Below are 115,343 nucleotides of genomic sequence, written 5' to 3'. Positions count from 1 at the left end.
CTTGATGCGCTGGGCGGCCTGCTGGGCCGAACCCACCGTCTCCGCCGCCTCGGCGCGCAGCGACTCCGCCTCGCCGCTCGCCTCGGAGATCAGCTGGTCGGCCTGGGCCGCTGCGTCGGCACGACGCTTGTCGGCGGCCTGGCGCGCCTCGTCCAGGATCTGCTCGCCCTCCGCGCGGATCGCGGCGTGCAGCCGCTCGGCCCCGGCTTCCGCCTCCGCCTTGACCCGCTCGGCGCCGGACAGCGCCTCGGCCGTCTCCCTGCGCAGCCGCTCGCTCTCGCTCGACGCCTCGCCGATGAGCCGGTCGGCCTGGGCGGCGGCCTCCGAGCGGATGCGGTTGGCGTCCTCCCGGGCATCGGCGCGGGCGCGCGAAGCGTCCTGCTCGGCCGAGGCGAGCGAGTCCGTCGCTTCCGTACGCATGCGCTGGACGTACTCGGCGGTGTCGGCGCGCAGCCGGTCCGACTCCGTGATCGCCTCCTCGACGGTGCGCTCCGCGAGCGAGTTGGCCGCCTCGGTCTCCTCATGGGCCCTGGCCCGCAGCCGGCTGGCGTCCTCCGCCGCCCGCTCCCGCTCGGCGTACGCGTCGGCGCGGACCCTGTCCGCCTCCTCCTGCGCCTCGGTCCTGGTGCGGTCGGCGGCGTGCTCGGCGGCCGAGCGCAGCCCGGCGATCTCCTGCTCGGCCTGGTCCTGAAGTCCGTTGACCGAGTCCCGTACCTGCTGGGCGGTCTGCTCGGCGGCGGAGACCATCTCGGTGGCACGGCGGTCGGCCTCTTCGACCAGCCGGTGCGCCTCGGCCTGGGCCTCCTCGACCCGCTTGCGGGCGGAGGCCAGCAGCTCCTCGCTCTGCTCGCGCGCCAGCTCGCGCTCCTGATCCGCCTCGCCACGCGCGGAGTCGAGGATCTCCTCGGCCTCCCGGCGGCGGCGGTTCGCCTCCTCCTGCGCCGCGGCCAGCGCCTCGGCGGCCTCGGCGCCCACGCGTTCGGCGGCGGACGCGGCCTCGGCGCGCAGCCGGTCGGCGCTGTCCTGCGCCTCGCTCTTGTGCCGCTCCGCCTCGTTGGCCGCGTCGCTGCGCAGCCGTACCGCGACGTTCTCCGCCTCGGCGCGGGTGGTCGACGCGTCCGACGCGGCCTCGGTACGCAGCCGCTCGGCCTCGTGCTCGGCCTGCGCCTGGAGCGTACGGATCCGCTCGGCGGCCTCGCCGCGCAGCCGCTCGGTCTCCTCGGAGGCCTCGCGGCGGATCCGCTCGGCGTCGCCGCGGGAGTCCGCGAGGTTCTGCTCGGCGGCGGCGAGGCGGGACTCGGCCTCGGTGTGCAGCCGGGTCAGCTCCTCGGCGGCCTCGGCATGGCGTGCCGCGATGCCGCGCTCGGCGTCCTCGCGCAGTCCGGCCGCCGCCTCCTCGGCCGCGGCCTTGACGCTCTCCGCCTGCTCCTCGGCCTCCGCGCGCAGCCGCTCGGCCTCGGCGCGGGTGCGCTCCAGGGTCTCCTCGGCCTGCTTGCGCAGGGTGGTGGCGCGCTCGATCGCCTCGGTGCGGACCCGCTCGCTGTCGCTGCTCGCCGTGGCGCGCATCTCGTCGGCGTCGGCCCGCGCCTTGGTCAGCAGCTCCTCGGCGGTACTGGCCGCCTCCTCGATCTGCTGGACGGCCTCCCGGCGGGCCTCGCCGCGGATCCGCTCACCCTCGGCGACCGCCTCGGCGCGCAGCTGCTCGGCCTCGCCGCGCAGCCTGCGCGCCTCCTCCTGCAGCTCGACGGTCTTGGCGCGGTACTCCTTGGTGTCGTCCTTGGCCGCGCCCTTGAGCTGATCGGCCTGCTCGGCGGCCTCGCCGCGCAGCCGGTCCGCCTCCGCCTCGGCCTCGTGGCGGATCCGCTCGGCCTCCTCGCTCGCGGAGCGCGTGGTGGCCTTGGCATCGTCGGAGGCCCTGGTCAGGACCTCCTCGGCGGTACGGGCCGCCTTGGCGAGCTGCGCCGCGGAGTCCTCCGCCGCGACCGTACGGGCCTTCTCCGCCGCGGCCGCGACCAGCTTCTCCGCCTCGGCGCGGCCATCGGCGACCGCCTGCTCGGCTTCCGCCTTGAGCGCCTCGGACTCCTTGGTGGCCTCGCTGACCAGCCGGGCGATCTCCGCCTTGGCGGTACGGGTGCGCTGCTCGTTGACCGACTCGGCGGACGCCAGCTGCTTGGCCGCCGACTCCTTGGCCTCGGTCAGGAGCTTCTCGGACTCCGCGCGGGCCTCGCGCAGCTTCTCCTCGGCCTCTTGGATCCGCTGCTCGGCGCCGCGGCTCAATTCGGCGGCCTGCTGGCGGGCCTGGTCGGACTCGGCGGTGGTGGAGGAGCGCAGCTGCTCGGCGTGGCTGGTGGCCTCGTGGGCCTGGTTGGAGGCGGCGTTCAGCAGGCGTTCGGCGTCCTTGCGGGCGCGCAGCAGGATGCCCTCGGCCTCGGCGCGGGCGGACTCCGCCTCGGAGCCGAGGCGCTGACGGGCCTCCTCGGCGACCCTGGCGGCCTCGGCCCGGGCGGCGGCCAGGGACTGCTCGGCCTCGGCGCGGGACTCGTCGAGGAGCCGGCGGGCCTGTGACTCGGTACGGGCGCGGAGCTGCTCGGCCCAGGCGACGTTCTCGTTGACATGCGTCTCGACGGTCTGGCGGCGCTCAGCCAGCTCCTGGTCCAGGCGCTGGCGGCGCTGGACCGCCTCGGAGTGCAGCTCGGCCTGGAGCCTGGCCTGGTGCTCGGCGTGCTCCTGGAGGATGCGCTGGGTCTGGGCGCGGACCTCACGCAGCTCGCGCTCGGCGTCGGAGCGCAGCTGGTCGGCCTGGATCTGGGCATTACGGAGCAGCTGTTCGGCCTGATAGCCGATGTCCGCGCTGTCGTAGGCAGGACGGGAGGCGAGGTTGCGGCGCGCCTCGTGGAGTTTGGCGCGCAACACCTCGACCTGGTAACCGAGGTCCTCGGCGTGCTGGACGGCCTTCTCCCGCTCGGTCTTCAGCCGGTCCATCTCGGCTTCGAACCGCGAGAGGTGGTCGTCGTCAGCTCGGTGGCTCTCCTGGCGTTCGTAGCCCCGCACTGCGCGGTCCCATCCGTCCCCTGGTCGCAACTTTCTCCGTACGAGCACCGTTCGCCGGCGAACGGCCCCCCGGGGAATGGTGACAGATCCAACGGAGGGGACGCGGCGCGGCCCCGACCCGGCCCCGGCCCGGAACGGCCCACTCTACCGGGCCGGGAATCCGGAGGTCAGTGCTCCGTTGCAGAGGTGACGAGTTCGGTGAGAACGCCGTGGCAGTCCTTGGGGTGGAGAAAAGTGATACGGGAGCCCATGGAACCGATACGTGGCTCGTCGTAGAGGACCCGTACGCCCTTGTCCCGGATCGACTGTGCGTCACCGTCCACGTCCGCGGTGCCGAAGGCGATGTGGTGGACCCCCTCACCGTTTTTGGCCAGCCACTTGCCCACCGCCGAGTCCTCGCGGGTCGGCTCCAGGAGCTGGAGGTAGGAGGCGCCGCCGTCGGACGTCTCATTGATCTTGAGCATGGCTTCGCGTACGCCCTGCTCCTCGTTGATCTCGGTGTGGAACACCTCGAAGCCGTATGTGGCCCGGTAGAACTCGACAGTCTTGTCGAGGTCGAAGCAGGCGATCCCGATGTGGTCGATTCGCGTCAGCATTCCCCCAGTGCATCGCCCCGACGGTGGTTACGCAACGTGCGCGCGATCACACTGGCTGCCCGGTGACCTCAGCCCGTACCGCTCAGTACATTTGAGGTAAACCCTCGTTCACTCCTCAGCTTCGTGCTGGAAGGGGATCGTGCCTCATGTCAGGAACGACCAGAACCACCTCAGTGATCGTCGCGGGCGCCCGTACGCCCATGGGACGCCTGCTCGGCTCGCTCAAATCCTTCTCCGGCGCTGATCTCGGCGGCTTCGCCATCAAGGCGGCGCTGGACCGGGCGGGCATCGGCGGTGATCAGGTGCAGTACGTGATCATGGGCCAGGTCCTGCAGGCCGGGGCGGGGCAGATCCCGGCGCGCCAGGCCGCGGCCAAGGCGGGCATCCCGATGAACGTGCCCGCGCTCAACGTCAACAAGGTCTGTCTCTCCGGGCTGGACGCCATCGCGCTCGCCGACCAGCTGATCCGCTCCGGCGAGTTCGACGTGATCGTCGCCGGCGGCCAGGAGTCCATGACCAACGCGCCGCATCTGCTGCCGAAGTCGCGCGAGGGCTACAAGTACGGCGCGATCGAGATGCTCGACTCGATGGCGCACGACGGGCTCACGGACTCCTTCGAGAACGTCGCCATGGGCGAATCCACGGAGAAGCACAACACCCGGCTCGGCATCGCCCGCCCGGAACAGGACGAGATCGCGGCGCTCTCCCACCAGCGGGCCGCGGCCGCGCAGAAGAATGGCATCTTCGAGGCGGAGATCACGCCCGTCGAGATCCCGCAGCGCAAGGGCGAGCCGGTTGTCTTCAGCAAGGACGAGGGCATCCGTGCCGACACGACGGCCGAGTCGCTGGGCAAGCTGCGTCCCGCCTTCGCCAAGGACGGCACCATCACCGCCGGTACCTCCTCGCAGATCTCCGACGGCGCCGCGGCGGTCGTGGTGATGAGCAAGGCCAAGGCCGAGGAGCTGGGCCTGGAGTGGATCGCGGAGATCGGCGCCCACGGGAACGTGGCCGGCCCCGACAACTCCCTCCAGTCGCAGCCGTCCAACGCCATCCGGCACGCGCTGGGCAAGGAGGGCATCGGCGTCGAGGACCTCGACCTCATCGAGATCAACGAGGCGTTCGCGGCGGTTGCCGTGCAGTCAATGAAGGACCTCGGGGTGTCCCCGGAAAAGGTGAACGTCAACGGCGGCGCGATCGCACTCGGACACCCGATCGGCATGTCCGGCGCGCGGGTGGTGCTCCACCTGGCTCTCGAGCTGAAGCGTCGGGGCGGTGGCGTCGGTGCGGCGGCGCTGTGCGGCGGCGGCGGGCAGGGTGACGCGCTGATCGTGCGCGTCCCGGGCAACGGCAAGTAGGAGCAGTCACATGGTGGACGTCCCCCAACTGGTTGCCCAGGCGAGGGAGGGCCGGCCGCGGGCCGTGGCCCGGCTGATCTCACTCGTCGAGGGGGCGTCCCCGCAGCTGCGTGAGGTGATGGCGACGCTGGCTCCGTTGACCGGCGGGGCGTATGTGATCGGCCTGACCGGCTCGCCGGGTGTCGGCAAGTCGACATCCACGTCGGCGCTGGTGACGGCGTACCGGCGGGCCGGGAAGCGGGTCGGCGTCCTGGCTGTCGACCCGTCCTCGCCCTTCTCGGGCGGGGCGCTGCTCGGCGACCGGGTCCGGATGTCGGAACACGCGTCCGACCCGGGCGTCTACATCCGCTCGATGGCCACGCGCGGGCATCTGGGCGGCCTCGCCTGGTCCGCGCCGCAGGCGATCCGCGTCCTGGACGCGGCCGGCTGCGACGTGATCCTGGTGGAGACGGTGGGCGTCGGCCAGTCCGAGGTCGAGATCGCGGCCCAGGCGGACACGTCGGTCGTGCTTCTCGCCCCCGGGATGGGCGACGGCATCCAGGCTGCGAAGGCGGGCATCCTCGAGATCGGCGATGTGTACGTCGTCAACAAGGCGGACCGGGACGGGGCGGACGCGACGGCCCGCGAGCTGAACCACATGCTGGGGCTGGGCGAGTCGCGCGGCCCCGGCGACTGGCGACCGCCGATCGTCAAGACGGTCGCGGCGCGGAGCGAGGGCATCGACGAGGTGGTCGAGGCGCTGGAGAAGCACCGCGCGTGGATGGAGGAGCACGGAGTGCTCCTTGAACGCCGTGCCCGCCGTGCGGCGGGCGAGGTGGAGACGATCGCGGTGACGACGCTGCGGGAACGGATCGGGGACCTGCACGGGGACCGGCGGCTGGGGTCGCTGGCGGAGCGGATCGTGGCGGGGGAGCTGGATCCGTACACGGCGGCGGACGAGCTGGTGGCGGGCCTGACGGAGGGCTGAGGCAGGGCGCCGGCCACAGGCGGCGGGTTCGTCCCATCCTCGGCATCCGGCCGCGGCCGGATGCCGAGGATGGGACGAACCTCGGCCTTGGTCAGGCCTGCTTGCTGGACAACACGGAGCGCCACGCCGCTGTCCGTTCCCGCATCCGTGCGCAGGGACGGCGACGGCGTGGTGCCGACGGTCACCGAACGCCGGCATGGGCGTGCCGGCGGCGGAACGGGAGCGAATCCTCGAGCGCTTCGTACGCATCGACGACGCCCGCACCCGGAACGAGGGCGGGGCTGGGTCCGGCGATCGTCCGCCACGCGGCCCAGCGCCTCGGCGGCACGCTCGCTGTGGGCCAGGGCGGCGGCGAGCTGTACGAACTCCGGCTCTCCGCGGTCGCGTGAGCCCCCATGAAGGATTGGTCGGGTGCGGCGGCGAGCGCGCGCAGCCGCCGGCCCCCGCCGTCGTCTACAGCTTGCCGCGCCGCCCGCGCAGATGCTCGGCCACCGGTGACAGCGACTCCCGCAGATCCGCCAGCGCCTCCGGCGTCAGCAGGTCGATGAAGTGCTTGCGTACGGACGCGACATGATGCGGCGCGACCTTCTGCATCGTCTCCATGCCCTGCTCGGTCAGCACCGCGTACAGCCCGCGCCGGTCCGACTCGCAGTTCTCCCTGCGGACCAGTCCCGCGTTCTCCATGCGGGTGATCTGGTGGGAGAGCCGGCTCTTCGACTGCAGCGTCGCTTCGGCGAGGTCGCTCATCCGCAGCCTCCGCTCCGCCGACTCAGAGAGGTTGACCAGGATCTCGTAGTCGTTGTTGGTCAGGCCGAACGGCTGGAGGTCCTTCTCGAGCTGGTGCATCAGCAGTCTGCTGACGTCCAGGTGGGTGCGCCAGGCGCACTGCTCGTCATCGGTCAGCCAGCGGGTGGCCGTCTCGGTCTCCATATATGGATTCTACCTAAGAAGTTGAAAATCGGACGAAGTCGGGGGGTGTGACGCCTGGCATCCAGCACGCGAGAAGCCACAGGAGAAGCGTCCGCGTACTCCGCGTACAAGGGTGCAGGCGTTCGACGTCACACTCCGCAGACTACCGCTCACAGGCCGAAGCGACGCTGGAGGTCCCCCAGCTGACCGGGAAGACGGGGAGCAGACCCGTGTTGACCTGGGACTCCGGCCCCCGGGTGACCGCCAGGGACGCCCGCCTGCTGCGGCACCGCGCCCGTCGCCGTCTCCGCCATCAGCGCCTCGGTCGACTGCAGCAGCACCGTCCCGGAGCCGACGAACTCGAACTGGTGCTCCTCGCCCGAGGCCCCTCCGATCCCCGTCATCGCCCGCAGGCCGCCCATCACGCCCGTCATATAGCTGTGGTCGTAGTGGTGGCAGGGGGAAGGGCAGTCCGCCCAGCCCACCAGGGCCTGCGGGTCCACCCGGATCGGCGGCTCCATGAAGACAACCGGACCATTGGACGCGGCCACGAACTTCCCCGTACCGATCAGCGTCAGGAAGCCCGGCACGATCGACTGCTTCAGCGCCAGGGTCGGCTGGTACGCCAGCAGATTCCCGGACCGGATCGTCAGGTTCCCCTCGTCCAGGTCGTAGGAGTTCACATCGAAGGCGCGGTCGGCGAGCAGCATCTTTCCGCTGCCCTCCGCCACCACCCAGTCGCTCGCGTGCAGCGGCGAGTGGAACGACGTGCGCAGCAGCCGGTCGAGCCGGCCGTGGCCGATGCCGTTGAAGTCGATGCGCCCGTAGTAGGCGATCATCTTCCCCTTCTGCAGGAACCACTGGCTGCCCTTGAGCTCCACGCAGAAGGTGTACGGATTGACGTTGTCGTCGCTCGGCAGCGTCATCGGGTCGAACGTCCCCTGGGGCCCTGCGGCCCCGGGGATACCCCATTCAGGACCGGTCACAGCTTCTCCTCCGAGGCCTGTACGTACACCGCGCCACTGCCGCTCAGCTCCAGCTGGAACGCCTCGCCCGAGCCGCGCCCCACCATGTCGCGCCACCCCAGCGCGGTGGAGAGCTTGTTGCGTACGTCGCCGTGGTGCGCGACGTACGCCTGCGGGTCGACATGGATCGTGCGCCCCGGCGTGACCGGCAGCTCGATCACACCGCCGTGCGCCATCACCGCCACCGCGCCATGGCCCTTGAGCGTGGTCGTGAAGAGCCCCTGACCTGTCACCTGGCCGCGCACCATGCCCATGACCCCGCCCTGCGAGCCCATGAACATCGTGCCCTGCTGCAAGGTCCCGTCGAAGGCGAGCAGCCGGTCCGCCTCGACGTACAGGGTGTCGCCGGTGAGGTTGATGACCTGGATGTGATGGCCGCCGTGGCCGAACATCACGGTGCCGCTGCCCTCCACCGTCATCAGCGGCGTCGCCTCGCCCGCCACCCGCCGGCCGATCATCGACGCGAGGCCGCCCTGGCCGCCCTGAATGTTCGGGGTGAAGGTGACGTCGCCCTTGTACGCGAGCATCGCGCCGCGCTGGCTGAACATCTTCTGGCCGGGGACGACCGTCGCCTCGACCATCCTGGAATTGATCTCGACGAACGGCATCAGACGTCGCCCCCGATGGTGTTCCGCTCGCTGGGCTGGACGTACACCAGACCGTCGCCCTCGAAGCGGATCTGGAAGGCCTCGCCGGAGCCCTCGCCGATGAAGGTGCGGAAGGTCACACCGGACTGGAACTCCTGCCGCAGATCGCCCTGGTGGGCAATGTACGCGCCGGGGTCGACGGACAGCGGGTACTGGGGTGTCACCCGCAGCACCACGGCAGCGCCGTCCGACATGATCGCCGCCTGGCCGGTGCCCTCGACGGTGGTGGTGAACAGGCCATTGCCGCTCGCCCCGCCGCGCAGCCCGGTGAAGGTCGTCCCGGTGCGCAGCCCGGCGTCGGTGCAGAGCAGATTGCTCGCCTCGACATAGAGCTTGTCGCCGTGCAGGTTCACCAGATTGATCTCGGACGCGCGATCGGCGAAGTAGCAGGTGCCCTGCCCCTTCACTTCCATCACGGTCATCTGCTCGCCGGTGATGCGGCGGGTGACCATCCCGCGGATGCCCTCACCGCCACCGGACATCTTCTTGAAGGCCATCTGGCCGTCGTAGGCGACCATTGAGCCGTTCTTCGCTTTGACGGCGTCGCCGGTCATGTCGACGGCGAGCACCTTGCTGCCTTGGAGTCGGAACGTTGCCACAGAGTGACGTTAGCGGGTGGTTCCGCCCCGGAACAGGGTCCTCAGGGAGGATCTGGACCCTGACACGCTGTGTCTCATAGGAACCACCCCGGACCCCCTCCACCAAAGTGGGCTGCCACAATGGACCGGGCGCTTGTGCATGGGTTCACAAGAGCCCCTGCAAAATTAGGCCTCCTCACCACCGAAGGTGCCCCCGTGGACATCAAGACCGCCTCTTCCCTCCACCGCCTCCGCCTGGTCTCCGCGCCGGAGGCCGTCTCCTTCCTCCTGCTGCTCGTCTGCTCGGTGCTCAAGCGCACGACGGAGTTCAACGCGGTCCCGGTCATGGGCGCGATCCACGGCTTGCTCTTCATCCTGTACGTGCTCTTCTGGCTGGACGCCTGGAACCGCACCAAGTGGAGCGTGAAGACCGCGGCCCTCTACTTCGTGCTCTCCGTACTCCCCTTCGGCGGCTTCGCCGCCGAGCGCAAGCTGAAGCGTGCGGCCGATGACGAGGTCATCGCCGCCCGCGCCCGCCGCAAGGGTACGGTCAGCGCATGATCGTCGCCTTCTCCGTCACGCCGCTCGGTGTCGGCGAGGACGTCGGCGAGTACGTCGCCGACGCCGTGCGCGTCGTCCGCGAGTCCGGTCTGCCCAACCGTACGGACGCGATGTTCACCTCGATCGAGGGTGAGTGGGACGAGGTGATGGATGTCGTCAAACGCGCCGTCGCCGCGGTCGAGGCCCACGCCCCGCGCGTCTCCGTCGTCCTCAAGGCCGACATCCGACAGGGCGTCACCGACGGTCTCACCTCGAAGGTCGAGACCGTGGAACGGCATCTCTCCGCCTGAACCAGAAGCGCCCGCTCATCCTCTGCGGCCGGACACAAGGGTCATGGAGTGGCGCCGTGCGACACCGTCAGCGCGATCCCCAGGGGTGTCCGCTCGTACAGCACCTGATGTCCGTGGCGGCGCGAGGTCAGCAGACCCGCCTCGCGCAGTACGGACAGATGGGCCGATACGGAGGAGGGCGCGAGCCCGAGCCGGTGCGCGAGGGCGGTGGTCGTGCCCGGTTCGTCGAGCGCGGCCAGCACGGCGGCGCGCTTGGCGCCGAGCAGTTGGGCGAGCGCCTTCGGAGTGCGGCCGGCGGGCTCGGTCCACAGCGCGCCGATGCCGCGGGCCGGATAGACGATGGCGGGTTGCCACGGCGGCTCGAAGCCGGTCACCACATCCGGCCAGCAGAAGGCGCTGGGCATCAGCATCAGGCCCTGACCGCCGAGTTCGCGCACATGCTCGCTGCGGCCGGACAGGGTCAGGGTGCGGTCGGCCCAGCTGAGCCGTGGATGCAGCTCGGCGAACAGCCCCTCCAGGCCGGCCCGCGCCAACCTCCCCGAGTGGAACGCCACATCGGCCTCGAGCAGTGCGCGCAGCCGGGGCCACTCGGGCTCGATGAGCGCGTGCCACGCCTGCTCCGTCGTATCGGCCAGCTCCCGCACGGCCAGGACCGGATCGGCGAGTAGCGCGCGTCCCTGCGGGCTGTCGAGGGCCCCCGGGGTGTCGGCGAGCGCCCACGCCATGTCGCGCCGCGCCGCCTCGGGGTCAACGGCGCGTACGGCTGCGATCTCCTCGTCGAACGAGGCGGCCGGCCCGATCGGAGGCGGCCCGAGAAAGTCGGGGCTGTGCCCTCGGCGCGGCATGAGCAGCCACAGGGAGGTGAGGTCGAGCCCGAGCGCCGCGTGCCGGATCCGCCGTAGCCAGGGGAGGTGATAGCCGTGCCGTTCGGGGCGATTGAGGGTTCGTACGGCTTCGTGGGTCTCCCAGAGCGGAGACACGGCGAACCGGATTCGCAGCAGATCGGCCTCGCCGAAGTGCATGTATGACGGCATGGCCCTGGCGTCCCCCCACAAGATTCGGCGTGCGCCGAAAGTCTACGGCGGGCGTGCCGGGCTCGGCAGGCTGTCGGCCATGCCAGAAGAGAAGCCCACGGGCTCCGCCCGACCTGGTCCGGGCGGCCTGCCACTGTCTGCTGCCGGCCCGGGCACCGCCCGCCCGGCGGGCGGCCTGACGCCGCCGGAGCCGGGAGCGCCCGCGCCCGCGGATGGCGGGGGCTCGGCGCCTGCGGTCGGTCCGGATTCCGCGCCTGCGGTCAGGTGCTTGGCGCCCGCCGCCGGTCCGGGTTCTGCGCCCGCGGTTGGCCAAGGTTCCGCACCTGTGGACGGCGGGAGCTTCTCGCCTCCGGTCGGTCCGGACTCCGAGCCCGCGGTCAGGGGCTCCGCGCCCGCCGCCGGTCCGGGGTCGGCACCCGCGGTTTGCCAGGGCTCCGCGCCCGCCCTGCCGGCGGGCAGCCCCTCGACGAAGTGGCACCGTGCCGAGCAGGGCGGTCGCGCCGACTCACGCCGGTACCGGGATGTCTTCGCGGTCCGCGAATTCCGGGCTGTCTTCGGCGCGCACCTCATGTCGTTGCTCGGCGTCGTCGTCAGCGAGATCGCGCTCACCGTGCTCGTCTACCGGCTCACCGGTTCGCCCATGCTCAGCGCGCTCACCTTCGCCCTCGGGTTTCTGCCCTACCTCTTCGGCGGGACCCTGCTCGCGGGCGTCGCCGACAAGTACCCCGCCCGGCGGGTGCTCGTCGTGTGCGATCTCCTTTGCGCCGGGTGCGCCGTCGTCATGGTGCTGCCCGTGACGCCCGTCGCCGCGCTGCTCGTGCTGCGCTGCTGCATCGCCGCCATCGCCCCCGTGTTCAACGGCACCCGCATGGCGACCCTCGCGGACATCCTCGGGGAGGGAGACCTGTTCGTCCTCGGCCGGTCGTTGCTGCGCGTCGTCTCGCAGAGCGCCGTCCTGACCGGGTTCGGGCTCGGCGGGCTGCTGCTCGCCGTCATCGCCCCGCGCGGCGCGCTCGCCATCACCGTCTGCACCTTCCTCGGCTCGGCGCTACTGCTCCGCCTCGGCACGAAGCGACGTCCCGCCCGCGGTCGCGACAGCGGCGCGCTGCTGCGCTCCTCCCTCTCCGGCGCGCGGCAGATCCTCGCCAATCGCCGGCTCCGGGTGCTGATGCTGCTGTTCTGGGCGCCGCCCATGTTCAGCGTGGCGCCCGAGGCACTCGCCGCCCCTTACGCGGACGAGATCGGCATCGGCTCCGCGGGCATCGGCCTTTTGATGTGCGCGCTGCCCGTCGGCACGATCGCCGGAGAGCTGTACGCCGGATCCGCCCTCGGCCCCGCCACCCGCTCCCGTATCGTCCTGCCGCTCGCCGCCACCACCCTCCTGCCGCTCACCGTCTACGCTCTCACCCCCGGCCTCGGCTGGGCGCTGCTCGCGCTCACGCTGGCCGGCGCGGGGTCCGCGTACACCCTGGGTCTGGACCGGTGGCTCATCGAGGAGATCCCCGAGGAACTGCGCGGCCGGGCGATGACCCTGCTGACCGCCGGGCTGATGACCATCCAGGGCGTCGGCATGGCGCTGGCCGGAGTCGCCGCGGAGTTCCTCCCGGTGAGCACCGTCGTCGCGGGTGCCGGCGCCGTCGGGACGCTCTGCTGTCTGCTGCTCGTCGCGGAGACCAGGCGAACACGTCGCGCAGCGGGCGGACACCCGGGAGAAGGGCGGACCGAAGGGCGAGACGGGGCTGACCGCCATATGAGCAGTCGGTAGGGTCGGTGCCGTGCCGAAGCCGCTCAGCCTCCCCTTCGACCCCATCGCCCGAGCCGACGAGCTCTGGCAGCAGCGATGGGGACCCGTGCCCTCGATGTCCGCGATCACTTCGATCATGCGCGCGCACCAGATCCTGCTCGCCGAGGTCGACGCCGTCGTCAAGCCGTACGGACTGACCTTCGCGCGCTACGAGGCACTGGTGCTGCTCACCTTCTCCAAGGCGGGCGAGCTGCCGATGTCCAAGATCGGCGAGCGGCTGATGGTCCACCCCACCTCGGTGACGAACACCGTGGACCGCCTGGTGAAGTCCGGTCTGGTCGGCAAGCGGCCCAATCCGAACGACGGGCGCGGCACACTCGCCTCCATCACCGAGAAGGGCCGTCAGGTCGTGGAGGCGGCCACCCGCGACCTGATGGAGATGGACTTCGGGCTCGGTGCGTATGACGCCGAGGAGTGCGCGGAGATCTTCGCGATGCTCCGCCCGCTGCGCGTCGCCGCGCGGGACTTCGAGGACGTCGGCTGACGTGGCCGGTAGCGAGCCCCCGGGCCCGGTAGCGGGGTAACCGCAGGTCGTGCGATGTTGCCGGCCGGCGCGGGGACGGTCCGTCGAAGGTGCTCGCCCGTTACCGAGTGCTCGCATGCTCCCCGCATCCGCGGCGATTTTCGGTGCGGTTACGCTCGTACGCATGAAACAGAGCGTGCTGTCCCGTTACCGGGTGATGGCGTATGTCACCGCCGTCTGGCTGCTGGTCTTCACCGCGGCGATCATCCTGAAGTACGTCTTCGAGGTCGGCGACACCATGCTGATCTCGCAGGTCCACGGTGTGTTGTTCATCATCTACGTGATTTTCGCCTTCGATCTCGGCTCCAAGGCGAAGTGGCCGTTCGGCAAGCTGCTCTGGGTGCTCGCCGCGGGCTGTATCCCGGTGGCCTCGTTCTTCGTCGAGCCGAAGATCACCCGCGAGATCCGGCCGCTGGTCACGGACGGCGACGTGGCGACCGCCGAGGCGTAACCCATACGGATCAAAGTTGAGCCCTGTGCGCAAGTGCGGGGCTTCAGCCATCGACATTTACTAGGACGTCCAAGTAAATTCGAAGGTATGGACGCTGACGCGATCGAGGAAGGCCGCCGACGCTGGCAGGCCCGTTACGACAAGGCACGCAAGCGGGACGCGGATTTCTCCACGCTCTCCGGGGACTCGGTAGAGCCCGCGTACGGGCCGAGGCCCGGGGACACCTATGAGGGTTTCGAGCGGATCGGCTGGCCGGGGGAGTACCCCTTCACCCGCGGCCTGTACCCGACCGGCTACCGCGGCCGTACCTGGACCATCCGCCAGTTCGCGGGCTTCGGCAACGCCGAGCAGACCAACGAGCGCTACAAGACGATCCTGGCCAACGGCGGCGGCGGGCTCTCCGTCGCATTCGACATGCCGACCCTTATGGGCCGTGACTCCGACGACCCGCGCTCGCTCGGCGAGGTCGGCCACTGCGGCGTCGCCATCGACTCCGCCGCCGACGTGGAGGTCCTGTTCAAGGACATCCCGCTCGGCGATGTGACGACGTCCATGACGATCTCCGGGCCCGCCGTCCCGGTCTTCTGCATGTACCTGGTCGCCGCCGAGCGCCAGGGCATCGACCCGGCCGTACTCAACGGCACACTCCAGACGGACATTTTCAAGGAGTACATCGCGCAGAAGGAGTGGCTCTTCCAGCCCGAGCCGCATCTGCGTCTGATCGGCGACCTGATGGAGCACTGTGCGTCGGGCATCCCCGCGTACAAGCCGCTCTCGGTCTCCGGCTACCACATCCGCGAGGCGGGCGCGACGGCCGCGCAGGAGCTCGCGTACACGCTCGCCGACGGCTTCGGCTACGTCGAGCTGGGGCTGAGCCGCGGCCTGGACGTGGACACCTTCGCGCCCGGCCTGTCCTTCTTCTTCGACGCGCACCTCGACTTCTTCGAGGAGATCGCCAAGTTCCGCGCGGCACGCCGGATCTGGGCGCGCTGGATGAAGGACGTGTACGGCGCGAAGACCGACAAGGCTCAGTGGCTGCGCTTCCACACGCAGACCGCGGGTGTCTCGCTCACCGCCCAGCAGCCGTACAACAACGTCGTACGCACCGCGGTCGAGGCGCTGTCCGCGATCCTCGGCGGCACCAACTCCCTGCACACCAACGCCCTGGACGAGACCCTCGCGCTCCCCAGCGAGCAGGCCGCGGAGATCGCGCTGCGTACCCAGCAGGTGCTGATGGAGGAGACCGGCGTCGCCAATGTCGCCGATCCGCTGGGCGGCTCCTGGTTCGTCGAGCAGCTCACCGACCGTATCGAGGCCGACGCCGAGAAGATCTTCGACCAGATCAAGGAGCGCGGCCGGCGGGCGCACCCGGACGGGCAGCACCCGATCGGCCCCATCACCTCCGGCATCCTGCGCGGCATCGAGGACGGCTGGTTCACCGGCGAGATCGCCGAGTCGGCCTTCCAGTACCAGCAGGCCCTGGAGAAGGGCGACAAGCGGGTCGTCGGCGTCAACGTCCACCACGGCTCGGTCACCGGCGATCTGGAGATCCTGCGGGTCAGCCACGAGGTCGAGCGCGAGCAGGTACGGGTCCTGGCGGAACGCAAGAACGACCGTGACGACGAGCGTGTCCGGTCCTCGCTGGAGAAGATGCTGGCCGCGGCCCGGGACGGCTCGAACATGATCGAGCCGATGCTGGAGGCGGTCCGCGCCGAGGCCACCCTGGGCGAGATCTGCGACGCCCTGCGGGACGAGTGGGGGACGTACACCGAGCCGCCGGGCTTCTGACGGCGGGCGAGCGCGCCGGGCCGACGCCCCGGCGTGCGGCGCGGCTCTACGGGAGCGAGGTGGAGCGGCTGCTCGCGGTTCCTCGTCAGGAGCCGAGGGACGCGAGCCCGGACACCAGCAGGAGCGTGAAGCTGCGCGCCCACGCCTGATCCACCGGCTCGGCGCTGACCAGTGCCCGGTGCACGACCGCTCCCGCGATCACATCGAAGATCAGGTCCGCGCTGCGGGCTGCCGCCTCCGGGTCGTCCTCGTACGGCAGCTCGCCGCGGGCCTGCGCGCGTGCCCGGCCCTCGAGCACCAGCCGCTTCTGCCGGTCGACGATCGCCGAGCGGATACGTATCCGCAGCGCGTCGTCCCGCGTCGACTCCGCGACCACGGCCATCAGGGCTGTCTTGGCCTCGGGCCGGGCAAGCAGCGCCGCGAACTGCAGCACCACGCCCTCCACATCGGCGATCAGGCTTCCGCGGTCGGGGAGTTCGAGCTCGTCGAAGAGAACAGCGACGGCGTCGACGACGAGCTCGTTCTTGTTCGTCCAGCGGCGGTAGAGAGTGGTCTTGGCGACCCCCGCGCGGGTGGCCACATCCCCCATCGTCAGCTTCGACCAGCCCAGCTCGACGAGCGCCGCCCGAGTCGCCTCGAGGATCGCGGTATCGGCTTCGACGCTGCGAGGGCGTCCCGTACGACCTGTACGCACGGTTTCGGGGCGGGTGTGCTTGCACATGACGGCGACCATACCGGCGGGTACGCGATCTGCTGTGAGCCAGTTCACCGGAGGAATCTCACACACGCCGCGGCGGATCCAGTTACGCTACGACTCGTAGCGAAAGCCTGACCGGCTCGAGCGACGACCACTGGCGCCAGGTGGGGACCCGGCGCCGAATATTTTCGCCAGTGCGGCGGTCTCTTGGCCGTCCTTTTCACATGCACGCGCGGAAGGGGGAGGATGTACTCATGCAGCCTAGGAACATGTCTATGAGCGGCGTCGTCGACCTCGCCGCGGTGAAGGCGGCCGGTGAGGCCAAGGCGAAGGCGGAGCACGCCCGCGCCCAGGGCGGCGCCGGTGCCGTACCCCCTTCCAGTCTGGTGATCGATGTCGATGAGGCGGGCTTCGAGCGCGACGTCCTCCAGCGCTCCAACGAAGTCCCGGTCGTCATCGACTTCTGGGCCGAGTGGTGCGAGCCCTGCAAGCAGCTCAGCCCGCTGCTCGAGCGGCTGACGCAGGAGTACGGCGGCCGGTTCGTGCTGGCCAAGATCGACGTCGACGCCAACCAGATGCTGATGCAGCAGTTCGGGATCCAGGGCATCCCGGCCGTGTTCGCGGTGGTGGCCGGCCAGGCCCTGCCGCTCTTCCAGGGCGCGGCCCCCGAAGCCCAGATCCGCCAGACGCTGGACCAGCTGATCCAGGTTGCCGAGGAGCGCTTCGGCCTCACCGGCATCACGGTCGGCGACGAGGCGGGCGTCGAGGAGCCGGCCGCGGCCGTCGTGCCCGAGGGCCCGTACGACGCCCTGCTGGAAGCGGCCGTACAGGCGCTGGACGCGGGCGACTTCGGCGGTGCTGTCCAGGCGTACAAGAACGTGCTGTCCGACGACCCCGGCAACACCGAGGCGAAGCTGGGCCTCGCCCAGGCCGAACTGCTCGCCCGCGTACAGGACCTGGACCCGCAGAAGGTGCGCCAGGAAGCGGCCGACAATCCGGCCGATGTACAGGCCCAGATCTCGGCGGCCGACCTGGATCTGGTCGGCGGTCATGTCGAGGACGCCTTCGGCCGGCTGATCGAGGCGGTGCGCCGCACGACGGGCGAGGACCGCGACGCGGCACGGGTGCGACTGCTCGAACTCTTCGAGGTGGTCGGCCCGGAGGACCCGCGGGTGACGACGGCGCGCTCGGCGCTGTCACGAGTGCTCTTCTGAGCCATGTTTGAAAGACCTGTACCGAACGCTCTGTTCCGCCAGGTCTGACGGTTTTGCGGCAGCGGCGCCGGTGAGGCGCCGCTGCCGATTTGGCGACACAGTGACAATACGCAGCCGCTCTTTACTAAAACTTGGTAAACGAAGGCTCTGTTACTCGCAGTAAATCAACCCGCTTGTTCTGTCCGCTTTTTGGCGGCAATCAACCCCTCTGACGCACCGCTTGGTAACACCCTGTGTGGCCGAGTGACATCAAGCCGTCGTGGCGTGGTTATCAGGCCGTTACTAGCGAGTAACGAACCCCCTTGTGCCGGGGCTTGGAATGGACCACGATCGGCCACGCTCGGTCCAATACCGCACCGGCTCGGCTCCCAGTCGCGCCGCGGAACCTTGGGTCCCCACCGGGTGGACCGGCGGCAGTGGCGCCGGTCGCGGACAGGGGGGTTCCTGCCGAACGGCAGGGCCTGTCCGGCAGGTTGTGCGTGATGCGTCAGGCGCGACCAGTGGTTGTCGCTCGGGGGTGATCGCCAGTGTTTCGGACGCAGCTCGCGCCTGAAAGTACGGGCGCTCTCCTTCCCGAGGACGTAGCACTTCTCCCATCCCAGGACGGGCCCACGGTCCGGACCGGAGATGTACGTCCGAGAAGGAGGAAATTCATGGAGTCTTTGACTCGTGGCGGAACCAGATGGAAGCGGTTCGCCCTAGTCATGGTGCCGAGTGTGGCCGCAACGGCTGCGATAGGCATCGGCCTGGCACAGGGGGCGCTCGCAGCGTCCTTCAGCATTTCCGGCCAGGAGTTCAAGGTCAAAGCCACGAGCTTGACCGGTACCAACTTCGTTCAGTACGGCAGCGTGGCAACCGGTAAGACGCTGGACGGCAAGGACTTCGCGGCTCCGGTCGCGGTGTCCGGCTTCAAGACCGCCACCATCGTCAACATGTGCCAGTCGGTCGTCACGCCCAACGTGCCGTTCATCGGCAACGTGAGCCTTGTGCTCAAGGCCGGTCAGGACAAGAACCACCCGGTCGAGGCCACGGACATCTACCTGGATGTCTCGGACCTCAAGGCCGACGCGGAGTTCAAGGACATCGACATCGGCGTCGCGGCGGGTCAGCTCAAGGACCCGGGCATTCAGCCCGGTACCAGGGCCAACCCGTACGGCTTCGCACAGCGCGCGAGGCTGGCGACGCTGACCGACGTTGAGCAGAAGGCGTGGGCGACCACGGCCGGCACGTTCAAGCTCAGCGGTCTGCAGATGAAGCTTCACAAGGGCGTCAAGGAGTGCTTCTAGGAGCATCCGCTCCCGGTAAGCACTTTGGACGGGCCGGGGTCTCGGTGCGAGGCCCCCGCCCGATCCACCCATCTCACACTTTCTTTGAGTAAGACCGTTCCAGGGAGCTGTTTTCCATGAGCGCCGAGTCCACTGGTTCCCGCGGATTCACCTATTGGCAGCTGCGTTTCCGAGCGTGGCGTGGCAACCGGCCGTTCTGGGCAGGCCTGTTCACCCTGCTCGGTGGCATTCCGATCGCCTACCTGCCGTACGCCGACCTCCGGCTCGGCAACCTCACGATCGCCATGGCCACCACGGCGGGAGCGGGCTCGCTGATCATCGGGGTCCTGCTGATGACGCTCGGCCTGACGATGTGGTTCCACTCCGTCGTCAGGGTGTTCGCGGGTGTCGCGACCATCATTCTCGGGCTTATCTCGCTCCCGGTCGCGAACATCGGCGGGTTTCTGATCGGATTCCTGCTCTCCCTGGTCGGTGGTGCGCTGTCGATCTCTTGGGCACCCGCCGAGCCGGCGGCCGAGTCCGTCGAGAGGTCCGAGCCGGAAGGGACTCCTGGCCCGGAAGGCGACGCGAGTGACTCGGACTTTCCCGAGTCGCGAGCTGACGAGCGATACGACCCGAACGTGACCGGAACGACTGCCCACGCCAACGGCGGGAGGAACAGTGCGGGGTGACGAAACGCAGCTGAGCATGGCTGATGGTGGTGATTCCATCAGAGCGAAGACCGGGCCGCGGCATGCGGCTCCAAGGAAATCGCTCCTGACCAAGCTGCAGATACCCGCGAGCAAGGCGATAGCCCTTGCCGCGATGCCCACCGCCGTATTCGTGGGCATGGGACTCACCCCGAGGCTGGCAGTCGCAGACGACAAGGACATTCCCTTCGCCCCGGGTCCGTGCGTGACCCGATCGGACGAGCCGGCGGAGTCCGAGTCGCCGAAGCCGTCGGAGTCGGAGAAGCCTTCCGAGACTCCGTCGCAGGAGCCCGAGCCGACCCCGAGCGGTTCGGCGGGCGGCAACGACGGGGACGAGCCGAAGCCGGACGCCACCCCGTCGGCCTCCGATGCGGGCAAGCCCGCGGACGCGAACGCGCCCTCGACGAGCCCGTCTCCGACGCCGAGCGAGACGCAGACCAGGAACCCGCTGGACCCGCTGGGGGTCGGCGACGCGATCAAGGACATCCTGGACGGCTCCGAGGAGCCGACCAGCAGCCCGACGCCGAGCGCCACGGCGACCGCCGAGCCGACGCCGTCGACGACTCCGTCCGCGAAGCCGTCCACGGAGCCGTCCGCCAAGCCGTCCGCGCCCACCGACGCGGTGGACGAGACGGTGGACAAGACCAAGGACGCCATCAAGGACGCGGCGGACAAGGCCGGGGCGACGACCGAGGAGCTCGACGACGCGGTCAAGAGCCTCGACCCCAAGCAGGACGTGGACATCCCGGACGGCGCCAAGCCGCGCTTCCCGTGCCCGACCTCGGACCCGAAGGCGCTCGCCGCGGCGGACCTGGAGCCGGGCTTGCCCCTGCTCCCGGACGACCCGTGGATCCTGGAGAGCTCGCTGCTCACCCTGAACGGCCTGGACTACAAGGGCATCGTCGAGGTGAAGACGGGCAGCGGCAAGATCAAGAAGGTCCTGAAGTTCACGGCTTCGAGCGTGGACATCAAGGACCTCCACCAGCTGGTGGTCGGCCCGAACGGCACGACCGCGCATGTCGAGGCCTCCAAGGGCTCCACCTCGACGATCCGCAACGGCACGGTGACGATGTACACGGAGGAGCTGAAGGGCAACCTCTTCGGCCTCATCCCGGTCACCTTCAGCCCGGAGACCCCTCCGCCGCTGAATGTTCCCTTCGCCTTCTTCACCAACGTGAAGGTGACGCAGGCGGGCCAGTTCGGCGGCACGCTGACGGTTCCGGGCCTGCACAACCACTTCACCGGTGGCAGTAACTAAGACCTTCCGGGAGCCGCACAAGGCTGTGGGCCGCACCTCGACTTGGGGTGCGGCCCACAGTCGTTTCTTCGTGTCTGCCCTCAGGCATCGAGGCCGTCGTCCGACTCCCCGGGCACGGACGGGCCGCACCAATGTGTGAACTCCTGTGCGGCCACGCCGTATAGCAGGGCGTCGCCGTACCCCCGGCACCTCAGGGTCGCTTGACGCATCTCACCGGTCGTGGAGCACCTTTGGGCGCGTGACCGGCACCACCGTGAGCAGGTCGTCCAGTCCCTTGAAGTCGTCCGGGTTGGTGGTGAACAGCGGAAGGCCCTCGGCGGTCGCGATGGCCGCAATCATCAGATCCGCGACGCGACGCCTTGGCTTTCGGCCCGATGCGATCACGGCCGCGCAAACCCTGCCGTAGGTGCGGGCCGCCTCCACACCGAAGGGAATGGGATCGAACTCGCTCTCGGCGCGCTGGAGTACATCGAGTCTTCTGGCTCGCTCGGCGTACTCGTCGTAGTCGCTCTGTTCCTCGTTCCTGCGGACCTCGTGGGGCCCCGCGGAGAGCTCGGCCAGGGTGATGGCGCTGATCGCCACTTCGGCCGGCAGTTCGTCGGGGTCCACCCATTTCCGCAGGATCATGATGTTCGTGTCGAGTAGGCCCTGCATGTGCGTGAGGGGCGCTTCGGCGGATCGTTCAGCGGGCATACGGGTCGTCCGCTCCTTGCTCGGCCGTCATGTCCTGGTCCGCGCGGAAGGCGTCGAGCGAGATGTCGGGAGCGGAGCGCGACAGTGCCGCGAACTCCCCACGCGGGACGAAACGTCTGCGTCGGCGCAGCGGGATCAGCTCACCGATCCGGTGTCCGTCGCGCGTGACGGTGAACGACTGCCCGCCCTGCACGGCGTCCATGATCTCTTTGGACCGGTTGCGGAGATCGCGTTGGGTGATCTCGGGCTGCGTGCTCATGGCTCCACGGTACGCCTTTCGTGGCGCCGCGTGCCACAGGGTGCTACATCCCGATTGGCCGACCCAAAGAGGAGGGCGGCACCCCGGTTCCCAGGAACCGGGGTGCCGCCCTCTCCGACCAAGGGGTCAGCGCTTCAGGCCCGCTGCTCCCCGCCCAAGTGGTGCACCCGCACCATGTTCGTCGTCCCCGCCACACCGGGAGGCGATCCCGCCGTGATGACCATGATGTCGCCCTCGTTGTGCCGCTGGAGCTTCAGCAGCTCCGCGTCCACCAGGTCGACCATCGCGTCCGTGTTGTCGACGTGCGGGGCGACATAGGACTCCACGCCCCAGCTCAGCGTCAGCTGGTTGCGGGTCGACTCGTCCGTCGTGAAGGCCAGGATCTGCTGCTTCGCGCGGTAGCGGGACAGGCGGCGGGCCGTGTCGCCGGACTTGGTGAAGGCGACCAGGGCCTTGCCGTCCAGGAAGTCGGCGATCTCGCAGGCCGCGCGGGCCACCGAGCCGCCCTGGGTGCGCGGCTTCTTGCCCGGGACCAGGGGCTGGAGGCCCTTGGAGAGCAGCTCCTCCTCCGCCGCGACGACGATCTTCGACATCGTCTTGACCGTCTCGATCGGGTACGCGCCGACCGAGGACTCGGCGGAGAGCATGACCGCGTCCGCGCCGTCCAGGATCGCGTTCGCGACGTCGGACGCCTCCGCGCGGGTCGGACGTGAGTTGGTGATCATCGACTCCATCATCTGGGTCGCCACGATCACCGGCTTGGCGTTGCGGCGGCACAGCTCGATGAGGCGCTTTTGCACCATCGGGACCTTCTCGAGCGGGTACTCGACGGCCAGGTCGCCACGCGCGACCATCACGCCGTCGAACGCCATCACGATGTCCAGCATATTGTCGACCGCCTGCGGCTTCTCCACCTTGGCGATGACCGGGACCCGGCGGCCCTCCTCGTCCATCACCTTGTGGACGTCCTTGATGTCGCTCGCGTCCCGTACGAAGGAGAGCGCGACCAGGTCGCAGCCCATCCGCAGGGCGAAACGCAGGTCATCGACGTCCTTCTCGGACAGGGCCGGGACGTTGACCGCCGCGCCGGGCAGGTTGATGCCCTTGTGGTCGGAGATCACACCGCCCTCGACGACGATCGTCCTGACCCGCGGGCCCTCGACCGCGATGACCCGCAGTTCGACGTTGCCGTCGTTGATCAGGATCTGGTCGCCCTTGGACACATCGCCGGGCAGGCCCTTGTAGGTCGTGCCGCAGATCGTCTTGTCGCCGACGATGTCTTCGGTGGTGATGATGAATTCGTCGCCGCGGACCAGTTCGACCGGCCCCTCGGCGAAGGTTTCCAGACGGATCTTGGGGCCCTGGAGGTCGGCGAGTACGCCGACCGCGCGGCCGGTGTCGTGGGACGCCTTGCGCACGCGGTGGTACCGCTCCTCGTGCTCAGCGTGAGTGCCATGGCTCATGTTGAAACGGGCCACGTTCATGCCGGCCTCGATCAGCGTCTTCAGCTGCTCGTAGGAGTCGACGGCGGGGCCCAGTGTGCAAACGATTTTGGAACGGCGCATAAGGCGGATCCTATCGGTTTGTTTCGCTGCGGAATATTCCGTCTGGTGGAAAGTACAAATGGGCGGGCTGCCGCTCAGGAGAGGGCTGCCGGGGCCGTTCTCAGACGCCCTCCGGAGCGACCAGAGCGAAGGTCTGCTGCGCGATCTCCAATTCCTCGTCCGTCGGGACCACGGCCACCGCGACCCGTGCGTGGTCGGGCGAGATCAGACGCGGTTCGCCGCTTCGTACGGCATTGAGGTCCGCGTCCACCGCGAGCCCCAGCTCCTCCAGGCCCGCGACGGCTGCCTCGCGCACCGGTGCCGCGTTCTCACCGACCCCCGCCGTGAACACGATCGCGTCCACCCGGCCGAGTACCGCGTAATACGCGCCGATGTACTTCTTCAGCCGGTGGATGTAGATGTCGAAGGCGAGCCGCGCGCGCTCGTCCCCCTCGTCGATCCTCCGGCGGATCTCCCGCATGTCGTTGTCGCCGCACAGCCCCATCAGACCGCTTTTCTTGTTGAGCAGTTCGTCGATCTCGTCCGCCGACATTCCCGCGACCCGCTTGAGGTGGAACGTGACCGCCGGGTCGATGTCACCGGAGCGGGTGCCCATCACCAGGCCCTCCAATGGCGTCAGTCCCATCGAAGTCTCCACACACCGGCCGCCCGCGACCGCGGATGCGGAAGCGCCGTTGCCCAAGTGCAGAACGATGACGTTCACCTCGGACGGATCCTTGCCCAGCAGGGCCGCGGTCCGGCGGGAGACGTACGCGTGCGACGTGCCGTGGAAGCCGTACCGGCGGATCCGGTGCGCGTCCGCCGTCGCGACGTCGATCGCGTAGCGGGCCGCGGACTCCGGCATCGTCGCGTGAAAGGCCGTGTCGAAGACCGCGACCTGGGGGAGATCGGGGCGCAGCGCCCGGGCGGTGCGGATGCCGGTGACGTTCGCCGGGTTGTGCAGCGGGGCCACCGGGATCAGCCGCTCCACCTCCGCGAGCACCTCGTCGGTGATCACGGTCGGCTCGGTGAACCTCAGACCGCCGTGCACCACCCGGTGGCCGATCGCCGCCAGCTGTGGGGAGTCCAGGCCGAGCCCGTCGAGCGCCAGCTCCTCGGCGACCGCCTTCAGGGCCGCGCTGTGGTCGGCGATCGCGCCGGTGCGCTCGCGCTTCCCGGCGCCGCCGGCGGTGAGCGGGGAGTGCACCACGCGCGAGGTCCCCTCGCCGATCCGCTCCACCAGCCCGGCCGCCAGCCGCGAGTTGTCACGCATGTCGAGCAGCTGGTACTTCACCGACGAGGAGCCGGAGTTGAGGACGAGGACCCGGGTGGCGTTCGCGGTCACGGCGGTGGTGCTTTCTGTAGGCGTGGTCATACGGATTCGGTCCGCACGGGCTGCGACTGGATCGCGGTGATGGCGACCGTGTTCACGATGTCGCTGACGAGCGCGCCGCGCGACAGATCGTTCACCGGCTTGCGCAGACCCTGCATCACCGGCCCGACGGCCACGGCGCCGGCCGAGCGCTGCACGGCCTTGTAGGTGTTGTTGCCGGTGTTGAGGTCCGGGAAGATCAGTACCGTCGCCTCGCCCGCCACCTCGGAGTCCGGCAGCTTCGTCGCCGCGACGGACGGCTCGACCGCCGCGTCGTACTGGATCGGCCCCTCGATCCGCAGGTCCGGGCGCGCCGCCCGCACCAGCTTGGTCGCCTCCCGCACCTTGTCCACGTCCGCGCCGGAGCCGGAGGTGCCCGTGGAGTACGAGAGCATCGCGATCCGCGGCTCGACGCCGAAGCGGGCCGCCGTCACCGCCGACTGGACCGCGATGTCCGCGAGCTGCTCGGCGTCCGGGTCCGGGTTGACCGCGCAGTCGCCGTACACCAGCACCTTGTCGGCCAGGCACATGAAGAAGACCGAGGAGACGATCGAGGCTCCCCCAGAGGCTTCGCCCTGGGAGGTGCCCCTGGGCTTCGTCTTGATGATCTCGAAGGCGGGGCGGATCGTCGCGGCCGTCGAGTGCACCGAGCCCGAGACCATGCCGTCGGCCAGGCCCTCCTCGACCATCAGGGTGCCGAAGTAGTTCACATCCGCCACCACGTCGTACGCCAGCTCCACCGTCACGCCCTTGTGGGCGCGCAGCTCTGCGTACCGCTCGGCGAAGACCTGGCGCAGCTCGGAGGTCTGCGGGTCGATCAGCTGGGTGGCGCCGGCGGTCAGGTCGATGCCCAGGTCGGCGGCCTTCTTGCGGATGACCTCCGTGTCGCCGAGCAGGGTCAGCTCGCAGACGTCGCGGCGCAGCAGCACGTCGGCGGCGCGCAGCACCCGCTCCTCGGTGCCCTCGGGCAGCACGACGCGACGGCGGTCGGCGCGGGCCTGCTCCAGCAGCTCGTGCTCGAACATCATCGGGGTGACCCGGCTGCTGCGGGCCACCGAGATACGGGTCAGCAGATCGCCGGTGTCGACGTGCCGCTCGAACAGGCCCAGCGCGGTCTCCGCCTTGCGCGGCGTCGAGGCGTTCAACTTGCCTTCCAGCGCGAAGAGTTCGGCCGCGGTGGGGAAGCTGTTGCCGGAGACCAGGACCACCGGGGTGCCGGGCGCGAGCCGGGAAGCCAGTGTCAGGACCTGCTCGCTCGGCCGCTCGTTCAGCGTCAGGAGTACGCCGGCGATGGGCGGGGTGCCGGCGGAGTGCGCGGCCAGCGCACCCACCACCAGATCGGCGCGGTCGCCGGGGGTGACCACCATGCAGCCGGGGGTCAGAGCGTTCAGGACGTTCGGCAGCATCGCACCGCCGAAGACGAAGTCCAGCGCGTCACGGGCCAGGCCCGCGTCGTCGCCGAGGAGCACCGTGCCGCCCAGCGCGTGGGTGATCTGGGCGACCGTGGGGGCGGCGAGCGCCGGCTCGTCGGGCAGCGCGTAGCAGGGCACCGGGAGGCGGGCAGCCAGCCGCTCGGCTATGTCCTCGCGGTCCTCCGGGACGACCCGGTTGACGACCATGGCGAGGACGTCGCAGCCCAGGGCCTCGTACGCGCGATAGGCGTTACGGGTCTCGGCCCGCACGGACTCGGCGGTCTGGTTCTTGCCGCCGACCACCGGGATCACCGAGGCGCCGAATTCGTTGGCCAGCCGGGCATTGAGGGCGAGCTCGTCGGGGAGCTGAGTGGCGGCGTAGTCGGTGCCGAGTACGACTACGACCTCGTAGTCCCGCGCCACCTGGTGGAAGCGGTCGACGAGCCGGGAGACCAGCTCGTCGGTGCCCTTCTCGGCCTGCAGCGCGGCGGCCTCGTGGTAGTCGAGGCCGTAGACGGACGTGGGGTCCTGCGACAGCCGGTAGCGGGCACGCAGCAATTCGAACAGCCGGTCCGGACCATCGTGGACCAGCGGGCGGAAGACGCCCACCCGGTCCACCTGGCGGGTCAGGAGCTCCATGACTCCCAGCTCAACGACCTGTCGGCCGTCTCCGCGGTCGATCCCGGTCACGTATACGCTGCGCGTCACGCGTGCTCTCCCGTCGTGTCCATGCTTGTGCGCTTGTGCATACAAAAAAGCCGCGTGGGTAGCGGCATCACCCTCTTGACAGTACCTCCGCGGGTGGATACGGCGCCCGCCGGGCCGGGACCCGATCAGGACCGGGATTCAGGCCCGGGACCGGCCCGGATCAGGCCCGCACGGGCGAGGTCCGAAGGCCCGCGAGCAAGGGCCCGGGACGGAACGGCGGAGTAGCTGAAAGCGCGAGGTCCCCGGGGTCCGTGGAACAATCGAACCTGGGCTCACATGTACCAATGACGAGCAGGAGACACAGCACGATGCGCATCGGAGTTCTCACGGCAGGCGGCGACTGCCCGGGCCTGAACGCAGTGATCCGGTCGGTCGTGCACCGGGCTCTGACAGGTCACGGCGACGAAGTCATAGGTTTCGAGGACGGGTTCAAGGGGCTGCTCGACGGCCACTACCGGCCGCTCGACCTCAACGCCGTCAGCGGCATTCTCCCCCGCGGCGGTACGATCCTGGGCTCCGCGCGCCTCGAGCGCGACCGGCTGCGCGAAGCCGCCGAGAGTTCCGCGGAGTTGGCGAAGCAGTACGGCATCGACGCGCTCATCCCGATCGGCGGCGAGGGCACGCTCACCGCGTCCCGGATGCTCTCCGACGCGGGGATGCCCGTCGTCGGCGTACCGAAGACCATCGACAACGACATCTCCGGCACCGACCGCACCTTCGGCTTCGACACCGCGGTCATGGTCGCCACCGAGGCCATCGACCGCCTCAAGACCACCGCCGAGTCGCACCAGCGCGTGATGGTCGTCGAGGTCATGGGCCGGCACGCGGGCTGGATCGCGCTGGAGTCCGGCATGGCGGGCGGCGCGCACGGCATCTGTCTGCCCGAGCGGCGTTTCCAGGTCGAGGACCTGGTCAAGATGGTCGAGGAGCGATTCTCGCGCGGCAAGAAGTTCGCGGTGGTGTGCGTGGCCGAGGGTGCGCATCCGGCCGAGGGCTCGATGGATTACGCGAAGGGCGCGATCGACCAGTTCGGGCACGAGCGCTTCGAGGGCATCGGCAATCGTCTCGCCTCGGAGCTGGAGCTGCGGCTCGGCAAGGAGGCGCGGCCGGTGATTCTCGGCCATGTGCAGCGCGGTGGCACGCCGACCGCGTACGACCGGGTGCTGGCGACGCGCTTCGGCTGGCACGCGGTTGAGGCGGCGCACCGCGGCGAGTTCGGCATGATGACCGCGCTGCGCGGCACGGACGTGATCATGGTGCCGCTGGCGGAGGCGGTCGCCCAGCTGAAGACCGTGCCCGAGAGGCGGATGTACGAGGCGGAGTCGGTCTTCTGACCCTGCCGCTCCTGCGACCCTGCTGCTCCTTTGCCCCTGCCGCTCCTTTGACCCGCGGGCTTCGCCTTCGGTTGCCGAGCGGCCTTGATCGCACCCCCCGTGCGCGATCAAGGCCACCTTTGTTTTCCGCCGTTGATGGCGCAGATCACTCTTGAGTTGAATGGCGCGAATCGCAAGGCTGTTCCGTGTCCGGGACATGTCCCAACCCTGTCCCAGCACGTGAACGCAGAAGGGGGAGGGACATATGGACTCCGACGGGCCGGCCGCTCCGGATCCCGAACAGGCCCAGAGTTCCGCCGAGTTCGTCGCCCGGATGCAGGAGCTCAAGGACTGGTCCGGCCTGACCTACCGGGAGTTGACCACACGGGCGGAAGCGGTCGGCGACGTACTGCCGCGCTCGACCGTCGCCAATATGCTCAGCCGCGGCACGGTGCCGCGCGAGGAACTCGTGGCTGCTTTCGTACGCGCCTGCGGCTGCGGCCCCGGGACGGCCGAGACCTGGCTGCGCGTACGCAAGGAACTCAGTCGGCGTGAGCGGCAGTCCACCGAGGTCCCTCAGTTCACCGCCGGCGAACCGGACCCGGGACGGGAATCGGGACCCGGGACCCGGGAGTCCACGCCGCCCGAGCAGCCCCCCGAGCCACCGCGCAGGCCGTGGCTCGCGCGTGCGGTACTGCCGACGGTGGTCATCGCGCTGGGCGTGGCCGCGCTGGTCGCGACGCTCGTCTCCCTCGATGACGATGAGCCGGAGGACAGGCAGAGCACGAAGCAGCCCGGCTCGCCCCGGCCCGGCTCTCCTCAGTCCGATGCTCCTCAGTCCGACGCCGCTCGGTCCGGTTCTCTTCAGCCCGGACCCGTACGGATCAGGGCCGTCCACTCGGGCCTGTGTCTGGCAGAGGCCGGCGGGCAGAGCGGGCAGCTCTACCAGCAGCCGTGCTCGCCCGGCACCACCCCGCGCTTCAGCCTGAAGCCCGTTGAACCCGCCTGGCGGATCGTGACCTTCCACAGGAAATTCGGCGAAGGCTGCACCGGTGTCAAAGAGAAGTCGATGGAGGTCGGCGCACCACTCGAGGACCAGGAGTGCGGCAAGCGCGGCCCCGCCGAGGCCTTCCGGCTGGAGCCGGTGGGCAAGCCGGTGCGCGGCTACCGGCTGCGGCCCCTGCACAGCGACCTGTGCGCAGGGGTGCCCGGGGCCGCCACAAAGGCCGGCGCCGAGATACGGCAGCTGGCGTGCACCAAGGACGCGAAGGGCCAGTTGTTCGCGTTCGACCGGGATGCCAACGGGATTTAGCCGCGCGTCAGCGCCCAGAAATGCTCAACTATCCGGTCCAGGAACTCCCGGCCCGGCTCCCCGGTGTCCTGCGACGCGGCGCCCCAGCTGAGGGTGGCCACCATTCGGGACTGGTAGTCGGCGTGCAGCTCCCGCAGTACGTCCTCGAGGTGGCCGCGGTCCATCGGCAGCATCTTGCCGACCGGGCGAACGTACGCCTGCCAGCGCGCCTTCACCGCGTCCCGCAGCAGGTCGGCGAGTTCCTCGTCCCGGCCTGTCGCAGTCAGCAGCTCGCGGGGGCCCAGCTCCAGCACCTCGGCGAGCGCGGTGGTCTGCCGCTCATTGCCACGCCAGCGCCCCGACTCCTCCATCCGCACATACGAGGAGGCGTCCACGCCCACCCGGCGCGCCAGGTCGTCGGGGGCGAGGCCGCGCGCCGTCCGGTGCTCGCGCAGGGTGGTCGCGGCGGTGAGCAGATCGGTGGGCGCACACCACAACACTCCGGCGAGCGCGGTCAGTTCATGCGAACCGGGGGCGGCGAGTCCGCGTTCCCAGGCGACCACCGTGTCCGGCGAGATGTGGAGCCCGTACTGGGCGCGGAGGCCGTACGCGACATGGCCGGGGGCCATTCCGAGGGCCTCGCGCAGTCGGCGTGCGGCGGGGGCGCTGAAGGGCGGTGAGGGAGTTTGGTGCACGCGCACACGCTAGGGGGCCATAGGGCCCGGCGACTACGGTGCGTTTCCTCACAGCAACTTATCGTAGGAACGTCCAAGCTGATCGTTACCAATCGGTAACCCCATGTGACGGCAGATGCCGCCCCATCACCCCTTGACGGCGCCGCCCAGCGCGAATCCGCCGCCCAGCCTCCGGGCGATCAGCATGTAAAGGACCAGCACCGGCGCCGAGTACAGGATCGAGAACGCCGCGAGCTGCCCGTAGATCACCGAGCCGTAATTGCCGAAGAAGCTGAAGATCGACACGGACGCCGGCAACTGCTCGGGGGAGAGGATCAGCATGAACGGGACGAAGAAGTTCCCCCAGAGCTGGATGAAGGTGTAGATCGTCACCACGGTCAGTCCTGGGCCCATCAGCGGCAGGACGACCCTGGTCAGCGTCTGCAGACTCGACGCGCCGTCCGTCCAGGCCGCCTCCTCCAGGACCACCGGGACGCCGTCCATGAAGTTCTTCATCAGCCAGATGGAGAAAGGCAGTTGGGACGTGGCCAGGAACAGGCCCGTGCCGTACATCGTGTCGATCAGATTGACCTGCACGAACAGTCCGTAGACCGGGACCATGACCGCGGTGATCGGCAGACACGTCGTGAACAGGATCGTCAGCAGATACGGACGGCCCCAGCGCGAGTGGTGGCGCGAGAGCGGATACGCGGCGAGCACCGCGCACACCACCGTCAGCAGGGTCGCGCCGCCGCACAGCAGCAGGCTGTTGAGCATCGGTGTGAAGGTGATCTCGTCCGTGAGCACCGCGTCGAAATTGTCCGCGGTCAACGACGAGGGCACCCGCACCCGCAGATCCGCCTCCGTGTCCACCGAGGCCAGCAGCAGCCACACCAGCGGGATCGCGAAAGCCGCGGCGGTCAGCAGCAGGGCGGCGTTGGCGGCGAGCCGGGCCCGGGTGGTCCGGCGCATCACACCTCCACCCTCATCAGACGCAGATAGACGATCGAGAACAGCGAGCCCACCAGCAGAAGCAGCAGCGCCACCGCCGTGCCGTAGCCGATCAGGCTCTTCAGGAACGCCTGGTCGTACATGAACACCGGCAGTGTCTGGCTGCGGCTGCCCGGGCCGCCGCGCGTCATCGCCCAGATCAGGCCGAAGACCGACAGCGTCGAGAGCGTGTTCAGCATCAGATTGGTGCCGATGGAGCGGCGGATCATCGGCAGCGTGATGTGCCAGACCCGGCGTGGGCCGCTCGCCCCGTCGACCTCGGCCGCCTCCGTGATGTCGCGCGGGATCTCGGCGAGCGCGGCCGAGTAGATCAGCATCGAGAAGGCGGTGCCGCGCCAGACATTGGCGAACGACACAGCGAGGATGGGAAGCGTGAACAGCCAGTTCTGGGACGGCAGATGGAGCCAGTCCAGCACGGCGTTCAGCGTTCCCTCCCGGCGGAAGAAGGTGTACAGCAGGAACGCCGCGACGATCTCCGGCAGCACCCAGGCGGTGATGACGAGAGTGCCGGTGAGGGTTCGTACGGGACGGGACGCGGCCCGCATCAGACCGGCCAGCGCCAGGCCCAGCGTGTTCTGGCCGACCACGGCCGAGACGAAGGTGAAGACGAGCGTGAGCCAGACGGCGTTGCGGAAATCGTCGTCGGCGAAGGCCCGGCGGAAGTTGTCCAGGCCGACGAAGTCGGAGCCGGACGCGCCCGTCAACTGCGTGTTGGTGAACGCGATCCAGACGCAGTAGCCGATCGGTCCCGCCAGAAAGAGGAGCAGGAGGATGGTGGCGGGGGCGAGCGGTACCCACCGCCACCATCCCGTTCCGGTGGCGCTCACTTGGTGAGGACCGCGCCGTCGACGATCGTCTTCAGCTGGGCGTCGTACGCCTTCGCCGCGTCGGCCGCCGACGCGTCACCCGTTGTCACCTTCTCCATCGCCTCGCCGATCGCCGTCGAGACCTGCGGGTAGACGGGCAGCGCGGGCCGGTAGTGGGTGTACTGCACCAGACCGGTGAAGAAGTCGATGCCCGGCATGGACTTGAGGTACTTCGGGTCGGCCGCCACATCCTTGCGTACGGCGATCTGCGCGGCGACCACGCACCACAGCGTCGCGTTCTGAGCCGTCTGCAGCGTCTTGATGAAGTCGAAGGCGAGATCGGGGTTCTTGGCCTTCTGCGGGATCGACCAGGCCCAGCCGCCGGACATGGACACCTTGCCGGGCGCCTGCCCCCTCTGCGTCGGCATCGGGGTCTGGGCGAGCTCCTTGCTCCAGTCCGGCCACTCCTTGGGACCCTTGTTGATCCAGTTCTGGCCCATCCAGGAGCCGTCCAGGGAGATCGCCAGCTTGCCCTCGGGGAGCCACTCGGTGGCGACGCGTGTGCCGACATTGGGGTCGAGGGCGTCCGAGACGTCCGGGCCGAGCTTCTCCGCGTACACCGTCCGCACGAATTCGAGCGAGTCCTTGAAGCCCTTGCCGCCCGCGACCCACTTCTTGGCGGAGGCGTCGTACAGCGGGTCCTCGCCGGTGCCGTACAGCAGCATCTCGAAGCCCTGCATCACGGCCGCCTCGCCGGGGCCCTTGCCGGTGTAGACATTGAGCGGGATGACGCCGGGGACCTTCTGCTTGACGGTACGGGCCGCGGTGAGGATCTCCGCCCAGCTCCTGGGCTGCCAGTCGGCGGGCAGGCCGGCCTTCGCGAAGATCGCCTTGTTGAACCAGAGGCCGCGGGTGTCGGTGCCGTCGGGGATGCCGTACGTCTTGCCGTCCTCGGCCTTGGCCGCGGCCTTCGCCGTGTCCACGAACTGGCTCCACTGGTCCCACTTGGGGAGATGGTCGTCCAGCGGCCTCAAGTACCCGGCCTTGATGTCGGAGTTGATGCGGAAGGTGTCCTCGTAGACCAGATCCGGGGCGGTCTTGGGGGAGCGCATCATCTGCTGCGCCTTGGTGGCGTAGTCGTTGTCCGGGGCCTGGATCGGGATGAGCTTGATCTTCTTGCCCGGGTGTTCCTTCTCGAACTGCTTCTTGGTGGCCTCGAGATGGGCGTCCTTGAAGCGGATCTTGTTGTCGGTGGACCGGTTGTAGACGACCTTGACTGTGTCGGGGTCGCCGCCGGCGTCGCCGCCGCAGGCCGTGAGCGTTGCCGCGGCCAATGCGGTGACGGTGGTGACGAGGATCAGTGGGGCGGTGGGGCGCACGAGCACGACCTCCTCTGAGCCGGGGGCGTCCGAGCCGGAGGGCCGCGGGCGCGAGGGCTGCCCGGTGACCGTAGGACCGGCCGCTTCGCAAGGTCAATCCCCGTGCAGGCCAAGGCCGTTGGGAGGGCCACTCAATGTGCGGCGGGCTTCCAGCGGTACTGGAGCTCGGGCCGGCCGATCTGCCCGTACTGAGGGCTGCGCTCGGCGCACCCCGCGGTGACGAGGTGCTCGAGATAGCGGCGCGCGGTGATCCGTGAGATGCCGACGGCGGCGCCGGCCTCCGCGGCGGTGAGCCCGTCGGCGGATTCGCGCAGGGTACGAGTCACGGCCCCCAGCGTGGGGGCGCTGAGCCCCTTGGGCAGACCGCCGCCCTGCGGCGCCCGGAGCGCGCCGAGCGCCCGGTCGACCTCGTCCTGGCCGCTGGCCTCACCGGCGGAGGCCCGGAACTCGGCGTACCGGCCGAGGCGGTCGCGCAGAGTGGCGAAGGTGAAGGGCTTCAGGACGTACTGGACGACCCCGAGGGAGACGCCTTCGCGGACGATCGCGAGGTCGCGGGCGGAGGTGACTGCGATGACGTCGGCCGAGTGCCCGGCGGCGCGCAGCGATCGTACGAGGTGGAGGCCGTGCCCGTCGGGAAGGTAGAGGTCGAGGAGCAGGAGATCAACCTCGGCGCGTTCGAGAATCCGTACGGCTTCGGCGCGCGAGTGCGCGACCCCGGCGACGGTGAACCCGGCGACGCGGCCGACGTAGAGGGCGTGCGCGTCGGCGGCGACGGGGTCGTCCTCGACGACGAGAACTCTGATGGGCTCGCTGCTCACGGGGACACCTCCGCGGCGCGCGGCCGCCTGGAACCCGGCGCGGCGGGGCGCGCGGGAGTCGCGGCCGGGGCGGCGCTCATCCCGGGACCACCGCCGTGTGCAGCGGCAGTCGTACGGTGAACTCCGCGCCGCCGTCCGGGCCCTGGGCCAGTACCACCGCGCCGCGGCTGCGGTGCACGGCCTGCTGGACCAGCGCGAGGCCGAGCCCGCGCCCCGCTCCGTGTGTGGACCAGCCGCGCCGGAACACCTCCTGCGCGTCGGCCGGGTCGATGCCCGTGCCCGAGTCCGCCACGCCCAGCAGCAGTTCGTCGTGGTCCGCGCGTGCCGTGACGGTGACCCGGGCGCGCGGCGGCCGTCCGGACACGGGCCCGGCTTCGAGCGGGTCGCCGCCCCACCCCGACGCCGCCTCCGAGGCCGCGTCGACCGCGTTGTCGATCAGGTTGCCGAGGATCGTCACCAGGTCCCGTGCCGGCAGCGACGGCGGAAGGACGCCGTCGTCGATCCGGCTGTCCTCCGTGAGGACCAGCTCGACGCCGCGCTCGTTCGCCTGCGCCGCCTTGCCGAGCAGCAGCGCGGCGAGCACCGGCTCGCCGACCGCGCCGACGACCCGGTCGGTCAGGACCTGCGCCAGTTCCAGCTCGGCGGTCGCGAAGTCGACCGCCTCGTCCGCGCGGCCGAGCTCGATCAGCGACACCACGGTGTGCAGGCGGTTGGCCGCCTCGTGGGCCTGTGAGCGCAGGGCCTGGGTGAACCCGCGCTCGGAATCCAACTCCCCCGAGAGCGCCTGGAGTTCGGTGTGGTCCCGGAGGGTGACGACGGTCCCGCGCTGCTCGCCGCCGACGACCGGGCTGGTGTTCACGACGATGACGCGGTCGGCGGTCAGATGCACCTCGTCGACCCGCGGCTCGGACGCCAGCAGCGCGCCCATGAGCGGGGCCGGCAGCCCGACCTCGGCCACCGGGCGGCCGACCGCGCCGTCGTCCAGGCCGAGGAGCTCGCGCGCCCCGTCGTTGAACAGGGCGATCCGCCGCTGCCCGTCGAGCATCATCAGTCCCTCGCGCACGGCGTGCAGCGCGGCCTGGTGGTAGTCGTGCATATGGCTCAGCTCGGCCGTGTTCATGCCGTGAGTATGCCGCCGCAGCCGTGCGTTGATCACGTACGTGCCGATGCCGCCGAGCGCGAGCGCCGCCCCCGCAACGCCGAGCAGCGCGGTGAGCTGCTTGCGCACCTGCTGGGTGATCTCCTGGATGGTGATACCGGAGCTGACAAGCGCGGTGATCTTCTTGCCGTCGTATACGGGGACCACCGTCCGTACCGAGGAGCCGAGCACACCGACGTACGTCTCGCTGTACACCTCGCCCCGCAGCGCCGGGCCGGTGTGCCCCAGATACGTCCTGCCGATCTGGCCCGGCGCGGGATGCGTCCAGCGTGTCCCGTCCGGAGCCATGATCACCACGAAGTCGACCCCCGCGGCCTTGCGCAGCGCCTCCGCGTACGGCTGGAGAGGGGGCGAGGGGTCCTCGGAGCGCGCGGCCTCGATGACCGAGGGTGAGTGCGCGGCGGCTGCCGCCGTGGCCCTGGACTGCCGGCGCGCGGTCTCCTCGGCCTGGGAGAGGTCGGTGAAGTACGCGAAGAGCGCGCAGCCCGCCACGATCGCGGCCACCAGCACGACCTGCATGGCGAAGAGCTGGCCGGCGAGGCTGCGGGGAACGGGTATGCGCATGTAACAAGTCTGCCTGGCCGATTTTATGTGAACGAAACGAACGCAACGGTGACCCCTGTCACAGCCTCGTGAATAGTCACGCACATCCATTCGGACATGGACGCCCAATTCAACGAGGAGGCACCCCGTGGCTGCTGGAGCCGTCAGGCGGGACCGTACCCACTATCTCTATATCGCCGTGATCGTTGCGGTCGTGCTCGGCATCGCCGTCGGCCTGGCCGCCCCCGACTTCGCCACTGAGCTCAAGCCGCTCGGTACCGGCTTCGTGAACCTGATCAAGATGATGATCTCGCCGATCATCTTCTGCACGATCGTGCTGGGCATCGGCTCGGTGCGAAAGGCGGCCAAGGTCGGCGCGGTCGGCGGCATTGCGCTCGGCTACTTCATGGTCATGTCGCTGGTCGCCCTCGCTATCGGCCTGGTCGTCGGCAACATCCTGCACCCGGGTGACGGCCTGGCGATGACCGACGCGGTCAAGGAGGCGGGCCAGGGCCAGGTCGGGGAGGAGGCCAAGGACACGGTCGAGTTCCTGCTCGGCATCATCCCGACCACGATCGTCTCCGCATTCACCGCGGGCGAGGTCCTGCAGACCCTCCTGGTCGCGTTGCTCGCCGGCTTCGCACTGCAGGCGATGGGTTCGGTCGGCGAGCCGGTGCTGCGCGGTGTCGAGCACATTCAGCGGCTCGTGTTCCGCATCCTCGCCATGGTGATGTGGGCCGCGCCGATCGGCGCCTTCGGCGCGATCGCCGCCGTCACCGGCTCCGCCGGTCTGGACGCCCTCAAGAGCCTCGCCGTGCTCATGATCGGCTTCTACGTCACCTGTTTCCTCTTCGTCTTCATCGTGCTCGCCGCGCTGCTGCGCGTCGTGGCGGGCCTCAACATCCTCACGCTCTTCAAGTACCTGGGCCGTGAGTTCCTGCTGATCCTGTCCACCTCCTCCTCCGAGTCCGCGCTCCCGCGGCTCATCGCGAAGATGGAGCACCTGGGCGTGAGCAAGTCGGTGGTCGGTATCACCGTCCCGACGGGTTACTCCTTCAACCTCGACGGCACCATGATCTACATGACCATGGCCTCGCTCTTCATCGCGGAGTCGATGGGCGACCCGATGTCGATCGGGGAGCAGATCCCGCTCCTCCTCTTCCTCTTCGTCGCGTCGAAGGGCGCGGCGGGCGTCAGCGGAGCCGGACTGGCCACGCTGGCGGGCGGTCTGCAGTCGCACCGGCCGGAACTGGTCGACGGCGTCGGCCTGATCGTCGGTATCGACCGCTTCATGAGCGAGGCGCGTGCGCTGACCAACTTCGCGGGCAACGCGGTCGCGACGGTGCTGATCGGGACGTGGACGAAGGAGATCGACAAGCCGCGGGTCGACGAGGTGCTGGCCGGGCGGATGCCGTTCGACGAGAAGACGCTGCTCGACGACGATCACCAGGCGCCGAAGGCGGTCGAGGACGTGGACACCGGCCTGGACGTGCCGGAACAGCGGGACGAGGTCGGGGCGCCCGCGAAGGTCTGACGGATCGCGGGCGAGGTGTGAGGCGGCCGGTCGGTGGGCGGCAGGGGTGACGGCCGGCTTACCGACCGGCCGCCGGCCGCGGGCAGTTGAGCGATCAGCTGCCCGCGGCCGGCGCCTCGCTCACATTCGCAGACGCATGGAGCACCATCCGGCCCGTACGGTTGCCGCTCACCGGCCCGCCCGCGCGCAGGCGCTATGGGACTGGGACGCCCCGACCCGCAGGCCCCGGACCTGCAGGCCCCGACCCGCAGGCCGCAGGCGTCCCGGCCCCCCGAAACGGGACCGTCATTGCTGGATCGGATTGCCGTCCGCCCCGCAGATGTAGCCCGCGTTGACGCAGCCCGCCACCCGGCGCTTCAGCTCACCGTCGTCCCAGGCGTTGAAGAAATCGCCGTGGAAGGTGTAGCCGGGCGCGTTCGTGACATTGGCGCCGTTCCTGGTGCCCGCGAGGGTGAGCCCGCCGCCGTTGACCGGCCAGGTGATCAGCAGCTCGAGCCGCGGCACGACCACGGGGTGCGAGGCCGGGCAGCTCTGTCCCGTCGCGTACGCCATGTGGTCCCGGTGGTTCGCGCTGTCCAGGTTCTTCCCGTCCCAGCAGGTGGGGAAGTCCAGATAGTTCTCCAGCTTGGTGCCGGGCGGGCAGTTGATGAAGTCCCGGCCGGCCTCCGGCCGGCCCACGCACGACCAGCGTGCCGCCGGATTCTGATCGGGGGAGGTGGCCAGGGCGTTGCCGACGACGTACCGCAGACCGCGCGGATGGGCGACGGCACGCGTGTGGTCGGTGATGCCCTGGTAGTAGACGGTGACCCGCTCCGGGGCCACCGGGGCTCCGTTCTGGTAGAGGGTTGGCGTCCAGTACGAGGAAAGGTCCGTCTTCGGCGTGCAGTTGGTGGTGCCTGCGGCCAGCGACTGGAGCGTCGAGGCCGCGTTCGCGGTCCTGTTCCCGTAGAACTCATGGATGTGCGAGCGGCCCGCCTGGCCGGGGAAGACGATCGGGTCGTCGCCCCGGCGGTGGCTGGAGAAGCAGTCCGCGCGGAATTCGCTGCCGCGCAACGGGGCAGCAGCCTGCGCGACGATCGCGGCCTGCTGGGCCTTGCTGAAGGTGTGCGCGTGGCCCGCGTGGCGCGAGGCCGCTCGGGGGGCCGGTGAGTCGTTCCCCGTGGTCACCCATCCTGCCGTGACCAGGAAGATCACCGCGGCGGTGCTCGCGAGCAGTCGGCGGAGCATGTGTTCCTCCTGAGCGGTCAGTCGAAGGGGATGCGTACGACGGACTGGTTGCCGACGCCGACCGTGCTGGGGCCGCCGCCGATCGCGTTCCAGACCTCGATACGGACCTTGCCGTTCGCCAGATCGCCGAGCGATCCGGTGGCCGACTTGAGGCCCTTCGCCTGCGTGTAGTGCTCATAGCCCGCTACAGGATCGGTGGCGAAGTAGTGGTACGTCTCCGTCCGGTCCCAGCTGCCGTCGCCCGTACGGTCGTAACTCACCTTGATCTGCTGGCCGTTGGCGACCGTGGCGCCCGCGTCGACGAACAGATCGAACTGTGTCGAGCCGCCGTTGTACCTGCGGGTGATCCCGGACGAGGTGAAGACCTGCGGATTGTGCGGGTTGCCGTCGTAGTTGGCGCCGCCCGCCGACGCCAGGCTCACCGTCGAGGCCGATGCCGTGGCGTCGCCCGCGCCGCCTCCCGTACGCAGATACAGCTGGGAGGAGCCGGACGGCGGCGGAGTGGTGGGCGGGGTGGTCGGGTCGCCGCCACCGCCCTTGGTCCAGACGGCGACGTAGTCGACGAGCATGGGGCGGCCGGGGACTGTCGCGGGGGTGGGGGTCTTGCCGGCCAGCGCGTCGGGGAACGCGCCGCCGATCGCGACATTGAGCAGAATGAAGTAGCCCGCGTGATCGGTCATGTTCGCCCAGGTCCCGGCGTCCATGCGGTTCTGGTTGACGCTGTGGAAGAGCTCGCCGTCCACGTACCAGCGCAGCTCATTGGGGGACACGGAGCGGTCCCACTCGAAGCGGTAGGTGTGGAAGACCGACTGGCAACTGGCACCGGGGCAGGCGCGGTTGTTGGCGATGCCGCTGGTCTCGTTGCAGGGACCGCCGGGGTTGACGCCGCAGTGGAGCACACCCCAGACGGAGTTGATCCCGTTGACGTTCTCCATGATGTCGAACTCGCCGATGGACGGCCAGTTCCAGAAGTTGCCGCGATACGGGGCGCCGAGGGCCCAGAACGCGGGCCAGTAGCCGAGCGCGGCCTGGCCGGTCACATTCGGCATCTGGATACGGCTCTCGATACGCAGGGTGCCGCCGGCCGGGGCCTTGAAGTTGGCACGCTGGGTTTCGATACGGCCGGAGGTCCAATTACCCGCGCCGTCCCTCAGCGGGGTTATGCGCAGATTGCCGTTGCCGTCGTGGCTGAGGTTGTCGGGGTTGTTGGTGTAGTTCTGGATCTCACCGGTGCCCCAGTTGCCTGGCCCGCCCGGGTAGGCGTGCCCGAGGTCGATCTGCCAGTTGGCGGACGAGGGCAGGGTTCTGTTGGCGCCGTTGAAGTCGTCGCTCCACTGGAGGCTCCAGCCGGGCGTGGGGGGTACGTCGCCGCGCGCCGACCCGGCGCCGGTGAAGGCGATGAAGCCGGCGAGGGCGACGGCCAGGGCGACGACGACGGTGAGGAGGGGGGTGGGTCTGATGCGGCTCGTGCTCAAGGGGACACCTCCGGGAGGGTGGTGCAGGGGGTGGTGCCGTAGGGGGTTGAGAGCGCTCTCAACCAGTTTTGTAGATGTAGACAGTGCGGCCGTCAATGGCTGCACTCCCTTAACTTCCTGAAGGCGGCGGGCGGTTGGGCTGAACGCCTGGCCAGGAGCGGGAGGGTGGCCGATGGGCGGAATCTGCCCATCCGGCGGAGGAGGCTCAGGGGGTCGCGCTCACGCCGCTGGGGGTGTGCAGCGAGGTCGACCGCGCCGGGCGTCGGTGGCCGGAGCAAAAGCCGCAGCCGCCGCGGCAGATCTGACGCCACTGACCTCGATGTTCACCTTTAGGTGGGTACCTGACTTTTTTGTAGGTACTTGTGGAGCAGTGGGAGGCGAAGAAGCATTGCGGTCATGGCCACCACCCAGAACAACCCCCTTACTTCTGTCACCGTCATCGGCCTCGGCGCGATGGGCCAGGCGCTCGCCGGAGCCCTCCTCGACGCAGGCCACCTCACCACCGTCTGGAACCGCTCTCAGGGCAAGGGCGACGAACTCGTTGCACGCGGCGCGGTCCGCGCCGCCACCGCCGAAGGGGCCGTACGCGCAAGTGAATTGACCATTGTCTGCGTGGTCGACTACGACGCCTCCCAGGCGATCCTGGCCCCGCTCGCCGACGCCCTCGCGGGCCGCGTCCTGGTCAACCTCACCTCCGATACCCCCGAGCGCTCCCGCGAGACGGCGGCCTGGGCTCAGACCCACGGCCTCAGTTACCTGGACGGCGCGGTGATGGTGCCGACTCCGCTCATCGGCTCGCCCGATGCGCTGCTCTTCTACTCCGGCTCGCGGGAGGCTTTCGGGCGCTACGAGTCCACCCTGAAGGCGCTGGGCGGCAAGGCCGCCTTCGTCGGCGTGGATCCCGGGCTCGCCGCGCTCTATGACCTGTCGCTGCTCGACTTCTTCTACGGCAGCATCTCGGGCATGGTGCACGCGTACGCGCTGGCCACGGCCGACGGGGTCAAGGCCGCCGACATCGCCCCGTATCTGAACTCCATCGTCCAGATCCTGCCGCCCATCGCTCAGTACACGGCGGCCAACATCGACGCGGGCAGCTACCCGGGGGCGCAGGCCAACCTCGGCATGATGGCCGCGGGCGTCGAGCACATCCTGCACGCCGCGCGCACCCGCGGACTCGACGTCTCCCAGCTGGAGGCCGTCAAGTCCGTCGCGGGTCGGGCGATTGCGAAGGGTCACGGGGCCGACGACTGGGCGAGCACGTACGAGGTACTGCGGGACTGAGCCGGTTGCCTTCCGCGATCAACGGCTGAGCGTTCGGGGGCCCGCTGCGCCGGGCTCCCCGATATGTCCACGCACAGAAAAAGACCCCGGCGTCGAATTGACGGCCGGGGTCTTTCTCCGCGTATATTGGATGTTTCCGATTCCGTGCACAATAAAGTGCATGGAGAAGTTCACTCGGGACACCATATCGCGTCAGGAGCTGAATTGTCAACCGAGGAATTGCATAACGAACAGCAATTCGTCTCCCTGCTCTACGGGCGCCTCGACGCACTTCGCGAGCATGCGGAAGCCGCAGTCCAGACGACGATCGGGCAGGTCAGCACGGGTTTGCAGGCTCGGGTCGAGCGGGATGTGCTCGTCGCCCAGCAGTCCGGGCTGCTCTCCGGGCTGAATGCGGTGGACTCCGGGCTCTGTTTCGGACGTATCGATCTGAAGGACGGCACGCACCATCACATCGGGCGTATCGGAATGCGGGACGGCGATTCGGAACGCACCCCGCTGCTCATCGACTGGCGCGCGCCCGTCGCCCGGCCCTTTTACCTTGCCACCGGGTACGAGCCGATGGGGCTGCGCCGGCGGCGGCACATCACGACCAAGGGGCGATCCGTCACCGCCCTCCACGACGAAATCCTCGATCTCGCCGACACCACCCGCACCGGCTACGAGGAACATGACGCCGACGCGGTGCTGCTCGCCGCGCTCGGGGCCGCGCGCACCGGGCGGATGGCCGACATCGTGCAGACCATCCAGGCCGAGCAGGACCACATCATTCGCGCACCGCGCCACGGCGTCCTCGTGGTCGAGGGCGGGCCAGGCACCGGGAAGACCGCGGTCGCGCTGCACCGGGCGGCGTATCTCCTCTATGCGCACCGTGAGCAGCTGGCCAGGCGCGCCGTGCTGATCGTGGGGCCCAACCCGGCGTTCCTCGGCTACATCGGCCAGGTGCTGCCGTCGCTCGGTGAGACGGGCGTGCTGCTGTCGACGATGGCCGAGCTCTTCCCCGGTGTACGGGCCACCGGCGCCGACACCCCCGAGGCCGCGGAGGTGAAGGGCCGCGCCGAGATGGCCGATGTGCTGGCCCAAGTCGTACAGGCCCGGCAGGCGCTGCCCGAGTCAGCTCCCGAGAGCGACCAGGAAATCGACGAGGAGGACCCGGACCACCTGCCGGGACCCGCGCTGGAGATCGAACACGAGGGGTACGGGATCCTGCGGCTCGACCGTGAGATGGCGTACGACGCCCGCGACCGCGCCCGCGCCACCGGGCTGCCGCACAACCTCGCCCGGCCGCACTTCGCCTTCCGGATCATCGACGAGCTGACCGCCCAGCTCGCCGACCGGCTCGGCGCGGATCCCCTCGGAGGGCCGAACCTCCTCGGCCCCGACGACATCGCCCAGTTCGGCAAGGAGATCGCCACCAGCGCCGAGGTGCACGCGGCCATCGACGAACTGTGGCCCCCGCTCACCCCGGAGCAGCTACTCTCGGACTTCCTCGCCGCGCCCGAGGCGCAACTGGCCGAGAAGGACGCCGAATCGGTCCGGCGTATCGCCGGACCGTGGACGCCCGCCGATGTGCCGCTGCTCGACGAGGCCGCCGAGCTCCTCGGCGTCGACGACAGCGCGGAGCGCGCCGCCGAAGAAGCCGCGCGGCAGGAGCGGATCGCCTACGCACAGGGCGTGCTGGAGCTCTCCGAGGGGTCGAAGACATACGAGTTCGAGGACGAGGAGTCCGAGGTACTCGCCGCGCACGACATCATCGACGCCGAGCGGATGGCGGAGCGCCAGGAGGAGGCCGACCATCGCAGCGCCGCCGAACGCGCCGCCGCCGACCGGACCTGGGCCTTCGGGCACATCATCGTCGATGAGGCCCAAGAACTCTCCGCGATGGCATGGCGGCTGCTGATGCGCCGCTGCCCCACCCGCTCCATGACCCTGGTCGGCGACCCCGCCCAGACCGGTGACGCGGCGGGCTGCGGCTCGTGGCAGCGCATCCTCGAGCCGTACGTCGGCGACCGCTGGCGGCACACCCGCCTCGCGGTCAACTACCGTACGCCCGCCGAGATCATGGAACTCGCGGCGGATGTGCGGCGCAGCGAGGACCCGGCCTTCGAGCCGCCGCGCTCGGTCCGCTCGACGGGCGTGCGGCCGTGGGAGGCGGCCGTGTCCCCGGACGACCTGGCCCGCACCGTCGCCGAGCGGGTGACGGGGGCTCCGCACGAGGGACGGCTCGCGGTAATCGCCCCGGGCGGGCTCCACGCCGCCCTCGCGGCCGAGTTGCCCGATGCCTCCCATGGGGCCGAACCGGACCTCACCAGGCCCGTCGTGCTGCTCGACCCGCGGCAGGCCAAGGGCCTGGAGTTCGACACGGTGATCGTCGTCGAGCCGGAGCGGATCCGCTCCGGCTCGACACAGGGGACGAACGACCTCTATGTGGCGCTCACCCGGGCCACACAGCACTTGGGAGTGGTGCGGACGGACCACGGCCGCGGCTGAGGCTTGGCATCGGGCCGTCACGGCCAGGTCTCAGGCCGGCCGCAGCCACACCGTCGCCAGTGGCGGCAGCGTCAGCTGAATGCTCGCCGGGCGGCCGTGCGACGGCACCGACTCCGGCTTCAGCGGGTCCGGGTTGAGCACATCACTGCCGCCGTACTGCGCCCCGTCCGTGTTGAGCACCTCCGTCCACGCCTGGACCGCGTCCGGTACGCCGAGCCGGTACTCGTGCCGCACCACCGGCGAGAAGTGGGACAAGGCGAGCAGCGGCGTGCCAGAGGCGTCGTAGCGCAAAAACGCGAAGACATTGTCCTCGGCGGCGTCGCCCTCCACCCAGGCGAAGCCCCCGGGATCGGTGTCCCGCTGCCAGAGCGCGGGGGTGGCGCCGTACACCGTGTTCAGATCGCGCACCAGATGCCGCACCCCGCGGTGGTCCGCCTCCGCCGCGTACGACGGGTCGAGCAGCCACCAGTCCGGGCCGTGGCCCTCCGACCACTCCGCGCCCTGCGCGAACTCCTGGCCCATGAAGAGGAGTTGCTTGCCGGGATGGGCCCACATGAAGCCCAGGTAGGCGCGGTGGTTGGCGCGCTGCTGCCACCAGTCGCCGGGCATCTTGCTCACCAGCGACCGCTTGCCGTGCACCACCTCGTCGTGCGAGATCGGCAGCACGTAGTTCTCGCTGTACGCGTACACCATCGAGAAGGTCATCTCGTTGTGGTGGAACTTGCGGTGCACCGGCTCGTGCGAGACGTAGCCCAGCGAGTCGTGCATCCAGCCCATGTTCCACTTCAGGCCGAAGCCGAGGCCGCCGAAGCCGCCCGGGCCGACATGGTGGGTGGCGCGGGTGACCCCGTCCCAGGCCGTGGACTCCTCGGCGATCGTCACGACGCCGGGGCAGCGCCGGTAGACGGTGGCGTTCATCTCCTGCAGGAAGCCGACCGCGTCCAGGTTCTCCCGGCCGCCGTGCGCGTTCGGCGTCCATTCGCCCTGCTCACGGGAGTAGTCGAGGTAGAGCATCGAGGCGACGGCGTCCACCCGCAGCCCGTCGATGTGGAACTCCTCGCACCAGTACGTCGCGTTGGCGACCAGGAAGTTACGCACCTCCTTGCGGCCGTAGTCGAACTCGAGGGTGCCCCAGTCGGGGTGCGCGGCACGCGCGGGGTCCTCGTGCTCGTACAGCGGGCGGCCGTCGAACTCCGCGAGCGCCCAGTCGTCCTTCGGGAAGTGCGCCGGCACCCAGTCGACGATCACGCCGATGCCCGCCCGGTGCAGGGCGTCGACGAGATGGCGGAAGTCGTCGGGGGTGCCCATCCGGGAGGTCGGGGCGTAGAAGCCGGTGACCTGATAGCCCCAGGAGCCGCCGAAGGGGTGCTCGGCGACCGGCATGAACTCCACATGTGTGAAGCCCAGATCCTTTACATACGCCGGGAGTTGTACGGCGAGCTGGCGGTAGGTCAGGCCGGGTCGCCAGGAGGGGAGATGCAGCTCATAGACCGAGAACGGTGCCTCGTGCGAGGGCCGCTCGCCGCGGCCCGCCATCCACTCCTCGTCGTGCCACACATGGTGCGACTCGGTCACGATCGAGGCGTTGGCGGGCGGCACCTCGGCGCGCCGCGCCATCGGGTCGGCCCGCAAGGTGTGCGAATCGTCGGGGCGGGTGATGTCGAACTTGTAGAGCGTGCCCTCGCCGACGCCGGGAACGAACAACTCCCAGACGCCCGTCGAGCCGAGCGAGCGCATCGGATGGGCGGTGCCGTCCCAGTAGTTGAAGTCGCCGATGACCCGCACCCCGCGGGCATTGGGCGCCCACAGTGTGAACCGGGTGCCGGTGACGCCCTGGTGGACCATCGGATGCGCGCCGAGCGCCCGCCACAGCTCCTCGTGCCGCCCCTCGCCGATCAGATGCAGATCGAGGTCACCGAGTGAGGGCAGGAAGCGGTACGGATCCTGCACCTTGATCTCGGTCCCTTCGTCGGTGCCGTCGTCGTAGGCGACCAGCAGCTGGTACTCCGGGGCCGTGCGCATCGGCAGCAAACCCGAGAAGAACCCGCCGCCGTCCTCGTGCAACTCGGCCCGCAGCCCTTTGGCGAGCACGGTCACCGACCGTGCGAACGGACGCAGTACGCGCAGCTCCACACCGCCCCGCATCTCGTGCGCGCCGAGCAGCGCGTGCGGATCGTGATGGGCGCCGGCCAGCAGCCGCTCCCGGTCGCCGTCCGTGAGCGGCCGCGCGGCCCGCACGCCGTGGCTGGCGCCGGCCCGCGGCTTCGGCGCCGCCGTCTTCCTGTCCGGGGGCGCGGCTGCGGCCACCCGTTTGGGCACATCGGGGTCGGAGGAATTACGGGACGGGGGGCGGGCGGTCACGGGGGTCGGCCTCCTTGGGCGGTGGGGTATCAGGTGGCTGCGGCCAGGCGGTCGATCGCCGCCAACGGCACCGGGAGCCAGTCGGGGCGGTGCCGGGCCTCGTAGACGACCTCGTACACAGCCTTGTCCGTCTCGTAGGCGCGCAGAAGTTCGGGCTCGGCGCGCGGATCGTCGCCGCCGGCCTCGGCATAGCCCTCGCAGTACGCCGTACGGCAGCGCTCGGCCCAGTCCGGGTTCCACGGGCGGTGCGTGCGGGCCGCGTAGTCGAACGAGCGGAGCATGCCGGCGACATCGCGCACCGGGGGCTGCGGCCTGCGGCGTTCACCGAGCGGCCGGGCGGGCTCGCCCTCGAAGTCGATGACCGACCAGTGGCCGTCGCCGTGCGGGCCGCCACCGCGCAGGGTCTGCCCCAGATGGAGATCGCCGTGGACGCGCTGGGCCCGCCAGGCGCGGTCACGACTCCCCGGCGCGGCCAGCGCGTCGAAGGCGGCCCGCAGCCGGGGCACGTACGGCAGCAGCGCGGGCACCGCCTGCGCGGCCGCTTCGAGACGCTGGGACATAGCGACGGCCAGGTGCTCGGTCTGCGGCCGGCGCAGCATCACGGTGGGCAGCTCGCCCGCGAGCGCCGTGTGCACCTCGGCGGTGACGCTGCCGAGCGCGCGGGCCTCGTCGGTGAAGGACCGCCCCGCGGCCAGCGAGTCCAGCGCGAGCAGCCAGCCGTCCTGCGAGCCGCGCAGAAACGGCTGCAGTACGCCCAGGGTGTACGGCTCGGGAGAGGTGGCCTCGTACCAGGCGATCGGCGCCGGCACCCGGTCGCACCCGGCGCGGGCCAGCGCTAGCGGCAGCTCCAGATCCGGGTTGGGGCCGGGGTGAACGCGGCGGAAGAGCTTGAGGATGTACGCATCGCCGTACACCAGCGATGAGTTGGACTGTTCGGCGTCCAGCGGGCGCGCGGCGAGACCGGCGGGGATGGCGGGGACGCGGTCGAACCGGTCGAAGCGGAGCGGCCCGAGAGCGCCCGGCGTGCGCAGCCGCTCCAGGATCAGCTCCGCGAGCCGCGGATCGTGCAGGCCCTCGTAGAGCGTCCGCCCGGCAAGCGGGCCCTCGGCCAGGTGGCCGATCAGCGCGCGCGCCAGATGGGGCGGCAGTGTCTCGCGTACGCCGAGGAGGAGTTGATAGCAGTCCTGCGAGGAGGGGGCGGGAAGTCCAGGTTGCTTGACCCGCAGAAGCAGATGCAGCAGCCCGGGACCTGACCCCCCGTCCAGCGGCAGCAGCTCGGTCGCCGAGACGAGCGAGAAGCCGGTGACCGGGTGTCCCTTGCCGGCGAACCAGCGCTGGTGGGGCAGCCAGGCGTGCAGCAGTGGGGCGATCGACGGAAGAAGTGCGACGGGAGTCCGGGTGGATGCAGCCTCCGACATGGCATCGCGTCCTTTCCCCGAGATGCACTCAAATGGCGCTGTATGCGCAGAGTGTCCCGGATTACAGCAGTGGCTGTCCGGCGGCGCGCGGGGATGAAGGGGAGAGTGCCCGGTGCGGGGCGGGGGAAACCGCCCCGCGGGAGGTACGTCTCGTTACCTGTGGGTCAGCCGGCCGCGGTGTCCTTTGCGGCCGAGGTGTCCTTTCTGATCCGGAACCAGTAGAAGCCGTGGCCCGCGAGAGTGAGCAGATAGGGCCACTGGCCGATGGACGGGAATCGCACCCCGCCGATCAGCTCGACCGGATGCCGTCCGCTGAACGCGCGCAGATCGAGCTCGGTGGGCTGCGCGAACCGGGAGAAGTTGTGCACGCAGAGCACGAGATCGTCCTTGTACTCACGGGTGAAGGCGAGCACCGCCGGGTTCGACGACGGTAGTTCGGTGTACGAGCCGAGCCCGAAAGCGCGGTTCTGCTTACGGATCTCGATCATCCGCCGGGTCCAGTGCAGCAGCGAGGACGGCGAGGCCATCGACGCCTCGACATTGGTGACCTGATAGCCGTAGACCGGATCCATGATGGTGGGCAGATAGAGCCGGCCGGGGTCGCAGGAGGAGAATCCGGCGTTCCGGTCGGGCGTCCACTGCATCGGGGTCCGTACGGCGTCCCGGTCGCCCAGCCAGATGTTGTCGCCCATCCCGATCTCGTCGCCGTAATACAGAATCGGCGATCCGGGCAGCGACAGCAGCAGCGCGGTGAAGAGCTCGATCTGATTGCGGTCGTTGTCCAGCAGCGACGCGAGCCGGCGGCGGATGCCGATATTGGCGCGCATCCGCGGGTCCTTGGCGTACTCCGCGTACATGTAGTCGCGCTCTTCGTCCGTGACCATCTCGAGGGTGAGCTCGTCGTGGTTGCGCAGGAAGATGCCCCACTGGCAGTTCTGCGGGATCGCCGGGGTCTTGGAGAGAATTTCGGAGACCGGATAGCGGGACTCGCGCCGTACCGCCATGAAGATCCGCGGCATCACCGGGAAGTGGAACGCCATATGGCATTCGTCGCCGCCGGCCGTGAAGTCGCCGAAGTAGTCGACGACGTCCTCCGGCCACTGGTTGGCCTCGGCGAGGAGCACGGTGTCCGGGTAGTGCGCGTCGATCTCCTTGCGCACCCGCCTGAGGAAGGAGTGGGTGGCGGGCAGGTTCTCGCAGTTGGTGCCCTCCTGTTGGTACAGGTACGGCACGGCGTCGAGACGGAAGCCGTCGATGCCCAGGTCCAGCCAGAAGCGCAGGGCCGAGACGATCTCCTCCTGCACTGCCGGGTTCTCGTAGTTGAGATCCGGCTGGTGGGAGAAGAACCGGTGCCAGTAGTACTGCTTGCGCACCGGGTCGAAGGTCCAGTTGGACGTTTCGGTGTCGACGAAGATGATCCGGGCGTCCTGGTACTGCTTGTCGTCGTCGGCCCAGACGTAGTAGTCGCCGTAGGGTCCCGCGGGGTCGCTGCGGGACTCCTGGAACCACGGGTGCTGATCGCTGGTGTGGTTCATGACGAAGTCGATGATGACGCGCATGCCGCGCTGGTGCGCGGCGTCGACGAACTCCACGAAGTCGGCCAGGTCGCCGAAGTCGGGGAGGACGGCGGTGTAGTCGGAGACGTCGTAACCGCCGTCCCGCAGGGGGGACTTGAAGAATGGCGGCAACCAGAGGCAGTCGACGCCCAGCCACTGCAGATAGTCCAGCTTGGCGGTGATGCCCTTGAGGTCGCCGATGCCGTCGCCGTTGCTGTCCTGGAAGGACCGCACCAGCACTTCGTAGAACACGGCCCGTTTGAACCAGTCGGGGTCGCGGTCCTTGGCGGGGGTGTCCTCGAAAAGGTCGTGGACGGGTTCATTGACGATCATGATGTGGGTGACCCTCCGATCGGCGGGGACGGTCGCAGAACGACGATGTGCGCGGGCGTGATGCCCGGCTCGAGGCGCACATAGTTGGCCCTGCCCCAGTGATAGGTCTCGCCGGTGAGCTCGTCGCGCACCGGTGCGCTCTCGTGCCAGTCGAGGCCGAGTCGCGGCATGTCCAACGAGACCGTGGCCTCCTGGGTGTGGTGGGGGTCGAGGTTGGCGACGACGAGAACAGTGTTCGGTCCCGAAGGGCCCTCGGCGGATTTCGAGTAGGCGATCACCGAGTCGTTGTCGGTGTGGTGGAAGTGGATGTCACGCAACTGCTGCAGCGCGGGGTGGCGGCGCCGGATCCGGTTGAGCGCGGTGATCAGGGGCGTGATGGTGCGACCCTCCCGTTCCGCCGACTCCCAGTCGCGCGGGCGTAGTTGGTACTTTTCCGAGTCCAGATACTCCTCGCTTCCGTCTCGCACGGGGGCGTTTTCGCACAGTTCGTAGCCTGCGTACACACCCCAGGATGGCGACAGTGTCGCGGCGAGCACCGCCCGCACCTCGAACGCCGGACGGCCGCCGTGCTGGAGGTAGGCGTGCAGGATGTCCGGGGTGTTCACAAAGAAGTTGGGGCGCATGTACGAGGCGGCGTCGCCGGAGAGCTCGGTGAGGTACTCGGCGAGCTCCTGCTTGGTGTTGCGCCAGGTGAAGTACGTGTACGACTGCTGGAAGCCGACGGCGGCGAGGGTGTGCATCATCGCCGGGCGGGTGAAGGCCTCGGCCAGGAAGATCACGTCCGGGTCCGAGCGGTTGATGTCCGTGATCACCTTCTCCCAGAAGACGACCGGCTTGGTGTGCGGGTTGTCGACGCGGAAGATCCGTACGCCGTGGTCCATCCAGAAGCGCAGGATGCGCACGGTCTCGTTGACCAGCCCGCGCAGGTCCTGGTCGAAGGCGACCGGGTAGATGTCCTGGTACTTCTTGGGCGGGTTCTCGGCGTAGGCGATGGAGCCGTCGGCGCGGTGGTGGAACCACTCGGGGTGCTTCTCGACCCAGGGGTGGTCCGGCGAGCACTGGAGCGCGAAGTCCAGGGCGACCTCCATGCGCAGGGCGCGCGCCGTCTCGACGAAGTGGTCGAAGTCGTCGAACGTGCCGAGGTCGGGGTGGAGCGCGTCGTGGCCGCCCTCGGCGGAACCGATGGCCCAGGGGACGCCGACATCGTGGGCGCCGGGGGAGAGGGTGTTGTTGGGGCCCTTGCGGTGGGTGGTGCCGATGGGGTGGACGGGCGGCAGGTAGACGACGTCGAATCCCATCGCGGCGACGGCGGGCAGCCGTTCGGCGGCGGTGCGGAAAGTGCCGGACACGGGTGGCCTGCCCTCGGCCACGACGGCGCCCTCGGAGCGTGGGAACAGCTCGTACCAGGAGCCGAAGAGCGCGCGCCGGCGCTCGACGATGAGGGGCAACGGGCGGGAGGCGGTGATCAGTTCGCGCAAGGGGTGACGGGTGAGCGCGGCGCCGGCGTCGGGGGCGAGGGCGGCGGCGAGCCGGGCCGCGGCGGGCCGCGACTCGTCACGCAGCGCGTCGACGGCGGCGAGCACGGCCTCCCGTCCGTCGCGCTTGGGCACGCCGGCGGCGGCGCGCTCGTACAGCGCGGCGCCCTCTGCGAGCACCAGTTCCGTGTCGATGCCGGCGGGGATCTTGATCTGCGCGTGATGCCGCCAGGTGGCGACCGGGTCGCTCCAGGCCTCGACGGCGTACGTCCAGCGCCCTTCGGCGTCCGGAGTGACATCGGCGCCCCACCGGTCGCTGCCGGGCGCGAGTTCGCGCATCGGGCTCCAGGGCCCGGGGCGCCCGCTGGGGTCGCGCAGCACGACGTTTGCGGCGACCGCGTCGTGGCCCTCGCGGAAGACGGTGGCGGTGATCTGGAAGGTCTCACCGGATACGGCTTTTGCGGGCCTTCTTCCGCAGTCGACTTGGGGGCGGACGTCCAGGACGGGAATGCGACCGATCATGAGATCACCTGAGGGCTGTGCGGGCAGGGCGGATTGGGCTGATTGTGCCGTTTGAGGGGTACGGGTGCTTCTTTGTAGCTGCTCGGTCGACGATCGGCGTGCTCCGGGCATGGCCGCTCCTGTCCGCGTTCACTCGGGTGGGCGGAAAAGAATGTTGAGAGGAGTGCGGGGCCGCGTACCGATGAGCCTTCCCCCGGGGTTCGGGTGGGCAATCCGGCGGATTGTTAACTACTAGGGCGTAGGTGGGTGCACAAGGACTTCGCGATGCGCGACTGTCACAAAGACTTCGCGGTGCTCGACCGTCAGAAGGACTCAGCGATGCGCGATTCAGCCCCGCCGGCGATTGAGGCGCGGGGTCCGGGGCGGAGCCCCCGTCGGCCGGGCCGGACAGCACGAGGGCCCCGGCGCCTTTCGCGCCAGGCCCCAACCCGTACCTCCCGTACCGAATTCGACAGCGCCCCCGACCTGCACGCCACCCGTGCGCGGCCACCGGTGCGTCCGCCCCACAAACCGTCAACCAGGGCTCTGACTGCCATTCGGGGGTGCGCGCGCCACGGCTGAATGCCCCGGCGGGCATAGGCCGGACGGCCGTGCGCCGTGGATGCGGGGGCAGGGCCGGCACTACCGTCTGTGGGTGACGGAGAGGCGCACACCGTCGTGCGTCCCCTCGGATGTGTACCTCCCCTGCGAAGGTGGGACCCGTGAAGGCCATTCGTCGATTCACCGTCCGCCCCGTCCTCCCCGAACCGCTCCGACCGCTCAGCGACCTCGCGCGCAATCTGCGCTGGTCCTGGCACACCGAGACCCGTGACCTCTTCCAGTCCGTCGACCCCGAGGGGTGGCAGGCGGCAGGATGCGACCCCGTGCGGCTGCTCGGGTCCGCGTCCGCCGCCCGGCTGGCACAGCTGGCCCAGGACCGCCGCTTCCTGCGCAGACTGGCCGCCGTCGCCGACGACCTGGACGACTACCTGCACGGGCGCAGGTGGTACCAGGCGCACAGCGGCTCCGCCGCGGACCGCGGGCCCACCGGGTCCGAATTCCCGGCAGCGGTCGCCTACTTCTCACCCGAGTTCGGCGTCACCGCCGCACTGCCCCAGTACTCCGGCGGCCTCGGCATCCTCGCCGGCGACCATCTCAAAGCCGCGAGCGACCTCGGCGTACCGCTGATCGGCGTCGGGCTGCTCTACCGCCACGGCTACTTCCGCCAGTCGCTCTCCCGTGACGGCTGGCAGCAGGAGCACTACCCCCTGCTCGACCCCAACGAGCTGCCGCTCAGCCTGCTGCGGGAGCCCGACGGGACACCGGCCCGGGTGTCTCTCGTGCTCACCGGCGGGCGCTCCCTGCACGCCCATATCTGGGTGGCGCAGGTCGGCCGCGTACCACTGCTGATGCTCGACTCCGACGTCGAGGAGAACGGCCCGGGCGAGCGCGACGTCACCGACCGGCTGTACGGCGGCGGCAGCGAGCACCGGTTGCTGCAGGAGATGCTGCTCGGGATCGGAGGCGTACGGGCGGTACGGGCGTACTGCCGGCTGACCGGCCATCCGGCCCCCGAGGTGTTCCACACGAACGAGGGACACGCCGGCTTCCTCGGCCTTGAGCGCATCCGCGAGCTGGGAGAACCCTCCGAACGCGGCGGCCAGGGCCTGGACTTCGACTCCGCGCTGGAGGCCGTGCGCGCCGGGACCGTGTTCACCACCCACACCCCGGTCCCCGCCGGGATCGACCGCTTCGACCGCGAGCTCGTCGCCCGGCACTTCGGGGACCGCGGGGAACTGCCCGGAGTGCCGGTCGAGAAGGTGCTCCAGCTCGGCATGGAGACCTATCCGGGCGGCGAGGCAAATCTGTTCAACATGGCGGTGATGGGGCTGCGGCTCGCCCAGCGCGCCAACGGCGTCTCCACCCTGCACGGCGCCGTCAGCCGCGGCATGTTCGCCGGGCTGTGGCCCGGCTTCGACGCCGAGGAGGTGCCCATCACCTCCGTCACCAACGGTGTGCACGCACCGACCTGGGTGGCCCCCGAGGTGTTCCGGCTCGGCGCGCGCCAGATCGGCACGAGCCGGACCGAGGACGCCCTGTCCGTCGGCGGCTCCGAACGCTGGGACTCCGTCGCCGACATCCCGGACACCGACATCTGGGAGCTGCGCCGGAACCTGCGGGAACAACTGGTCATGGAGGTACGGGACCGGCTGCGGGCCTCCTGGCGGCAGCGCGGCGCGGGCGCCGCGGAACTGGGCTGGATCGACGGGGTGCTTGACCCCGACGTGCTCACCATCGGCTTCGCCCGCCGGGTTCCCTCCTACAAGCGGCTCACCCTCATGCTGCGCGACCGCGACCGGCTGATGGAGATGCTGCTGCATCCGACCAGGCCGGTCCAGATCGTCGTTGCGGGCAAGGCGCACCCGGCGGACGACGGCGGCAAGCGTCTCGTACAGGAGCTGGTGCGGTTCGCGGACGACCCGCGGGTGCGGCACCGGATCGTCTTCCTGCCGGACTACGGCATGGCGATGGCGCAGAAGCTGTATCCCGGCTGCGACGTCTGGCTCAACAACCCGCTGCGCCCCCTGGAGGCGTGCGGGACGAGCGGGATGAAGGCCGCGCTCAACGGCTGCCTCAATCTGTCCGTGCTGGACGGCTGGTGGGACGAGTGGTTCGAGCCGGACTTCGGCTGGGCGATTCCGACGGCAGACGGCTCGGCGACCGATGAGGACCGCCGTGACGAGCTGGAGGCGGGCGCGCTGTACGAGCTGATCGAGAACCGGGTGGCGCCCCGCTTCTACGACCGGGGCGCCGGCGGGCTGCCGCAGCGCTGGATCGAGATGGTCCGCCGCACGCTGACCACGCTCGGCCCCAAGGTGCTCGCAGGCCGCATGGTGCGGGAGTACGTGGAGCGGTTGTACGCCCCCGCCGCCCGGGCCCACCGGTCCATGGACGCGGACGCGGCACGGGAGCTGGCGGCCTGGAAGGCGCGGGTGCGAGGGTCCTGGCCACATGTGGCCGTCGACCATGTGGAGGCGCTTGAGGAGGCCGCGGCGGAGGGCACGGCGGAGCTGGGCGCGACGCTCGCGCTGCGGGTGCGGGTCGCCCTCGGCGAACTCCAGCCGGGCGACGTGGAGGTGCAGGCGGTGGCCGGCCGCGTCGACTCCGACGACGCGATCGCCGACGCCCAGACCTCGCCGCTGAAGCCGGCGGGCGGCCCGGACATGGAGGGCCGCTGGGTCTACGAGGGGCCGCTCTGCCTGGACCGCACGGGTCCGTTCGGCTACACGGTGCGCATCCTGCCGACCCATCCGCAGCTCGCGGCCGGCGCGGACCTGGGGCTGGTGGCGCTGCCGACGGAGGCGACGGGGGAGGGCGCGGGAGTGCTGATGCGCTGACGGGGGGAGGGCGGCGTGGTGGTGCGGTGCACCACCACGCCGCCCCAATTGAAGGTGCCCGGGGGCGTTCGCTCCCCGGGCAGCTTCGGTCGCGGCAGGGCTCAGAAGGTGAGCTTGACGCTGTTGATGTAGCCGGTGTCCAGCCTGGCCTTGTCCTGGACTCGCAGCTTCCAGGCGCCGTTGGCGACCTCGGACGAGGCGTTGACCGTGTAGGTCGCCTGGACGTTGTCCGCCGAGTCGGAGGAGCTGAACGGCTTCAGCGGGTAGACCGTGCCGTCCGGGGCGAGCAGATCGACGACCAGGTCCCCGCGCCAGGTGTGGATGATGTCCACGCCGACCTTGAGGGCGCTCGGGGCGTTGCCCGTGCGGCCGGTGACGCTGACCGTCGAGGTGACCGCGGCACCGACGTCCGGGATGGCGACGTCAGTGGTGTTCTCGAAGACACCGCCCGGATCGGGGTCGCCGCCGCCGGGGCGGGCACCGACATTGATGCCGGCCCAGGCGTCGGTCACGGCCTTGACCTCGGCGCTGGTGGCTCCGTACAGCTCCGTGGCGACCGCGATGGTGCCGGTGCGGGCTGCCGCGTAGTTCGTCGTGGAGTTGAACTTCGTGGTGAGCGCCTTGAACCAGATCAGCGAGGCCTTGTCCCGGCCGATGCCGGTCACGGGCAGACCGTCGGAGGTCGGCGAGTCGTAGTTGACGTCGTTGATGGTCTTGGCGCCGCTGCCCTCGGAGAGCAGGTAGTACCAGTGGTTCGCCGGGCCCGAGGAGTAGTGGACGTCGATCCCGCCGATGCCCGAGTACCAGGCGTCCTTGGACGCGCCGTCCTTGCTCGGCTTGTCCATGTAGCGCAGCGGGGTGCCGTCGCCGTTGATGTCGATCTTCTCGCCGACCAGGTAGTCGCCCTTGTCCTGGGCGCTGTTGGCGTGGAACTCGACGGCGGCGGCGAAGATGTCGGACGTCGCCTCATTGAGGCCGCCGGACTCACCGCTGTAGACGAGCTTCGCGGTGGCGGCGGTGACGCCGTGCGTCATCTCGTGCGCGGCCACGTCGATCGAGGTGAGCGGCTTGGCGTTGCCCGAGCCGTCGCCGTACGTCATGCAGAAGCAGCTGTCCTGCCAGAACGCGTTGACGTAGTTGTTGCCGTAGTGGACCCGGGAGTAGGCGCCGACGCCGTCACCGCGGATGCCGGTCCTGCCCTGCACGTTCTTGTAGTAGTCCCAGGTGATCCCGGCGCCGAACGCGGCGTCGGCACCCGCGGTCTCCGGGTCGGAGGCCTGGCCGTTGCCCCAGATGTCGTCGGGGCCCGAGAACAGCGTCCCGGTGCCCGAGGTGCCGCGGTTGAGGTTGTACGTCTTGGTGCTGCCGCGGCCGCCGTCGGTCAGGTTGTAGGTCGAGCCCGACTGGGTCGAGCCGAGGGAGACCTGGCCGCTGTACTGGGTGTTGCCGGTGCCGTTCTCGACCGCCTGCCACTCGAAGAGCTTCGCTCCGGAAGTGGCGTCGGTGACGACATGCAGCTCGTTCGGCGTGCCGTCGTGCTGGATGCCGCCGACGACCGTCTCGTACGCGAGAGCCGGCTTGCCCTGCGCCAGCCAGACCACCTTGCGCGGAGCGCGGTCGGCCTCGGTCCTCGTGGAACCTTCCGCCCTGGCCGCGCCCAGCGCCTGCTTCTCGGCGGTGGCCGGGGCGACGTCGGCGCTGGTGTCGACGTTCTTGAGGGCCGCGCCGGACGCCTTGGTGACCGATTCGGTCGCGCCCGCCTTGGTCTCGGCGACCACCAAGTCGCCGCCCAGCACCGGGAGTCCGGCGTAGGTGCGCTCGTACCGGGTGTGGGTGGTGCCGTCGCGGTCCTGGGTGACGTCCCGGACGACGAGCTTCTCCTGGGCCGTGAGGCCCAGATCCTTGGCGGTGGCCGAGGTGGTGGCGCTCGCCTTGCGTATCAGCTCGGCGCGCTGCGCGGGGCTGAGCTTGAGCGGCAGCGCGCCGGGGTCCGCCTTCCCCGCCTTCGCCGCCGCGGGTGCGGCGGCGGCCGTCGGATCGGCCGATGAGGTGCCGGTCTGGAATCCGACCGCGAGGAGGGCAGCGGTGGCTATGAGAGCTCCGGTCGCGGTGGTGCGCCGGCGATGCGTGGGTCTCACGCGAACTCCTTCTGCGAGGGGGGTACCGGGCGGCTGGGTGAGGCCGACCGGGCAGAGCATGCGGAGCGTGTGGAGCGTGGATTGGGGGAAGAGTGACAGCCTGAACGGCACATGTCAGGGGCGCGTCAAGGAATTGGCCGGAAATCGTCCGATGCCCGAATAGTCATGTTCGTTAAGCGGACGTTTCGTCGATCATTGCCGCGAAGGCGTCGAGGGTTCGCCGAGCCCGAAATAGAACAGCGTTTCAGCCCCAGTGTGAACTCGCTTATGTGAACTGGGTGTTGAGCGCACGATGGTTCCCGGTCGCGGCGCTCATTTCGAGCATGGCTCGTTCCGTGCCGTCCACTCGTCGTCCCGCATGCCGGTGTCTCACGGCACCGGGCCATGCCGCATCGCCGGACTGCGAGCCGGAGTTGGCGTCCTCACGCGTACGTGCCGCGCTGTGTCAGGCCGCGGGCCTCGGGTCCAGCCACAGGGCCTCGCCCACGGCGCACAACTCGCCGTCGGCTGTTGCCAGGGCCACGCCCAGCGTGTGCTTGCGGCCCGACTCGGCGAGGACCCAGGCGTACGAGATGTGCGGCGACGCCGCGGCGACCGGGCGCAGGAGCGTCGCCGTGAGGGAGGCCGTCACCGCGCCCGAACGCTGGCTGCCGAGCAGCCGGCCCGCCCAGTTGCCCGGGCAGTCCAGTGCCCCCCAGACCAGTTCCGGCGGAAGCAGGCCGTCCGGGTCCGCGAGCGCCGGATCCGGGGTCCAGTCGCAGGCCACCATGTCGCGTCCCGGCACCGGCGTGCAGTGCTGGCGCAGTCCGCGGTCCGGCGTACGGTCCAGTCCGCAGCCGAAGCAGTCGACGAGCCCGGCGGGCGGCGCGGCCCGGAACGCCTCGGCCGCGGCGACCGCCTCGTCCCAGCTCGGCGCGGCCGGAGCGTCGAGGTCCAGTTCGGCAGGGGCGGCAATCGCGAGCGGCAGCCCGGCTTCGCCCAACTGCCAGCCGCCGTCCCCCGTTCCGGCGATCCGCACGGGCACTGCGACCGGCACAGGACCGCGGAAGTCCACTCGAACCGTCTTCGCCCCGGAGCGCTCCGCCAGAACGCCCGCGACGAAGCCGCCGAAAGCCACCTCGGGATAGCCGACATACAGCTCCGGCACCAGGATCACGTCAGGCGTCGAGTCAGTCATGAGCTCCACGATCACACAGATCAGTACGGTCCCGCGATGATCTGCATACCTTCCCGCTGATCGGGGGCCTGCGCCGCACGGCAGTGAACCGGGCGGAAGCCCCGCCTCCGGCTCCCTTCGCCCGGGCGGCGGCCGACCGCGGGCTCAGACGAGGCTGTCGCGCCACGCCCGGTGCAGATCGGCGAACCTCCCCTCCCCACCGATGAGGTCGGCCGGCGCCCCGTCCTCAACGATGCGCCCGTGCTCCATCACAAGCACCCGGTCCGCGATCTCCACCGTCGACAACCGGTGCGCGATGACGACGGCCGTACGGCCGCGCAGCACCGTGTCCATCGCCCGCTGCACCGCCCTTTCCCCCGGGATGTCGAGCGAGCTCGTCGCCTCGTCGAGGATCAGCACCGCCGGATCGGCGAGCAGCGCGCGGGCGAATGCGACCAGCTGACGCTGACCGGCCGAGATGCGGCCGCCCCGTTTGCGTACGTCGGTGTCGTAGCCGTCCGGCAGGCCGCTGATGAAATCGTGCGCGCCGATCGCCTTCGCGGCGCGCTCGATCTCGGCACGCGAAGCCTCCGGCCGTCCGATCGCGATGTTCTCCGCGACCGTCCCGGAGAACAAGAACGCCTCCTGCGTCACCATCACGACCCCGCGCCGCAGCTCCGGCGTGGCCAGATCGCGCAGCTCGACGCCGTCGAGGAGGACCCGGCCCTCGGTGGGGTCGTAGAAGCGGGCCAGCAGCTTGGCCAGCGTGGACTTGCCCGCGCCGGTCGAGCCGACGACGGCGACCGTCTGGCCGGCCGGGATCGTCAGGCCGAAGCGGGGCAGCACCTCGCCGCCGGTGCGGTAGGCGAAGCGGACGTCCTCGAAGACGACCTCGCGGCCGGGGTGGTCGCCGTGCGGGGCGGGCAGCTCCTTGGGATCCCGCGCCTCCGGTACGGACGGCGTCTGGGCCAGCAGGCCGGCGATCTTCTCGAGCGAAGCGGCCGCGGACTGGTAGGAGTTGAGGAACATCCCGAGCCGGTCGATCGGGTCGTAGAGCCGCCGCAGATACAGCACGGCGGCAGCCAGCACGCCGAGCGCGAGAGTGCCGGAGGCGACGCGGTACGCGCCCCACACGACGATCCCGGCGACGGCGGTATTGGCGACGAGCCGGGAGCCGACGACATAGCGCGCCATCTCCAGCAGGCCGTCGCCATTGCTGCGCTCATGGCGGTGGTTGAGGCGCCGGAACTCCACGTCATTGGCGTGCTCGCGCCGGAACGCGCGCACCGGACGGATGCCGTTCATCGTCTCCGCGAACTTCACGATGACCGCGGCGATCAAGGTGGAGCGGGTGCGGAAGACGACGGCGACGCGACGCTGGTAGCGGCGTACGAGCAGATACAGCGGTACGAAGGAGAGCACGGCGAGCGCGCCGAGTCCGAGGTCCAGCCAGAGCAGCATGGCCGAGATGTAGACGAAGGCGAGGACGACCGCGATCAGCTCCTGGAGCCCTTCGCTGAGCAGCTCCCGCAGGGACTCCACGTCGGTGGTCGAGCGGGAGATCAGCCGGCCGGACGTGTAACGCTCGTGGAAGTCGACGCTCAGTGCCTGGGCATGGCGGAAGATCCGGCCGCGCAGGTCGAGGAGGACGTCCTGGTTGACCCGTGCGGAGGTGCGGATGAAGGCGTACTGGAGCAGGCCAGCGCCGAGCGCGCACACGGCGTACCCGATGGCGACCGCGATGAGCGGCCCGTAGTCGTGGCGCCGGAAGGCGGGGACGCCGCGGTCGATGGCGTACGCCACGAGGAGGGGCCCGGCCTGGACGGCGGCCTGCTGGAGCAGCAGGAGGAGCGCGGCCCTCACGACGGGTGCGCGCCGGGCCGCGAGAAGAGAACGCAACAGCGCGCCGGTCGCTCCCTGGGGCGCGGGCAGGGCATCCCGGTCGAAGGGATCGCCCTCGTCCTTAAGGTCACTGGGGGCGGTAGAGGTGGTGGTCATGGTCATCGGGGACTCCCTTCGGCGTGGCCGGACGAGGGGGCGGCGGGCAGTTGGGCCGCACCGTGGGAAGGCCCGTCCCGGGGCTCCGGGCGACCGAGCGCCTCGTCGGCCACGTCCCGGCCGGCAAGGCGTGCGGCTTCGCCGTCCGCCGGCCCGGCGGGATCGTCCTCGTGGGTGGCGGCCGCTGCCGTCGGGATCGCCGTCCCGCCACTCCCGGATACGGCTCGGGGGGCCTCGGCGGCTGTCGACGGAGCGGTCCCGGCCTCGGGTCCGGCCTCGGCGACTGTCGACCGAGCGGTCCCCGCCTTGGGTCCGGCCTCGGGTCCGGCCTCGGCGGCTGTCGACCGAGCGGTCCCCGCCTCGGGTCCGGCCTTGCGCGGCGACTGACCGTTCCGCGGCTGCGACCCCGGCTCCGCCCCCGACATCAGCCACGCGTACTCCGCATTCGTACGCAGCAGTTCGCGATGCGTGCCCACCGCCGCGATGCGGCCCCCGGAGAGCAGCGCCACCCGGTCCGCCAGCATCACGGTCGACGGGCGGTGCGCGACCACCAGAGCCGTCGTGCCTTCCAGCACCCTGCGCAGGGCCGCCTCCACCAGGGCCTCCGTATGGACGTCCAGTGCCGACAGCGGGTCGTCGAGGACCAGGAAGCGCGGGCGCCCGACCACCGCCCGGGCCAGGGCGAGGCGTTGGCGCTGGCCGCCGGAGAGGGTGAGGCCCTGTTCGCCGACCTGGGTGTCCGCGCCGTGCGGCAGCGCACGCACGAAACCGGCCTGCGCGATGTCGAGCGCCCGGCCCAACTCCGGCTCGCCCGCGTCCTCCGCACCCATCAGGACGTTCTCGCCGACGCTCGCCGAGAAGAGCGTCGGCTCCTCGAACGCCACCGACACCAGCCGCCGCAGCCGCTCCCGCGGCATCGCGGCGATGTCCTCCCCGTCCAGCGTGATCCGCCCGGCGGTCACTTCGTGGAGCCGCGGTACGAGCGCGGTGAGCGTCGTCTTCCCGGAGCCGGTGCTCCCGACCAGGGCCATCGTCTCCCCGGGCCGAACCCGTAGATCGATACGGGCGAGCACGGGCGCGGACTGCGCCGGGGCGTCCGGATAGCGGAACTCGACCCCCTCGAAGCACAACCCCTCGGCGGCCCCCGCGACCCGGGCGTGGTCGGCGACCTCCCTGCCCCCGGTCGCTCCGGTCGCTCCGGCCGCAGTGACCTCGGCGATCCGGGCGACCTCGTCGACCCCTGTGGCCCCGGCCGCCCCGACCTCGGCGGCCCCCGCGTCCCGGGCGTGGTCGGCGACCTCCGTGCCCCCGGTCGCTCCGACCGCTCCGACCGCTCCGGTCGCCCCGGCCTCGGCGATCCGAGCGACCCCTGCGACCCCCGTCGCCCCGGACATGGCGGCGTCCGCGGACCCGCTCCTGCTCGACTCCGGTGCCGCGTCCATCACCTCGAAGTACCGTTCCGTGGCCGTCGCCGCCTCCTGACTCATGGCCAGCAGAAAGCCGATCGACTCCACCGGCCATCGCAGCGCCAGCGCCGTCGACAGGAACGCCACCAGCGTGCCCGCCGACAGGCCGCCGTCCGCGACCTGGACCGTGCCGAGTACCAGAGCCGCGCCGATCGCCACCTCGGGGATCGTCGTGATCAGCGCCCAGATCCCCGCCAGCAGCCGCGCCTTGCCGAGCTCCGTGCCGCGCAGCCGCTCCGAGAGCTCGCGGAAGGCGCGCGCCTGGCTGCGGTGGCGGCCGAAGCCCTTGACGATGCGGATGCCGAGCACGCTCTCCTCGACGACCGTCGTCAGATCGCCGACCTGGTCCTGCGCCAGCCGCGCGACGACCGCGTACCGCGACTCGAACAGCGAGCAGAGAATCACCAGCGGCACGATCGGCGCGAGCAGTACCAGCCCCAGCGTCCACTGCTGGTCCAGCAGAATGACAAACCCGACCAGAATCGTCACCGCGTTGACCAGCAGAAAGGTCAGTGGGAACGCCAGGAACATCCGCAGCAGCATCAGATCCGTCGTGCCGCGCGACAGCAACTGGCCCGACGCCCACCGGTCGTGGAAGGCCACCGGCAGCCGCTGCAGATGCCGGTAGAGATCCGCCCGCATCGCCGCCTCGACCCCCGCCAGCGGCCGGGCCACCAGCCACCGCCTCATCCCGAAGAGCCCCGCCTCGGCGACCCCCAGCAACAGCAGGGCCAGCGCCCCGAGCCAGACCCCGCCGGGGTCCCGGCCGGCCACCGGGCCGTCCACGATCCACTTCAGTACGAGGGGGATGACCAGGCCCAGACAGGAGGCCACGACGGCGACAAATGCCGCACTGAACAGGCGAGTTCGGACAGGACGTACATACGGCCACAGCCGAAGCAGTGAACGTACGGTGGACCGGTCCTTGGCAGCTGCATGTTTTTCGGGCATCAGGCGTGAGCCTACGGTTCACCACTGACAGCGCTCATCCGATTTTGTGGCAGCGGCCCCGCCGGCCGAGGCAGGCAGCGACCCCCCGTGCCGAGGCAGGCAGCGCTCCACGGCCGCGGCACGCAACGCCCCACGGCCGCCCGGGGGACTACCCCGTCACCCGCAGCAGCAGCACAGACCGCGCCGGTACCGTCACCGTCTCCCCGCCCGCGTGCACCGTCCCCGGCGCCGTCTCCTGTTCCTCCCGCGAGGTGTCGACCACCAGCTCGTACGACTGCGCCCACGGTGGCCCCGGCAGCTGGAAGCTCGCCGGCCGGTCCGCCGCGTGCAGGACCGTCAGGAAGCTGTCGTCCGTCACCTCCGCTCCACGCGCGTCACGTCCCGGTATGTCGCGGCCCGAGAGATAGAGCGCCAGCGTCGACGCCGGGGCGTACCAGTCCCGTTCCGTCATCTCCTTGCCGTGCGGGGTGAACCAGGCGAGGTCCCGCAGTCCGTCCGCCGCCCGGGCGCGGCCCGAGAAGAAGGCCCGGCGGCGCAGCACCGGGTGGGCGTGGCGCAGGGCCAGCAGCCGGGTGGTCAGCTCCAGCAGGCCACGCGGTCCCGGGGTCTCGAGCAGCGACCAGTCCAGCCAGCCGGCCTCGTTGTCCTGGCAGTAGGCGTTGTTGTTGCCGCCCTGCGTACGGCCCATCTCGTCGCCCGCGACCAGCATCGGCACACCCGTCGACACCAGCAGGGTGGTAAGAAGATTCCGCAGCTGCCGGCGCCGCAACGCGTTGATGCGCGGATCGTCGGTCTCGCCCTCCGCGCCGCAGTTCCAGGACCGGTTGTCGTTGGTGCCGTCGCGATTGCCCTCCCCGTTGGCCTCGTTGTGCTTCTGCCCGTAGCTGACCAGGTCGCGCAAGGTGAACCCGTCGTGGGCGGTGACGAAGTTGATGGAGGCGTAGGGCCGCCGCCCTCCCCACGCGTACAGATCGCTGGACCCGGAAAGCCGGTATCCCAGGTCTCGTACGTCGGGCAGCGCGCCGCGCCAGAAGTCGCGTACGGCGTCGCGGTACCGGTCGTTCCACTCGGTCCACAGCGGCGGGAACGCGCCGACCTGGTAGCCGCCGTTGCCGACGTCCCACGGCTCGGCGATCAGCTTCACCCGCCGCAGCACAGGGTCCTGGGCGATCACCGCGAGGAAGGGGGAGAGCATGTCCACGTCGTGCATGGAGCGCGCCAGCGCCGCCGCCAGGTCGAACCGGAAGCCGTCGACGCCCATCTCGGTCACCCAGTAGCGCAGCGAATCAGTGATCAGCCGCAGCACATGTGGCTGCACCACATGCAGCGTATTGCCGCACCCGGTGTAGTCGGCGTACGTCCGCGCGTCCGACTGGAGGCGGTAGTAGCCGCGGTTGTCGATGCCGCGCAGCGACAGCGTCGGACCCAGCTCACCCGCCTCCGCGGTGTGGTTGTAGACTACATCGAGGATGACCTCGATGCCCGCGGCGTGCAGCGCGCGAACCATCCGTTTGAACTCGCCGACCTGCTCCCCCCGCGTCCCGCTCGCCGAGTACCCGGCATGCGGCGCGAAGTAGCCGATGGAGTTGTAGCCCCAGTAGTTGCGCAGCCCCCGCTTCAGCAGATGGTCCTCGTGCGCGTACTGATGCACCGGCAGCAGCTCGACCGCCGTCACCCCGAGCCGCACCAGATGGTCGATCGCCGCCGGATGCGCGAGCCCCGCGTAGGTGCCCCGGAGCTCTTCGGGGATCCCCGGATGGAGCTTGGTGAAGCCACGCACATGCAGTTCGTATATGACCGAGTCCGCCCACGGGGTCTTGGGCCTGCGGTCGTCCATCCATTCGTCGTCGGGGGTGTCATCGTGGACGACGACGCCCTTGGGCACATGGGGCGCCGAGTCCCGGTCGTCGCGCACCGTGTCGGCGACATGCTGCTGCGGCCAGTCCCGTACGTGTCCGTACACCTCCGCGGGCAGCTCGAAGTCCCCGTCCACCGCCCGTGCGTACGGATCGAGCAGCAGCTTCGCGGGATTCCAGCGGGCGCCCGTCCACGGGTCCCAGCGGCCGTGCACGCGGTAGCCGTAGCGCTGACCCGGCCGGACCCCGGGCACGAAGCCGTGCCAGATCTCATGCGTCAGCTCGGTCAGCGGCAGCCGCGTCTCGGTGGCCGAATCGCCCCCGTCGTCGAAGAGGCACAGCTCGACCGCCTCCGCACCGCCCGCCCAGAGCGCGAAGTTGGTGCCCGCCACCCCGTCCGGTCCGATCCGGAAACGGGCCCCGAGCGGCGTCGGCGCCCCCGGCCACACCGATGCCGTGTATAGGGGAGCCTCCCGTGCCCGCAGGGCCACCGGGCTGCCCGGCTCCCGGTCGCGGCCCTCGACCCCGGCCACCGGAAGTGGACCGGGCAGGTCGCCCCGCAGCCCCTCCTGCACCGTCTCCTGCTCGGCTGCGCTCGACACCTGCCGGCCTCCCGCGGCTCGTCGGGCCACGCAAGGGGGTACCTCCCCGGGCGCCGGAGGCTCCGGGGGAAGTACGGCTGCTCACGGCGTCCCGGCCGCGGCAGCCCACGCGTGGTCCTCCCACCTGTTCTGCCCGCGCTGCTCTTGTCCCAACATGGCCCTGCTCTCACGTTTCCCCTGGAGGGGCGTGGTCGTTGGGCGGTACGTGAGACACGTAATGAAGCGGGCAGGGCAGGGCGTGGCCATCGCCCTGACATGGGCAGGACTCATGGCCGGGCTGACCGGGTGCACCAGCGAGAAGCTGGACGTCGGCAGCAAGCCCCGGTCGGTCGAGGACACGATCCGAGTCGTCCCCGAGGACGGCGCGAAGGGGGTCGGCCTCGAAGGGCCCCTCGAGGTGCGGCTGCCCGGCGGCCGGATCGAGCGGGTCAAGGTGACGCAGGTCGAGGACGCTCAGCCCACCGAGATCCACGGTGAGATCTCCGAGGACGGCCTGACCTGGAAGCCGGACGAGGGCACCCGCCTCGACCTGGCCGCCAAGTACAGCGTCGACGTGGTCGCCCTGGACGCGCACGGCCGCCGCTCGGCGCGTCACACGACCTTCACCACACGGGTTCCCGAGCGCCGCTTCATCGGCTACTTCAAGCCCGAGCACCGCTCGACCGTCGGCACCGGCATGATCGTCTCCTTCGACTTCAACCGGGAGATCCAGGACCGCGAGGCCGTCGAGCGCGCCATCCGCGTCAGTTCGGACCCGCCGGTCGAGATCGCGGGCCACTGGTTCAGCGACGAGCGCCTCGACTTCCGTCCGCGCGACTACTGGAAGCCGGGCACCGAGGTCACCGTCGAGCTACGGCTGCGCGACGTCGAGGGCGCGCCGGGGGTGTACGGCATCCAGCAGAAGACCATCGCCTTCACCATCGGCCGTTCGCAGGTCTCGCTCGTCGACGCGGCGAAGCACACCATGGAGGTACGGCGCGAGGGCGGGGTTCTGGCGACCCTGCCGATCACGGCGGGAGCGCCCAAGTCGACGACGTACAACGGAAAGATGGTGGTCATGGAGATGTTCGACGTGACCCGGATGAACGGTGCGACGGTCGGCTTCAAGAGGCGCAATGGCAGGGGTGAGTACGACATCAAGGATGTGCCGCACGCGGTGCGGCTGACCAAATCCGGCACTTTCCTGCACGGCAACTACTGGGCCGCGCCGGAGACGTTCGGCTCGGCGAACGTCTCCCACGGCTGTGTCGGACTGCGTGATGTGAAGGGCGGCAGCGGGGACACCCCGGCCGGCTGGTTCTTCGACCGGACGCTGATCGGCGATGTGGTCGAGGTCTTCAACTCGCGTGACAAGAAGGTCGACCCCGCCAACGGTCTCGGCGGCTGGAACCTGGACTGGAAGGCGTGGAAGGCCGGTTCCGCGCTGGGTTGACCCTCGCTGACCTGCAAGGCCCGCACCGTTTCAGATGAGCCCGCCGGACAAGTTGGGACTGAACGGTGACATTCGCGGGGAGGATCAACTACCCGGGGTGTGATTATCTATCGCCGTGCGTGCCTGAGGCGCGCGGGGGTGCGGGCCGTGGCGGGGCCAGGCCGTGCGAGGGGAGAGACCATTTTGAACAGGCAGCCGATATCGGGGGCGTCGGCCGGGGCGGGACGCGGGCGCGGGGGCGCTCCGCTGCGGGCTCTGGTGCTGGGGGCATTGCTGGTGCTGGTCACGGCCTGCGGAGGCGGAGACTCCGACAAGGACGGCGACGGCAAGGGCAACAAGGACGGCGGGAAGGTCGGGAACGCGGCCTCCCAGGCGGTGGTGACCATAGTGCCCAAGGACGGCGCCGACTCGGTCGCCACCAGTGGAGCGCTGAAGGTTACGGCGGCCAAGGGCAAGCTGACCACTGTCACGGTCCAGGACGACAAGGGCGCCCCGATCGAGGGCAAGCTCGCCGCGGACGGCGCCAGTTGGCAGCCGCTGCAGCATCTGGCCGGCTCCACCAAGTACAAGGTGCACGCCGTCGCCAAGGACGAAGACGGCCGGGAGTCGGCGAAGGACACGAGCTTCACCACGCTCGTCCCGAAGAACACTTTCATCGGGCAGTACAGCCCCGAGGACGGTTCGACGGTCGGCGTCGGAATGCCGGTCTCGATCAACTTCACCCGTGGCATCACCGACCCCGGCGCCGTCGAGAGGGCCATCAAGGTGACGGCCGAGCCGTCGGTGCCGGTCGAGGGCCACTGGTTCGGCAACGACCGCCTCGACTTCCGGCCGGAGAAGTACTGGGCCGCCGGCACCAAGGTGACCGTGAAGCTGAACCTGGACGGCGTCGAGGGCCGCCCGGGTGTGTACGGCAAGCAGTCCAAGACGGTGAAGTTCACCGTCGGCCGCAGCCAGGTCTCCACGGTGGACGCCAAGGCCCACCGGATGAAGGTCGTACGCGACGGCAAGCAGATCAAGAATGTCCCGATCACCGCGGGCGCGCCGTCGACCACCACGTACAACGGCCAGATGGTCATCAGCGAGAAGTACAAGGTGACCCGGATGAACGGCGCCACCGTCGGCTTCGGTGGCGAGTACGACATCAAGGACGTGCCGCACGCGATGCGCCTGTCCAACTCGGGCACCTTCATTCACGGCAACTACTGGGCCTCGTCCGGGACCTTCGGATCGGCGAATGTCAGCCACGGCTGCGTCGGCCTGCGTGACGCCCGCGGCGCCGGTGACAGCTCCACCCCGGCGGCCTGGTTCTTCGACAGCTCGATCGTCGGTGACGTGGTGATCGTGAAGAACTCCAAGGACAAGCAGATATCCCCGGAGAACGGCCTGAACGGCTGGAACATGTCCTGGGCGGAGTGGACCAAGTAGTTCCTGTACGACCGGAACGGACCCGGTGTCGCTGTGACGCAGCGCACCGGGTCTGTTGCCGTTAACGCGGGCTAACCTCGGTCCATGACAGTCAATCTTGAGGTCTCCGAAGGCATCGGTACCATCCGTCTGGACCGCCCGCCGATGAACGCGCTGAACATCGCCGTCCAGGACCGGCTGCGCGAGCTCGCCGCCCAGGCGGCCCGCCGGGACGACGTACGGGCCGTGATCCTGTACGGCGGCGAGAAGGTGTTCGCGGCCGGCGCGGACATCAAGGAAATGCAGGCGATGGACCACGCGGCGATGGTCGTACGGTCCCGGGAGCTCCAGGAGTCCTTCACCGCCGTCGCCCGCATCCCCAAGCCCGTCGTCGCGGCCGTCACCGGCTATGCGCTTGGCGGTGGGTGCGAGCTGGCGCTCTGCGCCGACTTCCGGATCGCCGCGGACGACGCCAAGCTCGGTCAGCCGGAGATCCTGCTGGGCTTGATCCCGGGCGCCGGCGGCACCCAGCGGCTGTCGCGGCTGATCGGCCCGTCCAAGGCCAAGGACCTGATCTTCACCGGCCGTATGGTGAAGGCGGACGAGGCGCTCGAACTGGGCCTGGTGGACCGTGTCGTGCCGGCCGCGGAGGTGTACGAGCAGGCCCGCGCCTGGGCCGCGAAGCTCGCCCAGGGGCCCGCGCTGGCGCTGCGCGCCGCCAAGGAGTCCATCGACGCGGGTCTCGAGACGGACATCGAAACGGGCCTCGCCATTGAACGCAACTGGTTCGCGGGCCTGTTCGCGACAGAGGACCGCGAGCGCGGGATGCGCAGCTTTGTGGAAGAGGGCCCGGGCAAGGCCAAGTTCCTCTGAATTAAGTTCAGTTGGACATATCAGCTGTCAGAGTCAACCCTGTGTGCGGCTTAGCCCACTCTTAGGGCAGCCTTAAGCCGCATCGGACCGCCCGTGCTTGGCGATCAATTGCAAGCAAGGCGTCAGGGCAGCTCAGGGCGGGTGTGAGCGCCCGTATGCGGCTGCGGTATATGTCATTCGATTACCCGGGAGTAGCCAATTCCGGGGCCCCATTCCGCCGGAACGGCCCCCGAATTCGCTCGTTGCGGCCATGATGGGGGCATGGCGGGCCTCGAAGGTGTGGAACAGCCGCGGCAGCGCGGCAGCGCTGCCGCGGCGCGGTGGTTGCCTGCCGTCGAGGACGAACAGGCGCTCAGGGCACTGGAGTTGTTCGGCGATCCCACGGGCGAGGAAATAAAGCTGCCCTCCCGCCCCGAATCCGCAGCCACCGCACGCCGGTTGACCCACTGCGTGGTGCTGCGCCAGTGGGCACTCTCCTCGCAGACCGCCGAGCACGCGGTGTTACTGGTCTCGGAGCTCGTCGGCAACGCCGTACGGCACACCGGGGCACGGGTCTTCGGGCTGCGGATGCTGCGCCGCCGCGGCTGGATCAGGATCGAGGTCCGCGACCCCTCGCGAGGTCTGCCCTGTCTGATGCCGGTCCATGAGATGGACGTCAGCGGCCGCGGGCTGTTCCTTGTCGACAAGCTCTCCGACCGGTGGGGTGTGGATCTGCTGCCGCGCGGCAAGACCACCTGGTTCGAGATGCGGGTCTCCGACCGCTGACGCGACCCGGACGGCGTGACTGGACGTCGTGACCCGCACGGCGTGATCCGGACACACAGAAGCCCCCTGAGCGGGGGCTTCTGTGGAGCGCCGTGGATTGGGGGGTGTATCCACGGCAGCTTACGAACGACCTGCCCGGGTCAATGGGGGTCGTGCCACCGACTATGACAGACGGGAGGCCGTACCGCCAAAAGTCATTACTGGGGCATAGGTAAGTAAACTGCGCATCCTGAAAGTGAATCGTAGGTGAGTTGGGCCACCTGCCTCGTAAATGCTGAATAAATATAGAGCTTGACGAGTGTTTCATTGTTGCGCCGGTGGAAGTAGGGTCCGGCCCTCGCGACCTGCGAGTATCCCGAATTAGGTCAATCGTTATCTTTGGTCTGCTTCGCCCCTACTGTGCTTTCCCGTGAACTCGATCGACCGCCGCAGCGCACTGCGCGCAGGAGTGGGGGCCGCCGCCGCGGGCGCCCTCGCCACAGGCTGCACCGACGACCGCCCCGCCCCGGCGCCGCCGACCGCGCCCGCCCCGCCGTCCCGCGGTCCCCGTCCCGCACCCGCCCCCCGCCGTTATCCCGGGCAGCCCGCCGAGATCACGCATGGCCCACGCGACCGCGACAGGGTGGCCCTCACCTTCCACGGCCAGGGCGACCCGGCCATCGCCGAGGCCGTCCTCGCCGAGGCCGAGCGGGCAGGCGCCCGCATCACCGTGCTCGTCGTCGGCGACTGGCTCGACCAGCACCCCGGGCTCGCCCGCCGGATCCTCGACGGCGGCCACGACCTCGGCAACCACACCCAGCGCCACCTGGGCATCTCATCGATGTCCCAGACCGATGCCTATGCCGAGATCACCGACTGCGCCGAGCGGCTGCGCCGGCTCACCGGCTCCATCGGCAGCTGGTTCCGCCCCTCCCGTACGCAGTACGCGACCCCGCTCGTCGCCGAACTCGCCCAGCGGGCCGGCTACCCGCACGTCCTCTCGTACGACGTCGACTCCCTCGACTTCACCTCGCCCGGCGCCGCGGCCGTCGCCGGCAACGTCAGCCGGCAGATCCAGCGCGGATCTGTGGTGAGCCTGCACTTCGGCTATGCGGACACGGTCGCCGCACTGCCCGGTCTCCTCGACGACCTCGACCGTCGCCGCCTGCGCGCGGTGACGACCACGGAGCTGCTGACCTGATGCCCCCGAACATTCCCCTCACCAAGAGAACCATCGCGCTGCTCGGCGGCGTGCTGCTCGCCCTGCTCGCGGGCTGCGGCTCACCCGGCGACAAGGCCGAGACGCCCCACACCAAGGCCGCCGCGCCGCCCCCCAAGCCCCACAAGGCGCTCGCCCCGGCCGGACTGCCCGGCATGCCGCCGGTGCTCGACCCGCGCGACATCTACGCCGCGGACCGGCCGGGCAAGCTCTCGCCGGCGGTCAGGGGCTTCCCGTCCCGGGTGTACGTCCCCAACACCAACTCCAACACCGTCTCGGTCATCGACCCCGCCACGTACAAGGTCATCGAGACGATCCCGGTCGGCGTCCAGCCGCAGCACGTCGTCCCGTCCTGGGACATGAAGACGCTCTGGGTCAACAACAATCGCGGCCACACGCTCACCCCGATCGACCCGGCAACCGGTGTCGCGGGCAAGGCGGTCGAGGTGCACGACCCGTACAACCTCTACTTCACGCCCAACGGCAAGTACGCCATCGTGATGGCCTCCCTCGACCGCGAACTCGTCTTCCGCGACCCGCACAGCATGAGGCCGCTCAAAACGACGCCGGTCTCCTGCTACGGCGTCAACCACGCTGACTTCTCCGCCGACGGCAGGTACTTCATCGTCTCCTGCGAGTTCTCCGGCGAGCTGCTGAAGGTCGACACGGAGAAGATGGAAGTCATCGGCCGGCAGAAGCTGCCCTTCCACGGCGCGATGCCGCAGGACGTGAAGCTCTCCCCGGACGGCAGGACCTTCTACATCGCCGACATGATGGCGCACGGCATGTGGGTGCTCGACGGCGACAGCTTCGTGACGCCCGGGCTGCTGCCCACCGGCAAGGGCTGCCATGGCCTCTACATCAGCCGTGACTCCAGGGAGATGTACATCTCCAACCGCGGCGAGGGCTCCATCTCGATCTTCGACTTCAAACAGAACAGGCTCACCAAGAAGTGGTGGCTGCCGGGCGGTGGCAGTCCGGACATGGGTGGGGTCTCGGCGGACGGCAAGGTGCTTTGGCTGTCCGGGCGTTACAACTCCGAGGTGTACGCGATCGACACCGCCACCGGCGAGCAGCTGGCCCGTATCAAGGTGGGCGGCGGACCGCACGGACTCGCGGTCTATCCACAGCCCGGCCGGTACTCGCTCGGCCACACCGGCGTCTTCCGGTAAGGCGTGTGCGGATACCCCTCGGGTCCGGACGGCCCGGTCCCGGGGCGTATCCTTCTCGACTCGCAAACGGCGGCCTGACATTCAGCCCGCCACGAACAGCGCCTCGGAGCCCACCGGTTTGAAGCCCGCGGCCTGGAACGTCCGCACGCTGCGGGCGTTCCCCGGCGACTGCTGGGCCCACACCACGGAGTCCGGCACCAGGTGACGGGCGGCCAGCGCGAGCGCAACGCCCAGGCCCAGGCCGCGCGCTCCCTCGTCCACCTCGATCGCGGTCTCCCAGCGGCCGGCCACGCCCCGGCCGAGTACCACCAATCCGCCGGCGGCGGCCCAGACCCGTACGCCGTCACGGAACTTCAGCGCCCGCGCCACCCGCGGGTGGTCCGGGTCCTCGATCTCGCGCAGCTCGAGATCGGGCCTGCTCGGCAGCGCCCCGGCCACCGTCAGCATGTCGATGGTGTTCATCGAGCGGCCGGTGCGGGCCAGCATGGCCGCCAGGAATGCCGGGTTCATCGCTGCGGCAAGCCGGTCGGAGTCGGTCGCGGCGAGCTCGGCCCGTACCCACTCGGGATCCTCGTCCGTGAAGATCACCGAGTGCGCGGTGAACGCCACCACACCCGCGTCGCGTGCGTTCGGCTGCCCGATAACGGTTGTGGCCCCGTCCGGTGGCGGGAACTTTCCGACGGCCGCGGCCGCCAGGATCCTCGCCAGTGCGTCGCTCATCTCGCGTACCTCCTCGTCCTCAGTCTCCACCAGGCCGTTAATCTGAACCCCGTCAGTAATGCACCAAGAAGGGGCGGAAGCAGTGGCGGACATCGAAGAGGCGCGCCGGGCGTTCGAGCGGTACGACGTGAACGGCGACGGCCTGATCACGGCGGCGGAGTACAAGAGCGTGATGGCGCAGCTGGGGGACTTCAATGTCACCGAGACGGTCGCCGAGGCAGTGATCAAGACCAAGGACGCGAACGGCGACGGTCAGTTGACGTTCGAGGAGTTCTGGGCCTCGCTCAACAAGGGCTGAGCAAGCCCTGATCACGTGCCGGATCAGGCCTGAACGGGCCTGATCCGCCTGGGGGCACCTCCCGGGCCGCAGGCTCTGGGGAAGGCTCCCCGGCGCCGGGCCGGGGAGCCGCCCGGGAGTTCACCAGTCCTCGGCCGCCAGGGCGTCGTCCAGCGTCGGCAGCGTACGGAACACGTCGAGCACCGCGCCCGCCCGGAACACGCGCAGAATCGCCGGGCTGTCGCACACCACCCACATCCGCCCGCCGTTCTCGGCGGTGCGCCGCCGCGCGCGGCACAGGAGGGCCAGTCCCGAGCAGTCGAAGAACGCCACATGCGTCAGATCGATCACCACATGGTGGCCTCGGACGGCGGTGACCACATCCAGATGGGCCCCGATGGGCTTCGCCGAGGCGATGTCGACCTCGCCCTGCAGCTCGATGACGGTACGACCCCGGCTGCGGTAGACCCGGCCGTACGGTCGGGGCAGGGGGGCGTGTAAGCCGGACGACGTGGAAGTCAGCCCCTCGGCCATGGCTGTTCTCCTTGCTGCGGCGAGCCCGATCTGGCCACCTGGGGTTGGGCGTACTGGCTGGGAGGTTAGTCCGGGGTTTCGGGCACACGGAGGTGAAAAAACGTTCGGGGCTCGGAAAACTCCCTCGTGCGGGTGAATTCAACGTGAAATGCCTTGACGACCCCGAGGCCGACGCGAAGCTCCGGTCTCTCAGGCGGTGTGCGGGCTGCCCGCCATTGGGCAGCGGATGAGGCTCAGCACTCGATGATGTTCACCGCGAGGCCGCCGCGCGCGGTCTCCTTGTACTTCACGGACATGTCCGCGCCGGTCTCCTTCATCGTCTTGATGACCTTGTCCAGCGAGACCTTGTGGCTGCCGTCGCCGCGCATCGCCATCTTCGCCGCCGTCACGGCCTTCACCGCCGCCATGCCATTGCGCTCGATGCACGGGATCTGGACCAGGCCACCGACCGGGTCGCAGGTCAGGCCGAGGTTGTGCTCCATGCCGATCTCCGCCGCGTTCTCGACCTGCTCGGGGGTGCCGCCCAGCACCTCGGCGAGCGCGCCCGCGGCCATCGAGCAGGCGGAGCCGACCTCGCCCTGGCAGCCGACCTCGGCGCCGGAGATGGAGGCGTTCTCCTTGAAGAGCATGCCGATCGCGCCCGCGGCCAGCAGGAAGCGGACAACGCCCTCCTCGTCGGCGCCGGGCACGAAGTTCATGTAGTAGTGCAGCACGGCCGGGATGATGCCCGCGGCGCCGTTGGTGGGGGCGGTGACGACCCGGCCGCCCGCGGCGTTCTCCTCGTTCACGGCCATCGCGTACAGCGTGATCCACTCCATGGAGTGGGCCAGCGCGTCGCCCTCGGCGCGCAGCTGGCGGGCCGAGTTGGCCGCGCGGCGGCGGACCTTGAGACCGCCGGGCAGGATGCCCTCGCGGGACATGCCGCGCGAGACGCAGGTCTGCATGACCCGCCAGATCTCCAGCAGGCCCTCGCGGATCTCCTCCTCCGAGCGCCATGCCTTCTCGTTCTCCAGCATCAGCGCGGAGATGGACAGGCCGGTCTCCTGGGCGAGCCGCAGCAACTCGTCACCGGTGCGGAAGGGGTACTTCAGCACAGTGTCGTCGAGCTTGATCCGGTCCTCACCGACGGCGTCCTCGTCAACGACGAAGCCGCCGCCCACCGAGTAGTACGTCTTTTCCAGAACGGTCGCACCCTCGGCGTCGTAAGCGAACATCGTCATGCCGTTGGCGTGGTACGGCAGAGCCTTGCGGCGGTGCAGGACCAGATCCTTGTCGAAGTCGAAGCCGATTTCGTGGCTGCCGAGCAGATTGATCCGGCCTTCGGTGCGGATGCGCTCGACCTGCGCGTCCGCGCTCTCGACGTCGACGCTGCGGGGGGAATTGCCCTCCAGACCGAGCAGGACGGCCTTGGGGGTCCCGTGGCCGTGGCCGGTCGCGCCCAGGGAGCCGAAGAGCTCCGCGCGTACGGCGGCGGTGTGGGCCAGCAAGCCCTCGTTCTTGAGCCGCCGGGCGAATATGGCGGCGGCGCGCATGGGGCCGACCGTGTGGGAGCTGGACGGGCCGATGCCGATCGAGAACAGGTCGAAGACCGATATGGCCACGGGGAACTCCTTGGGGGGTTGGTAGACGCCGTTGTCTGCCGGGGTGGTGCAGAAGCGAGCGGGGTACACGGTGCGGGGCACCGCGCGCACGTTCCAGTGTGCGCGGTGCCCCGTGGGTCCATACAAAAGGGTACGGAACTACTTCAGGCCGGGGTAAAGCGGGTGCTTCGCGGCCAGTGCCGAAACCCGGGCGCTGAGCGCCTGAGTGTCGTAGGACGGCTTCAGCGCCTCGGCGATGATGTCCGCTACCTCACGGAAGTCCTCGTCCTGGAAACCGCGGGTGGCCAGCGCCGGGGTGCCGATCCGCAGGCCCGAGGTGACCATGGGCGGCCGCGGGTCGTTCGGAATGGCGTTCCGGTTGACGGTGATGCCGACCTCGTGGAGCCGGTCCTCGGCCTGCTGGCCGTCCAGCTCGGAATTGCGCAGGTCGACGAGGACCAGGTGCACATCGGTGCCGCCCGACAGGACGGAGACGCCGTGCTCGGTCACATCGTCCCTGACGAGACGCGCGGCGAGGATCCGGGCGCCGTCGATGGTGCGCTGCTGGCGCTCCTGGAACTCCTCGGACGCCGCGATCTTGAAGGAGACCGCCTTCGCCGCGATGACGTGCTCCAGGGGACCGCCCTGCTGGCCCGGGAAGACCGCCGAGTTGATCTTCTTGGCGAGCTCCTGTGTGGACAGGATCACGCCGCCACGCGGACCGCCGAGGGTCTTGTGCGTGGTGGTGGTGACGACATGGGCGTGCGGCACCGGGTTGGGGTGCAGTCCGGCGGCGACGAGACCCGCGAAGTGGGCCATGTCGACCATCAGATACGCGCCGACCTCGTCGGCGATCCGGCGGAAGGCCGCGAAGTCCAGGTGACGCGGGTACGCGGACCAGCCGGCCACGATCAGCTTCGGCTTCGACTCCTTGGCGAGCCGCTCCACCTCGGCCATGTCGACCTGGCCGGTGGCGTCGTCGACGTGGTACGCGACCACGTTGTAGAGCTTGCCGGAGAAGTTGATCTTCATGCCGTGGGTCAGGTGCCCGCCGTGGGCGAGGTTCAGACCCATGATCGTGTCGCCCGGCTTGAGCAGCGCGAACATCGCGGCCGCGTTCGCCTGGGCGCCCGAGTGCGGCTGGACGTTGGCGTGCTCCGCGCCGAAGAGGTCCTTGATGCGGTCGATGGCGATCTGCTCGACGACATCGACGTGCTCGCAGCCGCCGTAGTAGCGGCGGCCCGGGTAGCCCTCGGCGTACTTGTTTGTGAGGACGGAGCCCTGTGCCTCCATGACCGCGACCGGAGCGAAGTTCTCCGACGCGATCATCTCGAGGGTGGACTGCTGACGGTGGAGCTCGGCGTCGACAGCGGCGGCGACGTCGGGGTCCAGCTCATGGAGAGGGGTGTTGAGAACAGACATGCCATACGTCCTTAGGAGCCGGAGAACTCGGTGTACTCGTCGGCGGAGAGCAGGTCCTTCGGCTCCTCCGCGACGCGAACCTTGAACAGCCAGCCGCCCTCGAAGGGGGCTGAGTTCACCAGCGACGGGTCGTCCACCACGTCCTGGTTGGCCTCGACGACCTCTCCGCTGACCGGGGAGTAGAGGTCGCTGACCGACTTGGTCGACTCCAGCTCGCCGCAGGTCTCGCCCGCGGTCACCGTGTCACCGACCTCCGGGAGCTGTACGTACACCACATCGCCGAGCGCGTTGGCCGCGTGCTCCGTGATGCCGACCGTCGACACGCCGTCCTCGGCGGTCGACAGCCACTCGTGCTCCTTGCTGTAGCGCAGCTGCTGGGGGTTGCTCATGACCTGAATTCTCCTGTACGCGGGGGAGTGCTGGTAAACGGGCGGGGTGCGGTGCCGAGGATCACTTCTGGCGCTTGTAGAACGGCAGAGCGACGACCTCGTACGGCTCGTGGGCGCCGCGGATGTCGACGCCGACGCCCTCGGTGCCGGGAGCAGCGTGCTCCGCGTCCACATACGCGATGGCGATCGGCTTGCCCAGCGTCGGCGACGGGGCGCCGGAGGTGACCTCGCCGATCACCTGGCCGCCTGCGACGACCTGGTAGCCGGCGCGGGGGACCCGGCGGCCCTCGGCGACCAGGCCGACGAGCTTGCGCGGCGGGTTGGTCCCGGCGTGCTCGGCGGCGGCCTCGAGAGCCTCACGGCCGACGAAACGCCCGCCGTTGGCCGTCTTCTCGAACTTCACGACCCTGCCCAGGCCCGCATCGAACGGGGTCAGCGCGGTCGTCAGCTCGTGCCCGTACAGCGGCATGCCCGCCTCCAGGCGCAGCGTGTCGCGACAGGAGAGCCCGCAGGGGATCAGACCGGCCGGCGCTCCGGCCTCGGTCAGCGCCTGCCAGAGCTTCTCGGCGTACTGCGGCTCGACGAAGAGCTCGAAGCCGTCCTCGCCGGTGTAACCGGTGCGGGCGATCAGCGCCGGGACGCCGGCGACCGTGCCGGGCAGGCCCGCGTAGTACTTCAGCCCGTCCAGGTCGGCGTCGGTGAGCGACTTCAGGATGCCGGGGGACTCGGGGCCCTGGACGGCGATAAGGGCGTACGCGTCCCGGTCGTCGCGCACGTCGGCGGCGAAGCCCTCGGCGCGGGCGGTCAGCGCGTCCAGCACGACCTGGGCGTTGCCCGCGTTGGCGACGACGAGGTATTCGGGGGACTCGGTGTCGCCGAGGCGGTAGACGATCAGGTCGTCCAGGATCCCGCCGTTCTCCTGGCAGATCATGGTGTAGCGGGCACGGCCGACGGCGACGCCGCCGATGTTGCCGACCAGCGCGTAGTCCAGGAGGTCGGCGGCCTGCGGCCCGGTGACGGTGATCTCGCCCATGTGGGAGAGGTCGAAGAGACCGGCTTTGGTGCGGACGGCGTTGTGCTCGTCGCGCTCACTGGCGTACCGCAGCGGCATGTCCCAGCCCGCGAAGTCGGTCATGGTCGCGCCCAGCGAACGATGCAGGGCATCGAGGGCGGTCAGACGGGGGGCGTTGCTCATAGATGTGGCTCCCAGGGCATGGCCGGCGAGGACGATCCTCCCCATCTGTCATCGGAACCTGAGAGGTTCATCGCGACCGCACGTATTGGTGGTCGTGACTTGCACCTTGGGTGGAGCCACTCGACAGCGGCTCGCTTTTCAGATCTGCCTCATCACACGCGGTACGGGGCCTGAGAGATTCAAGGGAGGGACTTGCTCCTTCGGCGCCCGGCGCACACAGTGGCCAGGACTCTCCCGCGTGGATTCAAGCGGCCGGTATGCAGTTGGCGGGCACATCATTGCACGCATCGTGGCGGAGTGGGGTGACTGGCCCTCGGCTGCAATATGGTTGTGCCGCATTACCGTTTCTTTACACTTCATGGGCAAGGGTGGTTAACCCGACCTGGGGGAGGGTGATGACGTTGCAGCGGTCCGAGGCATACGCGGCGGCCGCGGAGGTGCCCGCCCCGCCGGGCGCGACTGCCCGGCGGCCGGCCGGGGCGCTCGCGGCCGTGCTGCGTGACCTGAGAGACCGCTCGGGACACAGCCCGCGCAGTCTGGTCTTCGCCGCGGGTGACGTGGTCGTCGTCTCCGGCCTGCCCGGCAGCGGAAAGTCCACGCTGATCCGCCGTGCGGCGCCCGGCCGCGGCATCGACTCGCAGGACGCCCGGGACCGCTGGGACGCGCGGATGCCGAAGTTCCTGCCGTACGCGGTCTATCGCCCGCTGGTCCGCATCGCGCACTACGCCGGACTGCGGCGCGCGCTGCGCTCCGGTGCGAGCGTCGTCGTACACGACTGCGGCACCCAGGCCTGGGTGCGGCGCTGGCTGGCCCGCGAGGCGCGCCGCCGCGGCCGCGGCCTGCATCTGGTGCTCCTCGACGTCACGCCGAAGGTGGCAAGAGAGGGCCAGCGCGAGCGCGGCCGCGGAGTGTCGGGGTACGCGTTCGCCCGGCACCGGCGGGCGGTGGGCCGTCTGGTCGCCGACGCGGAGGCCGGGCGGCTGCCCGCGGGCTGCGTGTCGGCGGTACTGCTGGACCGGGACTCGGCGGCCGCGCTCGGCCTGGTCGGCTTCGAGGAGCCGGAAGCGGGCCCGTCCGGCGATTGAGGGCAAGCGCGGCCGAAGGCCGTGCCCCCACCCACCCCGGCGGGCCCCCGCGGCGTTAGGGTCGTGGCGCGAAACGTGGGAACGCAGGGGGAGAAGGACAGCACATGCAGACACCGGAGCATCCGCATCCGTATCCATCCGGCGGCTGGCCGGCGAACGAGCTCGAAGAGGTCCTCGCCGCATCACTCGGCAACCCCTCCGCCGGGGGCCGCCTCGTCGAGGTGCTCGGCCGCAGCCACATCTGGGTGCCGCTGCCCAACGGCGGCGGCCCGGACAGCCCCGACCTCGATCTGCCCACCATGGAGATCGACGGGGGCGTGTACGTCCCGGTCTTCAGCTCCGAGCAGCAGTTCCTGCACTGCGTCGGCGGCCATATGTCCTTCACCGTCGCCCCGGCCCGCGAATTCGCCCGCGGTCTGCCCCCGCAGCTCGGCATCGCCGTGAACCCGGGCGGCACGGTCGGCGCCCCGCTGCAGCCGCCCGCCGTCGCCGAGTTGTGCCGGGTGGGGCGCACGCCTTTCGACGGTCCGGCGACCGGCGGCCGGGTGCGGCTCTTCGAACCCGACTGGCAGGAGGAGCCGGTGGACTTCCTCGCCGCCGCGGCAGGCGAGTTCGAGAGCTCCGGCGTCGTCGTCACCGCCCGTCGCGCGCTCGCGTCCATCGAAGGCGAATCGCCGACCCTGTTCGTCGGCGTCGAGCTCTCCTCCTGGGAGGCCGCCGAGCGCAATGCCCCGATGGACGCCCTCGGCCGGGCACTGGGCCGGGCCCAGGTCGGCTGGCCGGTCAATCTCGTACTGCTGGATGTTGCGCAGGATCCAGTCGGCGTATGGATGCTGGAGCGGGTGCGGCCCTTCTACCAACGTCAGCCCGTGTAGTCGTCAAGTCGGCGTCAGGACTCCCGATTAAGCTGGTTTGATGGCCAGGCCGGACCCGCCGCACTTGTGTGCCGGGTGGATCGAAGAGGGGCGGAACCCAGGGTGAGTGCGTCAGGCACCGCGGCGGCCGGGCAGGTCGAGCACATGCTGCGCCAGGTGACTCCCGGACGCTACGACGCGTACGAGGCGCTGCTGCAGGCGATCGCCGATCCTGCGAGCGGCCGGCTCTGGATGCTGCTCTGGCACGGCCAGGCGGGCTCGCCGGACGCCCAGTACGGGAACATGGAGGTCGACGGCGTCGGTTACGCCCCTTGCGTCACCTCCGCCCAGGAGCTCTCCGTCTCCGGCTGGAACCGTTCCCACGAAGTGATCAGCGGCCCGGACGTCGCCCGCGCCCTGTTCCCCGAGCGTTGGGGGATCTGGCTCAACCCGCACGCCCCCGGCGGCGGCGTCGGCATCCCCTGGCTCGATCTGCGCCGGATCGCCACCGGCCTCGACCGGATGCCCGCCGGACCCCTGCGGATGTCCGAGCCGGCCATCGAGATCCCGCACTTCTACGCCCTGCTCTCGCAGAACGCCCACCGCACGACCGCGGTCCGCTCGCTGCGCCGCGCCTGGGTGCAGCCCGCGCTCGGCGCTCCGTACCTCGCCGTCGGGCTCGACCTGTACGACACCGGCAGGCAGTCCGTGGACGCGGTGCGCGCCATGATGCAGCAGTCGATCTCCGCGGTTCCGGACGGGCTTCCGGTCTCGACCGTCGCGATGTCCGACGAGTACGACCCGGTGACTATGTGGCTGCGGGCCAACGCCCGTCCGTTCTACGACCGTGACGCCCACGGCGGCGCGCCGGCCGCCGGAGGCTACGGCTATCCGCCGCCGCACGGCCGCTGAGGCCGTGACCGCACCACCGACGGCCTGACCCTAATTCCATGCCCCATGCCGGTACTTGGGGTGGGATTGTGTGTACTTGGGGCTTCGTACGCCTTGCAATCGAAGAGCCGTCCTCGTCCGCATGGCGGCACATCGGTCAACTTTCGCCCCTTATGCCATATTTGGCGACCCGCTCAGTCGGTGACTCCGTCCGTATAACGGAAACCCCCTCCCCTCATCACATTTGAGCAAACATTCCCCGGGGGGGCTGGCGGGTGATCGCAGCAGCGTTGAAGACTCCCCGCATCAGGGGCTCTTCGGTCCTGTGTACGACCTGCTTCTACGAACATTCCTCGCAATACACACAACTGCACCACTGATGTGAACGAAGCCGCTACAGCGGCGGGCATGGGTCGGTCACCGCCGGCCGAGAGGGGTCCCCACCACGATGACGGCACCACTGCACGACACGAGCGCGGCCCAAACCGCGGCCGTCGATGTCGCCGCCGATGTCCCGCAGAAGGCCATCGAAGGGCGTTCGCCCTGGAAGATCGCCTGGATCCGGTTGAAGCGCGACAAGGTCGCACTGGTCGGCGGTTTCGTGGTGCTCCTCCTGATCGTGGTCGCGATATTCGCTCCACTGATCGTGAGTCTGCTCGGCCACCCGCCGGAGGAACTCCACGAGGATGCGATCGACCCGCTGCTGGGTACCCCGATCGGTAGCTGGGGCGGCATCAGCTCCGATTACCTCCTCGGCGTTGAGCCGGTCAACGGCCGGGACGTCTTCAGCCGCATCATCTACGGCGCGCGGATCTCGCTTCTCGTCGCCTTCCTGTCCGCCTTCGTCGCGGTCACTCTGGGCACCGTCTTCGGCGTCGTCGCCGGCTACTTCGGCGGCTGGATCGACGCGGCGATCAGCCGGGTGATGGACCTGCTGCTGGCCTTCCCGCAGCTGCTCTTCATCATTGCCCTGATCTCCGTGGTCCCGAACGAACTCTGGGGCTTCTCCGGTTCGGGTCTGCGGATCGCGGTCCTGGTCCTGGTGATCGGCTTCTTCGGCTGGCCGTACATCGGCCGCATCGTCCGCGGGCAGACGCTCTCGCTGCGTGAGCGCGAGTACGTCGAAGCGGCCCGCAGTCTCGGTGCGGGACGTACGTACATTCTCTTCCGGGAGCTGCTGCCGAACCTGGTGGCCCCGATCACCGTCTACACGACACTGATGATCCCCACCAACGTCCTGACGGAAGCCGCCCTGAGCTTCCTCGGCGTTGGCGTCAAGCCGCCCACCCCGTCGTGGGGCGAGATGCTCTCGACGGCCGTGCGCACCTACGAGGACGATCCGCTGTTCATGATCATCCCGGGCCTGGCGATCTTCGTCACCGTGTTGGCCTTCAATCTCTTCGGCGACGGCGTACGAGATGCGCTGGACCCGAAGGGGTCCCGCTGACCCCCACGCGTCCCTGCGGACACAACGCTCCTGTCGAAGCCGTCAGGAGCAATAGCCCAGAACCACGGCCCTCGAGGGCCGTGACTACTACGGAGGTTGCGAGCATCGTGACAACCAATCGCACGTCGAAGCGCAGGCTTGCCGCAGGCACGGCTGTCGTGCTCGCGGCCCTGCTGACCGCCACGGCATGTGGCGGCGGCAAGGACGATGACAAGGGTGGCGCCGGCAAGGCGCCCGGCTTCAACGCCGGCATCGGCAAGGTGGCCAACGCCTCCGACACCAAGGGCGGCACCCTGAAGTTCGTCGGCACGCAGGACGCCGACTCGTGGGACCCGCAGCGCGGTTACTACGGCTTCATGTGGGACTTCGCCCGCTACTACACCCGTCAGCTCGTCAGCTTCAAGGCGGCGCCGGGCCAGGGCAGCACCGAGCTCGTACCGGACCTCGCGAGCGCGAAGGCCGAGATCTCGGACGGCGGCAAGACCTACAAGTACACCCTCAAGGACAACGTGACCTGGGAGGACGGCACGCCCGTCACCTCGCAGGACATCAAGTACGGCATCGAGCGCACCTGGGCCCAGGACGTCATCTCCGGCGGCCCGGTCTACCTGATGCAGGTGCTCGACCCGAAGACCGAGTACAAGGGTCCGTACAAGGACAAGACCCCGGACAAGCTCGGCCTGAAGGCCATCGAGACGCCGGACGCGAAGACCATCATCTTCAAGCTGCCGAAGCCGAACGGTGACTTCGAGCAGATGCTCGCCATGCCGGCCGCCTCTCCGGTGAAGAAGGAGAAGGACACCGCCTCCAAGTACGGCCTGAAGCCCTTCTCCAACGGCCCGTACAAGATCGACTCGTACGCGCCGAACAAGTCGATGACGCTGTCCCGCAACGCCAACTGGAAGCCCGCCTCGGACACCATCCGCAAGGCCCTTCCGGACAAGATCACGGTCACCTTCATGACCAACGCGGACGACATGGACAAGCGCCTGCTCAAGGGCGACTTCGACGTCGACATCAACGCGACCGGCATCGGCCAGGCGGCTCGCACCACGGCCCTGCGCAAGCACAAGGACAACCTCGACAACGGCCAGACCGGCTTCATCCGCTACGCGGTCTTCCCGCAGACGGTCAAGCCGTTCGACAACATCGAGTGCCGCAAGGCAGTCATCTACGCCGCCGACAAGAAGTCGCTGCAGACCGCCCGTGGCGGCCCGCAGGCCGGTGGCGACGTCGCTCCCAACATGCTCCCCGCGGGCATCAAGGGTTCGGACCCCTCGTACGACCCGTACGAGGTCCTCAAGAACGACAGCAAGCCGGATGTCACGAAGGCCAAGGCGGCGCTGAAGGCCTGTGGCCAGCCGAACGGCTTCAAGACCACCATCGCGGTGCGCAACAACAAGCCGGTCGAGGTCGCCACGGCCGTCTCGCTGCAGAACGCCCTGAAGCAGGTCGGCATCGACGCCCAGGTCGACCAGTTCGACGGCGCCCAGACGTCCGGCATCATCGGTTCGCCGAAGGTCGTCAAGGACAAGGGCTACGGCATCATCATCATGGGCTGGGGCGCGGACTTCCCGACCGGCCAGGGCTTCTCGCAGCCGCTGGTCGACGGCCGGTTCATCCTGCAGAGCGGTAACAACAACTTCTCCGAGCTGAACGACCCCGCGGTCAACAAGCTCTTCGACGACGCCATCGCGGAGACCGACCCGGCCAAGGCCGGCGAGATCTACAAGCAGATGAACCAGAAGGTCTCCGAGGCCGCTGTCTACCTGCCCTTCGTCTACGACAAGACGATCACCTGGCGCAGCACCCGCCTGACCAACGCCTACACGGCCGACGCCTACAACGGCCGCTACGACTACGCCTCGCTCGGCGTCGTCAAGTAAATCCCAGTCAGTTCACGTTCCAGTGCCACACCCGCTAGGCACGAAGGGCAGGTGATGGCCGCGAGCGGTGGCCCGGAGCCCTCTCCATAAGAGAGGGCCGCCGGGCCACCGTCGGGCCGAGCGCAGTGCTTGCATATCTCATCAGGCGAATCTTCGCCGTCATCGTCATGCTGATGGTCATCACGCTGGTGACCTTCGGAATCTTCTTCCTCTTCCCCAAGATGATCGGGACGGACCCGGCGCTGTACTTCGTCGGCAAGCAGTCCGACCCCGCCTCCATCGAGGGCATCCGGCAGAAGATGGGCCTGGACGACCCGATCCTGGTCCAGTTCGGGAAGTTCGTGGCCGGGCTGGCGGTAGGACGGACGTACGCCAATGGCTCCGACGTGACGCAATGCGCCGCGCCCTGCTTCGGCTACTCGTTCAAGACCGAGCAGGAGGTCTGGCCGCTGCTGCTCGAGTGGCTGCCGGTCACCCTCGCGCTCGCCGCGGGTGCCGTCGTGCTGTGGGTGATCGGTGGTGTCGCAACCGGCATCATCTCCGCCCTCAAGCGCGGTACACCCCTGGACCGTTCGGCGATGGGCATTGCCCTCGGCGGTGTCTCGCTGCCCATCTACTTCACCGGCATGCTCTCCCTGGCGCTCTTCTCCGACCAGCTGGGGTGGTTCGACAGGCCGGACGCGGTGTTCAGCGAGGATCCGGCGGCCTGGTTCAACGGCATGGTTCTGCCGTGGGTCACCCTGGCCTTCCTTTACGCCGCCATGTACGCCCGGCTCACCCGCGCCACCATGCTGGAGGTCCTCAATGAGGACTACATCCGTACCGCCCGGGCCAAGGGCCTCACGGAACCGGTGGTGATCGGCAAGCACGCCATGCGCTCGACCATGACCCCCATCCTGACCGTCCTCGGCCTGGACCTCGGGGCCCTGGTGGGCGGCGCGGTCCTGACCGAGAGCACCTTCTCCCTGCACGGCCTCGGCTACAACGCGGTGAAGGCGATCAGCGACCACGATCTGCCTGTGATCCTCGGAGTCACGCTCATAGCGGCCTTCTTCGTCGTCCTCGCCAATCTCGTCGTGGACCTCTTGTACGCAGTGATCGACCCCCGAGTGAGGCTCTCATGACCGCGGTGCCAGTCCCGGGGGAGACCCCCGTATCCCCCCTGACGAAGACCGGCGCCGTCGGCGAGCCCGTCTCCGCGGGCTCGGCCCCCTCCACCGCCTTCCTCGAAGTACGCGACCTGCAGGTGCACTTCCCGACCGACGACGGACTTGTGAAGTCGGTCGACGGACTCTCCTTCACGCTGGAGAAGGGCAAGACCCTCGGCATCGTGGGCGAGTCGGGCTCCGGCAAGTCGGTGACCTCGCTCGGCATCATGGGCCTGCACCGGGTCGGTCAGTACGGCCGGCAAAAGGCGCACCTCTCCGGTGAGATCTGGCTGAACGGCAAGGAACTGCTGACCGCCGACCCGGACGAGGTACGCCGGCTGCGCGGCCGTGACATGGCGATGATCTTCCAGGATCCGCTGTCCGCGATGCATCCGTACTTCACCATCGGCAAGCAGATCAGCGAGGCGTACCTGGTCCACAACAAGGTGGACAAGAAGACCGCCCTGAAGCGGGCCGTCGAGCTGCTGGACCGGGTGGGTATCCCGGAGCCCCACAAGCGGGTGGACAGTTACCCGCACGAGTTCTCCGGCGGTATGCGCCAGCGCGCGATGATCGCGATGGCTCTGGTCAACAACCCCGAGCTGCTCATCGCGGACGAGCCGACCACCGCGCTGGACGTCACCGTCCAGGCGCAGATCCTCGACCTGATCCGGGATCTGCAGAAGGAGTTCGGCTCCGCGGTCATCATCATCACCCACGACCTCGGCGTCGTCGCAGAGCTGGCCGACGACATCCTGGTGATGTACGGCGGCCGCTGCGTCGAGCGCGGTCCGGCCGAGAAGGTCTTCTACGAGCCGCAGCACCCCTACACCTGGGGCCTGCTGGGCTCGATGCCGCGCATCGACCGCGACCAGACCGAGCGCCTCATCCCGGTCAAGGGATCCCCGCCCAGCCTGATCAGCATCCCCAGTGGCTGTGCTTTCCACCCGCGTTGCCCGTACGCCGATGTGCCCAAGGGCGGGATCACCCGCACCGAGCGGCCCGAGCTTCGGGAGGTCGGCAGCCGGCACCACTCGGCCTGCCACATGTCGCAGGAGGACCGCACGCGGATCTGGACCGAAGAGATTGCGCCGAAGCTTTGAGTGAGACAAAGGATTCCGAGATGGCGATCCCGGAGCAGGCCACCTCCTCGCCCGAGCCGTTGCTGAAGGTCACCGGACTGGTCAAGCATTTCCCGATCACGAAGGGGCTGTTGCGTCGGAAGGCCGGCGCCGTCCAGGCGGTCGACGGCATCAGCTTCGACGTACTTCCGGGCGAGACGCTCGGCGTCGTGGGCGAGTCCGGGTGCGGCAAGTCGACGATGGGCCGGCTCATCACCCGGCTGCTCGAACCGACCGGCGGCAAGATCGAGTTCGAGGGCAGGGACATCACGCACCTCGGTGTCTCGGGCATGCGCCCGATGCGCCGGGACGTCCAGATGATCTTCCAGGACCCCTACGGCTCGCTGAACCCGCGCCACACGGTCGGTTCGATCGTCAGCGCGCCGTTCAAGCTGCAGGGCGTCACACCCGAGGGCGGGATCAAGAACGAGGTCCAGCGGCTGCTGGGCGTCGTCGGTCTCAACCCCGAGCACTACAACCGCTACCCGCACGAGTTCTCGGGCGGCCAGCGCCAGCGCATCGGTATCGCGCGGGCCCTCGCCCTGAAGCCGAAGCTGGTCGTGGCGGACGAGCCGGTCTCGGCGCTGGACGTGTCGATCCAGGCGCAGGTGGTGAACCTGCTGGACGACCTCCAGGACGAGCTGGGCCTGACGTATGTGATCATCGCCCACGACCTGTCGGTCATCCGCCATGTCTCGGACCGCATCGCGGTGATGTACCTGGGCAAGATCGTCGAGCTGACGGACCGCAAGTCGCTGTACGAGGCGCCGATGCACCCGTACACGAAGGCTCTGCTCTCCGCGGTGCCGGTGCCGGACCCGAGGCGGCGCGGAGCCAAGAGCGACCGCATCCTGCTCAAGGGCGACGTCCCGTCACCGATCTCCCCGCCGAGCGGCTGCCGGTTCCACACCCGGTGCTGGAAGGCGACGGACATCTGCAAGACGCAGGAACCGCCGCTGCTGGCGCTGAAGACGGGCCACCAGGTGGCCTGCCACCACCCGGAGAACGCACCGGACCTGGCCCCGGGCGACGCGGCGCTCCTGCCGTCGGCGCGGGAGGCGATCGAGATCGTGGCGGCGATCCCGAAGTCGGCGGAGTCGGCGACGCCGACGAAGACCGCGGCCGGGGCGGAGCCCGAGGCGGGCCCTGCCAAGGCCGACGCTCAGGCTGCGCCTGCGGCGGATGACGCGAAGGCGGGCCCTGCCAAGGGCGACGCCCAGGCTGCGCCTGCGGCGGACGCCGACGCCGAGGGTGACGTTGATGTCGGCGACAGCCCGGACCGGCCCGCCGGGGGCAACGGCGCCGACAGCGCTGACGCCGACCGTCCCGAGAGCTCGGGGGACACCACCAAGGAGTAGAACCGGCACAATCGTCCGGTGCTCCAAGAACTGTTCACGCCCTCCGTCCAGCACGCACTCGACCTCGTCGGGATCTTCGTCTTCGCGATCTCCGGCGCACTGCTCGCCGTACGAAAGAACTTCGACGTCTTCGGTATCGCAGTGCTCGCAGAGGTCACCGCGCTGGGCGGAGGGCTGCTTCGCGACCTGATCATCGGGGCCGTCCCGCCGGCCGCCTTCACCGATCTCGGGTACTTCCTCACGCCGTTCGTGGCGAGCGCCCTCGTGTTCTTCCTGCACCCGCATGTCGAACGTATCCAGGTCGGCGTCAATGTCTTCGACGCCGCCGGCCTCGGGCTGTTCTGCGTCACCGGCACCGTCAAGGCGTACGAGTACGGGCTGGGCCTGACCGCCTCCGCCGCGCTCGGCCTCGCCACCGCCGTCGGCGGCGGCGTGCTGCGCGACGTACTGGCCAACGAGGTGCCCTCACTGCTGCGTTGGGACCGCGATCTCTACGCCGTCCCCGCCATGGTGGGCGCGACCATGATCGTGCTCTGTATCCGCTTCGACGCGCTGAGCGGGATCACCAGTGGCCTCGCCGTCGTCACCGCGTTCGTGCTGCGCCTGCTCGCGATGCGTTTCCACTGGCGGGCGCCACGCGCCTGGAACCGGCGCTCGGAGGCCGCCGAAGAGAGCTAGACGGCCTCGGGGGCCCGGGCTCCGGCCATGGCATCAGAAAAGCTACCGCTTAGTAATTGTCTGTTGTACGGTGCTGTCATGGCACAGGCAGTTCAGGCATCCATCGGGGACAGTGAGTTCGACCGCGACACCGCTGTAGCCCTGCGCGCACCCGGCGTCTACGACGCGGAACTCTCGGCGGGCTGGACCATCATCAGCGCGGTCAACGGCGGCTATCTGCTGGCCCTCCTCGGCCGCGCGCTGGGCGACGCGCTACCCCACCCCGACCCGTTCACGGTCTCGGCGCACTATCTGAGCGCGTCCCAGCCGGGCCCCGCGGTGATCCGCACCAGCGTCGTACGCACCGGGCGCACGCTGTCCACCGGTCAGGCCTCGCTGCTCCAGTACGGGGAGGACGGCGCCGAGATCGAGCGGATCCGTGTCCTCGCGACCTACGGGGACCTGGACACGCTGCCCGACGACGTACGGACGACGGCGAAGCCGCCCGTCATGCCGGCGATTCAGGACTGTCTCGGTCCGTCCGACGGCCCCGCGCCGAAGATCCCCGGCAGCTCGGCGATCACGGACCGGCTGAACATCAAGCTGGACCCGGCGACCGTCGGCTGGGTCGTGGGAGCGCCCTCCGGCAAGGGCGAGATGCGCGGCTGGTTCTCCCTCGCGGACGGCCGTGACGCGGACCCCTTCTCGCTGCTGCTCACGGTCGACGCGCTGCCGCCGACGTCGTTCGAGCTGGGCCTGAAGGGCTGGACCCCCACGGTCGAACTCACCACGCACGTCCGGTGCCGCCCCGCCCCGGGCCCGCTGCGGGTCTCGATCGCGACCCGCAACCTGGCGGGCGGTTTCCTGGAGGAGGACGCGGAGGTCTGGGACAGCGCCGACCGGCTGGTGGCGCAGTCGCGCCAGTTGGCGAAGGCGCCGCGCGGCTGATGCGCGCGGAGCTGATCTCCATTCCCTTGCGGGTATATAACCCGCAGGGTATTTTCGAGATATGCCCATACCGTTCGACGTGCTCGCGGAGCCGAGCCGGCGCAGGATCCTCGATCTGCTGCTCGAGCGTCCGCATCTGGTCGGTGAGCTGACCGACCGGCTCGGCCTGAGCCAGCCCGGCACCTCCAAGCACCTGCGGGTGCTGCGGGAGGCCGGACTGGTCCGGGTCCGGCAGGACGCACAGCGCCGCTGGTACGAGCTGACGCCCGAGCCCCTCGCGGAGCTCGACGCGTGGCTCGCGCACTACCGCCATCTGTGGTCCGGGAGCCTCGACCGGCTCGAACGGCATCTCGACGCGATGGAGGACGACTCCTGATGAACCCGCACTCCGACACCCTCACCACGGCGGACGGGCGGACCGCACTACGGATGGAACGCCGGCTCGCGCATCCGCCCCGGCGGGTCTGGGACGCCATCACCCAACCCGCGCACCTCGCCCGGTGGTTCCCTTCCGAAGTGACTGTTGATCTGCGGCCCGGCGGGGCGATCGGCTTCCTCTTCCCCGGTGACAGCGAGCCGGGCATGACCGGCACGGTCACCGACGCCGATGAGCCGCACGTCTTCGAATCCCGCGTCGACACTTTGGCGGCGCACCTGCTGGACGACTAGACGCGGCCGGCCGGCCGGCGCGGTACGGGTCCGTGCCGCTGCCGCAGTGGTCCGGCTCTACGCGGCGGCGCCGTCAGTCCAGCCAGTGCCGGCGGCCGAGGCTCATCAGCCGCAACTGACGGCGCGCCGCAGAACTGACCTGCTCCTCGCCCTCCGGACCGGCCTCCAGAAACGCGCAGGCCGTCATGACCATCAGGTCCACGTACACGCCCGCGAGCATCCTCAGATCCGCCTCGCTCCACCCCGCCGCCTCCGGCTCCCGGGCGAACGCCGCCGCAACCTCGTCGGCGAACCGCCGCAGTTGCGCGCCTATGGCCTCCCGTACGGGCTGCACGCCGCCGTGCCGCTCGCGGGCGATGAAGCGGACATGCGCGGGGGACGTACGCACCAACTCGGCGATCAGCGCGACCGTACGGTCGATACGTACGCCGTCACCGCTCTCGGCGAGCGCCTCGCCGATCGTGGCGTGCAGGCTGCCGAGCGTCTGCTCGACGAGCGCTACGCCGAGGTCCGCCGTATCCCGGAAGTGCCGGTAGAACGCGGTCGGCGCCACTCCCACCGCCCGGGTCACCTCACGCAGGCCGAGGCTGCTCAGACTCTGTTCCTCGAGCAGCTGCAGCGCGGCGTCCAGGAGGGCCTGACGGGTCTTCTGCTTCTGGGCCTGGCGGACCCCGACGGTGTGACTGTGACTCATAACATTCAGTAAACAACCGTTCTCCCGAGAAGGGAAGAGTAGACTCGCCAGTCAGTGGACAGTCGTACTCACAAGTGTTCACCCAAATTTGGGAAATCTGAAAGGAAGCCGATGATCGCCCTCGTCGCAGCGCTCCTTCTGCTGGGAATCATGCTGGGCGCCGTGGTCCAACTCCCCCTCTCCGTATCTCTCGTGGCCTGCGCCGCCATCGGCGTATGGCTGCTCGTCTTCGCCATGCGCGAGCGCCGCGCCCGCCGACACTGACCGGGGAATCGCCATGCAACTCACCGCAACCACACGAAACGCACTGACCAAGAGCAGCGCCCGGAACCGGTCCGGCCGGCCCGAGGCGCGGCCTGAAGCCCGGCCCGAGGCCCGGCGGGACGCCGACGACATGGCCGTCGCCGCCTTCGTACTCGGCCTCGTAGGCCTGCTCGTCATGAACATCCTGCTCGGCCCGACCGCCGTCGTCCTCGCCGGAATCTCTCTGTGGCGCGGCACCGCACGCCGCGGCCGCGCCCTCCTCGGACTCGCCCTCGGCATCGCCGACCTGGCCGTCCTCGCCGTACTCGTCACCGCGAACGGAACCGTCGTCTGGGGCTTCGGAGGCTGATGCCCGCAGCAGGGAGCGGCCCCCGCACGGCCGTACCCCCCTGCGCCGCGTCCGCGCCCCCGCTGTGCCTCGTAGAATCGGGGCCATCATGGCTTACCTCGACCACGCTGCGACCACTCCCATGCTGCCGGAGGCCGTCGAGGCGATGAGCGCGCAGCTCACCGTCACCGGCAACGCCTCCGCGCTGCACGCCGCCGGGCGCCGCGCCCGCCGCGCCGTCGAGGAGGCCCGCGAGACCCTCGCCGAGGCGCTCGGCGCGCGGCCCAGCGAGGTGGTCTTCACCTCCGGCGGCACCGAGGCCGACAACCTCGCCGTGAAGGGCCTGTACTGGCAGCGACGCGACGCCGACCCGGCAAGGACCCGGGTGCTGGCCAGCCCCGTCGAGCACCACGCCGTCCTGGACGCCGTCGACTGGCTCGGCGAGCACGAGGGCGCGAACGTCGAGTATCTGCCCGTGGACGCGCACGGACGGGTGCACCCCAAGGCCCTGCGCGAAGCCATCGAGCGCAACCCCGACGATGTCGCGCTGGCCACCGTGATGTGGGCCAACAACGAGATCGGCACCGTCATGCCGGTCAAGGAACTGTCAGCCGTGGCAGGGGAGTTCGACGTCCCGCTGCACGCCGACGCGGTGCAGGCCTTCGGGCAGCTCGACGTCGACTTCGCCGCGTCGGGCCTCGCCGCCATGACCGTTTCCGGACACAAGATCGGCGGACCGTACGGCATCGGCGCGCTGCTGCTCGGCCGGGAGTACACCCCCGTCCCCGTCCTGCACGGCGGAGGCCAGGAGCGCCATGTCCGCTCCGGCACCCTCGATACCCCCGCGATCGCCGCCTTCGCCGTGGCCGGCCGCATAGCTGCCGAGCGCCGCGAGGACTTCGCCCGTGACATCGGCGCACTGCGCGACGAACTCGTCCGGGCGGTGCGCAGGGCAGTCCCGGACGCGATCCTCGGCGGCGACCCGGACGACCGTCTCCCCGCCAACGCGCACTTCACTTTCCCCGGCTGCGAAGGCGACTCCCTGCTTCTGCTCCTCGACGCCCAGGGCATCGAATGCTCCACGGGCTCCGCCTGCACGGCCGGCGTCGCGCAGCCCAGCCACGTACTGCTTGCAGCCGGCAGCGACCCGGACCTTGCCCGCGGCACCCTGCGGTTCAGCCTCGGCCACACCTCCACCAAGGCGGATGTCGACGCGGTCGCCGAGGCCATCGGCCCCGCCGTGGAACGGGCCCGTACGGCAGGGCTCAGCTAGCGCGCCGACGCCTCGGACTGGGCCGCCTTGGACTGGGCGGCCACGCGCGCCGTCGGCAGAGCCTTGCGTACGAGGGCGAGATAGCGGTTCCAGTCCCAGTGCGGCCCGGGATCGGTGTGGTCCGTCCCCGGCACCTCCACATGCCCGATGATGTGCTCGCGGTCGGCGGGTATGTCGTACCGCACACAGATCCCCGCCGTCAGCTGCGCCGAACCCCGGTACATCGCGTCCGTGAAACCGGCCGGCCGGTCCACAAAACCCTCGTGCTCTATGCCGATGCTGCGTTCGTTGTACGAGCGGTTCCCCGCGTGGAACGCCACATCCAGCTCTCGGATCATCTGTGCCACATGCCCGTCCTTGCGTACGACATAGTGCGTCGCAGCGCCGTGCCCGGGGTTCTTGAAGACCCTCAGGGCCGTCGGATAGCTGCCCTGGACGACATGGATGATCACTCGGTCGATGCGGTAGTCGTCGGGCCGGTCCGCCAGCCGCCAGTTCGCCCGCGAGGCCGCCGTCCACTCCGCGCCAAGATGGTCGAGCTCACCCTCCTTGCGCGGCTTCGCCATCCCCGGGAGCTTCCACCAGGCACGACGCAGCTCGTCCTGCGCCAGCACGCCCACGCCGAGCACCACGGCCCCTCCGCCGATCAGCACGGCCCGCCTACTGACGCCCCGACCCTTGCCCCGCTTGCCGCCGCGCTTCGATTCGCTCCCCATGCGATGCCCAACGCATACTCGCGAGCTTTCGGTTCCCGGAGCCCCTTACCCTGGTAGAGCTATGACTCCTCAGACTCCCCAGCGCCCCCTCCGAGTACTCGCCGCGATGTCCGGCGGCGTGGACTCCGCCGTCGCCGCCGCCCGCGCCGCCGAGGCCGGACACGATGTCACCGGTGTGCACCTGGCCCTGTCCGCGAACCCGCAGTCCTTCCGTACGGGCGCGCGCGGCTGTTGCACCATCGAGGACTCGCGCGACGCCCGCCGTGCCGCGGACGTCATCGGCATCCCCTTCTACGTCTGGGATCTCGCCGAGCGTTTCCGCGAGGACGTGGTCGAGGACTTCATCGCCGAGTACGAGGCCGGCCGTACCCCCAACCCCTGCCTCCGCTGCAACGAGAAGATCAAGTTCGCGGCGCTGCTGGACAAGGCGCTGGCTCTCGGCTTCGACGCGGTGTGCACCGGCCACTACGCCACGGTCGTCATCGGCGAGGACGGCGGCCGCGAGCTGCACCGCGCCAGCGACATGGCCAAGGACCAGTCGTATGTCCTCGGGGTGCTCGACGAGCGCCAGCTCGCGCATGCCATGTTCCCGCTCGGCGACACCCTCACCACCAAGGGCGAGATCCGGGCGGAGGCCGAGCGCAGGGGACTCGCGGTCGCCAAGAAGCCCGACAGCCACGACATCTGCTTCATCGCCGACGGCGACACCCAGGGCTTCCTCACGTCGCGCCTGGGCACGGCTGAGGGCGACATCGTCGACGAGTCGGGATCGAAGCTGGGCACGCATGACGGCGCCTTCGGTTTCACCATCGGCCAGCGCAAGGGCCTGCGGATCGGCCACCCCGCCCCCGACGGCAAGCCGCGCTACGTCCTCGACATCTCACCGGTGAACAACACGGTGACGGTCGGCCCGGTCGAGGCATTGGACGTCACGGCCCTGACCGCGATCAAGCCCCGCTGGTGCGGGACGGCTCCGGCCGGCCCGGGGACGTACACCGCGCAGCTGCGCGCCCACGGCGGCGAGAGCCCGGTGACCGCCGAGCTGGTCGGCGACGAGCTCCAGGTGTCCTTCGCGGAGCCGGTGCGGGGAGTGGCGCCCGGCCAGGCGATCGTGCTCTACGACGGCACACGTGTGGTCGGCTCGGCGACGATCGCGACGACCGAGCGGGCCGCCGCGTCTGTGGCCTGAACCCGCCTGAACCCGCCGGAACCTGAGCGTGGACGGCTAGGCGGCGAAGAACTCCGTCAGCAGCGGGGCCAGCACCTGCGGCGCCACCTCGTGCGTCTGGCCGGTCAGCGTGCGGTGCCGGCCGTGCGGCAGGGCGTCGGCCACGGCGCGCGCCGCCTCCCGCAGCCAGGCCGGGCTCGCGCCGCCGTCGACGACCATCACGCGGGTCTGGAGCCCGCGCAGCCGGTCGACGGGGACCAGGCCGGCGCCCATGATCTCGTGGTCATAGGCGAGGGTGTGCGCCACCGCCTCCAGCTCGGCCCACATCGGGGTCTGCCGCATTCCCTCGATGGCCTCGGCCGGCGTCCCGACCTCCGTCAGGAAGAGCGCGAGCGCATCGCCGCGCCGCCCCTGCGCCACCAGATCGCGCAGCCTGCCGACGTACGCGGCAGGCTCCGCTCCGGCCGTCGCGCTGGTCACGAACGGCGGCTCGTAGACCGAGAGTTGAGTGATCGGCAGCCCCGCAGTCGCCGCCCTCAGCACCAGCTCGGCGCCCGAGGACATACCGTGCACAAAGGCGCCGCCGTCCGCCTGGGCGATGACTGCCGCGAGATCCTCGATCTCGCGCTCCACGGAGTACGGCGCGGTGTCACCGCTCGCACCCCGGCCGCGCCGGTCGTAGGTGAACACGCTGAACTGCGGCGCGAGTAGCGCGGCCAGCGGCGCGTCGCTCGCCGCCGTGCACAGCGCCCCGCCGACCAGAACGACCGGCGGCCCCTCTCCTCGCTGTTCATACGCGATGAGCGTGCCGTCGCCCGATTTCGCCCTGCTGCTCCGCGTCCTGCTCATGTTGTCCATAAGAGCACTGACCGGCACACGGCGGAGAACTCATCGCCCGGCCGCGGGATTCATTGGATCCTCAGGTCAGTCCTGGACGACCTCGGTGTCGTAGAAGCACAAATACCCCTTGATCCGGGACACTTCGTCCTTGGGCTCCGGGTACGCCCACACCAGATCGGCTGCGTCCGGCAGCGACCAGTAGTCGGCGTCACCCTTGAACGGGCAGTGGGTGTGGGTGTCCGAGCGGGTGAGCAGATCGGTGCGTACGTCCTCCGGGGGGAGGTAGTAGCGGACCGGCAGGCCCGTCTCGTGCAACAGCAAAGGCCGCCGGCTCTCGGCGAGGAGTTGCCCGTCGACCACGACCCGTACATGGTCCGTGCCCTGCTCGATGTTGATCGTGTGTCCAGCCATACCCCTCACAGCACCGTCCGGGCCGTACTTCTTCCCCCTGCAGCCAGGTCCTGCGGAAGCCTGCTGGACATCGGCCGCTCCGGGGCGGGCGGAGGCGTGCGGTAGTGCGAGCATGTCCCGTATGGCTACACATCTGATCACCGGAGCGGGCTCCGGCATCGGCGCGGCCGTCGCGCGCCGGCTGCACGAGCGCGGCGACGAGCTCATCCTGCTGGCCCGCGACGCCGGCCGCGCCAAGGAGCTCGCCGCCGAGTACGAAGGCGCCCGCACGCTCGTCGCCGACCTGGCCGACCCGGACCGTATCTCCAAGGCGCTCGGCATGCAGCCGATGCCGGACCGGCTGGACTCCCTGCTGCACATCGCGGGCATCGTCGACCTCGGCCCGATCGTCGAGCTCAGGCCCAGGACCTGGCATCAGCAGCTCAACGCCAATCTGATCTCGCCCGCCGAACTGACCCGGCTGTTCCTGCCACAACTGCGGGCCACTCAAGGGCATGTGGTGTTCGTCAACTCCGGCGCGGGCCTTCAAGCCCATGCCGAGTGGGGTGCTTACGCCGCCTCCAAGCACGGGCTCAAGGCGCTCGCCGACTCGCTGCGCTACGAGGAGCACGGCAATGGCGTACGCGTGACATCGGTCTACCCGGGCCGCACGGCCAGCCCCATGCAGGTCAAGGTGCACTCCCAGGAGGGCAAGGAGTACGACCCGGCCCGCTGGATCGCCCCGGAGTCGGTCGCCACGACGATTCTGACGGCGCTGGATCTGCCGCGTGACGCGGAGATCAACGACCTGACGGTGCGGCCGGGACGATGAACGCATTCCCATGGGGCCTCGCCACCGGCGTCGGGTCGATGCCCGGCGGTGACCCGCGCGAGGCCGCGAAGACCGTCACCGGGTCCTTCGAGGACTTTCCGCATCTGCCCGAGCTGCCCGCCCGCGGGCCGGGCGCCGACATGATCGGGCGGACCATCGGTCTGCTCGTCGAGATGTACGCGCATGTCGAGCCCAGCGGCTGGCGGATCAGCGACCGGCCGGGAGGCGATACCCGCCGCGCCCGCTCCTGGCTCGGCGAGGACCTCGACGCGCTGGAGGAGTTCACCCAGGGCTACGAGGGTCCGCTCAAGGTGCAGGCCGTGGGGCCCTGGACGCTCGCCGCCGCGCTGGAACTGCGGGGCGGCGAGGCCGCGCTGCGCGATCCCGGCGCCGTGCGGGACCTCGCCGGCTCGCTCGCGGAAGGGCTGCGGTCGCATCTGGCGGAGGTACGCCGCCGGGTGCCCGGCGCCCGCGTGGTGCTGCAGCTCGACGAGCCGTCGCTCACCGCCGTACTGCGTGGAGAGATCAGGACCGCCAGCGGGTACCGCACCTACAGGGCGGTGGACCGCCAGGTCGTCGAGAGCACGCTGCGGGATGTGATCGGGGTGAGCGAGGAGCCCGTCACCGTCCATTCCTGCGCGCCGGACGTGCCGTTCGCGCTGCTGCGCCGGGTGGGGGTCGCGGGCGTCTCGTTCGATTTTGGTCTACTCACCGAGCGTGACGAGGAACAGATCGGCGAGGCGGTCGAGGGCGGTACGCAGCTGTTCGCCGGCGTCGTGCCGTCCACCGATGCCCCATTGTCAGACCCGGCCGGTAGCGTCATGGGTGTCAGGACGTTGTGGCGCAGGCTGGGGCTGAATCCGGGGATTCTCACCGAGTCTGTCGTGATCACCCCGTCGTGCGGGCTCGCGGGAGCGTCTCCCGCGTACGCACGCGCGGCGCTCACCCACTGCGTCCGGGCCGCGAGATCGCTCGCGGACAACCCTGAGTAACGGGCTGAAGTAACGGGAGGACGAGACGGTGGCTGTCGAACAGCAAGGGCCGGTGCCCGCCGAGGCACGGGAGAAGCACGCCCGGCTGGCCGAGCAGGTCGAGGAGCACCGCTTCCGGTACTACGTGAAGGACCAGCCGGTCATCAGCGACGGCGAGTTCGACAAGCTGCTGCGCTCGCTGGAGGCGCTGGAAGAGGAGTATCCGGAGCTGCGCACGCCGGATTCGCCGACCCAGAAGGTCGCCGGTCAGTACGAGACGGAGTTCACCGCGGTTGAGCACCGCGAGCGGATGCTCTCCCTGGACAACGCCTTCGACGACGAGGAACTGGCCGGCTGGGCAGAGCGTGTCGCGCGCGAGGTCAACACCTCCGACTACCACCTGCTGTGCGAGCTGAAGGTCGACGGCCTCGCGGTCAACCTCACATACGAGAAGGGCCGGCTGACGCGGGCGGCGACCCGTGGCGACGGCCGTGTCGGCGAGGACATCACGCCCAATGTCCGGACCATCGCCGACATCCCGGACCGGCTCGAGGGCGACCGCATTCCGGATCTCGTCGAGATCCGCGGCGAGGTCTACTTCCCGATGGAGAAGTTCGAGGAGCTCAACGCCCGGCTGGTCGAGGCGGGTGACAAGCCCTTCGCCAATCCGCGCAACGCGGCGGCGGGTTCGCTGCGCCAGAAGGACCCGAAGGTCACGGCAACCCGCCCGCTGCGCATGGTGGTGCACGGCATCGGCGCCCGCGAGGGCTTCGACATCGACCGCCTGTCGCAGGCGTACGGCCTGCTGCGCGAATGGGGCCTGCCCACCGCGCAGCACAACAAGGTTGTCGACTCCCTCGAAGGCGTACGGGAGTTCATCGCGTACTTCGGCGAGCACCGGCACTCCGTGGAGCACGAGATCGACGGCGTGGTCGTCAAGCTCGACGAGATCCGGCTCCAGGGGCGGCTCGGCTCCACCTCGCGGGCCCCGCGCTGGGCCATCGCCTGGAAGTACGCGCCGGAGGAGGTCAACACCAAGCTGGTCAACATCAGGGTGGGCGTCGGACGCACCGGCCGCGTCACGCCGTACGCCCAGGTCGAGCCGGTCACGGTCGCGGGCTCCGAGGTCGAGTTCGCCACGCTGCACAACCAGGACGTGGTCAAGGCCAAGGGCGTGCTCATCGGCGACACGGTGGTGCTGCGCAAGGCGGGCGACGTCATTCCGGAGATCCTCGGCCCGGTGGCGGATCTGCGGGACGGCAGCGAGCGGGAGTTCGTGATGCCGGCCGAGTGCCCCGAGTGCGGCACGGCGCTGCGTCCCATGAAGGAGGGCGACGTCGACCTGCGCTGCCCCAACGCCCGTTCCTGCCCCGCCCAGTTGCGTGAACGTCTCTTCTATCTCGGCGGACGCAAGTCGCTGGACATCGAGAACTTCGGCTATGTGGCCGCGGCAGCGCTCACCAAGCCGCTGGAGCCGCCCACACCGCCGCTGACCGACGAGGGCGATCTCTTCGACCTCACCATCGAGCGGCTGCTGCCCATCAAGGCGTACGTCCTGGACCAGGACAGCGGGCTGCCCAAGCGCGACCCGAAGACCGGCGAGGAGAAGGTCGTCACGGTCTTCGCCAACCAGCTCGGCGAGCCGAAGAAGAACGCCCTGGCGATGCTGGAGAACATCGCGGCGGCCAAGGAGCGCCCGCTGGCCCGGATCATCACGGGGCTGTCCATCCGTCATGTCGGCCCGGTGGCGGCCGAGGCGCTGGCCCGGGAGTTCAGGTCGATCGAACGGATCGAGCAGGCCACCGAGGAGGAGCTGGCGGCCGTCGAGGGCGTCGGGCCGACCATCGCCGCCTCGCTCAAGCAGTGGTTCGAGGAGGACTGGCACCGCGAGATCCTGCGCAAGTGGCGGGCGGCCGGCGTCCGCATGGAGGAAGAGGGCGGAGGCGAGGACGAGGGACCGCGGCCACTGGAAGGGCTCACCGTCGTCGTCACCGGCACCTTGCAGAACTACACCAGGGATGGCGCAAAAGAAGCCCTCCAGAGCCTCGGCGCGAAAGTGGCCGGTTCTGTTTCGAAGAAAACGGCCTTCGTGGTGGTCGGCGACAACCCCGGTTCCAAGTACGACAAGGCGATGCAGCTGAAGGTGCCGGTCCTGGACGAGGAGGGCTTCGCCGTACTGCTCGAACAGGGTCCTGACGCGGCCCGTGAGGCCGCTGTGCCTCCAGAGGCGTAACGGAGGGGGCGTGCGCGGGGCTTGGGAGAGGCTCGTACGGGAGCCCGGAGGGGGCGCACGGGGCGGGAATCAGACGCCGGAATCCGGGTCCGAACGACCGGTACAGGTCACCCGTTCAGCGCATACCAGAAGGATAAGGGTGGCCAGGTCGCATTCGGGCAAGAGCTGTAGAGCGCTGCCCGTCCGAGCCTTCTGCGGCCTACTGTTGAGATGTGCGCCTGTCGTGCACGGCTGCGTGGTGGGAATTCAGTCGTGGTGGCATGACAACGGGAGCCATCGCGAGGCATCGGCACCGCCGGCTGTGAGAGGGACGGGAATGAAACCGACCGAGAGCGCCGCCCTGGTCTCACGGCCGCGTGGATTCGCGGCCCTTGCGGGCACGACACCGCGACTGCCGGTCGTCGTCATCGTTTGCGCCGCGGCCCTGCTGGTCACCGGGATCGTCAGGGCGGTACAGGAGGGCCACGCACTCTTCCCCAACTCCGCGGTGGGCTGGTCGCTCGCGGTCCTCACCGCAATCATCGTGAGCCATCTGGTCGCGCTCGGCCGCGACCGCTGGTGGGGCGGCACCGGATCGGGCGCCGCCCTCACCCTCGCCGTCCTGCTGCTCTTCGGCTGGGTGCCCGCCGGCCTGGTCAGCCTCGCCGTCGTCGCCCTGGTCGGCGCGGCCCGCAGGCACCGCTGGCGCCAAGGCCTGCTGCACGGCTCCGTGGACATCCTCGGCATCGCCGCGGCGGGGCTCGTCCTCGCTGTGTTCGGGGTGCAGCCGAGCGTCGAGCAGCCCTGGTCGCCACTCGACTGGGGGATCGCTGCCGGCCCTGAAGTGATGCTCGCGGCCGCCGCCTATCTCTCGGTCACCCGGCTGCTGTTGTGGTATGCGCTGGCCCCGCAGGGCGGCGGCCTGCCCACCGCGGCCCGCACCGCCCTGCTGAGGCAGGGTCTTGTCGCGGTCGCCCTGCTCGGCATCGCCCCGCTGATCTGTGTCGTCGCGGTGGCGCTGCCGCTGCTGCTACCGCTGTTCGCCGTCCCGCTGATCGCCCTGGACTCCACGCTCTGGATCGCCAGGGCCAGGGCCGAGGAGCAGCTTCGCGATCCGCTGACCGGGCTGCCCAACCGGCAGTGGCTGCTGGAGCGGACCTGGGCCGCCCTGGAGGACGCCGAGGGCAACGGTGCCCGGTCCGCGCTCGTACTGATCGATCTCGACCGGTTCCGTTCCGTCAATGACACGCTCGGCCATCTCGCGGGCGACCGGCTGCTCCTGCAGATAGCCGACCGGCTGCGGCTCGCCCTGCCGCGCGGCGCCGAGGCGGCGAGGCTCGGCGGCGACGAGTTCGCCGTACTGCTCCCCACCGCCGACTCCACCACCAGCGCCCAGCGCGTCGCCCGCAATCTGGTGGCCGAGCTGTCGTCGCCGCTCGACCTGGACGGACTCACGCTCGTCCTGGAGGCGAGCGCGGGCGTCGCCGTCTTCCCCGAGCACGCGCACGACGCGGAGGGCCTGCTGCGGCGCGCCGACGTGGCGATGTACCAGGCGAAGCGGGACCGCACGGGCGTGGAGGTGTACGAGTCCAAGCGGGACAGCAACACCCCCGACCGGCTCGGTCTGCTGGGCGATCTGCGCCGGGCGCTCGACGCAGGCGACGTGGAGCTCCACTACCAGCCCAAGGTCCGCTTCGACGGCCATGTCGCGGGCCTGGAAGCGCTGGTCCGCTGGGTCCACCCGGAGCGGGGCCGGGTCTCCCCGGACGAGTTCATCGCCATCGCCGAGTCCTCGGGCCTGATGCCGCATCTGACGGAGTACGTGCTCGACACGGCCCTCGCCCAGGTCGCGAAGTGGCGCGCCCAGGGGCTGAACGTGCCGGTCGCCGTCAATGTCTCGCCGCGCGATGTGCACACCCCGGGCTTCGCCGGATCCGTCGCCGCGCGCCTTGCCCGGCACGGCGTCCCGCCCGGCGCCCTCCAGCTGGAAATCACGGAACACGTCCTCCTCGAGGACCCGCAGCGCGCCGCCGACACCCTCGCCGGCCTGACCGAGCACGGCGTCAAGATGTCCCTGGACGACTTCGGCACCGGCTACTCCTCCCTCGTGCACCTGCGCCGCCTCCCCGTCAGCGAGCTCAAGATCGACCGCTCGTTCGTCGCCCGGCTCGCCGTCGACAACGAGGACGCGGCGATCGTCCGCTGCACCGTGGACCTGGCCCACTCGCTCGGCCTGCTGGTGGTCGCCGAGGGCGTCGAGGACGACGAGACCTGGGAACGGCTGCGGGACCTGGGCTGCGACGCCGTACAGGGCTGGCTGGTCGCGGCCGCGATGCCGCCGCAGGAGACCACCGCATGGCTGCGGGCCAGGGGTGAGCGCGGCTGGCACCGCCCGGCCGAGCTGCCCGCCGCCTCGGACGCGGACGAGCCGTCCAGCCAGGTCGTCCCCTGACGTGCGGGTCCCTGGGCGCGGCCCGCCGACGGCCGTGCGGGACCCCGACCGGATATCCGTTTCGTGGGTTGTGGCCCGCGCCCCATAGGATTGGGCCAAACCACACACACTCCACCCCTGAGGATCGCTGCATGCCTGGCATTACGCGCGAGGAGGTCGCCCACCTCGCCCGGCTGGCGCGTCTGGAGCTGCAGGCCGAAGAGCTCGACCACTTCGCCGGACAGCTCGACGACATCATCGGCGCGGTCGCCCGCGTCTCCGAGGTCGCCGACCAAGACGTACCCCCGACCTCCCACCCGCTGCCGCTGACCAATGTCATGCGCCTGGACGAGGTCCGTCCGTCGCTCACCCCCGAGCAGGCGCTCTCCTGCGCCCCGGCCCAGGAGCAGCAGCGTTTCAAGGTGCCGCAGATCCTGGGGGAGGACTAATCACCATGACGGACATCATCAAGCTCACCGCGGCCGAGATCGCCGCGAAGATCGCCGCCGGCGAGCTCACGGCCGTCGAGGTCACCGAGGCTCACCTGGCCCGGATCGAGGCCGTGGACGAGAAGGTGCACGCCTTCTTGCACATCGACCGTGAGGGCGCGCTCGCGCAGGCCCGCGCGGTCGACGCGAAGCGAGAGGCGGGCGAGGAACTCGGTCCGCTGGCCGGCGTGCCGCTCGCGCTGAAGGACATCTTCACCACCGAGGGCGTGCCGACCACGGTCGGCTCGAAGATCCTCGAGGGCTGGATCCCGCCCTACGACGCCACGGTGACCAGGAAGCTCAAGGCCGCCGGCGTGGTCATCCTCGGCAAGACCAACATGGACGAGTTCGCCATGGGGTCCTCGACCGAGAACAGCGCGTACGGCCCGACGGGCAACCCGTGGGACCTGACCCGTGTCCCCGGCGGCTCCGGCGGCGGCTCCTCCGCCGCCCTCGCCTCGTACCAAGCCCCGCTCGCCATCGGCACGGACACCGGCGGCTCCATCCGCCAGCCCGCCGCCGTCACCGGCACGGTCGGCGTCAAGCCGACCTACGGCGGCGTCTCCCGCTACGGCATGGTCGCGTTCTCGTCCTCCCTCGACCAGGGCGGTCCCTGCGCCCGTACGGTCCTGGACGCGGCGCTGCTGCACGAGGTGATCGCCGGTCACGACCCGCTCGACTCGACGTCCATCGACGCCCCGGTTCCGCCGGTCGTCGAGGCCGCTCGGAGCGGCTCGGTCGCCGGAATGCGCGTCGGCGTCGTCAAGCAGTTCTCGGGCGAGGGCTACCAGGCCGGTGTCGTCCAGCGCTTCAACGAATCGGTGGAGCTGCTCGAGTCGCTCGGCGCGACGATCGTCGAGCTGGACTGCCCGTCCTTCGACCTGGGGCTCTCCGCGTACTACCTGATCGCGCCGTCCGAGTGCTCGTCCAACCTGGCCCGCTTCGACGCCATGCGCTACGGCCTGCGCGTCGGCGACGACGGCACGAGGTCCGCCGAGGACGTCACCGCGCTGACCCGCGAGGCCGGCTTCGGGGACGAGGTCAAGCGCCGCATCATGCTGGGTACGTACGCGCTCAGCTCCGGCTACTACGACGCGTACTACGGCTCCGCGCAGAAGGTCCGCACCCTCATCACCCGGGACTTCGAGAAGGCCTTCGAGCAGGTCGACGTGATCGTCTCGCCGACCACGCCGACCACCGCCTTCCCGATCGGCGAGCGCGCCGACGACCCCATGGCGATGTACCTCGCGGACCTGTGCACCATCCCGACCAACCTGGCCGGCAACGCCGCGATGTCGCTGCCCTGCGGCCTCGCGCCGGAGGACGGCCTGCCGGTCGGTCTGCAGATCATCGCCCCCGCCATGAAGGACGACCGGCTCTACAAAGTCGGCGCCGCCGTCGAGGCCGCCTTCGTGGAAAGGTGGGGTCACCCGCTGCTCGAGGAGGCACCGTCGCTGTGAGCACCCTTTCCAAGGCCAAGGGCTTCAAGAAGTCCAAGACCGGTACGTACCTGTCCATCGGCACCACCGCGTTCGGCGCGCTGAGTGTGATCAAGCAGGCCAAGAAGGCCCGCTCTGAGAACGACACGCTCCGGCTGATCGATGCCGCCGTATCCGCTGCCGCCATCGTCACCGGCCTGGCCCTGCTCTACCGCGAGCTGAAGCGCCTGGGCGACGACGACGTCCTGCTGGGCTGAGAGGGAAAGTTTCACCGTGACCGTCACTGAACTGGTGTCGTACGAGGACGCTCTCGCTGCGTACGACCCCGTCATGGGCCTCGAAGTCCATGTCGAACTCGGCACCAAGACCAAGATGTTCTGCGGCTGCTCGACCGAGCTGGGCGCCCCGCCCAACTCGCAGACCTGCCCCACCTGTCTCGGCCTGCCCGGCTCCCTCCCGGTCGTCAACGCGATCGGCATCGAGTCGGCCGTCAAGATCGGCCTCGCGCTCAACTGCGAGATCGCCGAGTGGTGCCGCTTCGCCCGGAAGAACTACTTCTATCCGGACATGCCGAAGAACTTCCAGACCTCGCAGTACGACGAGCCGATCGCCTTCAACGGCTATCTGGACGTCCAGCTGGAGGACGGCGAGGTCTTCCGCGTGGAGATCGAGCGCGCCCACATGGAGGAGGACACCGGCAAGTCGCTGCACGTCGGCGGCGCCACCGGCCGTATCCACGGCGCGTCCCACTCGCTGCTGGACTACAACCGCGCCGGCATCCCGCTGATCGAGATCGTCACCAAGCCGATCGAGGGCGCGGGCGAGCGTGCGCCGGAGGTCGCCAAGGCGTACGTCGCGGAGCTGCGCGAGCTCATCAAGGCGCTCGGCGTCTCCGAGGCGCGCATGGAGCAGGGCCAGATGCGGTGCGACGTGAACCTGTCGCTGCGTCCGCACGGCGTCGAGAAGTTCGGTACCCGCTCCGAGACGAAGAACGTCAACTCGCTGCGCAGCGTGGAGCGTGCGGCCCGGTTCGAGGTCCAGCGGCACGCCGCGGTGCTCTCGTCCGGCGGCACGATCATCCAGGAGACCCGTCACTTCCACGAGGAGGACGGCTCCACGACGTCCGGCCGGGTGAAGGAAGAGGCCGAGGACTACCGTTACTTCCCGGAGCCCGACCTGGTGCCGATGGCGCCGCCGCGCGAGTGGGTCGAGGAGCTGCGGGCGACCCTGCCCGAGCTGCCGCGGGTCCGCCGCAACCGGCTGCGCGAGGAGTGGGGCGTCTCCGAGCACGACATGCAGTCGATCCTCAACGCGGGGGCGGTCGACCTGATCGTCGCCACGATCGAGGCGGGTGCGGATGCGGCTTCCGCGCGCAAGTGGTGGATGGGTGAGCTGGCCCGCCGCTCCAACGAGGAGGGCGTCGAGCTCACCTCGCTTGCGATCACGCCGGCCCAGGTTGCCCGGGTGGCGGAGCTGGTCGCGGCCGGCGACATCAACGACAAGCTGGCCCGCCAGGTCATCGAGGGCGTCCTCGCGGGCGAGGGTGACCCGGACACCGTCGTCGAGAAGCGCGGCCTGAAGGTCGTCTCGGACGAGGGCGCGCTCGGCGCGGCCGTCGACGAGGCGATCGCGAGCAACGCGGCGATCGCCGACAAGATCCGCGGCGGCAAGGTCGCGGCGGTCGGCGCGCTGGTGGGCGCGGTCATGAAGACCACCCGCGGCCAGGCGGACGCGGCGCGTGTGAAGGAACTGATCCTGCAGAAGCTCGGCGTCGAGGCCTGACGACGAGCACCGCCAGGGGAGGCGGCGGCCCGCACCGACTGGTGCGGGCCGCTGTTTCGTGTCCGGCGGGGGAGCGGGGCCCGCGGTAACGCCGGGAGCCTGCGGCCCGGCGTTACCGGGCTACGGCGGGCCGTTGCCACAGTGGGCGTAGATCCCCCCAGGCGTCACCGGCTACTGCCGGCCCAGGCCCACGCTGGGCGGCGTGTGCGCACCGCAGCGGGCTGCTGCCCACCCAGGCGCGGCGCGTGCCGTAATTCGGGTGCGGGGCCGAGCCTCGGGGGTGGCGTGCGTTGACCCCGGCACTGGCACTGCGCGCCCGCTTCAAAGCGTGCGTCAGTGGCGTATGCCCAAGCCCGGCAACCACAGTTCGCCGCGGTCCTTGCAGCTGGCGTCCCTCGCTCGCAGTTCCTCCGGCTCTTTCGTGCCGCGTGCCCGCAGTTCCTTGACGGCCAGGCGGGCCACCGCCGCGACCTCCGCGCGCTCCGGGTCCGGGAAGTCCGTCTGCCACCAGCCCCGGTCGCGGGACTTCCAGCCGCGCGAGTGCATCAGGCGCGCCCGCTCCGGGCTGTCCTCGCCGTCGCGGTCGTCGACCGAGACATGCAGCCCGTCCTCAAGCGCGTACGAAATGAGCAGTTGCCGGCCGCGATCCGCGCCGCTGGTCACGCTGAAGCTCGCCCAGTCGTCGCCGACCTGCACGGAAAGCTGTTCCACCCACGCCGTGAGCAGCAACTGGAGGGCGCTCTGGAAGTGTTCGAGACAGGAGGCATGCCGGCCGCCTGGCCGCTCGGTCGGGCGCTCCCCGGGTCCGCTGCGGTCCAACTGCCAGCAGTACGGCAGGAAGTCGAAGTCGTGCTGCTCCTCCACCGACCAGGCGCCGCCCCACTCGAAGATGCGCCGCTCCTCGCGCTCCAGAGCGTCCGTGTCGTGGACCGACAGCTGCGCCCGGTGGCGGTTGCCGGCGAGCAGCACCACCCTTCTGCCGTCCCGCCAGCGGACATTGGGGCCTTCCGCCGAGCCGCCGTAGAGCGTCGGCTCCCCGATCCTGGCCACTATCGCGTCGTACACCTCACGGAAGGCCTCCCGCCGGTCCCGGAGCGAGGCGCCCGGATCGTATGCCAGCACGGGGACCGGGGCCCGGTCGAGGTACGCGTCGGGAGCGTCATGGAGCGTCAGGGCGTACTCCGCGGCGTCGCCGGGTGTCAGGGTCGGCCAGTTGGTCCCCGTGTTTTCCATACACCCATCGTGCCAGCCGCCGCTGACAACACCCGTCGCACGCCTGGGTATTCATCGCTCAGATCGCGCCGAAATCGCCTGCGTTCACAGGCCGGGCCCCGGCGCGACACACTCCGCGGTGTTGGAGGCGATGAACTCGCTCAGCCCGGCTGCTGCGCGTCCACCGCAGTACGCGCCCGCCCGCCCCTCCCGGGGCCTGAAGTCGTCGCGCGGACTCTTGGACGTTCACCGCCGCGCCCTCCACGGGACTTGCTCAAGTCATCCGGCCTCACTACGTTCCGGGCGGTAACACCGGAATCGGGAGGATCACTTGACCACGGACATCTCACGACGGCGTCTGTTCGCACTCGGTGGAGGAGCCATCGGCGCGGCGGCGGCCGGGTCGCTGCTCCCGCCGTCCCTGCAGGCGGCGATGGCAGCCGAGCCGCTGTCGGGCGGGCTGGGGGCGGTCAAGCACGTGGTGATACTCATGCAGGAGAACCGGTCCTTCGACCACTACTTCGGCACCCTGCGCGGCGTACGCGGCTTCGGCGACCGCAACGCCGTCGAACTCCCCTCCGGGAAGCCCGTCTTCGAGCAGCCCGGCCCGCTGCGCACCGTGCTGCCCTTCCCCGTGCGCGACGCTGCCGAGACGCAGAAGAAGGACCTCCAGTACATCGGCGACCTCGACCACTCCTGGAGCGGCGGCGCCAAGGCCTGGCGCGACGGCTGGATGGACGGCTGGGTCTCGGCGAAGACCGCCGCGACCATGGCGTACTACGACCGCCGCGACATACCCCTGCACTACGAACTCGCCGACACGTTCACCATCTGCGACGCGTACCACTCCTCGATCCATACGTCGACGAGCCCCAACCGCAACCACCTGTGGAGCGGCTGGACCGGCTTCGAGGCCGACGGCAGCCGCGCCGTCACCAACGCCGCGTACGCCGAGGGCACCCACCCCGGCTACTCCTGGCCGACCTACGCCGAGCGGCTCGAGCAGGCCGGCCGCAGCTGGAAGACGTACCAGGAGTGGGAGAACTTCACCGACAACAACATCGAGTTCTTCACGAGCTTCAAAAAGATCGCGCGCAAGGCGCTGGCCAAGGCCGGCGACTTCACCTTCATGGAGGCCTTCTACGCGAAGGTGCGCGACACCCAGGACACCGCCGAGCGTGCGCGGCTCCTCGCTGCGCTCGAAGAGGGCGTGGCGACGCTGAGCAAGAGCGAGCGGTCGCTCTTCGAGCGCGGGCTTCGGCGCGGCGAGACCGGCTCCCTCGCGGACCAGTTCCGCGCGGACGTGGCGGCGGGCACGCTCCCCGAGGTGTCGTACCTGGTGCCCTCCGCGATCGACTCGGAGCACCCCGGCTCCTCCTCGCCGATCGCGTCGGCCACCCTCGTCTACAAGGTGCTGGACGCCCTCGGCTCCCACCCCGACGTATGGCGGAGCACCGTCGTCCTGATCAACTACGACGAGAACGACGGCTTCTTCGATCACGTACCGCCGCCGGTCCCGCCCGCCGACAACAGCGATGAGCGCTGGCAGGGCAAGCCCACCGGCCTCGGCATCCGCGTCCCGCTGCTCGTCGTCTCACCCTGGTCGGTCGGCGGCTACGTCTGTTCCGAGGTGTTCGACCACACCTCGGTGGTCCGGCTGCTGGAGAAGTGGACGGGCGTCGAGGAGCCCAACATCACCCGCTGGCGGCGCGCCGTCACGGGCGATCTCACCTCCGCCTTCGACTTCCGGCGCGGCCGGCCGCAGCCCGACGTGGAGCAGCCGGGCGCGATCCCGCCGTTCACGGGACGCTGGCGGCCTGTGCCGCCGCTGCGGCAGCACATGCCGGTGCAGGAGGAGGGAACCCGGCCCGCCCGGCCGCTGCCCTATCAGCCCGACGCGTACGGCAAGGTCACGGGCAACGCCTTCACGGTGGCGCTCAGCAACAGCGGGCGCGCGAGTGCTCACTTCGCGCTCTATCCGTACGCCGGTGAGTTCCCCGTCCCGCAGCACAAGGACGTAAGGGGCAAGGCGCAATGGGCCGTACCCCTTACCGGCGACGCCTACCGCTTCACGATCACCGGGCCCAATGGCTTCAGGCGCGAGTTCGCGGGCGGCGTCGAGGGCGCCGCGCAGGTCTCCTCGTCCATCGACCACCATGACCGTGATCTGCATCTCGCCCTGCGCAACGACGGCAGCGGGCCTGTCACCTTCACGATCCGCCCGCTGGCCTACGTCGACGAGGCCGACCTCGACGACTGGACCCGCACCGTCACGGTCAAGGCGGGCCGCAGCCGCACCGTCGTGCACTCGGCGGCCGACGCGCACGGCTGGTACGACATCGAGGTGACCGCCGACCGGGACACCGGCTTCCGCCGCCGTCTGATGGGCCACATCGAGAACGGGCGGCCGAGCGTCTCCGGCTGAGGCTGCGGCTGGGCTGGGCTGGGGCTTAAGGCTGGGGCTGTGCGGGGCCCGGGACCTGTGTCCCTGCCCCGCCCGCGCACCTCCGCGACCGGGGCCCGCTCTGCCGGCTGCCGCGTATCAGCGCTGAGCCGCCCGAGCGGCGCGTGCATGCGAAGATCCCTGGGCAGCGCGCGGGCGAGGACGCACAGCTCGTGCCGTAACCGGGCCGGAGGAAGATGATGTTCGCTATATCGCTGGGTGACGACGGGGCGGAACTGCGGCCGCTCGAGCCCTGGCAGGCCGAGGAGTACCTCGCCCACATCGACCGGGGCCGGGAGTTCATCGGCCAGTACGTCGCACTCGCCGCCGTCGCTACGGATGTCGACTCGGCGCGGGCCTTCCTCCAGTCGTACGCGGACAAGCAGGCCGGGGACAGCGGCCGCATCTACGGGATCTGGCTGGACGGGACCCTTGTCGGCGGCGTCCTGTTCCGCATCTGGGACATCGAGAGCGGCGCGTGCGAGGCGGGCTGCTGGCTGGAGCCGTCGGCCGCCGGGCGCGGGCTCGTCACACGGGCCGCGCGCGTGATCATCGACTGGGCGGTGTACGAGCGGGAAATGCACCGTGTCGAATGGCAGGTTGCCGCGGGGAACACCGCGAGCATCAACGTCGCCAAGCGGCTGGGGATGGTGCGGGACGGGGTGCTGCGGGAGAGCTACCCGTACAGGGGCGTACGGCACGATATGGAGGTCTGGTCGGTGCTGGGGCCGGAGTGGCGGGAGCTACGGGCGCGGGAAGATCGCTGAGGGGCCGGCCGTTGAGGAGCGGGTCGTTAAGAGGACTCTCAGAATCGGCCCCTAGCGTGCGGCGCATGAACCCCACCGAGACCAAAGAAACCACAGAGACGGAAGAGGCCACGGCCGTGACCGGGACGTCCGGCAAGGGGGCCGCCGAGCCGGTCGAGTCCACCGGGCACGACACCGAGGTCGGTACCGCCGAAGCCGAGGACATCGAGGACACCGAAGAGACGCCGCGCGCCTCCGCCGGCCTCGCAGCCGCCGCCGCGGGCGTCGTCTCGGCCGGCCTCGGCGTCGTGGCGCTCAGCGGCAGCTGGATCGGCACAATCGCGGCCGAGCGGCAGGCGCTTATCGGGCAGATCAAGACCTCGCAGGGCGGCACCCCCGCCCAGCAGATATCCGCGATCTACGGCGACGCCTGGCACAGCACCGCCCTGTTCAACGGCATCTTCGCGCTGCTCGCGCTGATCGTCGGCCTGGCTGTGTTCGCCCTGCCGCAGAAGGCCGGCTGGGTACGGGCCTTCGCCGTGGCCGGAGTCGTACTGGGTGGCCTGGGGCTGATCGTCTCCGCCGGTATGTACTTCGACATCTTCCTGGCATTGCCCAGCACAGGCTCGTAGCCCGCTCTCGAAACCCGTTGGTGCGTCTGTCCCGTCCGGTGCTGCAATGAGCGGATGGATCATGACGCGGTACTCCGCCTGTTCGACCACCGGATGCGGCAGCGTGGCGAGGGGGCCGAGCGGGTCGGTGACGTGGTGCGACAGGTCGGTGCCGACGGCGACTGGAACGGCGTCGTCTGGTCCGGCCTGCACCCCACCACGGCCGACGCCGCGATCGCCGAGCAGGTGCGGTTCTTCACCGCGCTGGGGCGGGACTTCGAGTGGAAGCTGTACTCCTACGACCTGCCCGACGACCTCGGCGCACGGCTGCGGGCGGCCGGGTTCACACCCGAACCCGAAGAAACCCTGATGGTCGCCGAGATCGTCGACCTGCCCACCGACGCCGAACTCCCCGACGGCGTCCGGCTGGAAGCGGTCACCGGCTCGGCGGGTGTGGATCTCCTGGCCGACGTGCATGAGCAGGCCTTCGGCACGAGCGGGGTCCGGCTGCGCGAACAGCTCCTCGCCCAGCTGGCCAAGTCCCCGGACACCATCGCCATGACCGTCGCGCTGGCGGGCGAACAGCCGGTCTGCGGGGCGCGGATGGAGCTCCACCCGGGCACCGGGTTCGCGAGCCTCTGGGGCGGCGGCACCCTGGCCGCCTGGCGCGGCCGTGGTATCTACCGGGCGCTGATCGCCCACCGGGCTCGTATCGCCGCCGCGCGCGGCCACCGCTTCCTGCAGGTCGACGCCTCCAGCCAGAGCCGCCCGATCCTGCGAAGGCTCGGCTTCGCCCCGCTGAGCACGACCACTCCGTACGTCTACGAGCAGCGGCCTTAAGGCCGGGCGGGCAGGGACCCCAAGGCCGGGCGGGCAGCGGCCCCAAGGCCGGGCGGTCAGGGGCCTTAGACAGGAGGCATACGCATCCCCACCGCGTCTAAGGACCCGCGCCGCGCGAAGATGCGGCACCCTCCCGATGTGATGGACCCCCCTGGGCGACGAGAGTCGAGGCATCGCAAGACGCCGAGAGAAATCGCAACCAGGGAGTACGAGATGTTCCACTACGAGATCCAGCTCCGCCAGGCCGAGTTGATCCGTGAGGCCGAGACCGAGCGGCTGGCCCGGCAGGTGCGTAAGGCTCGCGGCGCCGCCAGGCGGCGCGCCAAGGACGCGGAAGGCCGGGTGAGTTCGGCCGACGACCGCTTCACACGCGCCGCCTGAGGAGGCGTGACCTCGCGTGATGACTGCCATTCCGATCAAAGCTGCGGTGATGTCAGAGGGCTGTGCGATGCTCGGCGACGTGGAGACCAGGTCCGTCAGCCCGGTGTTCGTCGGCCGCGCCGGCGAACTGACCGCGCTCACCAACGCGCTTTCCCGCGCCGCCACGGGAGAGCCACAGGCTTTGCTCGTCGGCGGTGAGGCAGGGGTCGGCAAGACCCGGCTCGTCGAGGAGTTGTTCGCCGAGGCGTGCCGCCGCGAGGTTGTCGTCGCGGTCGGTGGGTGCGTCGAGATCGGCGCGGACGGGCTGCCGTTCGCGCCGTTCTCGACCGCGCTGCGCACGCTCCACCGCCGACTGCCCAAGCAACTGGCCGAGGCCGCCGCCGGCCAGGAGGACGAGCTGGCGCGGCTGTTGCCCGAGCTGGGGGAGACGCCCCGCGGACAGCAGGGCAGGCACGACGAGGAAGGCATGGCCCGCCTCTTCGAGCTCACCGCGCGGCTGCTGGAGCGGATCGCCGCGGACCGCACGATCGTCCTGGTGCTCGAGGACCTGCACTGGGCCGACGCCTCCACCCGCCATCTGCTCGCCTACCTCTTCCGCACACTCCGCCTCGGCCGGCTCGTCGTGATCGCGACGTACCGCTCCGACGACGTCCACCGGCGCCATCCGCTGCGGCCCTTCCTCGCCGAACTCGACCGGATGCGCACGGTCCAGCGCATCGAGCTGACCCGCTTCAACCGCGGCGAGGTTCACCGGCAGATGGCCGGGATCCTCGCCGCCGAGCCCGAACCGGCCGCGGTGGACCGGGTCTTCGAGCGATCGGACGGCAATGCGTTCTTCGTCGAGGAGCTCGCCTGCAGCATGGCCGACGGCTGCGCCGCGGGGCTGAGCGACTCCCTGCGCGACATCCTCCTCGTACGCGTCGAGGCGCTGCCGGAGGACGCCCAGCGAGTGGCGCGGATCGTCGCGGAGGGCGGCTCGACCGTGGAGTACGGGCTGCTGCACGCTGTCGCCCGGCTGTGCGAGGACGACCTGATCGAGGCGCTACGGTCCGCGGTGGGCGCGAACATCCTGCTGGCCACGCCGGACGGCGACGGGTACCGCTTCCGGCACTCCCTCGCGCGCGAGGCCGTGGGCGATGATCTGCTGCCCGGCGAGCGCTCCCGGCTCAGTCGGCGCTACGCGGAGGCGCTGGAGGCGGACCCGTCGCTCGTACGGCGCGAGGAGCGGGCCACGCGGCTGGCCAGCTACTGGTACCACGCGCACGACGCCGCGAAGGCCCTCCCCGCCGTGCTGAGCGCCTCGGTAGAGGCGCGGCGCCGGCATGCTTACGCCGAGCAACTGCGGCTGCTCGAGCGGGCTATGGAGCTGTGGGACAGCGCGCCGGAAGAGGTGCGGGCTGCGCTGCGGCCGGTCGACTACGCGGAGGCGTACCCTCCGTGCGGTTGCGATCCGGCCACCACGCCGCTGCGCTTCCTCGATCTGATGGCCGAGGCGTCCGTCGCGGGCCGGCTCAGTGGTGAGCGTGAACGCGCACTGAAGATCACCAAGCGTGGGCAGCGACTGGCGGAGGCGGAGGACGACCCGCTGCGCGGCGCCTGGTTCTCCGTCCAGCGCTCCCGGCTCGTCTCGTCGCTGGGCCGCGGCGACGGGTGGGCGGAGCTGGCGGCCGCGCAGGAGCTGGTGCGCGGTCTGCCGCCGTCCGCCGTCCACGCGGAGGTGCTCGCGGAGGCGGCGAGCTGGGGCATGGTGCACGACCCGGGGCCTGGCAGTCTGGCGACCGCCGAGCTCGCCCTGGAGTACGCGCGCATGGTCGGCGAGGAGGACAACGAGCTACGGGCCCGCCTCACCCTCGGCAGCCTCATGGTCGACGCGGGCAGCGTCGACGAGGGGCTCGCGCAGATGTACGCGGTCAAGGAGCGGGCAGTCGCGCTCGACCTGCCCGCGCACGTGGGGCGTACGCATGTGAATCTGCCGTCCGTGCTGGAGGGCGTGGGCCGCTCGCGCGAGGCAGTCGACATACTCGCCGAGGGCGTCGAACTCTCCCGGAAGTACGGCCTGTTGGACACCGAGGCCTGGATTCTGGGCAACATCGCCGAGTCGTACGGCTCGCTCGGGCGCTGGGACGAGATGGCCGAGGCCGCGGAGCGGGCGTCGCGGATAGCCCTGAGCCCCAAACCCCGGGGGTTCGCAGCGACCCGGTGCGCCTACCTGGCCCTCGACCGGGGCGACACGGCGAAGGCGGCCGAGCATCTGGAGGCGGCGCGCGCGCACTTCGGGCCCAACGACCCGATGCCGCAGACCTCCGTCCCCCTGCACACCCTGGGCTTGAGCGTCGCGGCGGCGCAGGGGCGCGTGCTGGACGCCCGGGCCGAGTTCGAACGGGCGGTGACGGCGGGCTTCCCGCCCGGCACCCAGCGGTTCGCCTGGCCGCTGCTGCGCGCCGCGGCCACGCTGGAGGCCGATACGCGCGGCCTGCCCACCGCGGAGTCCGGCCGCGCCGAGGCGTTGGAACGGATGCGCAAGGCGGCCAGAACGCTCGTCACCGCGGTCCCGGTATGGATGGCCCACGAGCGCTGGGTCCGCGCGGAACTGCTGCGCGCCGAGGGTCGGGACACGGCCGTCGACTGGGCCGAGGCCGGCACGGCCTTTGAGGCGCTGGAGCGCCCGTACGACCTTGCGAGGGTCCGCCACCGCTGGGCGGAGGCGCTGCTTCAGTCGGACCGCGCGCAGGCGACTCAGCTGCTGCGGCAGGCGGCGGCGACGGCCCAGCAGCTGTGCGCGCGCCCCCTGTCCGAGGACATCGCCCTGCTTGCCCAGCGCGCCCGCATCCCCCTCACCGACGCCCCGGCTCCTGCCACGGTCGCCACTGCGTCGCGGGGCCCGGCGCTCGGCCTGACCCGCCGCGAGGAGGTTGTCCTCCGCCTGGTCGCGGCGGGCCGCAGCAACCGTCAGATCGCCGAGGAGCTGTTCATCTCTCCGAAGACGGCGAGCGTCCACGTCTCCAACATCCTGGCCAAACTGGGCGTCTCGGGCCGCGGCGAAGCAGCGGCCCTGGCCCACCGCCTGCGCCTCTTCCCGCCCGCGGGCGAGGAGCAGTCGGCGGCATCAGCCTGAGCAAGCGGCGGGCGCGGGGCCGGGCGCCAAGGACCCACATCCGCCCGCGCCTCGCCCCGGGCGTCCGGTGCCTACGCCGGGCAGGCGCGCCCAGCGGCGGCCGCGTACCGCGCCTGGGAGTCGCCCCCACGGCCCGTGCCCGCGCTTGGAAGGGGCCCGCCCCGGGCGTCCGGTGCCTACGCCGGGCAGGCGCGCCCAGCGGCGGCCGCGTACCGCGC

At 70.0% G+C, this 115,343-nt stretch carries 96 protein-coding genes and 1 riboswitch (1 of these 97 running past the window's edge); of the genes, 55 read left to right on the top strand and 41 right to left on the bottom strand.

Annotated elements, in window-relative coordinates:
• Positions 1-3,051: the 5' portion of a polarized growth protein Scy gene (gene scy, locus J7E87_RS11755; protein WP_215092823.1), read on the bottom strand. It extends 897 nt beyond the left edge of the window; only the first 3,051 of its 3,948 coding nucleotides appear in the window; the start codon lies at positions 3,049-3,051; its stop codon lies beyond the left edge, outside the window.
• Positions 3,052-3,218: 167 nt separating this feature from the next.
• Positions 3,219-3,647 (bottom strand): methylmalonyl-CoA epimerase, encoded by a 429-nt coding sequence (gene mce / locus J7E87_RS11750; RefSeq protein ID WP_215092821.1) that lies wholly within the window; start codon positions 3,645-3,647, stop codon positions 3,219-3,221.
• Between the two features lie 146 nt (positions 3,648-3,793).
• Between mce and J7E87_RS11745 the strand changes: the two genes are divergently transcribed.
• Both J7E87_RS11745 and meaB read left to right on the top strand, forming a co-directional pair.
• Positions 3,794-5,002: an acetyl-CoA C-acetyltransferase gene (locus tag J7E87_RS11745; protein ID WP_215092819.1), complete on the top strand. Its 1,209-nt coding sequence runs from the start codon at positions 3,794-3,796 to the stop codon at positions 5,000-5,002.
• 10 nt (positions 5,003-5,012) lie between these two features.
• Positions 5,013-5,969, top strand: coding sequence for a methylmalonyl Co-A mutase-associated GTPase MeaB (meaB, locus tag J7E87_RS11740; protein ID WP_215092817.1), 957 nt, complete (start codon positions 5,013-5,015; stop codon positions 5,967-5,969).
• Positions 5,970-6,422: 453 nt separating this feature from the next.
• Here meaB and J7E87_RS11735 read toward each other — a convergent pair whose 3' ends face one another.
• From J7E87_RS11735 to J7E87_RS11720, 4 genes are all read right to left on the bottom strand, one after another.
• The gene (locus tag J7E87_RS11735) at positions 6,423-6,899 is read right to left on the bottom strand and encodes a MarR family winged helix-turn-helix transcriptional regulator (protein WP_215092815.1); all 477 of its coding nucleotides are present in this window, start codon (positions 6,897-6,899) and stop codon (positions 6,423-6,425) included.
• A gap of 149 nt (positions 6,900-7,048) precedes the next feature.
• Complete coding sequence (locus J7E87_RS11730) at positions 7,049-7,804, bottom strand: AIM24 family protein (protein WP_215092944.1); 756 nt, start codon at positions 7,802-7,804, stop codon at positions 7,049-7,051.
• Positions 7,805-7,860: 56 nt separating this feature from the next.
• Entirely contained in the window at positions 7,861-8,511 is a 651-nt protein-coding gene (locus J7E87_RS11725) for an AIM24 family protein (RefSeq protein ID WP_215092813.1), read from the bottom strand.
• Positions 8,511-9,149 carry an AIM24 family protein gene (locus J7E87_RS11720; protein WP_215092811.1) on the bottom strand — a complete coding sequence of 213 codons (639 nt, stop codon included), beginning with the start codon at positions 9,147-9,149 and terminating at the stop codon, positions 8,511-8,513. Before J7E87_RS11720 ends, J7E87_RS11725 begins: the two co-directional genes overlap by 1 nt.
• Before the next feature lie 195 nt (positions 9,150-9,344).
• On the opposite strand from J7E87_RS11720, the gene J7E87_RS11715 reads away from it, so the two are divergent.
• Entirely contained in the window at positions 9,345-9,689 is a 345-nt protein-coding gene (locus J7E87_RS11715; protein ID WP_215092809.1) for a DUF3817 domain-containing protein, read from the top strand.
• The gene (locus J7E87_RS11710; RefSeq protein ID WP_215092807.1) at positions 9,686-9,979 is read left to right on the top strand and encodes an MTH1187 family thiamine-binding protein; all 294 of its coding nucleotides are present in this window, start codon (positions 9,686-9,688) and stop codon (positions 9,977-9,979) included. The genes J7E87_RS11715 and J7E87_RS11710 overlap by 4 nt, the downstream gene beginning before the upstream one ends.
• Before the next feature lie 41 nt (positions 9,980-10,020).
• Here J7E87_RS11710 and J7E87_RS11705 read toward each other — a convergent pair whose 3' ends face one another.
• On the bottom strand, positions 10,021-11,013 hold the full coding sequence (locus J7E87_RS11705) for a DUF5937 family protein (RefSeq protein WP_215092805.1): 993 nt from the start codon (positions 11,011-11,013) through the stop codon (positions 10,021-10,023).
• Between the two features lie 325 nt (positions 11,014-11,338).
• Here J7E87_RS11705 and J7E87_RS11700 point away from each other — a divergent pair, with 325 nt between their 5' ends.
• The 4 genes from J7E87_RS11700 (at position 11,339) to J7E87_RS11685 (ending at position 15,579) form a co-directional block, all read left to right on the top strand.
• Positions 11,339-12,778: an MFS transporter gene (locus J7E87_RS11700; RefSeq protein WP_308312906.1), complete on the top strand. Its 1,440-nt coding sequence runs from the start codon at positions 11,339-11,341 to the stop codon at positions 12,776-12,778.
• A gap of 10 nt (positions 12,779-12,788) precedes the next feature.
• The gene (locus J7E87_RS11695; protein ID WP_215092801.1) at positions 12,789-13,301 is read left to right on the top strand and encodes a MarR family winged helix-turn-helix transcriptional regulator; all 513 of its coding nucleotides are present in this window, start codon (positions 12,789-12,791) and stop codon (positions 13,299-13,301) included.
• Between the two features lie 163 nt (positions 13,302-13,464).
• Complete coding sequence (locus J7E87_RS11690) at positions 13,465-13,791, top strand: DUF3817 domain-containing protein (RefSeq protein ID WP_215092799.1); 327 nt, start codon at positions 13,465-13,467, stop codon at positions 13,789-13,791.
• 87 nt (positions 13,792-13,878) lie between these two features.
• Entirely contained in the window at positions 13,879-15,579 is a 1,701-nt protein-coding gene (locus tag J7E87_RS11685) for a methylmalonyl-CoA mutase (protein ID WP_215092797.1), read from the top strand.
• 85 nt (positions 15,580-15,664) lie between these two features.
• Here the strand turns inward: J7E87_RS11685 and J7E87_RS11680 are convergent, their stop codons facing one another.
• On the bottom strand, positions 15,665-16,312 hold the full coding sequence (locus J7E87_RS11680; RefSeq protein ID WP_215092942.1) for a TetR/AcrR family transcriptional regulator: 648 nt from the start codon (positions 16,310-16,312) through the stop codon (positions 15,665-15,667).
• Positions 16,313-16,530: 218 nt separating this feature from the next.
• Between J7E87_RS11680 and J7E87_RS11675 the strand changes: the two genes are divergently transcribed.
• From J7E87_RS11675 to J7E87_RS11660, 4 genes are all read left to right on the top strand, one after another.
• A complete protein-coding gene (locus J7E87_RS11675) occupies positions 16,531-17,490 on the top strand; it encodes a tetratricopeptide repeat protein (RefSeq protein WP_215092795.1) in 960 nt (319 codons plus the stop codon).
• A gap of 653 nt (positions 17,491-18,143) precedes the next feature.
• Positions 18,144-18,776, top strand: coding sequence for a DUF6230 family protein (locus tag J7E87_RS11670; RefSeq protein ID WP_215092793.1), 633 nt, complete (start codon positions 18,144-18,146; stop codon positions 18,774-18,776).
• Positions 18,777-18,892: 116 nt separating this feature from the next.
• Positions 18,893-19,447 (top strand): DUF6114 domain-containing protein, encoded by a 555-nt coding sequence (locus J7E87_RS11665; RefSeq protein WP_215092792.1) that lies wholly within the window; start codon positions 18,893-18,895, stop codon positions 19,445-19,447.
• On the top strand, positions 19,437-20,723 hold the full coding sequence (locus J7E87_RS11660) for a hypothetical protein (protein ID WP_215092790.1): 1,287 nt from the start codon (positions 19,437-19,439) through the stop codon (positions 20,721-20,723). Before J7E87_RS11665 ends, J7E87_RS11660 begins: the two co-directional genes overlap by 11 nt.
• 210 nt (positions 20,724-20,933) lie before the next feature.
• Here J7E87_RS11660 and J7E87_RS11655 read toward each other — a convergent pair whose 3' ends face one another.
• The 5 genes from J7E87_RS11655 to pta form a co-directional block, all read right to left on the bottom strand.
• Positions 20,934-21,416, bottom strand: coding sequence for a type II toxin-antitoxin system VapC family toxin (locus J7E87_RS11655; RefSeq protein ID WP_215092788.1), 483 nt, complete (start codon positions 21,414-21,416; stop codon positions 20,934-20,936).
• On the bottom strand, positions 21,406-21,675 hold the full coding sequence (locus tag J7E87_RS11650) for a type II toxin-antitoxin system Phd/YefM family antitoxin (protein WP_215092786.1): 270 nt from the start codon (positions 21,673-21,675) through the stop codon (positions 21,406-21,408). Before J7E87_RS11650 ends, J7E87_RS11655 begins: the two co-directional genes overlap by 11 nt.
• A gap of 134 nt (positions 21,676-21,809) precedes the next feature.
• A complete protein-coding gene (pyk, locus tag J7E87_RS11645; RefSeq protein ID WP_215092784.1) occupies positions 21,810-23,240 on the bottom strand; it encodes a pyruvate kinase in 1,431 nt (476 codons plus the stop codon).
• 100 nt (positions 23,241-23,340) lie between these two features.
• Positions 23,341-24,594, bottom strand: coding sequence for an acetate kinase (locus tag J7E87_RS11640; protein ID WP_215092782.1), 1,254 nt, complete (start codon positions 24,592-24,594; stop codon positions 23,341-23,343).
• Positions 24,591-26,711, bottom strand: coding sequence for a phosphate acetyltransferase (gene pta, locus J7E87_RS11635; RefSeq protein ID WP_215092779.1), 2,121 nt, complete (start codon positions 26,709-26,711; stop codon positions 24,591-24,593). The genes J7E87_RS11640 and pta overlap by 4 nt, the downstream gene beginning before the upstream one ends.
• 308 nt (positions 26,712-27,019) lie before the next feature.
• Between pta and J7E87_RS11630 the strand changes: the two genes are divergently transcribed.
• A complete protein-coding gene (locus J7E87_RS11630) occupies positions 27,020-28,045 on the top strand; it encodes an ATP-dependent 6-phosphofructokinase (protein ID WP_215092777.1) in 1,026 nt (341 codons plus the stop codon).
• 244 nt (positions 28,046-28,289) lie between these two features.
• Positions 28,290-29,336 (top strand): RICIN domain-containing protein, encoded by a 1,047-nt coding sequence (locus J7E87_RS11625; RefSeq protein ID WP_215092775.1) that lies wholly within the window; start codon positions 28,290-28,292, stop codon positions 29,334-29,336.
• Here the strand turns inward: J7E87_RS11625 and J7E87_RS11620 are convergent.
• The 6 genes from J7E87_RS11620 to J7E87_RS11595 all read right to left on the bottom strand — a co-directional run bounded on the left by J7E87_RS11620 (position 29,333) and on the right by J7E87_RS11595 (position 35,726).
• Entirely contained in the window at positions 29,333-29,944 is a 612-nt protein-coding gene (locus J7E87_RS11620) for a helix-turn-helix domain-containing protein (RefSeq protein WP_215092940.1), read from the bottom strand. The two genes, J7E87_RS11625 and J7E87_RS11620, sit on opposite strands and share 4 nt — an antisense overlap.
• Positions 29,945-30,136: 192 nt before the next feature.
• Complete coding sequence (locus J7E87_RS11615) at positions 30,137-30,961, bottom strand: carbohydrate ABC transporter permease (protein ID WP_215092773.1); 825 nt, start codon at positions 30,959-30,961, stop codon at positions 30,137-30,139.
• Entirely contained in the window at positions 30,961-31,827 is an 867-nt protein-coding gene (locus tag J7E87_RS11610) for a carbohydrate ABC transporter permease (RefSeq protein ID WP_215092772.1), read from the bottom strand. Before J7E87_RS11610 ends, J7E87_RS11615 begins: the two co-directional genes overlap by 1 nt.
• Complete coding sequence (locus tag J7E87_RS11605) at positions 31,824-33,185, bottom strand: extracellular solute-binding protein (RefSeq protein ID WP_215092770.1); 1,362 nt, start codon at positions 33,183-33,185, stop codon at positions 31,824-31,826. Before J7E87_RS11605 ends, J7E87_RS11610 begins: the two co-directional genes overlap by 4 nt.
• A gap of 131 nt (positions 33,186-33,316) precedes the next feature.
• Positions 33,317-34,003 (bottom strand): response regulator, encoded by a 687-nt coding sequence (locus tag J7E87_RS11600; RefSeq protein ID WP_215092768.1) that lies wholly within the window; start codon positions 34,001-34,003, stop codon positions 33,317-33,319.
• Positions 34,004-34,079: 76 nt separating this feature from the next.
• Entirely contained in the window at positions 34,080-35,726 is a 1,647-nt protein-coding gene (locus J7E87_RS11595) for a sensor histidine kinase (protein ID WP_215092766.1), read from the bottom strand.
• Positions 35,727-35,853: 127 nt separating this feature from the next.
• Here J7E87_RS11595 and J7E87_RS11590 point away from each other — a divergent pair, with 127 nt between their 5' ends.
• On the top strand, positions 35,854-37,239 hold the full coding sequence (locus tag J7E87_RS11590) for a cation:dicarboxylate symporter family transporter (protein ID WP_215092764.1): 1,386 nt from the start codon (positions 35,854-35,856) through the stop codon (positions 37,237-37,239).
• Positions 37,240-37,524: 285 nt separating this feature from the next.
• On the opposite strand, the gene J7E87_RS11585 is transcribed toward J7E87_RS11590, so the two are convergent.
• On the bottom strand, positions 37,525-38,466 hold the full coding sequence (locus tag J7E87_RS11585; RefSeq protein WP_215092762.1) for a DUF1996 domain-containing protein: 942 nt from the start codon (positions 38,464-38,466) through the stop codon (positions 37,525-37,527).
• Positions 38,467-38,483: 17 nt separating this feature from the next.
• Entirely contained in the window at positions 38,484-39,941 is a 1,458-nt protein-coding gene (locus tag J7E87_RS11580) for a glycoside hydrolase family 16 protein (protein ID WP_215092760.1), read from the bottom strand.
• Between the two features lie 396 nt (positions 39,942-40,337).
• Between J7E87_RS11580 and J7E87_RS11575 the strand changes: the two genes are divergently transcribed.
• Positions 40,338-41,222: an NAD(P)-dependent oxidoreductase gene (locus J7E87_RS11575; RefSeq protein WP_215092758.1), complete on the top strand. Its 885-nt coding sequence runs from the start codon at positions 40,338-40,340 to the stop codon at positions 41,220-41,222.
• A gap of 219 nt (positions 41,223-41,441) precedes the next feature.
• Entirely contained in the window at positions 41,442-43,712 is a 2,271-nt protein-coding gene (locus tag J7E87_RS11570; protein WP_251017286.1) for an ATP-binding domain-containing protein, read from the top strand.
• A gap of 30 nt (positions 43,713-43,742) precedes the next feature.
• Here the strand turns inward: J7E87_RS11570 and glgB are convergent, their stop codons facing one another.
• The 4 genes from glgB to J7E87_RS11550 all read right to left on the bottom strand — a co-directional run bounded on the left by glgB (position 43,743) and on the right by J7E87_RS11550 (position 51,377).
• Entirely contained in the window at positions 43,743-46,073 is a 2,331-nt protein-coding gene (glgB, locus tag J7E87_RS11565) for a 1,4-alpha-glucan branching enzyme (protein ID WP_308312904.1), read from the bottom strand.
• A gap of 29 nt (positions 46,074-46,102) precedes the next feature.
• On the bottom strand, positions 46,103-47,491 hold the full coding sequence (locus J7E87_RS11560) for a maltokinase (protein ID WP_215092754.1): 1,389 nt from the start codon (positions 47,489-47,491) through the stop codon (positions 46,103-46,105).
• A gap of 164 nt (positions 47,492-47,655) precedes the next feature.
• Positions 47,656-49,380 carry a maltose alpha-D-glucosyltransferase gene (gene treS / locus J7E87_RS11555; protein ID WP_215092752.1) on the bottom strand — a complete coding sequence of 575 codons (1,725 nt, stop codon included), beginning with the start codon at positions 49,378-49,380 and terminating at the stop codon, positions 47,656-47,658.
• Positions 49,377-51,377 carry an alpha-1,4-glucan--maltose-1-phosphate maltosyltransferase gene (locus J7E87_RS11550; RefSeq protein ID WP_215092751.1) on the bottom strand — a complete coding sequence of 667 codons (2,001 nt, stop codon included), beginning with the start codon at positions 51,375-51,377 and terminating at the stop codon, positions 49,377-49,379. The genes treS and J7E87_RS11550 overlap by 4 nt, the downstream gene beginning before the upstream one ends.
• 701 nt (positions 51,378-52,078) lie before the next feature.
• Here J7E87_RS11550 and glgP point away from each other — a divergent pair.
• Entirely contained in the window at positions 52,079-54,754 is a 2,676-nt protein-coding gene (glgP, locus tag J7E87_RS11545; RefSeq protein WP_215092749.1) for an alpha-glucan family phosphorylase, read from the top strand.
• A gap of 101 nt (positions 54,755-54,855) precedes the next feature.
• On the opposite strand, the gene J7E87_RS11540 is transcribed toward glgP, so the two are convergent.
• The 5 genes from J7E87_RS11540 to glgX form a co-directional block, all read right to left on the bottom strand.
• Positions 54,856-56,892, bottom strand: a complete 2,037-nt coding sequence (locus J7E87_RS11540; RefSeq protein ID WP_215092747.1) for a M4 family metallopeptidase — start codon at positions 56,890-56,892, stop codon at positions 54,856-54,858.
• A 445-nt stretch (positions 56,893-57,337) separates the two neighbouring features.
• On the bottom strand, positions 57,338-58,069 hold the full coding sequence (locus J7E87_RS11535) for a hotdog fold domain-containing protein (RefSeq protein WP_215092745.1): 732 nt from the start codon (positions 58,067-58,069) through the stop codon (positions 57,338-57,340).
• Between the two features lie 144 nt (positions 58,070-58,213).
• On the bottom strand, positions 58,214-60,046 hold the full coding sequence (locus J7E87_RS11530) for an ABC transporter ATP-binding protein (protein WP_215092743.1): 1,833 nt from the start codon (positions 60,044-60,046) through the stop codon (positions 58,214-58,216).
• A gap of 2 nt (positions 60,047-60,048) precedes the next feature.
• Entirely contained in the window at positions 60,049-62,463 is a 2,415-nt protein-coding gene (locus tag J7E87_RS11525; protein WP_215092742.1) for an ABC transporter ATP-binding protein, read from the bottom strand.
• A 148-nt stretch (positions 62,464-62,611) separates the two neighbouring features.
• Entirely contained in the window at positions 62,612-64,921 is a 2,310-nt protein-coding gene (gene glgX / locus J7E87_RS11520) for a glycogen debranching protein GlgX (RefSeq protein WP_215092741.1), read from the bottom strand.
• Positions 64,922-65,126: 205 nt separating this feature from the next.
• Between glgX and J7E87_RS11515 the strand changes: the two genes are divergently transcribed.
• The 6 genes from J7E87_RS11515 to J7E87_RS11490 all read left to right on the top strand — a co-directional run bounded on the left by J7E87_RS11515 (position 65,127) and on the right by J7E87_RS11490 (position 71,768).
• Positions 65,127-66,353 (top strand): Ig-like domain-containing protein, encoded by a 1,227-nt coding sequence (locus tag J7E87_RS11515; protein ID WP_215092740.1) that lies wholly within the window; start codon positions 65,127-65,129, stop codon positions 66,351-66,353.
• A 183-nt stretch (positions 66,354-66,536) separates the two neighbouring features.
• Entirely contained in the window at positions 66,537-67,781 is a 1,245-nt protein-coding gene (locus tag J7E87_RS11510) for an Ig-like domain-containing protein (RefSeq protein ID WP_215092739.1), read from the top strand.
• Between the two features lie 84 nt (positions 67,782-67,865).
• Positions 67,866-68,633: an enoyl-CoA hydratase/isomerase family protein gene (locus tag J7E87_RS11505; protein ID WP_215092738.1), complete on the top strand. Its 768-nt coding sequence runs from the start codon at positions 67,866-67,868 to the stop codon at positions 68,631-68,633.
• 261 nt (positions 68,634-68,894) lie between these two features.
• Complete coding sequence (locus tag J7E87_RS11500) at positions 68,895-69,398, top strand: anti-sigma regulatory factor (protein ID WP_215092737.1); 504 nt, start codon at positions 68,895-68,897, stop codon at positions 69,396-69,398.
• A gap of 409 nt (positions 69,399-69,807) precedes the next feature.
• Positions 69,808-70,578, top strand: coding sequence for a polysaccharide deacetylase family protein (locus J7E87_RS11495; protein WP_215092736.1), 771 nt, complete (start codon positions 69,808-69,810; stop codon positions 70,576-70,578).
• Positions 70,578-71,768 (top strand): YncE family protein, encoded by a 1,191-nt coding sequence (locus J7E87_RS11490; RefSeq protein ID WP_215092735.1) that lies wholly within the window; start codon positions 70,578-70,580, stop codon positions 71,766-71,768. The genes J7E87_RS11495 and J7E87_RS11490 overlap by 1 nt, the downstream gene beginning before the upstream one ends.
• Before the next feature lie 81 nt (positions 71,769-71,849).
• Here the strand turns inward: J7E87_RS11490 and J7E87_RS11485 are convergent, their stop codons facing one another.
• A complete protein-coding gene (locus tag J7E87_RS11485; RefSeq protein ID WP_215092734.1) occupies positions 71,850-72,488 on the bottom strand; it encodes a GNAT family N-acetyltransferase in 639 nt (212 codons plus the stop codon).
• Positions 72,489-72,570: 82 nt separating this feature from the next.
• On the opposite strand from J7E87_RS11485, the gene J7E87_RS11480 reads away from it, so the two are divergent.
• Complete coding sequence (locus J7E87_RS11480) at positions 72,571-72,786, top strand: EF-hand domain-containing protein (RefSeq protein WP_215092733.1); 216 nt, start codon at positions 72,571-72,573, stop codon at positions 72,784-72,786.
• Between the two features lie 120 nt (positions 72,787-72,906).
• Here J7E87_RS11480 and J7E87_RS11475 read toward each other — a convergent pair whose 3' ends face one another.
• From J7E87_RS11475 to gcvT, 5 genes are all read right to left on the bottom strand, one after another.
• Positions 72,907-73,299, bottom strand: coding sequence for an STAS domain-containing protein (locus J7E87_RS11475; RefSeq protein WP_215092732.1), 393 nt, complete (start codon positions 73,297-73,299; stop codon positions 72,907-72,909).
• 233 nt (positions 73,300-73,532) lie between these two features.
• Entirely contained in the window at positions 73,533-74,900 is a 1,368-nt protein-coding gene (locus tag J7E87_RS11470) for an L-serine ammonia-lyase (protein WP_215092936.1), read from the bottom strand.
• 138 nt (positions 74,901-75,038) lie between these two features.
• Positions 75,039-76,301, bottom strand: coding sequence for a serine hydroxymethyltransferase (glyA, locus tag J7E87_RS11465; protein WP_215092730.1), 1,263 nt, complete (start codon positions 76,299-76,301; stop codon positions 75,039-75,041).
• Positions 76,302-76,312: 11 nt separating this feature from the next.
• Positions 76,313-76,690 carry a glycine cleavage system protein GcvH gene (gene gcvH / locus J7E87_RS11460; protein ID WP_215092728.1) on the bottom strand — a complete coding sequence of 126 codons (378 nt, stop codon included), beginning with the start codon at positions 76,688-76,690 and terminating at the stop codon, positions 76,313-76,315.
• Between the two features lie 61 nt (positions 76,691-76,751).
• Positions 76,752-77,885 carry a glycine cleavage system aminomethyltransferase GcvT gene (gene gcvT / locus J7E87_RS11455; protein WP_215092726.1) on the bottom strand — a complete coding sequence of 378 codons (1,134 nt, stop codon included), beginning with the start codon at positions 77,883-77,885 and terminating at the stop codon, positions 76,752-76,754.
• A 149-nt stretch (positions 77,886-78,034) separates the two neighbouring features.
• A riboswitch (glycine riboswitch) is annotated at positions 78,035-78,132 on the bottom strand.
• Between the two features lie 148 nt (positions 78,133-78,280).
• Between gcvT and J7E87_RS11450 the strand changes: the two genes are divergently transcribed.
• From J7E87_RS11450 to J7E87_RS11395, 12 genes are all read left to right on the top strand, one after another.
• Positions 78,281-78,970, top strand: a complete 690-nt coding sequence (locus J7E87_RS11450) for an AAA family ATPase (protein ID WP_215092724.1) — start codon at positions 78,281-78,283, stop codon at positions 78,968-78,970.
• A gap of 104 nt (positions 78,971-79,074) precedes the next feature.
• Positions 79,075-79,845, top strand: a complete 771-nt coding sequence (locus J7E87_RS11445) for an enhanced serine sensitivity protein SseB (protein ID WP_215092722.1) — start codon at positions 79,075-79,077, stop codon at positions 79,843-79,845.
• A 102-nt stretch (positions 79,846-79,947) separates the two neighbouring features.
• Positions 79,948-80,736, top strand: a complete 789-nt coding sequence (locus J7E87_RS11440; protein ID WP_215092721.1) for an enhanced serine sensitivity protein SseB C-terminal domain-containing protein — start codon at positions 79,948-79,950, stop codon at positions 80,734-80,736.
• 427 nt (positions 80,737-81,163) lie between these two features.
• A complete protein-coding gene (locus tag J7E87_RS11435; RefSeq protein WP_215092719.1) occupies positions 81,164-82,162 on the top strand; it encodes an ABC transporter permease in 999 nt (332 codons plus the stop codon).
• Positions 82,163-82,269: 107 nt separating this feature from the next.
• Entirely contained in the window at positions 82,270-84,048 is a 1,779-nt protein-coding gene (locus tag J7E87_RS11430; RefSeq protein WP_215092717.1) for an ABC transporter substrate-binding protein, read from the top strand.
• 125 nt (positions 84,049-84,173) lie between these two features.
• Positions 84,174-85,172: an ABC transporter permease gene (locus J7E87_RS11425; protein WP_215092715.1), complete on the top strand. Its 999-nt coding sequence runs from the start codon at positions 84,174-84,176 to the stop codon at positions 85,170-85,172.
• Positions 85,169-86,299, top strand: a complete 1,131-nt coding sequence (locus J7E87_RS11420) for an ABC transporter ATP-binding protein (protein ID WP_215092713.1) — start codon at positions 85,169-85,171, stop codon at positions 86,297-86,299. The genes J7E87_RS11425 and J7E87_RS11420 overlap by 4 nt, the downstream gene beginning before the upstream one ends.
• A gap of 20 nt (positions 86,300-86,319) precedes the next feature.
• Positions 86,320-87,675 carry an ABC transporter ATP-binding protein gene (locus J7E87_RS11415; RefSeq protein WP_215092711.1) on the top strand — a complete coding sequence of 452 codons (1,356 nt, stop codon included), beginning with the start codon at positions 86,320-86,322 and terminating at the stop codon, positions 87,673-87,675.
• Between the two features lie 18 nt (positions 87,676-87,693).
• A complete protein-coding gene (locus J7E87_RS11410; RefSeq protein WP_215092709.1) occupies positions 87,694-88,353 on the top strand; it encodes a trimeric intracellular cation channel family protein in 660 nt (219 codons plus the stop codon).
• A gap of 78 nt (positions 88,354-88,431) precedes the next feature.
• A complete protein-coding gene (locus J7E87_RS11405; protein ID WP_215092707.1) occupies positions 88,432-89,280 on the top strand; it encodes a thioesterase family protein in 849 nt (282 codons plus the stop codon).
• Between the two features lie 61 nt (positions 89,281-89,341).
• On the top strand, positions 89,342-89,656 hold the full coding sequence (locus tag J7E87_RS11400; protein WP_215092705.1) for a helix-turn-helix transcriptional regulator: 315 nt from the start codon (positions 89,342-89,344) through the stop codon (positions 89,654-89,656).
• Positions 89,656-89,949, top strand: a complete 294-nt coding sequence (locus J7E87_RS11395) for an SRPBCC domain-containing protein (RefSeq protein ID WP_215092703.1) — start codon at positions 89,656-89,658, stop codon at positions 89,947-89,949. Before J7E87_RS11400 ends, J7E87_RS11395 begins: the two co-directional genes overlap by 1 nt.
• 73 nt (positions 89,950-90,022) lie before the next feature.
• Here J7E87_RS11395 and J7E87_RS11390 read toward each other — a convergent pair whose 3' ends face one another.
• Positions 90,023-90,643 (bottom strand): TetR family transcriptional regulator, encoded by a 621-nt coding sequence (locus tag J7E87_RS11390; protein ID WP_215092701.1) that lies wholly within the window; start codon positions 90,641-90,643, stop codon positions 90,023-90,025.
• A gap of 111 nt (positions 90,644-90,754) precedes the next feature.
• Here J7E87_RS11390 and J7E87_RS11385 point away from each other — a divergent pair, with 111 nt between their 5' ends.
• The 3 genes from J7E87_RS11385 to J7E87_RS11375 all read left to right on the top strand — a co-directional run bounded on the left by J7E87_RS11385 (position 90,755) and on the right by J7E87_RS11375 (position 92,508).
• Positions 90,755-90,907: a hypothetical protein gene (locus J7E87_RS11385; protein WP_215092699.1), complete on the top strand. Its 153-nt coding sequence runs from the start codon at positions 90,755-90,757 to the stop codon at positions 90,905-90,907.
• 13 nt (positions 90,908-90,920) lie between these two features.
• Complete coding sequence (locus J7E87_RS11380) at positions 90,921-91,256, top strand: DUF4190 domain-containing protein (RefSeq protein ID WP_215092697.1); 336 nt, start codon at positions 90,921-90,923, stop codon at positions 91,254-91,256.
• Between the two features lie 88 nt (positions 91,257-91,344).
• Positions 91,345-92,508 carry a cysteine desulfurase family protein gene (locus J7E87_RS11375; protein ID WP_215092695.1) on the top strand — a complete coding sequence of 388 codons (1,164 nt, stop codon included), beginning with the start codon at positions 91,345-91,347 and terminating at the stop codon, positions 92,506-92,508.
• Here the strand turns inward: J7E87_RS11375 and J7E87_RS11370 are convergent.
• Positions 92,505-93,224 (bottom strand): N-acetylmuramoyl-L-alanine amidase, encoded by a 720-nt coding sequence (locus J7E87_RS11370; protein ID WP_215092693.1) that lies wholly within the window; start codon positions 93,222-93,224, stop codon positions 92,505-92,507. The two genes, J7E87_RS11375 and J7E87_RS11370, sit on opposite strands and share 4 nt — an antisense overlap.
• Positions 93,225-93,285: 61 nt before the next feature.
• On the opposite strand from J7E87_RS11370, the gene mnmA reads away from it, so the two are divergent.
• Positions 93,286-94,413 (top strand): tRNA 2-thiouridine(34) synthase MnmA, encoded by a 1,128-nt coding sequence (gene mnmA / locus J7E87_RS11365; RefSeq protein WP_215092691.1) that lies wholly within the window; start codon positions 93,286-93,288, stop codon positions 94,411-94,413.
• Between the two features lie 36 nt (positions 94,414-94,449).
• On the opposite strand, the gene J7E87_RS11360 is transcribed toward mnmA, so the two are convergent.
• A complete protein-coding gene (locus J7E87_RS11360) occupies positions 94,450-95,250 on the bottom strand; it encodes an alpha/beta fold hydrolase (RefSeq protein WP_215092689.1) in 801 nt (266 codons plus the stop codon).
• 66 nt (positions 95,251-95,316) lie between these two features.
• Positions 95,317-95,643: a DUF427 domain-containing protein gene (locus tag J7E87_RS11355; protein ID WP_215092687.1), complete on the bottom strand. Its 327-nt coding sequence runs from the start codon at positions 95,641-95,643 to the stop codon at positions 95,317-95,319.
• A 121-nt stretch (positions 95,644-95,764) separates the two neighbouring features.
• On the opposite strand from J7E87_RS11355, the gene J7E87_RS11350 reads away from it, so the two are divergent.
• The 8 genes from J7E87_RS11350 (at position 95,765) to gatB (ending at position 105,777) form a co-directional block, all read left to right on the top strand.
• Positions 95,765-96,454 carry an SDR family oxidoreductase gene (locus J7E87_RS11350; RefSeq protein ID WP_215092685.1) on the top strand — a complete coding sequence of 230 codons (690 nt, stop codon included), beginning with the start codon at positions 95,765-95,767 and terminating at the stop codon, positions 96,452-96,454.
• Positions 96,451-97,446 carry a methionine synthase gene (locus J7E87_RS11345; protein WP_215092684.1) on the top strand — a complete coding sequence of 332 codons (996 nt, stop codon included), beginning with the start codon at positions 96,451-96,453 and terminating at the stop codon, positions 97,444-97,446. The genes J7E87_RS11350 and J7E87_RS11345 overlap by 4 nt, the downstream gene beginning before the upstream one ends.
• A 28-nt stretch (positions 97,447-97,474) precedes the next feature.
• Complete coding sequence (gene ligA, locus J7E87_RS11340; protein WP_215092681.1) at positions 97,475-99,658, top strand: NAD-dependent DNA ligase LigA; 2,184 nt, start codon at positions 97,475-97,477, stop codon at positions 99,656-99,658.
• A gap of 316 nt (positions 99,659-99,974) precedes the next feature.
• Positions 99,975-102,089 (top strand): bifunctional diguanylate cyclase/phosphodiesterase, encoded by a 2,115-nt coding sequence (locus J7E87_RS11335; RefSeq protein ID WP_215092679.1) that lies wholly within the window; start codon positions 99,975-99,977, stop codon positions 102,087-102,089.
• A gap of 131 nt (positions 102,090-102,220) precedes the next feature.
• Positions 102,221-102,517: an Asp-tRNA(Asn)/Glu-tRNA(Gln) amidotransferase subunit GatC gene (gatC, locus tag J7E87_RS11330; protein ID WP_215092677.1), complete on the top strand. Its 297-nt coding sequence runs from the start codon at positions 102,221-102,223 to the stop codon at positions 102,515-102,517.
• 5 nt (positions 102,518-102,522) lie between these two features.
• On the top strand, positions 102,523-104,016 hold the full coding sequence (gene gatA / locus J7E87_RS11325; protein ID WP_215092675.1) for an Asp-tRNA(Asn)/Glu-tRNA(Gln) amidotransferase subunit GatA: 1,494 nt from the start codon (positions 102,523-102,525) through the stop codon (positions 104,014-104,016).
• Positions 104,013-104,252: a hypothetical protein gene (locus J7E87_RS11320; RefSeq protein ID WP_215092674.1), complete on the top strand. Its 240-nt coding sequence runs from the start codon at positions 104,013-104,015 to the stop codon at positions 104,250-104,252. The genes gatA and J7E87_RS11320 overlap by 4 nt, the downstream gene beginning before the upstream one ends.
• Before the next feature lie 16 nt (positions 104,253-104,268).
• Positions 104,269-105,777 (top strand): Asp-tRNA(Asn)/Glu-tRNA(Gln) amidotransferase subunit GatB, encoded by a 1,509-nt coding sequence (gatB, locus tag J7E87_RS11315; RefSeq protein WP_215092672.1) that lies wholly within the window; start codon positions 104,269-104,271, stop codon positions 105,775-105,777.
• Between the two features lie 333 nt (positions 105,778-106,110).
• Here the strand turns inward: gatB and J7E87_RS11310 are convergent, their stop codons facing one another.
• On the bottom strand, positions 106,111-107,010 hold the full coding sequence (locus J7E87_RS11310; RefSeq protein WP_215092670.1) for a hypothetical protein: 900 nt from the start codon (positions 107,008-107,010) through the stop codon (positions 106,111-106,113).
• A gap of 310 nt (positions 107,011-107,320) precedes the next feature.
• Between J7E87_RS11310 and J7E87_RS11305 the strand changes: the two genes are divergently transcribed.
• The 6 genes from J7E87_RS11305 (at position 107,321) to J7E87_RS11280 (ending at position 115,125) form a co-directional block, all read left to right on the top strand.
• Complete coding sequence (locus J7E87_RS11305) at positions 107,321-109,414, top strand: phosphocholine-specific phospholipase C (protein WP_215092668.1); 2,094 nt, start codon at positions 107,321-107,323, stop codon at positions 109,412-109,414.
• 218 nt (positions 109,415-109,632) lie between these two features.
• Complete coding sequence (locus tag J7E87_RS11300) at positions 109,633-110,199, top strand: GNAT family N-acetyltransferase (protein WP_215092934.1); 567 nt, start codon at positions 109,633-109,635, stop codon at positions 110,197-110,199.
• A 65-nt stretch (positions 110,200-110,264) separates the two neighbouring features.
• Entirely contained in the window at positions 110,265-110,810 is a 546-nt protein-coding gene (locus J7E87_RS11295) for a hypothetical protein (protein ID WP_215092666.1), read from the top strand.
• 54 nt (positions 110,811-110,864) lie between these two features.
• A complete protein-coding gene (locus J7E87_RS11290; protein WP_215092664.1) occupies positions 110,865-111,629 on the top strand; it encodes a GNAT family N-acetyltransferase in 765 nt (254 codons plus the stop codon).
• 213 nt (positions 111,630-111,842) lie between these two features.
• A complete protein-coding gene (locus tag J7E87_RS11285) occupies positions 111,843-112,010 on the top strand; it encodes a hypothetical protein (RefSeq protein ID WP_215092662.1) in 168 nt (55 codons plus the stop codon).
• A 67-nt stretch (positions 112,011-112,077) separates the two neighbouring features.
• A complete protein-coding gene (locus J7E87_RS11280; RefSeq protein ID WP_215092932.1) occupies positions 112,078-115,125 on the top strand; it encodes a helix-turn-helix transcriptional regulator in 3,048 nt (1,015 codons plus the stop codon).
• Positions 115,126-115,343 lie beyond the last annotated feature (218 nt).

The organism is Streptomyces sp. ISL-1, from assembly GCF_018614585.1.
In the GTDB taxonomy this organism is placed as follows: domain Bacteria; phylum Actinomycetota; class Actinomycetes; order Streptomycetales; family Streptomycetaceae; genus Streptomyces; species Streptomyces maoxianensis.
Note: the sequence above shows the minus strand (reverse complement) of the source record. Positions and strands in the feature narration are given on the sequence as shown.

Bases quoted from the DNA above. Each gene is read 5' to 3' on its own strand.
- mce (WP_215092821.1), bottom strand. From the start codon at position 3,647: ATGCTGACGCGAATCGACCACATCGGGATCGCCTGCTTCGACCTCGAC.
- J7E87_RS11745 (WP_215092819.1), top strand. From the start codon at position 3,794: ATGTCAGGAACGACCAGAACCACCTCAGTGATCGTCGCGGGCGCCCGT.
- meaB (WP_215092817.1), top strand. From the start codon at position 5,013: ATGGTGGACGTCCCCCAACTGGTTGCCCAGGCGAGGGAGGGCCGGCCG.
- J7E87_RS11735 (WP_215092815.1), bottom strand. From the start codon at position 6,899: ATGGAGACCGAGACGGCCACCCGCTGGCTGACCGATGACGAGCAGTGC.
- J7E87_RS11730 (WP_215092944.1), bottom strand. From the start codon at position 7,804: ATGACGCTGCCGAGCGACGACAACGTCAATCCGTACACCTTCTGCGTG.
- J7E87_RS11725 (WP_215092813.1), bottom strand. From the start codon at position 8,511: ATGCCGTTCGTCGAGATCAATTCCAGGATGGTCGAGGCGACGGTCGTC.
- J7E87_RS11710 (WP_215092807.1), top strand. From the start codon at position 9,686: ATGATCGTCGCCTTCTCCGTCACGCCGCTCGGTGTCGGCGAGGACGTC.
- J7E87_RS11705 (WP_215092805.1), bottom strand. From the start codon at position 11,013: ATGCCGTCATACATGCACTTCGGCGAGGCCGATCTGCTGCGAATCCGG.
- J7E87_RS11690 (WP_215092799.1), top strand. From the start codon at position 13,465: ATGAAACAGAGCGTGCTGTCCCGTTACCGGGTGATGGCGTATGTCACC.
- J7E87_RS11685 (WP_215092797.1), top strand. From the start codon at position 13,879: ATGGACGCTGACGCGATCGAGGAAGGCCGCCGACGCTGGCAGGCCCGT.
- J7E87_RS11680 (WP_215092942.1), bottom strand. From the start codon at position 16,312: ATGGTCGCCGTCATGTGCAAGCACACCCGCCCCGAAACCGTGCGTACA.
- J7E87_RS11675 (WP_215092795.1), top strand. From the start codon at position 16,531: ATGCAGCCTAGGAACATGTCTATGAGCGGCGTCGTCGACCTCGCCGCG.
- J7E87_RS11670 (WP_215092793.1), top strand. From the start codon at position 18,144: ATGGAGTCTTTGACTCGTGGCGGAACCAGATGGAAGCGGTTCGCCCTA.
- J7E87_RS11665 (WP_215092792.1), top strand. From the start codon at position 18,893: ATGAGCGCCGAGTCCACTGGTTCCCGCGGATTCACCTATTGGCAGCTG.
- J7E87_RS11655 (WP_215092788.1), bottom strand. From the start codon at position 21,416: ATGCCCGCTGAACGATCCGCCGAAGCGCCCCTCACGCACATGCAGGGC.
- J7E87_RS11650 (WP_215092786.1), bottom strand. From the start codon at position 21,675: ATGAGCACGCAGCCCGAGATCACCCAACGCGATCTCCGCAACCGGTCC.
- pyk (WP_215092784.1), bottom strand. From the start codon at position 23,240: ATGCGCCGTTCCAAAATCGTTTGCACACTGGGCCCCGCCGTCGACTCC.
- J7E87_RS11640 (WP_215092782.1), bottom strand. From the start codon at position 24,594: ATGACCACGCCTACAGAAAGCACCACCGCCGTGACCGCGAACGCCACC.
- J7E87_RS11630 (WP_215092777.1), top strand. From the start codon at position 27,020: ATGCGCATCGGAGTTCTCACGGCAGGCGGCGACTGCCCGGGCCTGAAC.
- J7E87_RS11625 (WP_215092775.1), top strand. From the start codon at position 28,290: ATGGACTCCGACGGGCCGGCCGCTCCGGATCCCGAACAGGCCCAGAGT.
- J7E87_RS11620 (WP_215092940.1), bottom strand. From the start codon at position 29,944: ATGGCCCCCGGCCATGTCGCGTACGGCCTCCGCGCCCAGTACGGGCTC.
- J7E87_RS11615 (WP_215092773.1), bottom strand. From the start codon at position 30,961: ATGCGCCGGACCACCCGGGCCCGGCTCGCCGCCAACGCCGCCCTGCTG.
- J7E87_RS11595 (WP_215092766.1), bottom strand. From the start codon at position 35,726: ATGCGCATACCCGTTCCCCGCAGCCTCGCCGGCCAGCTCTTCGCCATG.
- J7E87_RS11585 (WP_215092762.1), bottom strand. From the start codon at position 38,466: ATGCTCCGCCGACTGCTCGCGAGCACCGCCGCGGTGATCTTCCTGGTC.
- J7E87_RS11575 (WP_215092758.1), top strand. From the start codon at position 40,338: ATGGCCACCACCCAGAACAACCCCCTTACTTCTGTCACCGTCATCGGC.
- J7E87_RS11560 (WP_215092754.1), bottom strand. From the start codon at position 47,491: ATGTCGGAGGCTGCATCCACCCGGACTCCCGTCGCACTTCTTCCGTCG.
- treS (WP_215092752.1), bottom strand. From the start codon at position 49,380: ATGATCGTCAATGAACCCGTCCACGACCTTTTCGAGGACACCCCCGCC.
- J7E87_RS11550 (WP_215092751.1), bottom strand. From the start codon at position 51,377: ATGATCGGTCGCATTCCCGTCCTGGACGTCCGCCCCCAAGTCGACTGC.
- J7E87_RS11535 (WP_215092745.1), bottom strand. From the start codon at position 58,069: ATGACTGACTCGACGCCTGACGTGATCCTGGTGCCGGAGCTGTATGTC.
- J7E87_RS11530 (WP_215092743.1), bottom strand. From the start codon at position 60,046: ATGACCACCACCTCTACCGCCCCCAGTGACCTTAAGGACGAGGGCGAT.
- J7E87_RS11525 (WP_215092742.1), bottom strand. From the start codon at position 62,463: ATGCCCGAAAAACATGCAGCTGCCAAGGACCGGTCCACCGTACGTTCA.
- J7E87_RS11505 (WP_215092738.1), top strand. From the start codon at position 67,866: ATGACAGTCAATCTTGAGGTCTCCGAAGGCATCGGTACCATCCGTCTG.
- J7E87_RS11500 (WP_215092737.1), top strand. From the start codon at position 68,895: ATGGCGGGCCTCGAAGGTGTGGAACAGCCGCGGCAGCGCGGCAGCGCT.
- J7E87_RS11490 (WP_215092735.1), top strand. From the start codon at position 70,578: ATGCCCCCGAACATTCCCCTCACCAAGAGAACCATCGCGCTGCTCGGC.
- J7E87_RS11485 (WP_215092734.1), bottom strand. From the start codon at position 72,488: ATGAGCGACGCACTGGCGAGGATCCTGGCGGCCGCGGCCGTCGGAAAG.
- J7E87_RS11475 (WP_215092732.1), bottom strand. From the start codon at position 73,299: ATGGCCGAGGGGCTGACTTCCACGTCGTCCGGCTTACACGCCCCCCTG.
- glyA (WP_215092730.1), bottom strand. From the start codon at position 76,301: ATGTCTGTTCTCAACACCCCTCTCCATGAGCTGGACCCCGACGTCGCC.
- gcvH (WP_215092728.1), bottom strand. From the start codon at position 76,690: ATGAGCAACCCCCAGCAGCTGCGCTACAGCAAGGAGCACGAGTGGCTG.
- gcvT (WP_215092726.1), bottom strand. From the start codon at position 77,885: ATGAGCAACGCCCCCCGTCTGACCGCCCTCGATGCCCTGCATCGTTCG.
- J7E87_RS11450 (WP_215092724.1), top strand. From the start codon at position 78,281: ATGACGTTGCAGCGGTCCGAGGCATACGCGGCGGCCGCGGAGGTGCCC.
- J7E87_RS11445 (WP_215092722.1), top strand. From the start codon at position 79,075: ATGCAGACACCGGAGCATCCGCATCCGTATCCATCCGGCGGCTGGCCG.
- J7E87_RS11435 (WP_215092719.1), top strand. From the start codon at position 81,164: ATGACGGCACCACTGCACGACACGAGCGCGGCCCAAACCGCGGCCGTC.
- J7E87_RS11420 (WP_215092713.1), top strand. From the start codon at position 85,169: ATGACCGCGGTGCCAGTCCCGGGGGAGACCCCCGTATCCCCCCTGACG.
- J7E87_RS11415 (WP_215092711.1), top strand. From the start codon at position 86,320: ATGGCGATCCCGGAGCAGGCCACCTCCTCGCCCGAGCCGTTGCTGAAG.
- J7E87_RS11405 (WP_215092707.1), top strand. From the start codon at position 88,432: ATGGCACAGGCAGTTCAGGCATCCATCGGGGACAGTGAGTTCGACCGC.
- J7E87_RS11400 (WP_215092705.1), top strand. From the start codon at position 89,342: ATGCCCATACCGTTCGACGTGCTCGCGGAGCCGAGCCGGCGCAGGATC.
- J7E87_RS11395 (WP_215092703.1), top strand. From the start codon at position 89,656: ATGAACCCGCACTCCGACACCCTCACCACGGCGGACGGGCGGACCGCA.
- J7E87_RS11390 (WP_215092701.1), bottom strand. From the start codon at position 90,643: ATGAGTCACAGTCACACCGTCGGGGTCCGCCAGGCCCAGAAGCAGAAG.
- J7E87_RS11385 (WP_215092699.1), top strand. From the start codon at position 90,755: ATGATCGCCCTCGTCGCAGCGCTCCTTCTGCTGGGAATCATGCTGGGC.
- J7E87_RS11380 (WP_215092697.1), top strand. From the start codon at position 90,921: ATGCAACTCACCGCAACCACACGAAACGCACTGACCAAGAGCAGCGCC.
- J7E87_RS11375 (WP_215092695.1), top strand. From the start codon at position 91,345: ATGGCTTACCTCGACCACGCTGCGACCACTCCCATGCTGCCGGAGGCC.
- J7E87_RS11370 (WP_215092693.1), bottom strand. From the start codon at position 93,224: ATGGGGAGCGAATCGAAGCGCGGCGGCAAGCGGGGCAAGGGTCGGGGC.
- mnmA (WP_215092691.1), top strand. From the start codon at position 93,286: ATGACTCCTCAGACTCCCCAGCGCCCCCTCCGAGTACTCGCCGCGATG.
- J7E87_RS11360 (WP_215092689.1), bottom strand. From the start codon at position 95,250: ATGGACAACATGAGCAGGACGCGGAGCAGCAGGGCGAAATCGGGCGAC.
- J7E87_RS11355 (WP_215092687.1), bottom strand. From the start codon at position 95,643: ATGGCTGGACACACGATCAACATCGAGCAGGGCACGGACCATGTACGG.
- J7E87_RS11350 (WP_215092685.1), top strand. From the start codon at position 95,765: ATGGCTACACATCTGATCACCGGAGCGGGCTCCGGCATCGGCGCGGCC.
- J7E87_RS11345 (WP_215092684.1), top strand. From the start codon at position 96,451: ATGAACGCATTCCCATGGGGCCTCGCCACCGGCGTCGGGTCGATGCCC.
- J7E87_RS11335 (WP_215092679.1), top strand. From the start codon at position 99,975: ATGAAACCGACCGAGAGCGCCGCCCTGGTCTCACGGCCGCGTGGATTC.
- gatC (WP_215092677.1), top strand. From the start codon at position 102,221: ATGCCTGGCATTACGCGCGAGGAGGTCGCCCACCTCGCCCGGCTGGCG.
- gatA (WP_215092675.1), top strand. From the start codon at position 102,523: ATGACGGACATCATCAAGCTCACCGCGGCCGAGATCGCCGCGAAGATC.
- J7E87_RS11310 (WP_215092670.1), bottom strand. From the start codon at position 107,010: ATGGAAAACACGGGGACCAACTGGCCGACCCTGACACCCGGCGACGCC.
- J7E87_RS11300 (WP_215092934.1), top strand. From the start codon at position 109,633: ATGTTCGCTATATCGCTGGGTGACGACGGGGCGGAACTGCGGCCGCTC.
- J7E87_RS11295 (WP_215092666.1), top strand. From the start codon at position 110,265: ATGAACCCCACCGAGACCAAAGAAACCACAGAGACGGAAGAGGCCACG.
- J7E87_RS11290 (WP_215092664.1), top strand. From the start codon at position 110,865: ATGGATCATGACGCGGTACTCCGCCTGTTCGACCACCGGATGCGGCAG.
- J7E87_RS11285 (WP_215092662.1), top strand. From the start codon at position 111,843: ATGTTCCACTACGAGATCCAGCTCCGCCAGGCCGAGTTGATCCGTGAG.
- J7E87_RS11280 (WP_215092932.1), top strand. From the start codon at position 112,078: ATGCTCGGCGACGTGGAGACCAGGTCCGTCAGCCCGGTGTTCGTCGGC.